The organism is Luteimonas fraxinea, from assembly GCF_021233355.1.
Taxonomy (GTDB): Bacteria; Pseudomonadota; Gammaproteobacteria; order Xanthomonadales; family Xanthomonadaceae; genus Luteimonas; species Luteimonas fraxinea.
In genome coordinates this window covers 2295001-2410343 of record NZ_CP089507.1, presented here as the reverse complement: position 1 = coordinate 2410343, position 115343 = coordinate 2295001, and the positions used below count along the sequence as shown (strand labels likewise).

The following is a 115343-nucleotide window of genomic DNA, read 5'->3' as shown; positions in this document are numbered from 1 at the left end:
TGTGGATCCTCGTGGCCGACTGGCTGATCCGGATCGCGGCCCTGCTGTGGATTCCCGCGCGCACGCGCTCGTCGGCCGCGCGCAGCTGGCTTCTGCTGATCGGCTTCGTACCCCTGCTCGGACTCCCTGCCTATCTGCTGCTCGGCCATCCGTGGCTGTCGAAGCTGCGGCGCGAGCGGCAGGCGCGGGCGTCGCGGTTGATCCGACAGCGCCAGACGCCCTTGACCGCATTGCGCTGGTGTCCGCCCGACGCGTTCTCCGCGCCGGCCGATGCGGCGCGGCTGGTGGAACGGCTCGGGGATTTCATGCCGACCAATGGCAACGCGGTCGAGCTGCTCGACGATTACGCAGGCTCACTGCAGCGCCTGGTCGACGACATCGACGCGGCGACGCGTGAAGTGCATCTGCTCTACTACCTGATGCGCGACGACACCGCCGGCCGCGCGGTCGCCAGTGCACTCGAACGTGCGACACGCCGTGGTGTGCGCTGTCGCTTGCTGCTCGACGCGGTGGGCGCCAAGCACGGACTGCGCGCGTTCCGACGCCCGCTGCGCGATGCCGGCGTCAGCGTGCAGGCCACACTGGCCGGTGGCCTCGCATGGCGGCGCAGTGCGCGGATGGATCTGCGCAACCACCGCAAGATCGCGGTGATCGATGGTCGCCTCGCGCTGACCGGCTCGCAGAATCTTGCCGATCCGGACTTCGTGCCCGGCCATCCCAACCGCGAGGTCGTCGCGCGCGTGCGCGGGCCGGTGGTCGCGCAACTGCAGGCGCTGTTCGCCAGCGACTGGTACATCGAGACCGGCGAAGTGCTGGAAGTCGATGCGCCACCGATCGCGCCGAGTGGTCTTGTGCCCGCGCAATTGTTGCCGAGCGGTCCCGCGTATCCGTTCGAGAACGCGCGCGATGTGTTCGTCGCGCTCGTGCAGCGTGCGCGTCGGCGCGCGGTGCTGGTGACGCCCTACTTCGTGCCCGACGAGGCCACGCTCGGCGCGCTGCGTGTCGCCGCGTTGTCGGGTGTGTCGGTGCAGTTGATCCTGTCGGCCACCAACAACCAGCGCCTGACCGCTTGGGCGCAGGCCGGGTTCTACGACGAACTGCTGGCGGCCGGAGTGCGTATCGCGCTGTACCGGCCGCACTTTCTGCACGCCAAGCATCTGAGCATCGACGACGACATCGCGCTGGTCGGGTCGAGCAATCTCGACATCCGCAGCTTCATGCTCAATGCTGAGGCCGGCCTGCTGTGCTTCGACGCGGGTGTCGTGGCGCGGCTGCGCGAGATCGAACAGGACTATCTGCGCGAGTCGGACGTGCTGGAAGCAGATGAGTGGAAGCGGCGGCCGACCTGGCGGCGCAGCGTCGAAGGCATCGCGCGCCTGGCGGATTCGTTTCTCTGACTGCGGGAGCGCGCTAGAAGCCGCCGCCTTCGTCGAGCCAGGTCTGCTCTTCCGGCGTGTTGACGCGACCGAGCGCGCGGTTGCGATGCGGGAACCGCCCGAAGCGTTCGATGACGTCGAGGTGCGCCTGCGCGTATTTGCGGTACTCGTCGTTGTCGACATCGGCGAACAGCGCGATCGAACGCTGCTGATCGGCCAGGTCTTCCGAATGCTCGAACGGCAGATAGACGAAGCCGCGCAGGTCGGCATCGAAACTGCGGTCATGGCCGGCGTCGATCATGCGCTGCGCGTAATGGCGCGCAAGGCTGTCGGTCGCGAAGGCATGTCCGCTGTCGCGGAAGATGTTGCGCGGAATCTGGTCGAGCAGGATCAGCAGCGCGAGTCCGCCCTCGGCGGTGTCGAGCCAGGTCTCCAGTTCGCGACGGCCCGCGGCGAAGTGCGCGTCGCGGAAGCGCTCGTCGCATTCGCGGTCGAAGGCGTCGCCGCCCTGGAACCACTTCTGCATGCCGGCCTGTCGCCAGAAGGCGACGACATCATCGGGGGTGATCGTGTCCATGGCGCGCAGACTATCGTGGCCCGACAGCCTGCGCACCCCGTGTCGTTTCGTCCCCACGGCGTCCTATACTCGGCGCGATCTTTCATCTCATCCATCGGAGTGCTCCATGACGCGTCGCCCGATCCGCCTGCTGCTGCCTGCCCTGCTCGTCCTGTCCGGTGTGATGCTGCTGGCCGCCTGCCAGCGTGGAGACGCCGACAAGGCGCTGCTCGAAGCGCCGGCCGTCGGCGATCTCTACGCCGCGCAGCTCAGCGAGTTCTCCGATTACGAATTCACCGACGACGCCGAGAAGCCGATCGATCCGGCCTACGGACTGATGAGGGTCGTGTCCGCCGATGCCGCGGGCGTGGTGGTGATCACCGAGAACGCGGCTTCGGCCGAGAAGTCGGTGTCGCAGAGCGACATCAAGGGTGATCTCTCGACGATCGAATTCGACGAGAGCGAGCAGATCCAGATCGCCAAGGCCGATCTGATCAAGGCGCATGCGGATGGTCTGATCTATGTGGTGAAACGCCCTGCGGCGAACTGAGTTCGTGGCGGTGGTGGCATGAAAAGCCCGGCGGATGCCGGGCTTTTTTGTGGATGCGCTTCCGATCATTGTTTCGAGCCCCTCTCCCTCCGGGAGAGGGGTTGGGGTGAGGGCGCTTCTCGATGCGCATCACTACCGACCCTCACCCGACGCGCTTTGCGCGCCGACCTCTCCCGGAGGGAGAGGTGCTTTCAAAGCTTGAGCTCTCCGCGCACTGCGACAATCTGCCGGACTGGTAGAGGGATTGGGGAATGGTGCTTTCAGAGATTGAGCCCCTCTCCCTATGGGGTGAAGAGGCATGCCTGCGGGCCACTGGCCCGCGTGCCGATGAACGCCCCCGCGGCGACGCGGGGGACGGGGCGCGGAGCGGGGGTTGGGGTGAGGGCGCTTTTCGATGCGCTTCACTACCAGCCCTCACCCGACGCGCTTTGCGCGTCGACCTCTCCCGGAGGGAGAGGTGCTCAACGCTCGAGCGATCTCACCCTCTGGAGACGATGCTCGGCTCTACTCGTCGAACCGCAGATGCCGCACCGACTTGCCATGCCGGCGGATCAGCTTCAGTGCTTCAATGCCGATGTTGATGTGCCGCTCGACGAAGTCCGCGCTCACCAGCGCATCCGATGCTTCGGTCTTGACGCCTTCGGGAATCATCGGCTGGTCGCTGACCAGCAGCAGTGCGCCGGCAGGAATTCGGTTCGCGAAACCGGCGGCGAACACGGTGGCGGTTTCCATGTCGATCGCCATGCAACGCATCATGCGCAGGCGTTCCTTGAACGCGGCATCGTGTTCCCAGACGCGGCGGTTGGTCGTGTAGACAGTGCCGGTCCAGTAGTCGTGGCCGAGGTCGCGGATCATCGTCGACACCGCACGCTGCAAGGCGAACGCCGGCAATGCCGGCACTTCGGGCAGCAGGTAGTCGCTGCTGGTGCCTTCGCCGCGGATCGCCGCGATCGGCAGCACCAGATCGCCCAGCTGGTTCTTGCGCTTGAGGCCGCCGCACTTGCCGAGGAACAGCACGGCCTTGGGCATGATCGCCGACAGCAGATCCATCATCGTTGCGGCATTGGGGCTGCCCATGCCGAAGTTGATCATCGTGATGCCGTCGGCGGTCGCGCTGGGCATCGGCCGGTCGAGACCGACCACTTCGGCGCCGGTCAGACGGGCGAAGTGATGCAGGTAGCCGCCGAAATTGGTCAGCAGGATGTGTTCGCCGAACTGGTCCAGCGGCACGCCGGTGTAGCGCGGCAGCCAGTTCTCGACGATCTGTTCTTTTTCTTTCATCGTCTTCTTCTCCGTGTACGCGGCCATTCTCGCATGCGGCCCGCGGCGCTTCGCGGAACGCGCTGTCGGTCGCAGCGCGCATTGCGCGGCCGCAGGTACACTCGGGCGCTGTCGCACGTCGCCTCGCCGTCGTGCCGGGGAAATCCATCCGTCCACACGTTTTCGGGGAGTTACCGATGTCCCGCCTGTTGTCTGCCGCGCTCGCGGTTGCCCTGTTCGGTGGCTGCGCCACCACATCCACGTCCGGCAAGACCGCCGGCATGCCCGACGCCCCGCACGTCGGTGCGACCGCCTATGCCAGCACCTATGCACCGATCGCATCGGCGCCGGTGCTGATCACCAACGCCACCGTGCTGATCGGCGACGGCCAGCGTCTGGAAGGCGCGGACGTGCTGCTGCAGGACGGTCGTGTCGCCGCGGTCGGCATCGGCCTCGACGCACCGGCGAACGCGCAGCGCGTCGACGGCACCGGCAAGTGGGTCACGCCCGGCATCATCGATGTGCACTCGCATCTGGGCGTGTATCCGAGCCCGGGCGCCAGCGCGCACAGCGACGGCAACGAGATGACCGCGCCCAACACCGCGCAGGTCTGGGCCGAGCATTCGGTGTGGCCGCAGGATCCGGGCTTCGGCGCGGCGCTGGCAGGCGGCGTGACGTCCCTGCAGATCCTGCCCGGCTCGGCGAACCTGATCGGCGGCCGCGGGGTGACGCTGAAGAACGTCGCCGCGACGATGGTCACCGACATGAAATTTCCAGGCGCGCCCTACGGCCTGAAGATGGCCTGCGGCGAAAACCCGAAGCGCGTCTACGGACAGAAGGGCGGCCCGGCAACGCGCATGGGCAACGTCGCCGGCTATCGCGCGGCGCTGATCGACGCGGCCGAATACCGCCGCAAGCAGGCCGGCGATTCGCCGGGCAAGCGCGACCTCAAGGTCGAGACGATGGCAGGCGCAATGGATGGCGACATCCTCGTGCACATCCATTGCTATCGCGCCGACGAAATGGCGCAGATGCTGGATCTCGCGAAGGAATTCGACTTCAAGATCGCCGCGTTCCACCACGGCGTGGAGGCCTACAAGATCGCCGACCGTCTCGGCGCCGAGGGTGTCTGCGGCGCGCTGTGGGCCGACTGGTGGGGCTTCAAGATGGAAGCCTTCGACGGCATCCAGGAGAACATCGCGATCGTCGACCGCGCGCCGGGTGGCTGCGCGATCGTGCATTCCGATTCCGACGAAGGCATCCAGCGCCTCAACCAGGAAGCGGCCAAGGTCATCGCCAGCGCACACCGCGTGGGCATCGAGATCACGCCCGAACACGCGATCCGCTGGCTCACCGAGAACGCGGCGAAGTCGCTGGGCGTGCTCGACCAGACCGGTACGCTGACCGCCGGCAAGATGGGCGACGCGGTGCTGTGGAACGGCAACCCGTTCACCGTGTACGCGCTGGCCGAACAGGTGTGGATCGACGGCGCACACGTCTACGACCGCTTCGATCCGGCACGTCAGCCGGTCTCGGATTTCATGCTCGGCCAGGGCGCCGCTGCCAGTGGAGGTGCCCGATGAGCCGCCGTCTGCCACGCACGATGACGCGCCTGCTGGTCGTCGGCGCGCTGCTCGCCGCGACCCTGCCCGTCGCCGCGCAGTCGGTACTGATCCGTGGCGCGACGGTGCACACCGCCGGTCCGCAGGGCTCGCTGCAGAACACCGACGTACTGGTGCGTAATGGCCGCGTCGCCGCGGTCGGCGCGGGACTCGCCGCCGGCGATGCACAGGTCGTCGAAGCCAACGGCCGTCCGCTGACGCCGACGCTGTTCGGCGGCGTGACCGGCATCGGCATCGAGGAAGTCTCGGGCGAAAGCGGCACCCGCGATGATCGCCTGTCGCTCGGCGTCGCCAGCGACATGGCCGTGCGGCCCGAGTTCGACGTCACGCTGGCCTTCAATCCTGATTCGATCGTGATTCCGGTGGCGCGCGTCGAGGGCATCGGCTTCACCCTGATCTCGGCCGGCAGCGCGAGTTCGATCATCGGCGGCCAGGGCGCAGTGATGCGTCTCGACGGCAGCGTCGATCCGGCCGGCCCGAAGGTGCTGTACCTCGCACTCGGCGCCGATGGTGCGGAACAGAGCGGCTCCTCGCGCGCAGCACAATGGATGCTGCTCGACCAGCTGATCGACGAAGCGCGTGGCCGCCTGCCGGCCGACTCGCACGTCGCCGCGCTGACGCCGGCCGGCAAGCGCGCACTGGCGCCCTATCTCGATGGACGCGGCACGATCGTCGTCGGCGTCAATCGCGCGGCCGACATCCGCCAGCTGCTGCGCTGGTCGAAGCGCCACAACCTGCGCATCGCCATCCGCGGCGGCGCCGAAGGCTGGCGCGTCGCATCGGACCTCGCCGCGGCGAACGTGCCGGTATTCGTCGATCCGCTGGTGAACCTGCCGTCGGACTTCGACCAGATCGGCGCGACGATGGAGAACGCCGCGCGCCTGCAGGCCGCCGGCGTGCGCGTCGGTTTCGCCCAGGCCAGCGACGCCTCGCACAACGCGCGGAAGCTGCGTCAGCTCGCCGGCAACGCCGTCGCACACGGCCTGCCGTGGGACGCGGGCCTCGCGGGCCTGACGCGCGTGCCGGCGGAGACGTTCGGCGTCGGCGAGTCCATCGGCACGATCGCGGTCGGTCGCACCGCGGATCTGGTGCTGTGGTCGGGCGATCCGCTCGACGTCACCAGCACCGCCGACCAGGTGTGGTTCGACGGCCGCGCGATCGAGATGCGCTCGCGCCAGACCGAACTGCGGGACCGCTATCTGCGTCCGGCAACGCCGGCGAGCGAGGGTGGTCTGCCGCGGGCGTATCAGAAGCAGTGATGCTTAGGGCGCTTCCTCATGGGAGCGCCGCTGTTGCCCGTCGCCCCAGCGACTTTCAACGGACGAATGTCCGGTCAAGCTGGGGCCCATTTTGATTTTCGCGATCAAGTCGACACCGCGAGAAGCAGCATGACCTTCGTCGGTACGCTTGACCGCGAAAATGGATCCCAGCTTTCGCTGGGATGACGGGATACAAAATAGTCGGAGAGCGTCTGCTCTAGCGCACGATTCGCGTCAACGCGCGTCCGCAGGAATCTCGTCCGGATCCGGATCCACCGCGAGCTTGCCGGCGATCAGCACCGCCTGCGTGCGGTTCGATGCACCCAGCTTGCGCAGCACTGCGGTCATGTGCGCCTTGACGGTCGCTTCCGACACGCCCAGTTCGTAGGCGATCTGCTTGTTGAGCATGCCGTCGCCGAGCATCTGCAGCACGCGGAACTGTTGCGGGGTGAGATCGCGCAGGCGCGCGGCGACGTCGTGTTCGCCGGGTGATACGCCGGCGGCGGACGCGGCCGCTTCCGGCACGAAACGGTCGCCGTCGAGCACCTGTGCGACGGCGCGGGCCAGCGTTTCGGCATCGGCGGATTTGGGCACGAAACCCGATGCGCCGTGGTCGAGTGCGCGGCGCATCACCGCCGGCTCCTCGCGCGCGGACACCATCAGCACCGGCAGTTGCGGGAACTGCGCGCGCAGGTGCACCAGCGCACTGAAGCCGTGCACGCCGGGCATGTTGAGGTCGAGCATCAGCAGGTCGGCATCCGGTTCGGATTCGACCATCGCGTACAGCGCATCGACGTTGTGCGCTTCACGCAGGCGCGCGTTCGGCACGGCGCGGGAAATCGCGCCGCGCAGTGCCTCTCGGAACAGCGGGTGATCGTCGGCAATCAGCAGGGTGGTCATTGGGTCAGAGTCATGCCTGCGGGATGTACCGCTCCTTGACCAGTGAATCGACGACCGACGGATCGGCCAGCGTGCTGGTGTCGCCGAGCTGGTCGGGTGCGTTCTCGGCGATCTTGCGCAGGATGCGGCGCATGATCTTGCCCGAGCGGGTCTTCGGCAGACCCGGTGCCCACTGGATGTGATCCGGCGATGCGGTCGGGCCGATCTCGCTGCGCACGTGCTTGACCAGTTCCTTGCGCAGCTCTTCGCTGTACTCCTCGCCGGCCTTGAGCGTCACGTAGGCATAGATGCCCTGGCCCTTGATGTCATGCGGGAAGCCGACGACTGCGGCCTCTGCCACCTTCGGATGCGCGACCAGCGCGCTTTCCAGTTCCGCGGTGCCGATGCGGTGGCCGGAGACGTTGATGACGTCGTCGACGCGACCGGTGATCCAGTAATACCCGTCCTCGTCGCGACGGCAGCCGTCACCGGTGAAGTAGGTGCCGGGATACGCCTTGAAGTAGGTGTCGATGAAACGCTGGTGGTCGCCATAGACGCTGCGCATCTGGCCGGGCCAGGAATCGGTGATGACGAGGTTGCCTTCGGCCGCGCCTTCGAGGAACGCGCCGTTGGCATCGACCAGTGCCGGCTGCACGCCGAAGAACGGCTTGGTCGCCGAACCGGGCTTGGCGTCGATCGCGCCGGGCAGCGGCGAGATCAGAATGCCGCCGGTTTCGGTCTGCCACCAGGTGTCGACGATCGGGCAGCGGCTGTCGCCGACCACCTCGTAATACCAGCGCCAGGCTTCCGGATTGATCGGCTCGCCGACGCTGCCGAGCAGGCGCAGCGACTTGCGCGAAGTCTTCTTGACCGGCGCTTCTCCCTCGCGCATCAGCGCGCGGATCGCGGTGGGCGCGGTGTAGAAGATCGTGACCTGGTGCTTGTCGATGACGTTCCAGAAACGCGAGACGTCCGGATAGTTCGGCACGCCTTCGAAGATCAGCGAGGTCGCGGCGTTCGCCAGCGGGCCGTAGACGATGTAGCTGTGGCCGGTCACCCAGCCCACGTCGGCCGTGCACCAGTACACGTCGTTGTCGCGCAGGTCGAAGATCGCCTCGTGCGTGTAGCTGGCGAACAGCAGGTAGCCGCCGGTCGTGTGCAGCACGCCCTTCGGCTTGCCGGTGGAACCGGAGGTGTAGAGGATGAAGAGCGGGTCTTCCGCGTTCATGCGCTCCGGTTCGCAGCTATCGGGCTGATCGTCGACGACAGCGTCGTACCAGCGGTCGCGCGGCATCTGCATGTCGACTGCGCCGCCGGTGTGGCGCACGACCAGCACGGTTTCCACGGTGTTCGTCCCGGGCAGTTTCAGTGCCGCGTCGACGTTCGCCTTCAGCGGCACGCTCTTGCTGCCGCGCAGGCCTTCATCGGCAGTGATGATGAGCTTGCTGCCGCAGTCGGAAACGCGGTCGGCGATCGAGTTCGGCGAGAAGCCGCCGAAGACCACGCAATGCACCGCGCCGATGCGCGCGCACGCGAGCATCGCCACCGCCGCCTCGACGATCATCGGCAGATAGATGGTGACGCGGTCGCCCTTGCCCACGCCGAGGTTGCGCAGTGCGTTGGCGAGTTTGCACACGCGCGCATGCAGATCGCGGTAGCTGACGTGCAGCGATTCGGTGTCGGGGCCGTCGGCCTCCCAGATCAGCGCGGTCTTGTCGCCCTTGGTCGCCAGGTGCCGGTCGAGGCAGTTGACGCTGACATTGAGCTCGCCGTCCTCGAACCAGCGGATGCGGAAGTCCTGCAGGTCGTAGCTGACGTTGCGGATCTTCGTCGGCGCCTTGAACCAGTCGAGGCGCTTGGCGGCCTCGCCCCAGAAGGCGTCCGGGTCCTGCACCGAGCGCGCGTAATCGCGCGCGTAGGCCTCGGCGGTGATGGTGTCGGGACCGGCGAAACCGGCCGGCGCCGGATGGATTTCTGCGGGGTTGGACATCTGGAAGCCTCCGGGAACACGTCCGGCCAGTGTGCCGGATTCGCCAGACCGCCACGCTAGACCTTGGTCTAACCGGGCCGCGGCGGAGTATCGACCAAAGGGGAATGGGCGTGGCCCCCCGCAACGTGCAGTCTGCGTGAAATGGATCGTGCCGAAGTGGGCGCTCCACCTGTTCCGCCTTGCACCAATTGCTTACGCCATCCCTTGGGAGGGGAGACCCGATGACACAGACCAAACAGGTACGTCCGCGCCTTCTGGCCGCCGCCGTACTCGCCGCGCTCACCCTGCCCGGCGTCGCCTTCGCGCAGAGCGCCAAGGAACGCGAGCTCGAAGCGCGCGTCGCCCAGCTCGAAGCGATGGTCCAGCAGCTGGTGACACAGCAGCAGCAGACCGAAACCGTGGTGACCGAGGTGCGCACGGCCCAGGCCGCGCAGCCCGCGCCTGCAGCCGCTGTCGCCGGTACCGGCGCCGCCGCGCCGATCCAGGCGACGACGATCACGCCGACCGCCAATCCCGGCACCAAGTTCACCGTGGGCGGCATGATCCGCACCGATGCGCTGGTGACCAAGACCACCGACGGCGACATCGCCAAGGGCACCGCGGGCCGCGATTTCTACGTGCCCGGCGCGATTCCGGTCGGCGGCAATGCCCCCGACACCTACTCCGACGCACACCTGAAGTTCTCGCGCCTGTGGTTCGATGCCAGCACGGTGCTCGATTCCGGCGACAAGCTCGGCGCCCGCGTCGAACTCGACTTCTTCGGCGGCGCGCTCGGCAACTCGGCGGCCACCAACACCTACGGCGCGACGCTGCGCCACGCCTACCTGACCTACAACAACTGGCTGGTCGGTCAGACGTGGTCCAACTTCATGGACACCAACGCGCTGCTTGACGCGGTCGACTTCGTCGGCCCGACCGATGGCGTCGCCTTCGTGCGCCAGCCGCAGCTGCGTTACACCAGCGGCCCGTGGGTGGTCTCGATCGAGAGCCCGGAAACCACCGTGCAGCCTTTCGGCGGCGGCGCGCGCGTGATCGCCGGCGACAACAGTGCGATTCCCGATGTCATCGCCCGCTACACCCACAAGGGCGACTGGGGCCATGTCAGCTTCGCGGGCATGGCGCGGCAGCTCAAGTACGAACCCGTCATCGGCAACGACAACACCGACACCGGCTTCGGCGCGCAGGTCAGTGGTCTGGTCAAGCTGGGCGACAGCACCGACATCCGCTACCAGGTCAGCGGCGGCGAAGGCATCGGGCGCTACATCGGTCTGGCCACGGTGCAGCAGGACGTGATCGCTGACGGCGCCGGCAACATCAATGCGCTGGGCGGTTGGGCGGGCTACTTCGGCCTGCGCCAGGTGTTCACCCCGAAGGTCCGCGGCAACCTGTTCTATTCGCGCTCGCAGTGGGACAACGACACTGCATGGACCGGCCTAGGCGTGACCCGCAAGGTGCATTCGGTGCACGCGAATATGATCTGGTCGCCGGTGCCCAAGCTCGACTTCGGCGTCGAGGCGATCTGGGGCGAGCGCACGCTCGAATCCGGCGCAGACGGCGAGTTGATGCGCCTGCACACGATGGCCCGCTACTCGTTCTGATCCACCCGACAGGGACGGCCACGCGCCGTCCCTGTTGCGTTTCACCGCCGCGTGCGAGCGGCCCCCACCCGCACCAACGTCTGTTCCGCGATCGCATGCAGCACGCCTGACCGGGTCGCCGGCATTCCGCCGGCCCCGCACACATCACGAACGCTTCGGAGGGGAAGCTTCCCATGTCCAGCACGACCGCCAACCCGGCACCCAAGCCCGCGCTGACGAAGGGCCATAAAAAGGTCATCTTCGCGTCCAGCCTCGGCACCGTCTTCGAGTGGTACGACTTCTATCTGTACGGCTCGCTCGCGATCATCCTGTCGCGCCAGTTCTTCAGTGGCGTCAATCCGACGACGGGCATGATCTTCACCCTGCTGGCGTTCGCGGCCGGCTTCTTCGTCCGTCCGTTCGGCGCGGCCTTCTTCGGCAGCCTCGGCGACCGCATCGGCCGCAAGTACACGTTCCTAGTCACGATCATCATCATGGGTGTGTCGACGTTCCTCGTCGGCGTGTTGCCTAGTTACGCGACCATCGGTATCGCGGCGCCCATCATGCTGATCGTGCTGCGTCTGGCCCAGGGCCTGGCGATGGGCGGCGAGTACGGCGGCGCGGCCACCTACGTCGCCGAACACGCGCCGCCTGGCAAGCGCGGTCTGTATACCGCCTTCATCCAGACCACGGCGACGCTCGGCCTGTTCCTGTCGCTGGCCGTGATCCTGCTGTGCCGCTGGCTCCTCGGTGTCGAAGCGTTCGAAGACTGGGGCTGGCGCATCCCGTTCCTGGGTTCGATCATCCTGCTGGGCGTCTCGGTGTGGATCCGCCTGCAGCTGAGCGAATCCCCGCTGTTCCAGCAGATGAAGGCCGAGGGCAAGGGCTCCAAGCAGCCGTTCCGTGATTCGATCAAGGGCGGCAATCTGAAGCTGATGCTGCTGGTGCTGTTCGGCGCCACCGCCGGCCAGGCCGTGGTCTGGTACGCCGGCCAGTTCTATGCCCTGTTCTATCTGCAGAGCATGCTCAAAGTCGATCTGACGGTGTCCTACCTGCTGATCGCGGCGGCCCTGCTGCTCGGCACGCCGTTCTTCCTGTTCTTCGGCTGGCTGTCGGACAAGATCGGCCGCAAGAAGATCATCATGGCCGGCTGTCTGATTGCCGCGATCTCCTACTTCCCGATCTTCAAGGGCCTGACCCACTTCGCCAATCCGGCGATCGAAGAGGCCGTCGCCAGTTCGCCGGCGGTGGTGGTGGCTGATCCGAACACCTGCAGCTTCCAGTTCGATCCGGTGGGCACGCGCAAGTTCACCAGCTCCTGTGACGTGGCGACCGCCGCGCTCGCACGTGCCGGCGTGCCGTACAGCGTCGAGCCGGCACCGGTGGGTTCTCTGGCCGAAGTGCGCGTGGGCGACAACAGCGTCGCGTCGTTCGAGGCGGAAGGCCTGGCCGGCGATGCGCTCAAGACCCAGCAGGGCAGCTTCGGCACCGACCTGCGCGGCGCGCTCAATGCCGCGGGTTACCCGGAGAAGGCGGACACCGATCGCATCAACATTCCGATGACGATCTTCCTGCTGTGGATCCTGGTGATCTTCGTGACGATGGTCTACGGCCCGATCGCGGCGTATCTGGTCGAGCTGTTCCCGACCCGCATCCGCTACACCTCGATGTCGCTGCCGTATCACATCGGTAACGGCTGGTTCGGTGGCTTCCTGCCGGCGATCTCGTTCGCCCTGGTCGCGGCCACCGGCAACATCTACTACGGCCTGTGGTACCCGATCGGCATCGCGCTGATGTCGCTGGTGATCGGCACGATCTTCCTGCGCGAGACGAAGGACGTCGACATCACCAAGTAAGTGCGGCGCCCGCGCGGGACCACGTCTCCCGCGCGTTTCACCTGGACGCCGGCCCGGAAGGGCCGGCGTTCTTCGTTTCAGGGATTCGAGATCCGCATCGTCGACCAGTGATGCGACCAGGTGTTCGACGAACGCGCGGGCGGAAGCTTGCAATCGTCAGCTTCTGGATGGTCGACGAGGCTGGGCGCTGGAGATGCGGTGACGTGTGTCGCTCTTGGACCCTGACCGCCGTGCCCGCGGGAAAAGCGCACGCGCCTGTCCCGCACTCGAAGCACGCCCGAGTGCGTCAGTCGCTCGATCGAAAGGAACACACCGCTGGATGCGCCCAGCGCAGCAGGGCGATCAGATCTCGCCTGGTGTGTTGTGTCGCGGTGCTTCGATGCGCAGTGCGCGCCAGACCAGCCAGATGAAGACGAGGAACGCGACGAACGGATATCCCGCCGTCAGGCTCGACACCAGCTGCGCAATGACTGGATCGTCGCTCGCCTGCGCGGACAGCAGCGCCATCACATCCGCGACGACGACGAGTGCGCCCATCACCAGCACGACGCCGCGCGCAAGCGGGGACGCGAGCGTGCGCGACAGATGCCAGGCCGGCAGCAGGAACAGCAGCGAGAGCACGGCCGTCCACGGCGCCAACGCATTCAACAGCGCGCGCGACTGCGACGCATCGCCGGGGTGTCGCCAATGGCCCCAGAACGGACTGAAGAATCCGATGAGATTCACCAGCACCACCGTGGCGAGCAGCGCGACCAGCAACCAGCCGACGGCGCGGCGCAGATGCACGAGATGCGTCATGTCTTCCTCCCTGAAGCGGATCCGATCGATCACCGCCCGAGGATAGCAACGCCGGTTCCGGTCACGTGGACGCCGCGCAGACATCGCGCAAGTTCCGTCCTGCGAACGCTGCTCGAATCCCTCCGCGTCGCCGCGAAGGAGAATGCATGCCTACTTCTGCGGCGGTGCCGCGAGCTCGCGCGCGTCGAGGTAGCCGTCGCGATTCGTGTCCTGGCGGTTGAACGTCGCGGCGATCCTGGCCATGTGTTCGGCCAGCGTCACCGGTCGGCCCTTGCCGCCCGGCAGCTCATCGGCCGTCAGTACGCCATCGCCGTTGCGGTCCATCTGGTCGAAGCCGTAACGCATCCACGCCTGGTACTCGGCGAGCGAGACACGGCCATCGCCGTCGGTATCCATGTGCTCGAGATACTCGGACGTGCGCGTGACCTGCGCGCCGGCGGTGACGGCGACGAGCGCGCACACCGCACACAGCAAGCGGCCGATCCGTGGCAGGACCGGCCGTCGTCTCGCGATCACAGCGTGCGGTTTCAGGCGTGCGCGCTCTGCAGCGAATAGCCCTTGAGCCGGGCCGAATAGTCCTGCAACGCACGGATGCCGCTGGCCTCGGCCTCGCGGCACCACACCTGCAGGTTGTGCAGTGCTTCGCTCGCGTTCTGCGAGCGCGCTTCGAGCAGCGCGGTCAGTCGCGCGCGATGTTCGACCAGCGTGCGGATGCGCGGGCGCTGGTCGACCCATTGCTGCAACTGCTGGCGTGCGTCGGGCTGCAGCCAGCGACCATCGTCGACCAGACCCTTGCGCAGCTTGCGCGGCAATAGCGCGCGCAGACGCGCACCGGCGGCTTGCGCTTCTTCGCGCAGCGCGGGCTTGAGCACATTGCGCTGGTAATCGGTCATCGCCTGGAAGCGGTGCGCGAGCAGCGCGCGCATCGTGTCGGTATCCGGCACGTGGATGTTGGGGCGGATGTCGAGCGACGGCGCGACGCGCAGCACCTTCGCCAGACGCACCGACTCCAGGCCCTTGATGACGGCCCAGCCGATGTCGAACTCCCACTTGCGCAGCGCGAACTTCGCCGAGCTGGGGAAGGCGTGGTGGTTGTTGTGCAGCTCTTCGCCACCGATCCACACGCCCCACGGCGTCAGATTGGTCGCGGTGTCGGTGGTCTCGAAATTGCGGTAACCCCACCAGTGGCCGAGGCCGTTGACGACACCTGCGGCCCAGAAGGGGATCCACGCCATCTGGATCGCCCACACCGCGACGCCCTTGAAGCCGAACAGCACGAAGCTCAGCAGCAGCAGGAAGGTCGGGCCGAGATTGGCGTGCGGGGTATAGAGCTTGCGTTCGATCCAGTCGGTAGGCGCGCCCTTGCCGTACTGCTCGATGTCGGCGCGCTGCGCACGTGCTTCGCGGTACAACTCCACGCCCTGCCAGAACACGGTCTTGATGCCCTTGAAGCGCGGGCTGTGCGGGTCGTCTTCGGTCTCGCACTTGGCGTGGTGCTTGCGATGGATCGCCACCCACTCGCGCGTGATCATCGACGTGGTGAGCCACGTCCAGTAGCGGAAGAAATGCGCGATCACCGGATGGAAATCGACGCCGCGATGCGCCTGGCTGCGATGCAGGTACAAAGTGACCGCGAGGATCGTCAGCTGCGTCACCACCAACAGGTAGACGAGCATCGCCCCCCAGCCGAACTGCAGCAGGCCACCGGACAGAAACTCGAGAATCGTAGAAGTCATGGGCGCGTCGAAAAGGCGTGAACCCATGCATCATGGCGGCATCCCTGCCCCCTTTCCATCCCTCCGACCACGTATGGACGACCTCGCGATTCAGACTCGCTACGCATGTCGCATTCATGCGACGGCGCGGCGCGTTCGCGCATGAATCGAAGCCCGACGCAGCTTCTGGAACTGGATCGCGCCACGGTCCGTCGCGGCGCCCACGTCGTCCTGGATGCGCTCGACCTGACGATTCCGCTCGGCCGGCACACCGCGATCCTTGGCGCGAACGGCAGCGGCAAATCCACGCTGATGCAACTGCTGACCCGTGAACTGCATCCGCTGGCCCATGACGACGGTCGCGCGCCGGTGCGTGTGCTGGGCGCGCATCTGTGGGATGTGCGCAGCCTCCGCGGGCAGCTCGGCATCGTGACGCAACGGTTGCACGAAGATCTGCGCACAGTGCCGTCGCTGACCGCGAGCGCGGTGGTCGCCGGCGCGACCCTCGGCGCGATCGCCGACACCAGCGCCGAGGATCCGGCGCTGCATGCGCAGGCACTCGCGGCGCTGCAGCGGATGCAGGCCGCGCATCTCGTCGCGCGTCGTTACGCCACGCTGTCTGCTGGGGAAGCACGCCGCGTGCTGCTGGCACGTGCACTGTTCCACGCACCGGCCGCGCTGCTGCTCGACGAGCCCTCAAGCGGACTCGACGTCGTGGCCCGCGCGCATCTGATGACGCAGATCGGCGGAATCGCCCGCGGCGGCACCACGCTGGTGCTGGTCACCCATCACCTCGAAGAACTGATCCCGGAGATCAGCCACGTCGTATTGCTGCGCGCGGGCCGCGTGCTCGCCGACGGTCCGCGCGACCTCGTGTTGACCGACGCGTTGCTGTCGCAGGCCTTCGATGCGCCGGTGCACATACGTACCGATGCACACGGCACGCTCGCACTGACGATGGCCGGCTAGGCATTCCGGCTGCCGGCGTCTTTTGGCACGGCATCGCAGGCGTCGCCCCATCCGAGGGACCTGCCCGCACGCCAGTGCGCCGCCCCGCGCGCGCTGTGCGATAGTCGGCGCGCATCACCGCATCACCGCTGTCCGTCTTGGCATACCGACTCTGGGAGGGGTTTCCATGCTCGAGCAACACGGTTTGTGGCTGGCACTGGGCTGTGCCGCCATCGCGATTCTCTACGGCGTGATTTCCGCCGGCTGGATCAACCGGCAACCTGCCGGCAACGCACGGATGCAGGAAATCGCAGGCGCGATCCAGGAAGGCGCCCGCGCGTATCTCAATCGACAATATCTGACGATCTCGATCGTCGGCGCCGTGCTGTTCGTGCTGATCGGCGTGTTCCTGGGCTGGGCGACCGGCGTCGGCTTCCTGCTCGGCGCGGTGTTGTCTGGCGCGGCGGGCTACATCGGCATGAACGTGTCGGTGAAGGCCAACGTACGTACGGCCGAAGCCGCGCGCCGCGGCATCGGACCCGCGATGGACGTCGCATTCCGCGGTGGTGCGATCACCGGCATGCTGGTCGTCGGTCTCGGACTGCTCGGCGTGGCCGGGTACTGGATGCTGCTGCCCCACTTCGGCATCGCCGACGAAGCCGCGCTGCACGCGCTGGTGGGCCTCGCCTTCGGCAGTTCGCTGATCTCGATCTTCGCGCGCCTCGGTGGCGGCATCTTCACCAAGGGCGCCGACGTCGGCGCGGATCTGGTGGGCAAGGTCGAAGCGGGCATTCCCGAGGACGACCCGCGCAATCCCGCGGTGATCGCCGACAACGTGGGCGACAACGTCGGTGACTGCGCGGGCATGGCGGCCGATCTGTTCGAAACCTACGCGGTCACCGTGATCGCGACGATGCTGCTCGGTTTCCTGATGGCGCCGACCGTCGGCGCGAACGGTGTGCTGTATCCGCTGGTGCTCGGCGGCGCGTCGATCCTGGCGTCGATCGTCGGCACGTTCTTCGTCAAGGTCAAAGCCGGCGGCTCGATCATGGGCGCGCTGTACAAGGGCGTGATCGTGTCGGGCGTCATCGCCGCCGCGCTGTTCTGGCCGATCACGATGCAGCTGATGGCCGACAACGCGCACGGCGCGACCAACCTCTACTGGTGCGCACTGATCGGTCTGGTACTGACCGGCGCGATCGTCTGGATCACCGAGTACTACACCGGCACGCAGTACGCGCCGGTGCAGCACATCGCGCAGGCGTCGACGACCGGACACGGCACCAACATCATCGCGGGCCTCGGCGTGTCGATGAAATCGACCGCGATGCCGGTGATCGCGGTGTGCTTCGCGATCTGGGCGTGCTTCTCGTTCGCGGGGCTGTACGGCATTGCGATCGCGGCGACGGCGATGCTGTCGATGGCCGGCATGATCGTCGCACTCGATGCGTATGGCCCGATCACCGACAACGCCGGCGGCATTGCCGAAATGGCGGAGCTGCCGTCGGAAGTCCGTGATGTCACCGATCCGCTCGACGCCGTCGGCAACACGACCAAGGCGGTGACCAAGGGCTATGCGATCGGCTCTGCCGCGCTCGCAGCGCTGGTGCTGTTCGCCGACTTCACCCACAACCTGGAAGCGAAGTATCCGGGCACCGAGTTTCGCTTCGACCTCGCGGATCCCGCGGTGATCATCGGCCTCTTCATCGGCGGCCTGATTCCGTATCTGTTCGGCGCGATGGCGATGGAAGCGGTCGGTCGTGCGGCAGGCGCAGTCGTCGAAGAAGTGCGTCGCCAGTTCCGCGAGATTCCCGGCATCATGGCCGGCACCGCGAAGCCGGACTACTCGCGCGCGGTCGACATGCTGACGAAATCGGCGATCAAGGAAATGATCGTGCCCTCACTGCTGCCGGTGCTGGTGCCGGTGGTCGTCGCGCTCGGCATGAATGCCCTGATGGGACCGGGCGCCGGCATCCGCGCACTCGGCGGCCTGCTGATCGGCACGATCGTCACCGGCCTGTTCGTCGCGATTTCGATGACCACCGGCGGCGGCGCCTGGGACAACGCGAAGAAGTACATCGAGGACGGCCACCACGGCGGCAAGGGCAGCGAGGCCCACAAGGCTGCGGTGACCGGCGACACCGTCGGCGATCCCTACAAGGACACCGCGGGTCCGGCGATCAATCCTCTGATCAAAATCATCAATATCGTCGCGTTGTTGCTGGTGCCGCTGCTCTAGCTGAGCGCCTCACTTCGCAATGCATCTGGCCCCTCTCCCTCCGGGACTACGTGCCCGCCGGGGTAGAGGGGTTGGGGTGAGGGCTGCCGCAGACGCCGCGCCAGACAAGTGTGCTGAGTTCCGGAACCCGGCATCCATTGATCGGTGCGGTGATGGGTTTCGCTACGCTTTACCCATCCTACAAAGCGTGATCACGGACGCAGCCTCGGTGATCGGGGCGATACATCCGTTTGATGCGCCCGCGGCGTCATCGCTCGACGCGCCCTACTTCTCGAACGTCCCACTCGCCATATCAAACCACGGCGTGCACAGCACCTGCTGATCGTCGGCGTAGCCGAAATCGGCCTGCCAGACCTGCACATCGCCACTGTCGTCGGACGAGAACAGACGCGCGTCGTCGGCGATGCCGACACCTACGCACCATTGCACCTGCGCGGGCGTCGAAGCGAGCCAGTTGGAGAAGTTGAACGTGGCATCGACGCTCGCGCCGGGCTCGACCCGGCGCGCGAGCGGCGTGGGCGGCACGGTCGGCGCAGGCGTCGGCAACGCACGCGCGACATGCGAGAGCGTCGCGCGCGTGCCGGCATATTCGCGCAGTGCCGGCACACCGACAGCGCCGGACGCCATGCGCTTCGTCAGCACCGCATGGCGATCACCGCGGTCGAACACGACCAGCGGCACCGTGCCGGAATTGCGGATGCGATAGTCGACACGCACACCCTCGCCTTTGCGCGCGAACACCGCTTCCAGTACGACGCCTTCGGCATCGACATGGGCGCGCGCGGAATCACTGGGGGGCATTGCAGACCTCGGAACGGGACGTGGGGAGTCGCTGGAGACCGCCGGTGCTGGCAGCACTGCGCAGGCGAGGCACGCGGCGGCGACGGTATTCCGGAACGCAGCATGGTCCCGCAGACGTGAGGGTGGCGCGCTGACGACAGCGCGCGGAGAGTCGGTCATCGGCACGGTGATCCTGGAAGCGTGTCACGACGCCCGATGCAGGCGTCGCCAAACGAAAGGGGCGGTGCACGCATGCACCGCCCCGACGTCATGGCCCAGTGTCAGAGCGCGTAGCTCGGACGGTCGGGCATGCCCAGTTCGCGGCGGATGCCGTTCTCGGTCAGATGGATCGGGTTGTGGGTGAGCGCACCGCTACCGTCGAAGTCGTACGGCGTGGCGCTGGTCTCCAGTCCCACAGCCTGTCGTTCGGCATTGGGCACCTGGCCATTGTCAGGACCCGTGCCGCGATACGTGCCCTGCAGGAAGGTGCCGTTGACGCCGTTGTAGGCATGCGACATCTCGTGGAACAGGACCACCGACGGCGCCGGGAACGCGTCCATGTGGAAGGACGGGTTGTAGCTGATGGTCACATCACCGCCGGCGCCCGCACGGCCGTTGACGATGTCGGCGTCATTGCTGAAGGTCTGGGCGTAACCGTTGTCCTCGTTCGACAGTTCCTGGATCGTCACGGTGTTGCCCTTGGCCTCGGCGGCCTTGTCGAACTCCGCCATCATCTGCTGGCCGTTCGGCGAGGCGCGCAGGAAATCCAGCTCGGACTGCATGCGCTGCACGAAAGCATCGGAGCCTTGCACGCGCACGCCGCGATCGCCGACGGTGTTGTCGATCTCGACATTGACGACGGTCGGGCGCGCGCCCGTCGCCGCGTTGACAATGTCACTGGCTTCCGAATAGATCGTGGTCTGCGCGTTCGCGCCTTCGATCGTGTCGCTGCCGGCGCCGGCATAGACCGTCGTGCGGCCGTCGCCGACGTTGACCACATCGTCGCCACCACCGGCGGAGAGGATGTCGAACGTGCCACCGCCGTGAATCACGTCGTCACCGCGGCCGCCTTCGATGTAGTTGGTACCGCTGCCGGCGTGGATGGTGTCGCTGCCGTCGCCGCCGTAGATCACATTGACGCCGCTGCCGCCGAAGATCTCGTTGGTGCCGCCCGTGGTGTGGATGTCGTTGCGGCCGCTGCCGGTGGCGCGGATGGTGTCGTCGCCGTCGCCACTGCTGATGCGGTTGTCGCCGTCGCCTTCGACGTTGATGTCGTTGTCGCCGTCGCCGGCATCGACGACGACGTTGACCTGGACGTTCGGCGCGACCTGGATGGTGTCGTTGCCGGCGCCGGTGCGCAGGGTCAGTTCCTGGCCTTCGGCGAGACGCACTTCGTAGCTTTCGCCGTTGACCGACACGTCCAGCGTGCCGTCATCGCGCTGGCTCACGCCGACGTTGTCGTCGCCGGTGCCGGTGGTGAACACCACCTGGTCGCGGCTGATGTAGCCCTGCGCCTGGGTACGCTCGCGGGTCACCTCGACCTGTGCGTCGCTGTGCAGCTTGTCGCTGACGACCGGCTTGCCGTCCGGGGTGCTGCCGGTGGTGCGCCCGGTCGAGTTGGTGCTGCCGCCGTCGATGCCGATCGCGCCGTTGGGCGCGCGCTCGGGCGCTTCCCGCGTGGAGATATCCGGACCGTCGTCCAGTCCTCCGATGTCGGCGTGGTCGTCGACGCCACCGGCAGCCGGACCGTCATGCGTATGCGTGTCGTTCGGGGCCAGCGGGTTCTGCCAGTAGCCTTGCGCGGCGGTGGCGGTCGGGGACAGCGAATCGAGCGTGGTCATCGGGACGGGCCTGCATCAGCGAAAGTCGGGGAACCATATGTACGCCCCCGTATGGCCCGCCCATACTGGGGCGTACCCTTGGTCGGCCGCCGCGCCTGACGTTGCATCGGAAACCATCGCTCGCGATCGGCGCTGCGCCGCAACATCGTTGGCCGTAAAATGGGCGTTCTGAATCGACCATTGGAAGTGCATCGCTATGGGCCTTGGCTCCGTCTCCACCGGCAAGAACCCGCCGGACGAAATCAACGTCATCATCGAAATCCCGAAGGACGCCGAGCCGGTCAAGTACGAGGTCGACAAGGAAAGCGGCGCGATCTTCGTCGACCGCATCCTGTCCACGCCGATGCGCTACCCCTGCAACTACGGCTACGTGCCGAACACCGTCTGCGGTGACGGCGATCCGGCCGACGTGCTGGTGGTGCTCCCGCTGCCGCTGATCCCCGGCTCGGTGATCCGCTGCCGTCCGGTCGGCGTGCTGAAGATGACCGACGAGGCCGGCAGCGACGAGAAGATCCTCGCGGTGCCGGTCGACAAGGTGTTCGGCGGTTACGCGCACGTCGACGACCTAGACAAGGTGTCGGCCCACTGGCTCGAGCGCATCGGCCACTTCTTCGAGCACTACAAGGATCTCGAGAAGGGCAAGTGGGTGAAGATCAGCGGCTGGGGCGATGCGGCGGAAGCCAAGGCATTGCTCAACGAAGCCATCGCCGCCTACAAGGCCGAGTAATTCGCTGCGACGGCGTTTCCGCCGTCACAGTTTGCGACACGCCGCCGAAACCCGCGCGGCGTGGTTGCTAACATCGCCGCGAGCCGACGCCACGGGGGTGCTGCGGCCATCCGGGGACGTCCTGCGTGCGCATTCTTTTCGTGGGTGGCGAGGACAGCCTGCCGTCCGATCTCGTTGCGCTCGTCGCGGACATGGACGCGGCGTGGCAGGTGCAGCGCGCGTCCGATGGTGCGACCGCCCTGGCATCGATCGTCGAGACGCCACCGGACGTGGTGCTGGTCGCGCCGATGCTGCCCGACATGCCGGTCGACACTCTGCTGGGCCGGATCCGCACGCTGCGCCCGGAAACCTCCCGCATCGCGGTCGTCGGCGGTCAGCCGCCGGCACGCCTGCTGTCGCTTGCGCACCGCTTTCTGCCGCTGCCGGTCGGTGAAGCCCAACTGCTGGAAGCGATCGCCAGCCTCGAGGAGCTGCGCGAGTTGCTCGACAACCCGACCCTGCGCGAGCGCATCGGCCGGATCGACAGGCTCCCGTCACCACCGCAGACCTATCTCGCGCTGGCGAGCGCGCTCGATTCCGACGACACCAGCGCCGCCGACATCGCGCAGCTGATTTCGGGCGATCCCGCCATCGCGGCCCGCGTCCTGCAGCTGTGCAACTCGGCGTATTTCTCGTTCGGTCGCACCATCACCGACCTGCGCTCGGCCGTGACCCGGCTGGGTATGGTGACGATGCGCGATCTGGTGCTCACCAGCGAAGTCTTCGCGTATGCCGCGCGCAGTGATCTGGATCGCCCGGCGATGCAGCAACGGGCGTTGATGGCATCGCAGCTCGCCCGCCGCATGTTGCCGGAATCGAGCACCGAGCTCGGTGCTACCGCGGCCCTGCTGGCCGACATCGGCCTGCTGCTGCCGGGCGTCCGCGACGAGCGCGCACCCGTCGACAGCCAGCCAATCGACGCGTCGGGCCACACCGAAGCCGGCGCCTACCTGCTCGGCCTCTGGGGCCTGCCAATGCCGATCATCGAGGCGGTCGCGTTCCAGCGCGATCCGGTCCGCGCCGGCACGCGCAGTTTCTGGATCACTGGCGCGGTCCACGTCGCGACCGCACTCGCCTCGGGCGAGCCCGTGCGCGAGGAGTATCTGCAGCGCACCGGCGTGCTCGACAAACTCGATGACTGGCGCGCGCATGCCGAGCGATTGCGGGGCGTGGGGCAAGCGCAGGCCGTCTGAGCGTCGGCGGTTGCGGTGTTCGATCCGGATCGGAAGCGCTGATGCAGGTCGTGATGTGATCGGCGTGTAGCCCTGCCCTCGCCGCGGGCATGTCACCTGAGCAGGCGCACAGCCGGCGTTCGCGGGTCGGCACATCGGCTCAACGCCCGGTTGCGTTGGAATTCGCGAGTCAAGCGCGTTGCATCGAAACAACAAAAGCCGCCCGAGGGCGGCTTTTGTTGTTGCAGCTGGAAGAGCGGTGGGCAGAGCGACAGCGCCACACAGAACTACGGCCCCTTTCGGGGCCGTAGCGGTTCACACAGAGCTTCGATGGATCAGAAGCGCTGGTTGTACTGCATGTACAGGAAACGACCGATGTCGTAGCCGCCGTAATAGGCCGAGCCCGAAGCCGGGTTCGAGTACATCGGCGCCGAGTAGTGCTCGAACACGTTGTTAGCACCCAGCGAAACCGTTGCATTCCACGGCGCGGTCCAGCGGAACTGGACGTCGTGGAACGTGTTGGAGCCGATCTCGTTCTGCGGCGAGATCGCACCGTCCAGATCAGGCGCGGTGTAGTTCGGCAGGCTGCAGATACCGGGACGCGTCACGGCATTGAGGCAGTTTTCCTTGACGCCCGAGTAGTAACGCGCCGTCCATGTGACGCCGAAGTCGCCCATTTCCCAACCGAGCGTCGCGTTCGAGCGGATGCGGAAGTTGATACCCGCGCCGCCCGAGAAGCCGTTCGATTGCGACGGCGGCACAGCGTCGTTGCTGTCCTGCTTGAGTTCGTTCTTCGACACATACGTATTGAGCCACGACGCGCGGAAGTTGCCGTAGTCGGTTTGGAACGCGTAGTTCACATCGAGGTCGTAACCTTCCGTCTCGATGAAACCAGCGTTGATTCCCGCGTAGAAGAACGAGGTGATCACACCATCCGCGTCACGCGTGAAGCGCGAGCCGGTCGGATCCGAGCAACGCGATTCGATACCGCGCACGTAGCAATCGTCGAGCACGGTCGTCGGCGCATCGCCGATGATCGTGTTGTCGATGCGGACGTTCCACCAGTCGAGCGCCACGTTCAGACCTTCGATCTGCGACGGGCTGTACACCAGGCCGAGCGTCTTGCTGACCGACTCTTCCGGCGTCAGACCCGGGTTCGAGCCGGATGTGAAAGCGCGGTCGGACTGGTCTTCCTGGCTTTCCGACAGACCATCCGGCGTGTTGGCGCGCTGACGGAAATCCGCCGGCACGTCGGCGAGGCAGCGGGCGCTGCCGGCGGCAATGCCGTAGACGCTGTCGCACGGATCAGCATAGAACTCGAACGACTGGGATTCGCCACCGAACAGATCGCCGATCGTCGGAGCGCGGAAGCCCTGCGACCAGGTACCACGCACCAGCAGCGATTCGATCGGCTTCCAGGTGAAGCCGGCCTTGCTGTTGGTGGTGTCACCGAAGGTGTCGTAATCGGAGTAGCGCGACGCGAGGTTGATGCTCAATTCCTGCGCGAACGGCACGTCCGACAGCAGCGGAATCTGCAGCTCGGCGTAGATTTCGTCGAGGCTGTAGGAGCCGCCCGTCGGGCCAGACGCGAGGTCGGTCGAGTCACCGGTCTGCGCGAGTGCGTCAGGCGAGAACGAGCCACGCTCCTGACGGTGTTCGACACCGACCGCGAAGCCCAGATCGCCGGCCGGCAGTTCGAAGATCGCGCCGCTGATGTTGGCGAAGTAGCTGCGGGTTTCGGTTTCGGACAGTGCCTGACCCGGCTTGTACAGATAGGCCTGCACGTTCGGATCGCCCAGGCTGTTCTCGGCGGCATAGCCGAACGGGATCAGCGGGTTCCATGGCGTACACGCGCCGGGACCGGTACCGAGGGTGATCGGGTTGTCCGCGGTGCCGCACTGAACCACGCCATCCGAGTTGCGGAACGACGGGCCGGTCGCGCGGGCGACGTTCAGAGTATTCAGGTTACCCGTGCTGATCTGCACACCCTTGTTCTGGTTGTACAGGTGGCCGACGTCCCAATCGAAAATGCGGTTGTCGCCGAACTCGAACGAACCCTTGATGGCATTCGAGATACGGAACGTCTGCAGACTGTTGCGGACTTCACGCGGCACTTCCCAACCGCGACGGGTGTAGCTCACTGCTTCACCGACCGGGTTGAATACGCTGTCTTCAGACAGACCGCCGGCGCTGTTGTCGAACGCCGCACTCTGGAACGGATAGCCCGCATTCCGCGCGTACGAATCACGATCCGAATACAACAAGTCGGTTTCGAGCGTGATGTTGTCGGTGATGTCCACGATCGAGCTCAGGAACGCCGACTTGCGCTCGATACCGCTGTAGACGGTGGACTGCTGGCTCGGGAACGTCTGGTCGATTGCAGCGTTCACCGGACGGTAGCTGGAGAACTGGGTCGGATCCAGGTTCGGCACGTCACGACGCAGCGTGTAATTCACGCCGTTGAAGGTGAACTGGCCTTCCTTGCGAACGCCGGACGCACCGCCCGGGAACGGCGCACTCTTGGGGCCGGTCGGGAACGTGTCACGCGAGAACCAGCGGTCCGGTGCGAACACCGGGTCTTCCTTCGCATACTCGGCGCCGAAGGTCAGCGACGTACGCTCGCCGGTCGAACCGACCACGATGTCGTAACGCTCGACTGCACCGTCGCCCTCGCCCCACTGGCCGTAGTACGCGCCGACTTCTGCGCCGTCGAAGTTGCGGCGTGTGATGATGTTGATCACGCCGGCGACAGCGTCCGAGCCGTAGATCGTCGACGCGCCGTCCTTCAGGATTTCAATGCGCTCGACCATCGAGGTCGGGATCGCGGAAACGTCCTGCAGACCACCCGTGGTAATACCGAGACGACGGCCGTTGACCAGAACCAGCGTGCGCTGCGGGCCCAGGTTGCGCAGGTCGATGTACGTACCACCGACGGCTTCACCCGAGCTCAGCGGCGAAGCGCGGCTGATGGCCGGCGAACCTGCCGACGTGATGTTCTCAAGGATGTCGGCGACCGAGCTGTAACCCTGGGTCTGGAGATCTTCACGCGTGATCTGCAGAACGGGCTGCGCGGTTTCAAGGTCGACCTGACGGATGCGCGAGCCAGTCACTTCGATACGGTCGAGCGTGGTCGGGGCTTCCGTGGTCTGGGCCTGAGCAAAAGCGGCACCCGGCACGATCGCGGTCAGGATCGCGGCTGGCAGCAAGCCCTTCCGCAGTGCGGGAGTGCGAAAATTCTTCAAAGTCTCTCTCCAGAGTGTGTGTGTTACTGAGGCGTTAAGACGCCATTCGCACGTTACGTCTGGAACGACTTGCACTGCCTTGCCACTATCAACCTCTCCCTTTGCCGAATCTGGCGTTTACTTTTCGTATCCCTTCGTGCCGGCGTTGGAGTCACGTCCGCGTGTTAAGCCAATGCATGGACATCGTTGACAGCTTGCGAGCGCGCGGCGCGGCTCGCGACGCGATAACCGCTTGCCGGAACCCCATGATGATTCTTGAACGCGCGCGCGAAGCTGCAGCAGTTGTCGAAACCCGTTGCGGCGGCCACCTCGCCTACCATCATTGACGTCGTGCGCAGCAATAGAGCTGCACGTTCCAAGCGAAGCCGCACGGAAAGCGTCTGTGGGCTTTCGTCGTACAGCGCGTGGAAGGCCTTCGAGAAATACCAGCTGGAAAAGCTCGTCAGGTCCGCCAGCTCGCTGATCCGGACGACACGGTCTGCATTGCCTTCGAGATACATGTGAGCACGCTGCATACGACCGAATACCTGCCGTTTGCGGCTGCGTGACCGCCCCGGACAACGTCGCACACGTGCAGCCAGGTCGCGCTGCACTTCAGCCAATTGCAGGAGCAATGGACGCACCGATAAAGCACCGCCATCGGATTGCGCTGCCTTTCGCCACAATCGAAAGAGGATACGCAACTCCCCTCTCGCCAAACGTCCGCGCCCCGCGTACAGGTTGCCGTCACTCAGCGCCTGCAGGGATTCAAGCGCCGCGGTGTCCAGCGCGATTCCGACGCACAGCCCCTGCGGACCACTTTGGACCAGAGGTGAAGATTCTTTTTCGAAGGCCATCCAGTCGCCGTGTCTAAGACGGAAGCGCCCTTCGCGTGATTCGATCCATCCATCGCCGCGGACCTGAATCCACAAGTTGAAAACGGGTGCTGACATCTGCAGACCGCCCAGACGGGCGGTGGCAAGACACTGGGCGGCGCGCTCAAGCGTTTCATAGGCGAGCACCTGGCCGCGCGCGGCCCACAAACAGGTCGACATTGGATCACTCTCATCTTGGATGAGAGCGTTCTGCGGGTTAAGAGCGCCACTTGCCCGAAGTTGACCTTAGACTTTGCCGAAATCGTGGCGAAACGGTATACGAAAAAACTACGACGCTTGCTTTCTCTTCGATATCAACCACTTGAAGAATCCAGCATGTTGGAGACGCGGCGGCGGAATTGTCATGAAACCGATGTCACTGCCATCTTCTGACGCCAGCGAGACGAACCACGCGCCGTTAGCGGTGGAGAGTCCGTTCGTCGAGCTGTGGATCACCGGGTCCACGCAGACACTGTCCACGGATGCGAGCAGCTGGTCTTCAATCCGATAGCGTGACATGCGTGATCTGCAGGACGGTGCGGCATCCAAATAGATGATCGCGCCGTCCTCGGTGACCGACCAACTCCGATAACGCCAACGCGAAGGCACAGATTCACTGAGCCGGACAATTGCACCCATGTCGAGCGTTGGCGGCGCCATCCAGAGGCCGCTTGCATCCAAGCGGGTGTAGAACACTCGCCCGCTCGCCTTGTCAAAACGGACTTGAGATACGTCGGAGATGCGTCCTTTGGGCTTCCACGTGGTGCGGTCATAGGCCACGAGCGTCGTACCGCCCTCATCGGCGCCCGCACCTTCAATCACGAACAGGGTGCCCGACGGGCCGTATGCCGCTTGCGCAGGGCGCGAACCCGATAGCGGAAGTCTCTCGATCCGACCGCTCTCCGGTTCTATCTCCAGGATCATCGGTGCGTTAGCGTCGTCGAGCGCCGTCACAATCAGGTGGCGACTGTCTGCAGACCAGATTGGAGGCTGCCGGGTGTCTGGACGCACACCGGCAATCGGCCTGAGCGAATCCGGCGAGTCCAAACGGGACCACCACAACTCGAAACGACCAGCACGATCCGACGTGAAAACAATCTGTCTACCATCCGGAGCAAGAATCGGCTGAGAGTCGCGCCCTGAAGACGTGAAAAGACGCCGCCACTCTCCGGTCTCCGATTCCACGCGATAGAGGCCGAATTGCGGCCTGCGATGCACGAACGCCATCATTCCATTCGCCGCAGAGATCGAGGGCGATTGCGCGTCCTCGATACCCATATCAACAATCATTCCATCGTCGATTTGGGCAAGGTAGAGGCGCGCCTCGCTGTCGACGCGGAGTCCGAACACCATCCCTTCTCCATCAGGCGACCAGCTCCAGCCGCGAAACTCGGCACCTAGATGGGTGATCTGCTCCGGCGTGCCACCCTCTATTGGAACGCGCCAAAGGTCGCCCATTTGCGGATTGCGGATAAAGCCGATCCAGCGGCCGTCTGGCGAGACCTGAGGCGCGAAATCGAGGTCGCCGGCAGCGCCCGGATAATCGAGGCCCCGCCAGCGGCCGCTGACAGGATCAAGAATGCGCAGTCGGGTCTCATTTTCAGCGCCAGTCATTGTGCCAAACAACAATTCTTTGCCATTGGGCAGCCAGTCGAAGCTTAAAAGATCGCTGCCGTCACAGCGTGCGATCTCGCGTTCATCGCCGATGCCGGCGGCCGGCATCAGAAGCACTCGACACGCACCGTTTGCCTCCCAGCGTGCGAATGCGATCTCGCGGCCATCGGGAGACCAAGCTGGCAAGTCGTCGCGTGCACCTGGTGGCGGTCGCGACAATGGCCGTGGTGCGGCGCTCGATGTGGTCTGCACCATGATCGTGGACTGACGATCGGCATCGCCAGGTCCTGATGCTGAATACGCGACCATCGACGCATCGGGAGACAGTGAGGGTGAAAGCTCGAACCCTGTCGCGTTGGTAATGAGCCGGTACGGAAGACTGACAGGCGTGGGACCTGGGCTGCCGCTCAGGGGATCCGCAGCGGTGCGCACAGCTTCGAATGTGGTCCACACTCCCAAGGCGCCGATAGCGAGCAGCAGCAGCGCCGCGCATACCAACAGCCAACCGCGATGACCATGGATTGCACTCGCAGGCCTTCGATGCGGTACAGGAGGTGACTCCGCTTCCTGAGCGGTATGGTCGGCAACAGAAGCAGACTCCGCGTGCATTACATCAACAGGCACCGTGAGGCGATAACCGCCCTTCGCAATCGTTTCGATGTAGCGCTTGTCGACACTGCCTGTTTCGCCGGTGAATGCTTTGCGTAGCTGAGTAATCGCTTGTGTCAGAACATCGTCGGTCGGCAGCGTATCCGGCCACACTTCGGCAAGCAGCTCACTGCGTCCGACCACTGCACCGGGCACGCGTGCCAGCATCCGCAGCACACCGATCGCTTTCGGCGTGACGCGGCGCGGGCCGCGCGCACCGGGCATGAGGATTTCGCGCGTCGCGAGGTCGACGACGCCGTCACCCACGCGAAGACGCAGGGGCGTCGGCACGTCAGGAGACATTGGATTCGGCATCGGACCACCAGCAGAGGGTGAGCGAGGGTAGCCAAAACAGGCTGAATGACGTGCAGTGTGGGCACAGACTCCGCACAGCGCGCGTGACACAGGTCATGGGAGGTGCCCGTTGCCTCGGGTCGCCCCGAGGATGTAGGAGGGGGCCTGGCACATTAGTGTCCGGTCATCCCATGACAGGACAGCAGTGCCGATGGATGTGACTTCCACACCGCTCGCCGCATCCCAGCCGGGCTGGCCTGTTTCAGCAAATGGCGCACGCACCGACGGCGCAGCCACAGCCGGGGGACTCGCTACGATGAGCCGCGATGCGCTCGACAGCCACATTGCAGCTCGCGTCGATGCAGGCGAGCTGACCGGCTTCCTGGCCGAAACCGGAGGCGCGGTCACCCTCGCCGAGCGCAGCCCGGTGTTCGCCGACGAACTCGGCCCGCTGCTGGGCGACATCCGGGATGCGCTGAATGCGTTGCCGGCGCAAGCGCTGTCGCGTGTCGAGCGGGATGCGGTCGAGGCGACGATCGGGCGGATCGAGACCTATCTCGGCAGCATCGAGTCGCCCGAAGGCCCCGACGCGACCGCCGAAGTGCCCGGCGGCGGACTCGAGGCACATGAGGAGGCCGGCGGGCATCTGATCGAGCGCCACGTCGGCAAGAGCGAACAGTGGCTGCTCGACCGGGTGAGCCGCGACAACATCAGCGCGGCGTCCAGCTTCCGTGATCTGCCGGAGGCCGAGCGCTTCGTGTCCGCGACGATCGCCGATCACCAGGGCCGGGTCGATGCCTGGGCCGACGGCAGCGGCGGCAACCGTCTGGTCATCGACACCACGTTCGACGCCAGCACCGGGATTTCGGTCAGCCGGGGCGACACCAGCGCAGTCGACGTGTTCTCGGTGCGCCTGGTCCTCGAGCGTTCGAACCAGCTCGACATCGGCTATAGAATCGTGACCGGCTATCCCAACAAGCCCTGACGAGTCGACGCCCCGATGAGCGCCTATCCAACGCTGGAAAACTTCCTCGCCGCCTACTTCCATCAGGATTGGGCGGTGGAGCACGACACGCCGGAGGCGGTGATCGCCTATTACCGCGGCAGCGAGGCACCGGAGCAGGTGTCGCGCGCGCGCGCCGAGGCCGAGGCGCTGCTAGGCGAAGGACTCGACGAAGACGCGTTGGGCGAGCGGATCGCCGCACTGGGCAGCGAGTACGACCCGACCCGCGACGGTGCCACCTGGCGCGGCTGGCTGCAGCGGCTTGCGCAGGATCTGGGCGCAGACCGCACCGACGCCGACTGAAGCCTGCATCGCACAAAAAAAACGGGCCGCAAGGCCCGTTTTTTTCGTCGCTGCAATGACGCGCCCGGCTTACATCGCCTGGGCGCGTGCGCCGGCCTGGTGCGGATAGTTCGCGAAGATCTCGGCGATCGTCGAATTGATCCGCTGGGCACGCTGGTCCGGCTTGTTGTTGGACACGCGGCCGACCGCGATGCCTTCCCACACCAGACGCTTCGCGCGCGCATCGACCAGGTCGACGTTCATCGTGCCCTCGGTGTAGCGGTACACGCTCGTGCGCTCGTTCCAGTACGGCACCGCGAAATAACCGCGGGCGCGATAGCTGTAGTAGTACGCGTAGTCGACCGTCGGGTAGCTGCTGACGTCGGTACGACGTTCCATGTAGGCGTTGATGTTCACCCACAGGTCCGGATTGGATTCGCTGTAGCGATAGCCGCGGCGCTCCATCTCGGCGCGCACCGCCGCCTTGGCGATCTCGCTGGTCTGGGTTTCGTAGCCTTCCTTCTCTATCGCCAGCGGCGTGTAGAAGGACCAGGTGCGGTACGCCGAAAAGTGGGCACGCGGATCGGCCTCGGTGGTGATGCGGGGGCCGGTGGCACAGCCCGCCAGCAGCACGAGGCTGCAGAGCGCCACGAGCCATGCGGCGACGCGGGACGTCGAAGTCTTCATATCGGATCTCCCTGTTCTGGGGCGGATCGTGACGCGCTGTCCCGATACCGTTACTGAACATACGGGGTGCAGTGTCGCGCGGATGCGACGGCCAGAGGAACGGTTCATCCGGCCGCCGTGCATTCAGCCCGGGCGGTAGACCTCGGCGCCCTGCGCGCGGAACTCCGCGGACTTCTCCGCCATGCCCGCGGCCAGCGCATCCCCGGTCCCGACCCCGTGCTCGGCTGCGTACTCGCGTACGTCCTGGGTGATCTTCATCGAGCAGAAATGCGGCCCGCACATGGAGCAGAAATGCGCGGCCTTGTGCGCATCCTTGGGCAGGGTCTCGTCGTGGAACGCCTCGGCCTTTTCCGGATCCAGACCGAGGTGGAACTGGTCCTGCCAACGGAACTCGAAGCGCGCCTTGCTGAGCGCGTTGTCGCGCACCTGGGCGCCGGGGTGGCCCTTGGCCAAGTCGGATGCGTGCGCCGCGATCTTATAGGCCATGATCCCGTCGCGCACGTCCTCGCGATTCGGCAGGCCCAGGTGCTCCTTGGGCGTCACGTAGCAGAGCATCGCGGTGCCGTACCAGCCGATCATCGCCGCGCCGATCGCGCTGGTGATGTGGTCGTAGCCCGGCGCGATGTCGGTGGTCAGCGGCCCCAGCGTGTAGAACGGCGCCTCGCCGCACTCGCGCAGCTGCTTGTCCATGTTCTCCTTGATCAGCTGCATCGGCACGTGGCCGGGGCCTTCGATCATGGTCTGGATGTCGTGCTTCCACGCGATCTTCGTCAGCTCGCCCAGCGTCTCCAGCTCGCCGAACTGCGCGGCGTCGTTGGCGTCGGCGATGCAGCCCGGGCGCAGGCCGTCACCGAGCGAGAACGCCACGTCGTAGGCCTTCATGATCTCGCAGATGTCCTCGAAGTGTTCGTAGAGGAAGCTCTCGCGGTGATGCGCGAGGCACCACTTGGCCATGATCGAACCGCCGCGCGACACGATGCCGGTGACGCGCTTCGCGGTCAGCGGCACGTAACGCAGCAGTACGCCGGCATGGATCGTGAAGTAGTCGACGCCCTGCTCGGCCTGCTCGATCAGCGTGTCGCGGAAGATCTCCCAGGTGAGCTCCTCGGCGCGGCCGTCCACCTTCTCCAGCGCCTGGTAGATCGGCACCGTACCGATCGGCACCGGCGAGTTCCGGATGATCCACTCGCGCGTCTCGTGGATGTGCTTGCCGGTCGACAGGTCCATGACCGTGTCGCCGCCCCAGCGGATCGACCACACCAGCTTCTCCACTTCTTCGGCGATCCCCGACGACACGGCGCTGTTGCCGATGTTGGCGTTGATCTTGGTCAGGAAGTTGCGGCCGATGATCATCGGCTCGCTTTCGGGATGGTTGATGTTGTTGGGCAGGATCGCGCGGCCGCGGGCGATCTCGTCGCGCACGAATTCCGGCGTGATCACCTGCTGGATGTTCGCGCCGAAGGCCTCGCCCGGATGCTGCTGGCGCAGCAGTGCATCGCGCACCAGTTCGAGGCGCTGGTTCTCGCGGATCGCGACGTATTCCATCTCCGGCGTCACGATGCCGCGGCGTGCGTAGTGCATCTGGGTGACGTTGGCGCCGGCCTTCGCCACGCGCGGCAGCGTGCGCGACGGGAATCGCACGTGCGCGAGTTTCGGGTCATGTTCGCGGCCGCGGCCGAATGCCGAACTCAAAGCCGAAAGCGCCTCGGTGTCGCCGCGTTCTTCGATCCAGCGCGCGCGCAGCGGCGCGAGGCCCGCAGCGAGATCGATCGTCACGTCCGGATCGGTGTACGGGCCCGACGGATCGTAGACCGTGATCGGCGGATTCTCTTCGCCGCCGAACAGCGTCGGTGTGCGCGTCTGCACGATCTCGCGCATCGCCACGCGCAGGTCGGGGCGCGAGCCTTCGACGTGGATCTTGCGCGAACCCGGGATCGGGCGCGTCACCGATTCGGAGAGCTGGTCGGTCTGTTGCAGCAGCGTGGAAGGCACGGCATTCATGGCATTCGTCCTGTGGCGTGTTCGCTGGGAACGGGACGAAGCGGCGGCGCCGGGCCCGACGCGGCGACGCCCGCACGGCATGTGCGGAAGACGGTTCTGCGGCGGGTCCTGCGAAGCTTCCCTACGCCGGTATCAGCCGGATCAGGTTCGAAGGGACTGTCTCAACCGGCTGATGCCGGTACCCCCGCTTCGGCGCGGATTAGAGCATGAAGCGCGCGCTTGCCCAATACCGGATACCGCTTCCTGTCTCTCACGCATCGCGCCGGGCGCGTGCGCCTGCTTCGATCGTTACCGCGAAAACCGTTGACACGCCGCGCGACGCCGTGATCCTCTGCAGAAATGACGCACCGCACCAACCTTCGCACTGCCCGCCTGATCGCCACCCCGGCGACCCTCGGCGTGCGTGCGGACGCGGCGTCCATCACCACGCGCGGCACCATTACCGGCACCGGTACCACCGGCCACGGGATGTGGACGCGCGCCGCCAGTTGATCTGACCGCCCGCTCCGCATCCCGACCCGGGGTGCGGACGCCACGTCCCGACCCTGCCGGCTGCGGAGCTCCATGAGGAGTTCTCCGATGTCCGCTGTTGCGCCGCTCGCTCCACCCGTTCCCGCGGCATCGCCCGCGCTCGCCTGCCACGTGCACAAGTTCGGCGGCAGCAGCCTGGCCGATGCCGCGCATATCGGCAGACTCGCCGCGCTCGTGCGCGCCGACGCGCGCCTGCGCCCGGTCGTGGTCTCGGCGATGGCCGGCACCACGAACGCGATGGTCGCACTCGGCGATGCGGCCGCCGCCGGCGAGGACTGGAAGCCGGGCTGGGACGCACTGCGCCAGCGCCATCTCGAAACGGCGGATGCATTCGAATCCGAAGCCGGCGGTCCACTGCACACTGCGCTCGAAGCGGAGTTCGCCACGCTGGCCCGCGATCTGCAGGACCACGCATCCGGTGCCGATCCGCACGCACGGGACCCCCGCCTCGCGCGCATCCACGGCTGCGGCGAACAGCTCTCGTCCCGACTCGCCCAGGCCGCGCTCGGCCCGGACTGGCACCGCCTCGATGCGCGCGATGTCCTGGTCGTCCACGCCGCCGAAATGGGCGCCGTGGTCGACTGGGACGCCAGCCGCACGCGGCTCGCCACCTGGCGCCTCGCCCACGGCGCACGCGATGTGGTGATCACCGGCTTCGTCGCGCGCGATGCCGAAGGCCTCGACACCACGCTGGGCCGCAACGGCAGCGACTATTCCGCGGCGATCTTCGCCAACCTGTTCGATGCCGATGCGTTGACGATCTGGACCGATGTCGACGGCGTGCTGTCCGCCGATCCGCGCCTCGTCCCCGACGCCGTGTGCCTCGACGCGATGTCCTATGCGGAGGCCTGCGAACTCGCCTATTTCGGCGCCAAGGTGCTGCATCCGCAGACGCTGGCGCCGGTGCAGTCGCGCGGCACGCCGGTGCGCATCCGCAACAGTCGCAATCCAGCGGCGCCGGGCACCTTGATCGCGCTGGAGGCCGCCCCCGCGGCGTCGCCGGTCAAGGGCCTGAGCCTGGTGCGCGATGTCGCGGTGCTCGAACTCGTCGGCAACGGCCTGGTCGGCGTGCCCGGCATGGCCGAGCGCATGTTCGCGGCGCTGCACGGCGCCGGCGTGTCGGTGACGATGATTTCGCAGGGGTCGTCCGAGCATTCGATCTGCTGCGTGGTACGCGCCGAGCAGGCGACGCGCGGCCATGACGCGATTGTCGAAGCCTTCGCCGATGCCATCGCCGAAGGACAGGCACAAGGTGTCGCGGTGACGACGGACCTGTGCGTGCTCGCAGCGGTTGGCGACGGTATGGTCGGCAGCCAGGGCGTTGCGGCGCGCCTGTTCGACGGGCTGGCGCAGGCCCGCGTGAACATCCGCGCGATCGCCCAGGGCGCGAGCGAGCGCAACATCTCGGTCGCGATCGCGCAGGACGACGCCACGCGCGCCTTGCGCGCCGCGCACGCCGCGTTCTGGCTGTCGCCGCAGACGGTCTCAGTGGGCGTCATCGGCCCCGGCAACGTCGGCCGCGCGCTGCTGGCGCAGCTGGCCGAGGTGATCCCGGCCCTGCGTGCGCGCGCCGGTGTCGACCTGCGCCTGCGCGCAGTCGCCAGCAGCCGGCGCATGCATCTTGGCGACGCCGCGCTCGATCCGGACACCGCGGGCGCCATGCTCGACGACCACGCGGACGCCTGTGATCTCGACGCCTTCGCCACGCACGTCCGCGCCGACCACCTGCCGCACGCGATGATCGTCGACTGCAGTGCCAGCGATGTCGTCGCGGCGAAGTACGCGGAGTGGCTCGCCGCCGGCATCCACGTCGTCACCCCGAACAAGCACGCCGGCAGCGGCGACTGGCAGCGGTATGCACGGATCGCAGACGCGCGCGTCACAGGCCACAGCCGCTTCCTGTACGAGGCCACAGTGGGTGCGGGCCTGCCGGTCATCGTGACGCTGCGCAATCTGCTCGACACGGGCGACACGCTACATGCGATCGACGGCATGCTGTCGGGCACGCTGGCGTGGCTGTTCAACAGCTTCGACGGCAGCCGGCCGTTCTCCGACCTCGTGCGCGAAGCGCGTGCACTCGGTTACACCGAGCCCGACCCGCGCGACGACCTGTCCGGGCTGGATGTCGCCCGCAAACTGGTGATCCTCGCCCGCGAAGCCGGCCGGCCGCTGTCGCTGGCGGATGTCGACGTCGAAAGCCTGGTGCCCGAAGCGCTGCGCGAGGTGCCGCTGGACGTGTTCCTCGATCGCCTGACCGAACTCGATGCGCCGATGCAGGCGCGTCTGGATGCCGCGCGCGCGGCCGGGTGCGGGCTGCGCCACATCGCCCGGCTCGGCGCCGGGAGCGACGCGAGTGTTGGCGTGCGCGCACTTCCCGCCGATCATGCGTGCATGCATACCCGCCTGACCGACAACCTCGTCCAGTTCACCACTGCCCGTTACGCCGAGAATCCGCTGGTCGTGCAGGGCCCGGGCGCCGGCCCGCAGGTCACCGCCGCCGGTGTCTTCGGCGACGTGCTCGCGATTGCGCACGCGCTCGGCGCGCGCACCGGATGGCGTCACGCATGAGCCGGAGACCCGATTCCAGAGACATGCACGCACGCGCGTTCGCACCCGCGAGCGTCGGCAACATCGGCGTGGGGTTCGATGTGCTCGGTCATGTCATCGACGGCCCGCGCGACATCGCCCACGTGCGCCGCATCAGCGCGCCGGACGTGCACATCGAGTCCATCGGCGGAGCGGTCGAAGGCGCAGATCGCCTGCCGCTGCACGCGCCCGACAACACTGCCGGCCGCGCATTGCAATCGTTGCGTGCCGCGTTATCGCTGCCGTTCGGCTTCGCCCTGACGCTGGAGAAAGGCATTCCACTCGGCTCTGGGCTGGGTGGTTCCGCGGCGTCCTGCGTCGCGGCGCTGGTCGCGGCGAATGCGCTGCTCGATGCGCCGCTGTCGCGCGAGGCGCTGTATCCGTTCGCGCTCGACGGCGAATCGGTCGCCTCGGGCGCGCGCCACGGCGACAACGTCGCGCCGATGCTGCTCGGCGGCGTGACGCTGTCGACCGCCGATCGGCTCATCGCACTCGACGTGCCCGACTGGCTGTTCGCGGTGGTCGTGCATCCGGACCAGGTGCTGGAAACGCGCCGCTCGCGCGCGGTGCTGGAGGACCCGTACGCGCTGCACGACGTGGTGACCCACAGCACGCATCTGGCCCTGTTCCTGACCGGCCTGCAGCGCGGCGATCGCGAACTGATCCGTGCCGGCCTGCACGACGTGCTGGTCGAACCCCGCCGCGCGCCGCTGATTCCCGGCTTCGCAGCGGTCAAAGCCGCGGCGCTCGCGAACGGCGCGCTGGGCGCGAGCATTTCCGGTGGCGGACCCAGCGTGTTCGCGTGGTTCGATTCGCGCGAGGCGGCCGAACGCGCCGCACCTGCAATGCGCGCAGGCTTCACCGATGCCGGCATCGAAGCGCAGGCCTATGTTTCGCCGGTCGCCGGTCCACGCGCCGATCTGCTCGATGGAGACGTCGCATGAAGTTCGTCAGCACCCGCGGCGACGCACCTGCAGTCGGCATCGACGATGCGCTCGTCGCCGGTCTCGCACCGGATAGTGGTCTGTACGTGCCCGAGTCGATTCCGACGATCGATCTCGTCACCCCGCGCGCGACGCTCGTCGACACCGCCATCGCCACGCTCGCGCCGTGGTTCGCCGGCTCGCGTATCGAATCGCAACTCGCCGATCTCTGTGCAACGGCCTTCGCGTTCGATGCGCCGCTGCCTCCGCTCGCAGGTCCGGGCGATCATCTGCTCGAGCTGTTCCACGGGCCGACCGCGGCGTTCAAGGACTACGCCGCCCGCTTCCTCGCGGGCGCGCTCGGTGCACTGCGTGATCCCGCAGCGCCAGACACGACGATCCTCGTGGCGACCTCGGGCGATACCGGCGCAGCCGTCGCCTCCGCGTTCCACCGCCGACCCGGATTCTCGGTCGTGATCCTGTATCCAGACGGGCGCGTGTCACCGCGCCAGGCGCATGGCCTGGAATGCTGGGGCGACAACGTGCACGCGTATCGCGTTGACGGCAGTTTCGACGACTGCCAGCGACTCGCGAAGCGGGCGCTGTCGGATCCGGCCCTGCGCGCGCGCATCTCTTTGGGCACCGCCAACAGCATCAGTCTCGGCCGCCTGTTGCCGCAGGCCGCGTACTACGCGCACGCCGCTGCACACCACCATGCCGCGACCGGACACGTGCTCAATCTCATCGTGCCGACCGGCAATCTGGGCAATGCGTCGGCCGCATTCGTGGCGCGCGCGATGGGCGCGCCGCTCGGCGATATCCGTCTGGCCTGCAACGCCAACGACACGTTGCCGCGCTTCTTCGGTGGCGCGGCGTACGACGCACAGCCCACGCGCGCCACACTCGCGAACGCGATGGACGTCGGCGCACCGAGCAACTTCGAACGGTTGCGCCACTGGCATGCCGACGACGCTGCATTGCGCGCCGCGTTCGTCGCGCGCTCGGTGGACGACGCCACCATCCGCACGACGATCCAGACCGCGCCCGCACGTCACGGCATCGTGCCCTGCCCGCATACCGCGACGGGTCTGCACCTACTCGAAGCCCTGCGCGCGGATAGTGATACCCGCGACTGGGCGGTGGTGGCGACTGCGCACCCTGCGAAGTTCGACACCATCGTCGAACCGCTGGTCGGTCACACGATGGCGCTGCCGGCGTCACTGGCCGACTGCCTGTCGCGTCCAGCGACAAGCGCGCCGATGCACAACGACAGCGATGCGCTGGAACAGGTGTTGCTCGCAGCACAACGCTGAGAAAATCTGCGGACACCGCAAACGAAAAGGCCTCCCGCAGATGCGGGAGGCCTCGAGGTCATGCGGATCGCTTCGGCGTCAGTTCGCCGGACCGACCTTCAGCTGGGCGCTGTCGACGCGCTTGACGCCTTCGATCTCGCCAGCGATCGCTTTTGCGCGATCGATCTGCGCCTGCGAGTCGACATCGCCCGACAGGCTGACGGTGCCGTTGGTGGTCTCGACACCGATGTCGAGGCCGGCGACGTCGCTCGACGCGAGCAGATCGGCCTTGACCTTCGTGGTGATCCACGTATCGGACACCGGCTGATCCGAGTCCGACTTCGCAGCGACCGTCTGCTCGCCGCGTTCCTGCATCTGCTGCGCAACAGCCGTGCCCGAGATCAGCATCGAGCCGGCAATCGCGGCGCCCATCAGGGCCTTGTGCATCGTCTTCATGGCGGTGTTCCTCGTGCATTTGTGTGGCCAGAGTGTGCGAACGCCTGCGTGCCGGGAGGGTGAAGCGCATCCTGTTCACGAGGCACTGATCCTGCGCTTGTTATCAGCCGCTCATGAAGCTGACGGGCAAATCCGTGAACGATGACGACAACGTGCGCGCTGCGCGCCTCGCGGGCCTGCGCTGGGTCAGCGACGACCTGCCCGGGCTGAGCCGCCGCCGCGCAGGCAAGGGGTTCAGCTATCGCGACCCAGATGGCAAGGCCGTGCGCGATCGCGCGACGCTCGACCGCGTGCGCATGCTCGCGATCCCGCCGGCGTATCGCAACGTGTGGATCTGCGCACTTGAGAACGGACATCTGCAGGCCACCGGCCGCGACGCGCGCGGACGCAAGCAGTACCGCTATCACCCGGACTGGAGCGAGGTGCGCGGCCACGGCAAGTTCGATCGCATCGTCGCGTTCGCGACCGCACTGCCGCGTCTGCGCCGTGCACTGGGCCGCGATCTCAAACTGCCGGGCATGCAGCGCGACAAGGTGCTCGCGATCGTCGTCTCGCTGATGGCGCAGACCTTCGTGCGCGTCGGCAACGACAGCTACACGCGCAGCAACGGCTCGTTCGGCCTGACGACGCTGCGCAACCGCCATTTCGAACTCGTGCGCGGCGGCCGCGCGCGTTTGAAGTTCCGCGGCAAGAGCGGGCAGGAACAGGAGATCGAACTCGACGACGCGAAGCTGACCGCACTGGTGCGCAAGGTGCAGCAGCTGCCGGGCCAAGCGTTGTTCCAGTATGTCGACGACGAGAGCGAACGCCACGGCGTCGACTCCGGCATGGTCAACGACTATCTGCGCGAGGCGATGGGCGGTGCATTCACGGCCAAGGATTTCCGCACCTGGGGCGGCACGCTGATGGCGTTCCGCCGGTTCGCGGCGATGCCACTGCCCGAAGGCAGAAAAGGCGGCGAGCCCAGCGAGCGTGCGCTGGCGACGCAGGAGAAGATCGTCATCGCCGATGTCGCCGATGCACTCGGCAACACCGTCGCGGTGTGCCGCAAGGCCTACATCGATCCGGTGTTGTACGAGGCCTGGCGCGATGGCGGACTGCAGCGCGCGGCGGGCAACGCACGTGGTGAGCGCCAGTGGGAAGCGGCCACGTTGAAGCTGTTGCGTCAGCGGCATCGCAAGCGACCGGCGGGCAAACCGTTGTCGAAGTAACTGTTGACACGCCGGTCACGGGCGTGTTTTTCTCGACCCCATGACGCAGCGCAACAACCACCGCCAGATCGCCACCGCCGCACGCCTCCGCGTGCGCGACGTGCGCCTGCCGGTTGCGCTCACCTCGGCCATTCTCCTCGTACTCGTACTCCTTATTACCGTCCGGAATGGCGCGGGGATGGGGTTCGTGTAGCAAGACGAAACTCCAGAAGGTCGAAAGAACCTGAACCCCGCGCCGAAAGGCGCGGGGTTTTTGTTTGGGCCTCGCAAAACCTCCAGTCCCAGAGCCAACCCGCCATGCACAGCCATCCCGCCAACGCCTGCACGACACAGCCCGCGACGCCGCAAGGCGCAGCGCGTGCGTCTGCCGCGTGTCCGGATGCATGCGGCGATACCGCCTCCTCCACCGCCGACGCGGTGTATCGGACGGCCGGTCGGGACGGGGCAACGCCCTCGACCGCCGGCCGTTTCCACATCCGGGCCTCGCGCGTCACCGCGTGAGCCGCCCGCCCTCCCCTTTCCACCCGCAAATCGGACACCACCACCCATGAGCAATGCCAATCCCTCCATCGCCATCGTCGGCTACGGCAGCCAGGGCCGCGCGCACGCGCTGAACCTGCGCGATTCCGGCTTCGACGTCGTCGTCGGCCTGCGTCCCGGCGGCCCGACCGAGCAGAAGGCGAAGGCCGACGGCTTCACCGTCAAGACGCCTGCCGACGCAGTCGCCGATGCCGACCTGGTCGCCGTGCTGACGCCCGACATGGTGCAGAAGCAGCTGTATGCCGACGTGCTGGCGCCGCACATGAAGCAGGGTGCCTGCCTGCTGTTCGCGCACGGCCTCAACGTGCATTTCGACATGATCGCGCCGCGCGAGGATCTGGACGTGGTGCTGGTCGCGCCCAAGGGCCCGGGCGCGCTCGTGCGCCGCGAGTACGAGATCGGCCGCGGCGTGCCCTGCATCTACGCCGTGCACCAGGATCCCACCGGCAAGGGCGAGCAGCTGGCACTGACCTACGCCGCGGGCCTGGGTGGTGCGCGCGCGAACATCATCAAGACGACCTTCAAGGAAGAAACCGAAACCGATCTGTTCGGCGAGCAGGCCGTGCTGTGCGGGGGCGCGTCGTCGCTGGTGCAGGCCGGCTTCGAGACGCTGGTCGAAGCGGGTTACCAGCCCGAGATCGCGTACTACGAAGTGCTGCACGAACTGAAGCTGATCGTCGACCTGTTCTACGAAGGCGGCATCACCCGCATGCTTGAATTCATCTCCGAGACCGCGCAGTACGGCGACTTCGTCAGCGGCCCGCGCGTCATCGATGCCAGTGTCAAAGCGCGCATGAAGGACGTGCTGACCGACATCCAGAACGGCACCTTCACCCGCAACTGGCAGGCCGAATACGACGCCGGCCTGCCGAACTACAAGAAGTTCCAGCAGGCCGACAAGGACCACCCGATCGAGCAGGTCGGCCGCGAACTGCGCGCCAAGATGACCTGGCTGGGCGAGCAGACCGGCGCGCCGGCACAACCGCAGAGCGAGGCCGCCTGATGAACGGCGCCCGCTGGCTGGTGCAGGCGCTGGAAGCCGAAGGGGTCGACACGATCTTCGGCTATCCGGGCGGCGCGATCATGCCGTTCTACGACGCGCTGCACGGCGCATCGTTGAAGCACGTGCTGGTCCGCCACGAACAGGGCGCGGCGTTCGCCGCGAACGGGTTCGCGCGGGCCAGCGGGCGCGTCGGTGTCTGCGTCGCGACCTCCGGCCCGGGCGCCTCGAACCTGGTGACCGGCATCGCCGACGCGATGCTGGACTCGGTGCCGATGGTCGTCATCACCGGCCAGGTGGCGACGCCGCTGATGGGCACCGACGCATTCCAGGAACTGGACGTGTTCGGCATGACCCTGCCGATCGTCAAGCACAGCTTCCTGCTGCGCAGCGTGGACGAACTGCCCAATGTCGTCGCAGAAGCATTCCGCATCGCGCGTTCCGGCCGTCCCGGCCCGGTGCTGATCGATCTGCCGAAGGACGTACAGATCGGCGATGCCGCGCATCTGGGCGCACACATTCCCTCGACGGCCGACGTCATGCCGGCCTGCGCCGACCACGCGCTGCACGAGGCGGCGGCGCTGATCTCGCAGGCCGAGCGCCCGGTGGTCTACGGCGGCGGCGGCATCATCCTGGGCGACGCGCTGGACGCGTTCCGGGAGTTCGCCGATCTGACCCAGATCCCGACCGTGCTGACGCTGCGTGCGCTGGGCGCGCTGCCGCCGACACATCCGGCCAACCTCGGCATGATCGGCATGCACGGCAGCCGCGCGGCAAATCTGGCGGTGCAGGAGTCGGATCTGCTGATCGTCGTCGGTGCGCGCTTCGACGATCGCGCCACCGGCAAGCTGGCCGAGTTCGCACCGCTGGCGCGCATCGTCCATCTGGATGGCGACAGCTGCGAGATCGGCAAGCTGCGCGCTGCCGATGTGTCGGTGTGTGGTGATGTCGCCACGAGTCTGTCGCGTCTGGGTGCGCCTTGCGCGGCGCAGATGCAGGGTCGGCACGCCACCGCGCGCACTGCGTGGCGTGACCTGTGTGCGCAGCGCCGCGAGCGGTTCGCCGCGCGCTACGACGCGCCCGGCGACAAGGTCTTCGCGCCGGCGCTGCTGAAGCGCATGAGCGAACTGGCGCCCGATGCGACCGTCACATGTGATGTCGGCCAGCACCAGATGTGGGTCGCGCAGCACTGGCGCTTCGACCATCCGCGCAAGCATCTGACCAGCGGCGCGCTGGGTGCGATGGGCTTCGGCCTGCCGGCCGCAATCGGCGCGCAGATGGAAGACCCGTCTCGCCGTGTGGTCTGCGTCAGCGGCGACGGCTCGTTCCTGATGAACGTGCAGGAGCTGGCGACGCTGAAGCGCTACCGCGTGCCGGTGAAGATCATCCTGCTCGACAACCAGGCGCTGGGCATGGTGCGCCAGTGGCAGGAACTGTTCTTCGAGCGCCGTTATTCCGAGATCGACCTGTCCGACAACCCGGACTTCGCGCAGGTCGCGCGCGCGTTCGGCATCCAGGCGCTGTCGGTCGACAAGGCCGCCGATGTCGAATCCGCATTGGCCGCGCTGCTGGCCGCCGACGGTCCTGCATTGCTGCACGTCGCCATCGACACCGCCGCCAACGTCTGGCCGCTGGTCCCGCCCAACCACAACAACGCGCAGATGCTCGATGCCGACGAGGCCACCTCGCTCGACATCGGCGACTCCGTCGTGCCTGCCACCGAACCCGCTGCCGCCACGTCCGCCAAGGAATCGAGCCATGCGTTACCAGTTTGAGATGACCCTGCGCCGCGCCGAAGGCGCGCTGGTGCGCGTGCTGGGCACCACCGAACGCCGCGGCTTCCGCCCGGTGTCGTTCGAAGGCGACGCGCACGCCGACAGCGATCACTGGAACCTGCGCATGACCGTCGAAGGCGACCGCGCCGCGATTGCCCTGCAGGGCCAGCTGGCCAAGCTCTACGACTGCCTGTCGGTGGAGGTGTCGCCGTGTCGTTGAACGTCACCGCAGAGGCCGCACCGGCGCAGGCGCCGTCGATCGCGGAGACCGCAGCGCCCGCGCGTCCGCAGGCCTGGTTCGACGGCGCGCTGTGCGATATCGATGCGCTCCAGGCCGGCTTGACCACGCATGCGATGCACTACGGCAGCGGCGTGTTCGAAGGCATCCGCAGCTACGCGACCGCCGGTGGCGCCGCGGTGTTCCGCCTGCCCGAGCACATAGCGCGCATGCGCGAGGGTGCGGCGCTGCTGGGCATGCACTTCGATCCCGCGCAGGCCACCGAAGCCGTGCTGGCGACGCTGCGCGCGAACAGCCATCGCGATGCCTACATCCGCCCGCTGGCGTGGTTCGGCGAAGGCGGCTTCGGCCTGGATGTCGAAGGCCACACCGAGCATCTGATGGTCGCGACCACCGCGACCCAGGTGCATCTCAACGGCACCCGCGCGCGACTGGGCATCAGCAAGTGGCGGCGCAATCCCGCGGACTCGCTGCCGCCGCTGAAGCTGTGCGGCGCCTACGTCAATTCCATCCTGGCCAAGCGCGAGAGCAAGTCGCGCGGTTTCGACGAGGCGCTGTTCACCGATGCCGACGGCTACGTCGTCGAATGCACCGGCGCCAACGTCTTCATCGTCAAGGCCGGACGCGTCACCGCGGTCCAGCATCGCGACGCGCTGCCGGGCATCACCCGCGACACGCTGGTCACGTTGAGCGGTGCGGACTCGCGCGCCGTTACCGTGGAAGAGCTGTACGACGCCGACGAAGTCTTCGCCTGCGGCACCGCGGCCGAAGTGGCGCCGGTGCACGGCGTCGAAGACCGCAGCTATGGCGACAACCCGGTCACCCGCGAACTGGCCGCGCTGTATGCGCGCGTCGTGCGCGGCGATGCCGAGGCTGCGCGCGGCTGGCTGACGGCAGTCTGAGCATGTCCGAGCCCGACGTAGGCCGCGCCCCGCGAGCGACCGCCAGTGATGTGCTGGCGGCGCAGGCGCGGCTGCGTCGCCATCTCGACGTGACGCCGATGCATTACGCCGAACGCTTCGGCTGCTGGCTGAAGCTCGAGAACCTGCAGCGCACCGGCTCCTACAAGGTGCGCGGCGCACTGAACGCATTGATGGCCGCGCGCGAGCGCGGCGACGACCGCACGGTGATCACTGCCTCGGCCGGCAACCATGCGCAGGGCATGGCGTGGGCGGCCTACCGGCTGGGCGTGCCGGCGATCACGGTGATGCCGAAGAACGCACCCGCGACCAAGGTCGCCGGCGTCGCCCACTGGGGCGCGACCGTGCGCCTGCATGGCGAGACCTACGACGAAGCCAAGGCCTTCGCCGCCGAACTGGCCATGCAGAACGGCTTCCGCCTGCTGTCGGCGTTCGACGATGTCGACGTGATCGCCGGCCAGGGCACCGTCGGGCTGGAGATCGCCTCGGCGCTGATGCCGGACGTGGTCATCGTGCCGATCGGCGGCGGTGGCCTGGCGTCGGGCGTCGCGTTGGCACTGAAGTCGCAGGGCGTGCGCATCGTCGGCGCGCAGGTCGAAGGCGTGGATGCGATGGCGCGCGTGCTGCGCGGCGATCACTCGCCGTTTTCGCCCGTGGCGACGCTGGCCGACGGCGTGCGGGTCAAGGAGCCGGGCCTGCTGACGCGCGCGCTGCTGGCCGATCTGCTCGACGACTTGGTCATCGTGCGCGAGGCCGAACTGCGCGAGACGCTGGTGCGTCTGGCGCTGGAAGAACACGTGATCGCCGAAGGGGCCGGCGCCCTGGCACTGGCCGCCGGCCGCCGCGTCGCCGGCAAGCGCAAGGTCGCCGTGGTATCGGGCGGCAACGTCGATGCCGGCGTGCTGGCGCAGCTGCTGTCGGACGTGCGTCCGCGCCCGCCGCGCAAGCCGCGCCGTCGGTTACGCGAAACCGCGAGCGAGGTGCCGGCCATTGCGGCCGTCGCACCTGCCGCGCACATGGCGACGCCCCGTCGCCGCAACGACCTCGCTGCATCCGCGCCGTCCGGAGGCGGCGAGCCGCGACTTCGACGCGCGCCGTGTCCCCGCACCGAACGCACGCCACACCGAATCACCGAGGAATTGCCCGCATGACCGCCTCCGACAGCATCCGAATTTTCGACACCACCCTGCGCGACGGCGAACAGTCGCCCGGTTGCAGCATGACCCCGCAGCAGAAAGTGGTGATGGCGCGCGCGCTCGATGCGCTGGGCGTCGACATCATCGAGACCGGCTTTCCGGCCAGCTCCGAATCCGACCGCGAGGCCGCACGGCTGATCGCGCGCGAGGTCCGCCGGCCGACGCTGGCGGTGCTGTCGCGCTGCCTGCCCGCCGACATCGAAGCCTCGGCGCGCGCCCTGGACGGCACCGCGAATCCGCGCCTGCACGTCTTCATCTCGACCAGCCCGCTGCACCGCGAACACAAGCTGCGCATGAGCCGGCAGCAGGTGCTGGACATGACCGCGACCAGCGTCGCCCACGCGCGCCGGCTGATCGGCGATGTCGAATTCTCGGCCGAGGACGCGACCCGCACCGAAGACGATTTCCTGAGCGAGGTGATCGCGGTCGCGATCGCCAACGGCGCGACCACGATCAATGTGCCGGACACGCTGGGCTACGCGACGCCCGAGGAAACCCGCGCGCTGTTCCAGCGTCTGATCGGCACGATTCCCGGCGCGCGTGACGTGATCTTCAGCGCGCACTGCCACAACGATCTGGGACTGGCGGTCGCCAATTCGCTGGCCGCGATCGAAGGCGGCGCACGCCAGGTCGAGTGCACCATCAACGGCATCGGCGAGCGCGCCGGCAACTGCGCGGTCGAGGAACTGGCGATGGCGCTGAAGGTGCGCAACGCCTTCTACAACCTGGACACGCAGATCGACACGCGCCGCCTGGTCCCGACCTCGCAGCTGCTGCGTCGCCTGACCGGCATGGCCGTGCAGCGCAACAAGGCCATCGTCGGCGAGAACGCATTCGCGCACGAATCCGGCATTCATCAGCACGGCATGCTGCGCCACCGCGGCACCTACGAGATCATGAATCCCTCCGATGTCGGCTGGCCCGATTCGAAGCTGGTGCTGGGCCGCCACAGCGGTCGCGCCGCGGTGGGCCATCGCTTGCGCGCACTGGGGTACACGCTGGAAGAAGCGCAGCTGGAACAGGTCTTCGCCGCGTTCAAGGATCTGTGCGAGCGCCAGCGCGTGGTCGAAGACAACGATCTGGAAGCGCTGATGCACGGCGACGTCGACGGCCAGGGCTGGCGTCTGGCCTCCATGACCGTCAGCGATCGCGGCCAGCGCGCGAGCGCGCAGGTCGAACTGTCGGATCCCGAGGGTGGCAAGGTCAGCGAGAGCGCGCTGGGCGATGGCCCGGTCGATGCGCTGTTCGCCGCACTGGCCACCGCGACCGGCGTCGAGCTGGCGCTGGAGAGCTACCAGGTCCACAGCGTCGGCATGGGCCGCGATGCGCGCGGCGAAGCCAGCGTCAGCGTGCGCCACGGCGACGACATCCACGAAGGCACCGGCACCAGCCGCGACATCATCGAGGCCAGCGCGCTCGCCTGGCTGGATGTCGCCAACCGTATCCTGCGTAGCGCACGCGCCGCGCCGGCGCCGCAGGCCGCGCACGCCTGACGCACCACGCATTCCCTTTCGCATTCCGGACACACCGCCAGCAATGACTGCCAGACCGCCACGCACCCTGTTCGACAAACTGTGGGACGCGCACATCGTGACCCCCGAATCCGACGCCGCGCCCGCCGTGCTGTACATCGACCTGCACCTCATCCACGAGGTCACCTCGCCGCAGGCCTTCACCGAACTGCGCGCGCGTGGCCTCGTCCCGCGCCGCCCGGACCGCACCAAGGCGACGATGGACCACTCCACGCCGACGCTGCCGGCCGGCCACGACGGCCGCCTGCCCTATGCCAGCGAAGCGTCGGAAAAACAGGTCGACACCCTGGCGCGCAACTGCGCGCAGTTCGGCATCGAACTGTTCGACATGTCATCCGACCAGCGCGGCATCGTCCACGTCATCGCGCCCGAACAGGGCTTCACCCTGCCCGGCATGACCATCGTCTGCGGCGACAGCCACACCTCCACGCACGGCGCGTTCGGCGCCCTCGCGTTCGGCATCGGCACCAGCGAGGTCGGCAACGTGCTGGCGACGCAGTGCCTGCTGCAGCGACGGCCGAAGACGATGTCGATCACCGTGGACGGTCCGCTGGCGCCCGGCGTCGGCGCCAAAGATGTGACCCTGCATGCGATCGGCGTCATCGGCGTCAACGGCGGCACCGGCCACGTCATCGAATACCGCGGCTCCACCATCGAGGCGATGGACATGGAGCAGCGCATGACCCTGTGCAACATGTCGATCGAGGCCGGCGCGCGCGCCGGCATGGTCGCGCCGGACGACATCACATTTGAGTGGGTCGCGCGCACGCCGCGTGGTCCCAAGGGCGCCGAGTTCGATGCCGCAGTAGCCCGCTGGCGCGAGCTGCGCACCGACGCTGGCGCGCGTTTCGACACCGAAGTGCGCATCGATGCCGCCGACATCCGTCCGACGCTGACCTGGGGCACGCACCCGGGCACCGCGATCGGCGTCGACGTGCCGGTGCCGACTGCGACCGATGCGGCTGAGAAGAAAGGACAGGACTACATGCGCGTCATCGCCGGACAGTCGCTGGCCGGCATGCCGGTCGACGTGGTGTTCGTCGGCTCGTGTACCAACGGCCGCCTGCGCGACATGCGCGAGGTCGCCGAGGTGCTGCGTGGCCGCCACGTGTCGGCGGGCGTACGCATGCTGGTCGTACCGGGTTCGGAGATCGTCAAGCGCGAGGCTGAAGCCGAAGGCATCGACGTGATCGTCCGCGGCGCCGGCGCCGAATGGCGCGAGCCGGGATGTTCGATGTGCATCGCGATGAACGGCGATCTGGTGGCGCCGGGCCAGTTGGCCGTGAGCACCAGCAACCGCAATTTCGAAGGCCGTCAGGGCCCGGGTGCACGCACGCTGCTGGCCTCGCCGACGACGGCGGCCTGGGCTGCGGTGCGCGGCGTCGTGGCGGATCCACGCGAACTGTTCGACGACCGTCGGGAGGTGGCCTGATGTCCGCCGCTCACGTTCCCGAGTTCCCGGTGCGTTCGGCCAGCGTGGTGCTGGCCCAGAGCAATATCGACACCGACCAGATCATTCCCGCGCGTTTCCTGTCGACGACCGAGCGCAAGGGTCTCGGCCGCTTCGCGTTCAACGACTGGCGCTGGCGCGACGACGGCAGTGCGAATCCGGATTTCGCTTTCAACCAGGCTCACAACAATGGGCGCGCGGTGCTGCTGGCCGGGCGCAACTTCGGCTGCGGGTCCTCGCGCGAACACGCGCCGTGGGCGCTGCGCGATCTCGGCCTGCAGGTCGTGGTCAGCAGCGAGATCGCCGACATCTTCCGCAACAACGCGCTGAAGAACGGCGTGCTGCCGGTCGTGCTGCCCGAGGCCGTGGTGCAGGATCTGATGACGCGTCCCGACGACGTGCTGACGTTCGACATCGTCGCTCGCGAACTGCGCACGCCGGACGGCACCGTCCATGCCTTCCCGCTCGAGGCATTCGCACGCACCTGCCTGCTCGAAGGCGTCGACGAAATGGGCTTTCTGCTGGCGCGCGGCGCCGACATCCGCAACTACGAGGACACGCACCATGCACGCTGACATCGTCGTTCTGCCCGGAGACGGCATCGGCCCCGAAGTGACCACGGCCGCAGTGGACGTACTGCAGGCGGTCGCGCAGCGTTTCGGCCATCGCTTCTCGCTGCACGAACATCTGATCGGTGGCGCCGCGATCGATGCCACCGGCAAGCCGCTGCCCGACGACACGCTGGCCGCCGCGCGCGACGCCGATGCGGTGCTGCTGGGCGCGGTCGGCGGCCCGAAATGGTCCGATCCCAACGCGAGCGTGCGTCCGGAACAGGGCCTGCTGGCGATCCGCAAGGCGCTGGGCGTGTACGCGAATCTGCGCCCCACCAAGCCCCATCCGGCCGCGATGGGCGCCTCGCCGATCAAGCCGCATCTGCTGGCCGGCGTGGATCTGCTGGTCGTGCGCGAGCTGACCGGCGGCATCTATTTCGGAGAGCGCACGCGCACTGCCGAATCCGCCAGCGATCTGTGCACGTATACGGTGCCCGAGATCGAACGCGTCGTGCGCCGCGCCTGCCTGCTGGCGCGCGGCCGCCGCGGTCACGTGACGTCCGTCGACAAGGCCAACGTGCTCGAGACCTCGCGGCTGTGGCGCGATGTCGCCAGCCGCATCGCGCGCGATGAATTTCCCGACATCGTGATCGAACACCAGCTGGTCGATTCGATGGCGATGCATCTGCTGTCGAAGCCGCGCGCCTACGACGTGATCGTGACCGAGAACATGTTCGGCGACATCCTCACCGACGAGGCCTCGATGCTGGCCGGCTCGCTGGGCCTGCTGCCGTCCGCATCGCTGGGCGAAGGCTGCGTCGGCATGTACGAGCCGATCCACGGTTCGGCGCCGGACATCGCGGGCAAGGGCATCGCCAATCCCTACGGCACGATCCTGAGCGCCGCGTTGCTGCTGCGCTATTCGCTGGGCCTGTCGCAGGAAGCGGCGTGCATCGAGCAGGCGGTCGACGACGCGCTGGACGCCGGCGTGTTCACCGCCGACCTGGCATCCGATGGCACCGCGGTGTCGACGCGCGAGGCCGCCGCCGCGGTGCTCGCACGCATCGCGGCGCCCGCGCAGATCGCCGGATAGCGCGCCGGATCGACGCGGCTTGGCACCACCCCGCCGCGTTGATCGCCAACAACCCACACACACACACCGCCAGCCCCGCGCCCGCCGCACCTGCGAGTCATCGATGCCCGAGTACCGTTCCAGAACCTCCACCCACGGCCGCAACATGGCCGGCGCCCGCGCCCTGTGGCGCGCGACCGGCATGCAGGACGCCGACTTCCACAAGCCGATCGTCGCGGTCGCGAATTCGTTCACCCAGTTCGTGCCGGGCCACGTGCATCTCAAGGACATCGGCCAGCTGGTCGCGCGCGAGATCGAGCGCGTCGGCGGCGTGGCGAAGGAGTTCAACACCATCGCCGTCGACGACGGCATCGCGATGGGCCACGACGGCATGCTGTACTCGCTGCCGAGCCGCGAGATCATCGCCGACTCCGTCGAGTACATGGCCAACGCGCATTGCGCCGACGCGCTGGTGTGCATCTCCAACTGCGACAAGATCACGCCCGGCATGCTGATGGCCGCGCTGCGCTTGAACATTCCTGTGGTGTTCGTGTCCGGCGGACCGATGGAGGCCGGCAAGACGGCACTGTCGGAACACGGCCTCGATCTCGTCGATGCGATGGTCGTCGCCGCCGATCCGGACGCCTCCGACGAAAAGGTCGCGGCCTACGAGCGCAGCGCGTGTCCGACCTGCGGTTCCTGCAGCGGCATGTTCACCGCCAACTCGATGAACTGCCTGACCGAAGCGCTGGGCTTGGCCCTGCCGGGCAACGGTTCGATGCTGGCGACGCATGCCGATCGCGAGCAGCTGTTCCTGCAGGCCGCGCGCACCGTCGTCGAACTCTGCCATCGCTGGTACGGCGCGGAGGATCCGACGGCACTGCCACGCGGCATCGCGACCTTCGAGGCATTCGAGAACGCGATGACGCTCGACATCGCAATGGGCGGTTCGACCAACACCATCCTGCATCTGCTCGCCGCCGCGCAGGAGGCCGAAGTCGACTTCGATCTGCACGACATCGACCGGCTGTCGCGCCGCGTGCCGCAGCTGTGCAAGGTCGCGCCGAACATCCAGACCTATCACATGGAAGACGTGCACCGTGCCGGCGGCATCGTCTCGATCCTGGGGGAGCTCGCGCGTGGCGGACTGCTGCACGTTGACCAGCCGACGGTGCACAGCCGCACACTGCGCGATGCCATCGCACGCTGGGACATCACCGTCACCGACGATGACGCGGTGCGCACGTTCTTCAAGGCCGGCCCTGCCGGCATTCCGACCCAGACCGCCTTCAGCCAGGCCACGCGCTGGGAAACGCTGGACGACGATCGCGCGGGTGGCTGCATCCGCGATGTCGCGCACGCGTACTCGCAGGAAGGTGGCCTCGCCGTGCTGCGCGGCAACCTCGCGCCCGATGGTTGCGTGGTCAAGACCGCGGGCGTGGATGCGTCGATCCACGTGTTCGAAGGCACGGCAAAAGTGTTCGAAAGCCAGGACGCCGCGGTGAAGGGCATCCTCGCCGACGAGGTGCAGGCGGGCGACGTGGTGGTGATCCGCTACGAAGGCCCGAAGGGCGGGCCGGGCATGCAGGAGATGCTGTATCCGACGAGTTACCTGAAGTCGAAAGGCCTCGGCAAACAATGCGCGCTGCTGACCGACGGGCGTTTCTCCGGCGGCACCTCCGGCCTGTCGATCGGCCACGCATCGCCGGAAGCGGCGGCGGGCGGCACGATCGGACTGGTGCGCGACGGCGACCGCATCCGGATCGACATTCCACAACGGCGCATCGAGCTGTTGGTCGACGACGTCGAACTGGCCGCACGCCGCGATGCGCAGGACGCACTCGGCTGGAAACCTGCGCAGGCGCGCCCACGCAAGGTCACTGCTGCGCTAAAGGCGTACGCGTTGCTCGCGACCAGCGCCGACAAGGGCGCGGTGCGCAATCTGGCGATGCTTGGCGACTGAAGAACGCATCCCTAACGGGCCCCTGCCTACCATCCGGCAACCCGCAGGCGCGGATGCAGGATCGACACGGATGCAGACATTTCGGACCGGAATGATGTTTTGTGTAGTGGGCGTGGCGCTCGCAGGCTGCGCGCGAGCTCCGACGCCCGTTCCGGCGCAGGACGATGCGCCGATGGCGGATGCAGCGGCGGGCGTGACCGGGGATGCGCAGGACGCATCCACCGCCTCCGATCCCGCAGTGCCCGACATGCCGGTGATTCCGCCGATCGTCGTCCCCGAGATCGTCGGCGTCACGCCGGCCCAGCGCGCACTGGAAGGATCGATGGCCGCGATCCTTGATCCAGTCGCCGGCATCAGCGTCAGGCCCGCGCGCTGCGATGTGGATGGCGCGCTGATCGACCGCAGCGGCATCACCCGCATCGACGAGACGGGCGCCCTCGTGCGCAACAGCGATGCCGGCATCTTCAAGCTCGAACCTGATGGCAGCGGTACCGCGAACTTCGAAGGCGGACTCTTCACCGTCAATGCGGACGGCAGCGGCACGATCAACGGCATCGCGGAGCCGGACGGCAGCGAGGCGATCGTGCGCGTCGAAGCTGACGGCTCGGGCACCTACAACGGGAAATCCGGTCTGATCCGTCTCGACGGCAAAGGCGGCGGCACTTGGAATGGCGAGAGCGGCCTGATCACATCGAACGGTGACGGCAGCGGCAGCTGGAACGGTCCCGATGGCCTGGTGCGCATCGAGGCCGACGGCTCCGGCACATGGAACGGGCCGCATGGTCTGATCACCAACAACGGCGATGGCACCGGCACCATCGGCCCGCCCGCGCGCCCGGTGAAGATGCCGCCGATGCCACGCGTCGCGCCGGCCGGCCGCTTCCCGCCGCTGCAGACGTTCGCGCCGCCCGGTGCGCCCTGCGGCTACGTGGTCACGCTCGACGAGCGTGTGCTGTTCGACTTTGACAAGTCCGACATCCGCCCGGATGCCGCGCAGACGCTCGACGTGTTCGCCACCGCATTGCAGGCAGTCCAACACAGCGGCATGGAAGTTCGTGGCCACACCGATGCCAAGGGTGATGACGCCTACAACCAGTCGCTGTCCGAACGCCGCGCCGACGCGGTACGCAATGCGCTGCAGACGCGCGGCGTCGCAGGCGACATCGGTGCGCGTGGCTTCGGCGAATCGCAACCGGTGGCGCCCAACGTGCTCGACGGCCAGGACAATCCCGGCGGCCGTCAGCTCAACCGGCGGGTCGAGGTGTTCATCCGCGCCTGATACACGCGTCGCGCCACCGCTGTCCGTTCGTCACGAGGAGGCTATCCATGAAGCACGTGTGCCTGATCGCCCTGCTCTCCGCTGCCGCGCTCGCGCCGTCAGCGTCTGCATCCGCCGACGATTTCAGCCTCGGCTATGACGTCGACCGGTTTCCGGCGACGCAGTTAAGCGTCAAGGCGTGCCACGCCGCGCTCGCACGCGGCGCGGCCGCGGTCGGTTACGTCACCCGCAGCCAGAACGATCAAGGCACGCTGGCGACGCATGTGTCCGGCCCCGCCGGTGGTGGACGTGCGCTGGTCTCTTACTGCCTGAGCGCCGGCGACCACACCGCGTTCGTGATCCAGGCCTTCGACTACAGCGGGCCTGACAGCCGTGCCACTGATCAGGTGAAGGCGCGCGTTGCGTCTGAAGTGCGAAAGGCGGCGAGTGGTCGCTGAGCGAGGGGCACCACACGCCGGCAAAGCACATCTGCTGAACGATGGATCGGCTCTGTCTTGACACGCAGCCTGCGCCAGCGCGTAATTACATCCGTACTAACGCTGGAGTCTCCACATGACCGCGCTCAAGCTCACCCGCATCGGCAATTCGGTCGGCGTCGTGCTGCCGAAGGAAATCCTGTCGAACCTGCGTCTGGAGGCAGGCGATTCGCTGCATCTGAGCGAGGCGCCGGGCGGCTATCTCATCTCGGCATACGACGCGGAGTTCGAGCGGCAGATGGAGGTCGCGCGCAAGGTGATGCGCGAGAACCGGGATGTGCTGCGCCAGCTCGCCAAGTGAGCGAGGTCGTCTGGCTGCAGCCGCTCGTCGTCGAGGCCATCCATCTCGCCCAGCTGTCCGAACACGGTGGCGCCAGCGGGATCCGCGATCGCAGCCTCTTCGAGACGGCACTGGCGAAGCCACTGCAACTTGCGAGCTACGGTGATCCACCGCCGGACATCCATGCACTCGCGGCGGCTTACGCGCACGGCATCGCGCATCTGCATCCGTTCGTCGACGGCAACAAGCGCACGTCGCTCGTCGCCGCTTTGCTGTTCCTGCGGCTTAATGGCATCGATCTCGACGCGTCACAGGAGGATCGCTACTTGACCTGGATGGCATTGGCCGCTGGCGAGCTGGACGAAGTCGAGCTCGCCGCCTGGCTACGCGAGCGCGCTCGACCGATGTGAGACACGCGCGCGCCGGTCAGGCGCGCGCGTCTTCGTCCCGATTCACCTTGAACCACGCCGCATACAGCGCCGGCAGGAACGTCAGCGTCAGCAGCGTGGCCACGGTGAGGCCGCCCATGATCGCGACCGCCATCGGGCCGAAGAACACACTGCGCGACAGCGGGATCATCGCCAGGATCGCGGCGAGCGCAGTCAGCACGATCGGGCGGAAACGGCGCACTGTCGCGTCGATCACCGCGTCCCAGCGCGCGTGGCCGGCGGCGATGTCCTGTTCGATCTGGTCCACGAGAATGATCGAGTTGCGCATGATCATGCCGGCCAGCGCGATCGTGCCGAGCATCGCGACGAACCCGAACGGCACGCGGAACACCAGCAGGAACAGGGTCACGCCGATCATGCCCAGGGGCGCGGTCAGCAGCACCAGCGCGGTGCGCGAGAAACTGCGCAGCTGAAGCATCAACAGCGACACGACGACGAACAGGAACAGCGGCAGACCGGCCTTGATCGAATCCTGGCCCTTGCTGGAATCCTCGACCGTGCCGCCGGTTTCCAGCCGGTAACCGTCCGGCATCGACTCGCGAATGCCGTCGAGCGTCGGCAGGATCTGCGCGACGACCGTCGGCGCCGTCACGTCGCCGCGGATATCGGCGCGCACGGTAATCGTCGGCAACCGGTCGCGGTGCCAGATGATGCCGTCCTCGAACGTCGGCTCCAGCCGCGCGACCTGGCCCAGCGGCACCGACTGCCCGTTGGATGTCGGAATCGCGAGACTCTCGAGCATGTCGAGCTGGCCGCGTTCGTCATCCGGCCCGCGCATCACGATGCCGATCAGTTCGTTGCCTTCGCGATACGTGCTGACCTGCAGGCCTGACAGCGAGCTCGACAGGAACTGCGCGAGGTTCTGCGAACTCACGCCGAGCACGCGCGCGCGCTCCTGATCGACGACCAGGCGCACGATGCGGCTGGGTTCGTCCCAGTCCAGATTGACGTTGGCGACGTTCGGGTTCGTGCGCACCTCGTTGGCGATCGCATCGGCAATGCCGCGTACGCGTTCGACGTGCTCGCCCGAGACACGCAGCTGCACCGGGTAGCCGACCGGCGGCCCGGTTTCGAGTCGCGTCACGCGCAACTGCAGTTCGGGGAACTGCGGCGCGACCTCGTCGGTCAGCCAGACGCGGATCTGCTCGCGCGCTTCGACATCGGTCGTGGCGACGACGAACTGGGCGAAGTTGGCCTGCGGCAGCTGCTGGTCGAGCGGCAGATAGAAACGCGGCGAGCCGGTGCCGACATAGACCACGCGGTTGTCGACGCCCTCGCGTGTCGCAAGCAAGGCATCGAGACGCGCGGCCGCCGCCTCGGTCGCGCGTAGCGAACTGCCTTCGGCGAGTTCCACATCGACCATCAGCTCCAGTCGCGTCGAATCGGGGAAGAACTGCTGCGGAACGAACCGGAACAGCAGCAGCGACGCGACGAACAGCGCGGCCGTCGCAGCGATGACGATCCAGCGATGGGTCAGCGACCAGTCCAGCAACCCGCGGAAGCGCCGGTAGAAGGGACGCTGATAGGGATCATGGTCATGCGCCTGCGGATCCTTCGGCGCCAGTGCGAACGCGAGCCGCGGCCAGCGCACGGCCATGCGGCTGCGCGTGTCGCGCCAGCGCGCGGGCAGCGAACCGGGGCGCGGCGGCTGCGGGTTCGCGAGATCGGGCAGCATCTTCTCGCCGAGCAGCGGAATGAACAACACCGCGGCGATCCAGGACACGACCAGCGCAATCGTCACCACTTCGAACAGTGAGCGCGTGTACTCGCCGGTACTCGACGCAGCAGTCGCGATCGGCAGGAAGCCGGCCGCGGTGACCAGCGTGCCGGTCAGCATCGGGAACGCGGTATGCGTCCAGGCGTAACTCGCCGCCGCGAGCCGGCTGTCGCCCTGTTCCATGCGGATGGCCATCATCTCCACCGCGATGATCGCGTCGTCCACCATCAGTCCCAGCGCGAGCACCAGCGCGCCGAGCGAAATCTTGTGCAGGCCGATGTCGAACTGATCCATCGCGATGAAAGTCATCGCCAGCACCAGCGGAATCGACACCGCGACCACGAGTCCGGTGCGGAAGCCCAGAGAGACGAAGCTCACCAGCAGCACGATGATCACCGCCTCGGCCAGCACCTTGACGAACTCGCCCACCGAATCGCGCACCGCGCGTGGCTGGTCGGAGACCTTGCGCAGCGCCATGCCGGCCGGCAGCGTTTCCTGCAACCGCGCGAACTCGTTTTCGAGTCGCGTGCCGAGCTTGAGGATGTCGCCGCCGTCGTGCATCGCCACGGCGATGCCGATCGCGTCCTCGCCCATGAAGCGCATGCGCGGCGCGGCTGGATCGGCGAAGCCGCGCTCGACAGTCGCGATGTCGCCGAGGCGCACAGTGCGATCGCCCGCGCGGATCGGGAAGTCGCGGATCGCATCCACTGATTCGAATGCGCCATCGACGCGCAACTGCACGCGCGCGCTATCGGTTTCGAAGAAGCCCGCCGGCACCAGCGCGTTCTGTTCCGCCAGCGCCTGTTGCACGGCCGCCATCGGAATGCCGAGCGTCGCCAGTCGCGTGTTGCTGACTTCGATCCAGACCTTTTCGTCCTGCAGACCGACCAGTTCGACCTTGCCGACATCGTCGACCAGCTGCAGCTCGCGCTGGATGCGATCTGCATAGTCCTTCTTGATCGCGTAGTCGAAGCCCTCGCCCGTCAGCGCGTAGATGTTGCCGAAGGTGTCGCCGAATTCGTCGTTAAAGAACGGGCCGACGATGTCCTGCGGCAGCGAAGGTCGCAGATCGGCGACCTTCTTGCGCACCTGGTACCAGAGATCGGGAATCTCGCTCGAACGCATCGAATCGCGGGCGAAGAAGATCACCTGCGATTCGCCGGGCCGCGAATACGAACGCACGAATTCGTAGTCGCCGGTCTCCATCAGCTTGCGCTCGATCCGCTCGGTGACCTGCTGCGAGACCTGGTCGGCGGTCGCGCCCGGCCACTGGGTCTGGATCACCATCGCCTTGAAGGTGAAGGGCGGATCCTCGGACTGGCCGAGGCGGCCGTACGAGAAAATGCCGGCCACCGCGACGACCAGCATCATGTAGAGCACCAGCGTGCGGTTGCCGAGCGCCCATTCGGAGAGATTGAACCGGCTCATCGCTGCACCGCCTGCGCGCGCGTCACGTGTCCTGCCAGGGTGTGCGGGTTCATTCGGCTGCCGCCGGCTGCGCCGCCTGCAGCTGCACGGGACGGTTCTCGCGATCCACCGGCGTCACCCGCTGGCCTTCGCGCAGCAGATGCCCGCCGGCCGCGACCACCAGAGCATCGGCCGCAAGACCGGACAGCACCGGCACGCTGCGTGCGCCATACGGACCGGTCTCCACCGGTACCGAACGCAGTGTGCCCTCGGCGCGATCGACGACCCAGACTGCCTTGCCGCCATCCGCGCCCGGCTGGATCGCGGTCAGCGGCACCTGCAGATCGGTGTCCGATGTCGCCGCGGCGAGATACACGCGGGCGCTCTGCCCGAGTTCGAGGCCTTCGACCGCATCGTCGACGATCGCCACACGCGCGGCGTAGGTGCGGGCCTGCGGATCGGCGGCCGCGGCGATCTCGCGGATCGTGCCCGGCACGCGCACGCCCGGCCGGTTCCACAGTTCGATCTGCGCCGGCTGACCGATCGCGAATCCGGCGATGCGCGATTCCGGCAACGCGATCGCGACTTCGCGGCCGTCGTCGCCGGCCAGCATGAAGATCGCCTGGCCCGCGGCGACCACCTGCCCGGCTTCGGCCTCACGGCTGGCGATGACGCCATCGCGCGGCGCGCGCAATTGCGTGTAGCCCGCCTGGTTGCCGGCGACATCCGCCTGCGCGCGTGCGGCGCGCAGCTGCGCCTGCGCCGCGGTGTAGGCCGCGTCCTGCGCGTCCATCTGCGAACGGCTGATCAGCTGCTGGTCGACGAGTGCGGCGTAGCGCGCGCGATCGGTGCGGGTGCGCGCGTATTCGGCCTCGGCCGATGCGACCTGCGCCTGCGCCGACTGCTGCTGCAGCCGCAGATCGCCGGGATCGATCTCGGCCAGCACCTGGCCGCGCCGCACATGCGCGCCGGCGTCGACATCGCGTCGCAAGAGTTGCCCGCCCACCTGGAACGCCAGCGTGCTTTCCTCTCGGGCGCGAATTTCGCCGGGGAATGCGGCCGCGCCACTGTCGGCTGCCGATGCCGGCGTGACCACGAGCACCGGGCGCGCCACCGGTTCGGGTGCAGTGCGGTCGCCGCAGGCAGCCAGTGCCAGCGTGCAGGCGGCGAGCACCGGCAACGCGAGGCGGGAGGGGCGAAGCAGGGTCAGGCGGCGCATGGCGACCGTCCAGCAAATGGGGATACGGAGCCGTATCGTATATTTTCAGAACTGATTGGTATAGTATTCCCCGCCATGTCGACGCGTCCGTCCTCGCTGCCCCCTGCCCCGACGCCCGAGAAGGCGCCGGCGGGTCCCGGCCGGCCGAAGGATCTGGCCAAGCGCGCGGCGATCCTCGAAGCCGCGGAGCGCATGTTCCTGCAGCAGGGCTTCGAAGGCGTCAGCATGGACCAGATCGCGGCCGAGGCCGGGGTGTCCAAGCTGACCGTCTACAGCCATTTCGGCGACAAGGACACGCTGTTCACCGAGGCCGCGGCGCGCTACTGCGAGCAGCAGATGCCCGATTCGGTGTTCGAGCCCGCGCCGGCCACGCCACTGCGTCAGCGCCTGCTGGAGGTTGCCGAGGCGTTCTTCGCGATGGTGTCCTCGCCCGAGGCCGTTGCCGGTCACCGCCTGCTGTGCACCCCGCAGATGGTCGAAAAGCGTCTGCCGCAGCGGTTCTGGAAGGGCGGTCCCGAGCGCGTGCAGTCGTCGTTCGCGGCGATGCTCCGGCGCCGGATCGAAACCGGCGATCTCGACCTCGACGAGGCCCTCGTGCCGACGGCAGCGGCGCAGTTCTTCGTGCTGCTCAAGGGCGACCTCCACCAGCGCATGGTGTTCGACTGCGACGACGCCGGCCAATGCGCCGGTCAACGGCGCGCGCACCTGGAAGCCTCGGTGGACATGTTCCTGCGCGCCTACGGGCGTCGCTGAACGCGGTCACACGTGCCTGCTGCATGCCGTCTGGGCCGATGACTTCCGGCACTGCGTCCACTGCAACACCCCCGCGATGATGAACCCGCCCCCGCACCGCTAGAATTGCGGGTTGGCGAACGAAGGAACCCGCAACAATGACGATCGACTACGCCAAGGCCCGTGCGGCGATGGTGGAACAACAGGTCCGGCCCTGGGACGTGCTCGATGCGCGCGTGCTCGAAACGATTTCGCGCCTGCCGCGCGAATCTTTCGTGGCCGAGTCGCGCCGCGCACTGGCCTATGCCGACCTCGAACTCCCGCTCGGCCACGGCGAGCTGATGCTCAAGCCGGTGGTCGAAGGCCGTGCGCTGCAGGCGCTGAAGCTCGAACAGGGCGACGAAGTGCTGCAGATCGGCACCGGCAGCGGTTATCTCGCCGCGTGCATGGGCTATCTGGCCCGTGACGTCGTCAGCCTCGAGCGCCATGACGACCTCGCCGACGCCGCCCGCGGCCGTCTGCAGGCGCAGGGCATCGCGAACGTCGACGTGATCACCGCCGATGCGTTCGCGTGGAATACCGACCGCCGCTTCGACGCGATCTGCGTCTGTGGCGCCGTCGACGTGATTCCCGAGCGTTTCGTGCAGTGGCTGCGTCCCGGGGGCCGCATGTTCATCGTCCGCGGCCGCGCGCCCGCGATGGAAGCGGTGCTGGTGCGCCGCGAAGGCGAGGCTGTCAACGCGACCCGCATCGAATCGTTGTTCGAGACCGGACTCACCTATCTCGCAGGCGCCGCGCCGGTGCCGCAGTTCACTCTCTGATCGTCCAAGGATCCTCCATGTTCCGCCGCCCCCTGTTCCTGTCGCTCGCACTCGCGCTGACGTCCAGCCCGCTGCTGGCCGCCGATCTCGTCCAGACCTACGAGCTGGCCCGTACCAATGACCCGACGCTGTCGATCGCCGAATCGCAGCGCCTGTCGACCAAGGAAGGCGCGGTCCAGGCCCGGGGCGCACTGCTGCCGCAGATCAACGGCAGCGCCTCGCTGACCGATAGCCGCCGCGCTGGTCTGTCCGGAAAAGCACGCACGCGCAGCTACGGCGTCAATGCCGGCCAGGTGCTGTTCGACTGGGGCCAGATCTCGACGCTGCGTTCGCAACGCGCGCTGAGCACGGCCGCCGACTTCCAGCTCGACGCCGACAACGACTCGCTGATCACGCGCACCGCCGCGGCGTATTTCGACGTGCTGGTCGCGACCGAAACGCTGGCGGCCGCCGAAGCCGCCGAGACCGCGTTCAAGCGCCAGTTCGATTTCGCCGACAAGCGCCTCGAAGTGGGCCTGGCGCCGATCACCGACGTGCACGAAGCGCGGGCGCAGTACGACAGCGCCCGCGCCAACACGATCGTCCAGCGCAACGCGCTGCAGGATTCCTACCAGGCACTGGCCGAGATCACCGGTTCGGAAATCCGCGATCTGCGGGGTCTGCCCGACGATTTCACCCCACAGCTGCCGGAAGGTCGTGACGCGGAAGCCTGGGTCGCCACCGCGATCGACCAGAACCCGCAATTGCAGGCGCTGCGCTATCAGGTGACGGCATCCGAATACAGCGTCACCGCGGCGAAGTCGGCCCACCTGCCGACGCTCGATCTCGGCGCCAGCTACGGCAGAAGCGACAGCTGGGGCGAGCGCAGCCTGGATTCGCAACAGCGCGAGTCGGAAACCAACAGCATCGGCCTGACGCTGACCGTGCCGATCTTCAGCGGCGGCATCACCCAGTCGCGCGTACGCCAGTCGATCGCCCAGCGTGACATCGCTGGCGACCAGTACGAAGCCCAGCGTCGCGCGATTGAACGCAACACCCGCAGCGCCTACCAGAACCTCGTCGCCGGCATCACCGAGGTCGAGGCCCGTCGTCTCGCCCTGGTCTCGGCCAACAGCGCCTATGAGGCCTCGCAGGTCGGCCTGGAAGTCGGCACGCGTACGGTCATCGACGTGTTGATCAACCAGCAGAACCTGTTCTCGGCGCGTCAGGCCTATGCCTTCGCGAAGTACAACTTCCTGCAGAGCCGTCTGCTGCTCGAGCAGGCCGCGGGCACGCTGGACATCGGCAACCTGCAGGACGTGAACCGCCAGCTGACCGTCGACGTCAACAGCGTCGGCGCGTCCACCGGCACCGGCGCAGCGACACCGCCGCCGCAGTAAGCGTTCGGCTCAGATCGACGACGGCGCGGATCGCAGGATCCGCGCCGTTTTCGTATCCGGTACCGGCAGATCGGACTCGATCAGCGCCAGCGTGCGCGCCAGTGCACCACGACCGTTGGCGACGAGCGCGCGGCCGGCGGCGGCCATCGCATCGCGCGCGTCGGCATCCGCCAGCAACGCCGCGATGTGGTCGTGCACCGCATCCGCGTCCGCGCCGATGCGCAACGCATCCGCACGCCCCAGCTGCTTGGCGATGTCGGCGAAGTTCTGCAGGTGCGGTCCAGTGACGACCGGTGTGCCGACCGCGGCCGGCTCGAGCAGGTTGTGGCCGCCGATATCCTGCAGGCTGCCGCCGACGAAGGCGACATCGGCGCAGGCGAAGAACAGCCCCAGTTCGCCGAGCGTGTCGAGCACGAAGACATCGTCGCCGGCATCGGGCCACGTGGTCAGCGCGCGCGTGGCGACGCGCCAGCCGGCGTCGACGCCGAGCTGCATCGCGCTGCGGAAACGCTCGGGATGGCGCGGGGCCCAGATCAGCAGCAGGTCAGGCCAGCGCGTGCGCAGGCGACGGTGGATGTCGATGACCGCCGCTTCCTCGTCGGGATGCGTGCTGGCCGCGATCCACACCGGCCGTGCACCGGCGCGGCCGCGGAAATCCGCGACCAGCTTCGCGATCTTCGCGTCGTCGAGGGTAATGTCGAATTTCAGATTGCCGGTGTCGATCACTGCATCGCGCAGCGCGCCGAGTTTCACGAAGCGTTTGCCGTCGTCGGCCGACTGCGTCGCGACGCGGCGCACCGTGCGCAGCGCGCGTCCGACCAGCGGACGCAGCACGCGATAGCCGCGCAGCGAACGCGCCGACAGCCGCGCATTGACGATTACCGTCGGCACGCCGGCATCGCGGCAGCAGAACAGCAGATTCGGCCACAGTTCGGTCTCGACGATCAGGCCGATCTGCGGGCGGAAATGCCGCAGGAAACGTCGCACCGCACCCGAGAGGTCGTACGGCAGATACACGTGCTCGACGCGATCGCCCCACAGCGCACGTACGCGCTCCGAGCCGGTCGGCGTGATCGTGGTCACCAGCAGGCGACGCGCCGGATCGCGCTCGAGCAAGGCGTTGATCAGCGGCGCGGCCGCGTTGACCTCGCCGACCGAGACCGCGTGCACCCACACCGGCGCGGTCAGCGGCGGCGTGCGATAGATGCCGTAGCGCTCGTCCCAGCGCAGCAGATACGCCGACTGCCGGAAACCGCGCCAGATCAGGTGATAGACCGTGATCGGCGCAAGCACGACGAGCAGGGCCGAGTAGAGGCCGCGCAGCAGTCGTTCTGTGGTGTCGGCCGGCATCCGCACAGGATAGCGGATGCCTGCGCGACGCCACCTTCTACAATGCACCGATGTCGACGACGCCCCTGCCCCGCCCGCCGCTCGCGCCCCGCCACTGGCCGGCGTGGATCGGCATCGGCCTGATGGCGCTCGCCGCGCGGATTCCATGGCCGTTGCAGCGCGCGCTCGGGCGCGGGCTCGGCGATACCTTGCGCGTCGCGCTGGCGAGCCGTCGCCGCGTGGCCGCGCGCAATCTTGAACTGTGTTTCCCGGAGCTCGACGCGCCCGCGCGCGAGGCGCTGCTGCGTCGGCATTTCCAGTCGCTGGGCATCGGCCTGTTCGAGTTCGCACGCGCCTGGTGGGGCTCGATCGCACCATTGCAGCGCGGACTGATCGTCGAAGGCGTCGAGCACGTCGAAGCCGCGCGCGCGGCAGGGCGCGGCGTGATCGTCGTGTCCGGGCACTTCACCACGCTGGAAGTCTGCGGCCGCCTGATGTGCGATTACGTGCCGCTGGCCGGCATGTATCGCCCGCACTCGGAACCGGCGATGGAATGGGCGGTGCGTCGGGGCCGCGCGCGTTATGCCGCGGCAATGTTCCCCAAGCGCGACGTGCGCGGCGTGGTGCGGCATCTCAAGCGCGGCGGCCTGCTGTGGTACGCCCCCGACCAGGATCCCAGTGGCGGCGACGCGGTCTACGTGCCGTTCTTCGGCCGCCCCGCGCACAGCCTGACCTCGACCCATTCGCTCGCGCGCCTGTCCGGCGCGGCGGTGGTGTTCTACAAGCACGTGCGTCGCGACGATGGCGGCTACACGCTGACGCTGACCCCGGCACCCGAGCCGTATCCGACCCCGGACGCGACCGCGGATACCGCAACGGTGATGGCCGGCATCGAAGACATGGCCCGCGCCGCGCCGGACCAGTACCTGTGGATCCATCGGCGGTTCAAGCGACAGCCGGATGGTAGGTCGCTGTACTGAGGCGAGGCACGGGCACTGGGCAGGGTGGCTGGAGCGCAACGAAGCCCATCGTCACGAACCGACAGACCGTCGCCTCTGCAGACGCGTCTGCTTCGACGACTGCGGTCGCGAGCGCGCATGGCCATGATGGGTTTCGCTACGCTCTACCCATCCTACGGATCTCGCTCAGCGCAGCACGCCGTCTGTCGGCTGCACCGGTTCGACGCGCGCCAGCAGACTGCCGGCATAGAGGGCGGACAGCAGCAGTGTGAAGCCGCCCCAGAACGTCGAATAGAACGCGAGATGCGTGTTGAGCGGGAACACCGTGACCGCGAGTGCGAGCATCGCCGGGCGCGCCTGCTCGCGTGCTTCGGGTGAGGCGAAGCGCCACGCGCGCCAGGCCATCGCGACACCGGCCAGCCACATCAGCAGGCCGATGAGTCCGGTCTCGCTGCCGATCTCGAGCACGATCTGGTGGGCGTGGAACGCGGGTCCGTCGCCCCAGGCGGCCATTTCATCGGGGCGCGGATCGCAGCCCGGGAAGGCTTCGCGGAAGCCGCGTGCGCCCACACCGTTGATCGGGTTCTCGCGGATCATGCACAGCGACGCGTCCCAGATACGGGCGCGGCCCGCCAGTGCATCGTCGACGGCGGATGCATCGGTCGACAGGCCCGTCGCGGTGCGCTCGATGCGCTCGCGGACCTGCGGCGAGATCGCCGCCGCCGCGACCGCGACGACGACACCCGCGACGAACACCGCCAGCAGGCGGCGCCAGCCGAGCAGACGCCAGCCCGACAGCAGCAGCACCAGCGCATAGGTGAGCCACGATGCGCGCGAGCCGGCGAACAGCAGCACGATGCCGATCGCCGCGCTCGCAACCAACCAGCCACTGATGCCGAAGCGGCGACCGGCCCAGTACAGACCGAACGGTGACAGGCTCGCCAGCACCACGCCGAGCTTGAGGTTGCAGGGGCCGAGCACGCCGCCGAGACGGTCTGCGGCGGCGACCTGTTCGAGCGTGCACATCGGCCGGCTGCTGATCAGCTGCTTGAGCTGGTCGATGCCGAAAAACAGCGGACTGGTGCCGAACACGACTTCGGCCAGGCCGTCGAGCGTCCACACCGCGACGATCACGGCGAGCCCCCCGAGCGTGATGCGCCGGCCGCGACGCGTCGCGACGGCGGAGGCCACCAGCCACAGGAACGGCAGATAGCGCAGATCGACCAGCGCTTCGCGCAGCGCGCGTCCGACATCGACCGAATCGACCGCCGACAGCAACTGCGGCAGCCAGTAGGCGAAGAACAGCACGCTGGTCAGTGCCCAGGCGGGCGCGCTCAGCAAGGCCGCGCCGCCGCGGAAACGTGCGGCGAGCAGATGGATGATCGCGGCCAGCGCGCCCAGCACCATCACGCCCTCGGCGTAACCCGGCGCGGGCCACAGGATCACGAAGGCCAGCACCCAGTGCGGCGCCCAGCGCCAGCCGACGGGCCGCGGTGCGCGCGCGCCGGTCGTCGGCTCAGTTGTCGTCGTCGAACTCGTCATAGACCGCGAGGGTCGCCTCCTGCATCGCACGCAGCGTGTCGGGCATCGTACCGGCTCGCGCAGGCGCTCGCGTGACCAGCGCGCGTGCGGCGTGCGCCAATGCGACGCGATCGAAAGGGGGTACCGCGCCTTCGGGCTGCAACTGCACGAGCAGTTCGCCGACGCCGCCATGTGCCCAGCCGACGACCGGCCGCGCGCACGACAGCGCTTCGAGCACAGTGCGGCCGAAGGCTTCCGGCTTGCGCGACAGCTGCAGCACGAGATCGCTGGCCGCGTAGGCATGCGCGATTGCATCGGTCGGTGCGGTCATCGCCAGCGCGTCGGCGCAACCGGCGTCGTCGGCAGCGCGCGTGAGTTCTTCGAGATAGGCCTCGCGTCCCGGTTCGCGTGCGCCGGGCATCCACAGACGCGCGTCCAGACCACCGGTGCGCAGGTCGGCGAGCAGGGCAATCGCATCGTGATGCCCCTTCAGCCGAGTGCCGCGTCCCGGCAACAGCAACAGCGGGCCATTGCCACCGAGCGCCGGCCAGTGCGCTGCGACATCGGCGCGCGCGGCCGCATCGGGATGTGGCGTGGCGGGAAACTGTGCGGGATCGATCCCGCGCGGGATCACCCGCAGGCGCGCGCGCGGCGTCGCCGGATAGTGCTGCAGCAGATAGTCGCGCACGGTATCGGACACGCAGATCACGCGTTCGCCGCGGGCCATGATCGCGCTGTAGCGCGACGGGGAATTGAGCCCGTGCATGGTGGTGACGAAATGCGGACGGCGCGCCCCGGGCATGCCGCGCAAGGCCCACCAGCCGATCCACGCCGGCAGTCGCGAGCGGGCATGCACGATGTCGGCGCCGGTGTCTGCGAACAGGCGTCGCAACGTGCGCACGTGGCGCAGCACCCGGAACGATTTCGCACCGATATCGAGCGTGACGTGGCGTGCGCCGGTCGCCTCCAATGCGGGCACGAGGCGTCCGCCGGCGGAGACGACGATCGCGCGGTGGCCGGCATCGACCAGCGCCTGCGCGATTTCGATCGTGGAGCGCTCGACGCCGCCCGACGACAACGCGGGCAGCAGCTGGATGACGGTGAGCGGTCGACGCATACGGGCGCGGAACGCGCCGGAGTCAGTCGACGAGGACGAAGTGCGCACCGCAGTACGGGCAGTCGGACTCGCCGTTCTCGGCTTCGATCGGCAGGTAGACGCGCGGATGCGAATTCCACAGCGCCATCGACGGCAGCGGACAGCTCAGCGGCAGATCGGCGCGGCGCACTTCATAGCGCTGGGCGGCGTTGGCTTGCGTCGGGGCTGCGGTCATGACGGCGGGTTTCATCGGCGTGGAGGCCACCATTCTACCGCGCGGCCGTGCAGACGGGCTCAGCCCGGCAGCGTGATCAGCAGCAGTTCTGCGCCATCGGCCGTAGCTACAAGATCCGCGGTGATGGCTTCGTCGTATACGCCGAGCGCGTCGCCGGAGGCCAGCGCGTGGCCGTCGACGGCTACGCCGCCGCGCAGGATCTGCAGCCAGTGCCGCTGCGTGGCCTCGAGCGTCACGTCCACACGTGCACCGGGCGCGAGTCGCGCATGGCACAGCCAGGCCTGCTGACGGATCGGCAGGCTGTCTTCAGCACCCTCGGGCGCGGCCAGCAACGTCGATCCCGCTTCGCTGGCAACGCGCGTGATGCCGGCGGCGGGCGGCAGATTGACCCGGTCCGGCTGGATCGCGATACGCAACACCCGCGCGCCATCCGCCCCGGCGGTTTCGACCGGCGTGTCGCTGGCATGGCCGGCGCCGGTCCACGCCAGTGCGCCGGCTTCGAGCGCGACGCCATCGCGGACCAGCGTGCCGTCGAGCACCAGGGTGAGCAGCTCCATGTTCGCCACGCGTTGCAACGGCACGGTCGCGCCGGACGGCATGTGTTCCTCGTTGAGCTGGCGCAGCGCGCCGAAACCCGACCAGTCGGGATCGTAAAAATCGCCGCTGGAAAACGCGCACAGGCGCGTGCGGGCGCCGTGCGTGGTGCGGCCGCGCTGGTCGGCGGGACGATAAACTTTCATGACGGCAGATCTGGAACGCGGAAACGAAAACGCCGGCGCTCAGGAGACCCGTGCGCCGGCGTCGTGACGCGGAATCTTACTGTGCGGCAGGCGCGGCCGGGGCAGCACCCTCGGCGACGACGGCTTCGGTGGTGATGCGCAGTTCGACTTCGTCGCTGACGTTCGGCGCATACGCACCGACGCCGAAATCGCTGCGCTTGATCGTCGCCACGGCATCGAAACCGGCGGCGGCGCGCTTGGCCATCGGCTGCTCGCCGAACTTGTTGATCGTGACGTCCAGCACCACCGGCTTGGTGATGTCCTTGATCGTCAGGTCACCGGTGACCTTGAGCTGGTTGGTGCCGGCGCTCTCGACCACGGTGCTCTTGAACGTGGCGTTCGGGAACTTGGCCGCGTCGAAGAAATCGGCGCTGCGCAGGTGGTCGTCGAAATCGCCGACATGCGAGTTCAGACCCGACAGCGGCAGCGTGACTTCGACCGACGACGCGCCGACGTTCTCGGCGTTGTAGACGATCTGGCCGGAGACTTCGCCGAAATGCGCGATCGGGTTGGAGAAGCCGAAGTGGCTCCACTGGGCGATCACGTCGGTGTGCTTGGGATCGAGCACGTAGGTGCCGGACACGCCGGTGATGGCCTCGGCGGCCGGCGCGGTGTCGGCCGGTGCAGCGGTCGCCGGCTGTGCGGGCGCGGAAGCGGCGGGCGGGGTCGCGTCCGCCGGTGCAGCGTCCTGCTGGGCGCAGGCGGCGAGGGCAAGGGCGGCGGCAAGCGGGAGCAGCAGGTGGGCGGTACGCATGGACGGATCCTCGAACGGGTGGTGGGTGGCACGGGGTTGAAGACCGCGGGGTCGGGTCGCGACCGCGCGGGAGAGACACTCAGACGATGCGCGCGGCTTCGTCGAACGGCAGGCGCGGCGAGCGCGGGAAGATCGTCGACGGATCGCCGGTGCCGAGATTGATGATGAAATTCGACTTGATCGCGGTGCCGGCAAAGAACGCCTCGTCGACCTTGGCATTGTCGAAGCCGGACATCGGGCCGGCGTCCAGACCCAGCGCGCGCGCGGCCAGGATCAGATACGCGCCCTGCAGGCTGCCATTGCGGAACGCCGGCACCTCGCGGTTCTCGCGCGGACCGTCGAACCAGCTCTTGGCATCGGTGTGCGGGAACAGGAACGGCAGCTTCTCGTGGAAATCCTCGTCGTGGGCGACGATTACTACGACCGGCGCGGCCATCGTTTTCTCATAGTTGCCTTCGCTCAATGCAGGACCGAGCTTCGCCTTGCCTTCGGCCGACTTCACGAACACGAAGCGCGCGGGCGACGAGTTGGCCGACGTCGGCGCGAACTTCAGCAGATCGTAGAGCTGGCGCAGCGTGTCGTCGCTGATCTCGCCGCTGAACCCGTTATAGGTGCGGGCGGTGCGGAACAGCTGGTCGAGCGCGGCATCGGGCAGAACATCGGTCATCAGGCAACCTCGATCGGATGGGGCCAGGCAGGGCCGCAGTGTAGAGTCCTGCGGCGGCGCGACGCGTGCGTCGGTCGGAACGGATGATCACATACGTGGAACGTCGACCAGGCGAAGAGCGGGATTGCGGACGGATCTGGGCGCTCAGCGATGGGCGCGCCGGCAACGCGCGTCAGGCCGAAGCGCTGGCTGCTGCGCTGTCACCGCAGATCGAGACGCTGCATCTCGATCCGCGTGCGCCGTGGCGCTGGGCCGCGCCGCGATCTCTGCCGTTTGCCTCCAACGCCTTTGGCAGCGACTACGCCGCGCGTCTCGATGCCGCGCCCGCCATCGCGATCGGTTGCGGCCGACAGGCCGCACTCGCGACTCGACTAGCGGGTCAACGCGGCGCGCGCACGGTGCAGATCCTCGATCCGCGCATTGACGCGCGGCATTGGGACCTCGTGGTGGTGCCCGAGCACGACGCGCTGCGCGGCGACAACGTGCTGGTCGCACGCGGCAGCCTCCATCCGGTCGACGACGCGTGGCTGGCCGCTGCGCGCGACGCGCATCCTGCGTTGGGCGCCCTGCCCGGCCCGCGGATCGCGGTCCTGCTCGGCGGCGATTCGCGCCACGGGCGTTTCGATGTCGCCGCGTTCAATACGCTCGCCGATCGGCTCGATGGGATCGTCGCGCGCGACGGCGGCAGCCTGCTGCTGACTGGTTCGCGCCGCACCTCGTTGGCCGTGCGCGATGCCTTGCGTGCGCGTTACGCGGGACGCGCCGGTTGCGTCTGGGCGGACGACCCCGACGGCGTGAATCCGTACGCCGGCATGCTCGGCTGGGCCGATCGCCTCGTCTGCTCGTCTGACTCGGTGAACATGCTGTCGGAGGCCTGCGCGACGCGCGCGCCGGTGTTCGTGTTCGCGCCCGGGCTGCTCGACGGCGCGCCGCAGCGTTTCGTCGACGGATTGCTCGCGGATGGGCGCGCGCGCCCGTTCGAGGATGCGCTGCCGGCATTCGATGTCACGCCCTTGCGCGAGACCGCGCGAATCGCGGCCGAAGTGCGTACACGGTTGTTCGCGATGCGTTGAGTGCTGGCGCGTGCGGCGCTTCGTAGGATGGGTAGAGCGCAGCGAAGCCCATCGCATACCAGACCGCGTCAGCGCAGTTCGAGCAACTCTTCCAACCGCTCGATCACCGCAAGCGCGCCGCAGCCATGCAGATCGAAATCGCGCCGGTAGCCGTAGCCGACCAGCACCAGCGGCGCGCCGGCCGCGATCGCCGCGCCGGCATCGGCTGCCGAATCGCCGACCATCAGACACTGGGTGATGTCGACGCCGAAACCTTCGGCCAGGTGCCGCAGCGGCAGCGGATGCGGCTTGCGTTCCGGCAGATCGCCGGCGCCGAGCACCGCGTCGAAATACCCGTCGATCCCCAGCGCCGCGAGCAGCGGCGGCACGAACTGCGACGGCTTGTTGGTGCACACCGCCATCCGCACGCCTTCGGCCTGCAGTGCCTGCAGCGTCGATTCCACGCCCGGATACAGCTGCGGATCGAGCAGCAGGCAATCCTCGTAATGGCGCAGGAAACGCGGCATCACCGCATCGACCGTCTGCAGTTCGCCGGCATGCTGCAGCGCCGAGGTGATCAGCTGGCGCGCACCGTCACCGATCCAGCTGCGCACCGTCGCCTCGTCGACCTGCGCATGGCCGAGCTCGGCCAGCAGGCGGTTGACCGCGGCGGCGATGTCGGACGCGCTGTCGACAAGGGTGCCGTCGAGATCGAACAGCACGACCGGCCAGGGAAACGCGCGGGGCGCGGCGGCATCAGTCATGGAACACCTGCTTTGAACGGGGGCCGCACAGTGTGCGGCATCGGGATTGCAACGCTGCGTTGGCCACCGGGGGTTCACCGCGCCATCGGCTTCGGCCTATGCTCGCGGCCGCGGCGACGCGCCGCTCGCAGGAGTCCACGATGTCGATCACCACCACCGCGACCACCGTGTCCAACGACGCCCCGCGCCTGCTGCGCACGCTGTGCAACCACTGGCGGCACAAGTTCGAGATCACCCGCGACGACGAGGGCGGCCACGCCTTCATCCCGTTCCAGGGCGAGGAAAACGGCGCCGACTTCTTCGTCGAAGACGACACGCTGCGCATCGTGCTGACCCAGCCCACGGCCGAGGACAGCGAGCGCTACCAGACGGTCATCGAGAACCATCTGCAGCGCTTCGCGCGCGACGAGACGCTGGCGTTCGACTGGCAGCCGGGTTGAGTGTGCTTTGAAGCCTTCCCCCGCGTGCGGGGAGGGCTCAAGGTCAACGGTAACGCGCCTCCATCAGATCCAGATCGCGCACCAGCTTGCGTGCGACTTCGTCGGAAATTTCCCGATGCCGCGCGAGTGCGTAGATGCGTTCGCGCTCGGCATGCACGCCGGCCAGGCGCAGTGCGCGTTCGGCGTCGTCTGCGCGACGCAGTTCGGCGGCGTCCACGCCCAGCGTGCCGTCACGGCGCAGCCGCTCCTCGTACAAGGCCATGACCCGCACCGCCGCGCTGGCGTAGAGGTCGGGATTGGCCTGCGCGGCAGGTAACGCGTGCTGCGCGCGTTCGACCGCGGCCACGGCGGCGATCGCCGCCTCGTGGCGGGCGCGATCCAGTTCGCGGTCGTCCTCGTCCTCTTCCGGCACCTCCAGTCCGCGCAGCAGGCGCGGCAGCACGAAGCTGCCGAGCAGCAGCGACAGGATGATCACCGCGGCGGCGAGAAAGATCGCCAGATCGCGGGTCGGAAACGGCGTGCCGTCGTCGAGCAGCAGCGGCAGCGTCAGCACACCGGCCAGGGTGATCGCGCCCCGCACGCCGGCCAGCGACATCGCCGCGACCAGGCGCACACGCGGTCGCGTGTCGTGGCGACCGCTGCGGTACAGCCCGATCCGCAGCGACACCCAGACCCATGCGAAGCGCAGCGCGAACAGGCTGCCGTAGATCGCGAAGACGTAGACCGCCAGCCACCACGGATCGACGTGCCCGGCCTCGCGCACCGAGCGCACCGCACGTTCGACGATCCACGGCAGCTGCTCGCCCAGCAGCACGAAGATGATGCCGTTGAGCGAGAACTGCACCGTGTCCCAGACCGCGGCGCGCTGCACGCGCGTAGTGGCCAGCGCGCGACCGCTGAGTTCGACGTAGCTCATCGTCACGCCGGCGGCGACCGCGGCGAGAATCCCCGATGCGCCCACCTGCTCGGCCAGCAGATAGGCGCCGAACGGGGTGAGCAGGCTGATCAGGATCGGCGTGCCGGCTTCCTCGCCGAACACGCGCGAGACCATCGCGTGGCCGCGGTTGATGCCGATCGTCAGCAGCACGCCTACCGCGACGCCGGCGAGCGCCAGCCACAGGAAGGTCAGCGACGCCGACATCAGCGAGAACGTACCGGTCAGCGCCGCGGCGACGGCGAAGCGGAAACACACCAGGCCGGACGCGTCGTTGAGCAGAGATTCGCCTTCGAGAATGTGCATCACGCGCTTGGGAATCGGCGCGCGCGCGGCGATCGACGACACCGCCACCGGATCGGTCGGCGACAGGATCGCAGCCAGCGCGAATGCGACCGCCAGCGGCATCACCGGGATCATCCAGTGGATCAGCAGGCCCGCGCCGATCACCGTGAACACCACCAGGCCCAGCGCCAGCTGCAGGATCAGCCCGCGGTCGCGGAACAGGCCGCTCTTGGGAATCCGCCAGCCGTCCAGGAACAGCAGCGGCGGCAGGAACAACACGAAGAACAGATGCGGATCGAGCGTCACGCCCTGACCGAACACCCCGGCGATCGTCGCGCCCAGCGCGATCTGCACCAGCGGCAACGGTAGCGGCAGCCACCTCGGCAACACACGGGTCAGGTAACCGCTGGCGACCACGGCCAGCAGCATCACCAGAACGACTTCGATCGAATGCATTACGGACGCGGCGCGGGGGCGAGGCCGCCACGATAGCGCCGAAGCCGCTGTACGGCGCGCCCACACGAGCCGTGCATCCGACCGTGCCTAGAATCGGGCTCCCTCTTCCGCACACTGGTTCGCACGATGGACAACCCGCTGCTCGATCAAACCGGCCTGCCGCGCTTCGACGAGATCGAACCGGCGCATGTGCAGCCCGCGATCGACGCGCTGGTGGCCGAGGCCGAGGCCGCGCTGGCCCTGGCCGGCCGCGCGCAGCCGGTCACCTGGGACAGCGTGGTCGCGCCGCTGGAGGACGCGACCGAGCGTCTGGGCCGGGCCTGGAACCAGGTCGGCCACCTCAACGCCGTGGTCAATACCCCGGTCATGCGCGAGGCCTACAACGCCGCGCTGCCGAAGGTGACGCGCTTCTTCAGCGCGCTCGGGCAGGACCAGGCCCTGTTCTCGGCGTACCAGGCGTTGTCCGATCAGGCCGATGCGCTGGGTCTGGACACCCTGCAACGACGCGTGCTCGCGCATGCACTGCGTGATTTCCGGCTCGGCGGCGCCGCGCTGAATGACGCCGATCGCGCGCGCTTCTCCGACATCCAGCAGGCGCTGGCGACGCTGTCGTCCGAGTTCTCCGAACACGTGCTGGACGCGACGGATGCATTCGCCGTGTACGTGGAAGATCTCGCCGAACTCGACGGCCTGCCCGAGGAAACGCTGGCCGCCGCGCGCGCCGCGGCCGAACGCGATGGGCGCGAAGGCTGGAAACTGACGCTGCAGATGCCGTCCTATCTGCCGATCCAGACCTATGCGACCAATCGCGCGCTGCGCGAGCGTTTCTATCGCGCTTACGGCCTGCGCGCGTCCGAGTCCGGCCCCGAAGCGCTCGACAACGGACCGCTGATCGCCCGCATTCTCGCGCTGCGTGAGGAGAAAGCGCGCCTGCTCGGCCACGCGAACTACGCAGAACTGTCGCTCGCGACCAAGATGGCGACCGCCCCTGACGCGGTGCTGACCTTTCTGCGCGATCTCGCCGCGCGCGCACGCCCGCATGCCGAAGAGGACCGCGAACAACTGGCGGCATTCGCGCGCGAGCAGCTCGGCATTCCGTCGCTGGAACCCTGGGACATGTCGTTCGCCAGCGACCGCCTGCGCCAGGCGCGCTACGACTACTCGGCGCAGACGGTGAAACGTTACTTCACCGAAGATCGCGTGCTGGCTGGCCTGTTCGATGTCGTCGAGTCGCTGTACGGCCTGCGTGTCGAACGCGACGACGCACCGGTGTGGCACGAGGACGCGCGGTTCTATCGCCTGACCAACGCCGATGGTGCGCTGGTCGGCCAGTTCTATCTCGATCTCTACGCCCGCGAAGGCAAACGCGGCGGTGCATGGATGGACGACTGCCGCAACCGCCGCGCGACCGCCGACGGCGTGCAGACGCCGCTGGTCTATCTGGTCTGCAACTTCGGCCGCGGGACCGGCGGCCGCCCGGCGACCTTCACCCACGGCGAAGTCACCACGCTGTTCCACGAGATGGGCCACGGCCTGCACCAGTTGCTCACCCAGGTGGATACGCTGCCGATCGCCGGCATCAACGGCGTGGAATGGGATGCGGTCGAACTGCCGAGCCAGTTTATGGAGAACTTCTGCTGGGAATGGGACCGGGTGCAGGCGATGACCGCGCACATCGACACCGGCGAGCCGCTGCCGCGCGACCTGTTCGACCGCATGCGCGCCGCGCGCAATTTCCAGAGCGGATTGCAAACGCTGCGGCAGATCGAGTTCTCCCTGTTCGACATGCTGCTGCACGCGGACTTCGACGCCGGCCGCGATGACATGCTGGCGCTGCTGGAGCGCGTGCGCGACGAAGTCGCGGTGACACGCACGCCGACGTGGCACCGGTTCCCGAACCAGTTCAGCCACATCTTCGCGGGTGGCTACGCGGCCGGCTACTACAGCTACAAATGGGCCGAAGTGCTGAGCGCGGATGCGTATGCGGCGTTCGAGGAGTCGACCGATCAGCTGTCCGAGACCGGCCGGCGCTTCCGCGAAGAAGTGCTGTCGCGCGGCGGCAGCCGCGATGCGATCGAGAACTTCCGTGCGTTCCGCGGGCGCGATCCGGATATCGCGGCGTTGCTGCGGCACAGCGGCATGTGATGCCCTTCTGCCGAAGGTGGCATGCACCGGCGTCCCTCTCCCTGAGGGAGAGGGGCCACCTGCAACGGAGATGGCGGGGTGTGGGAACCACGCCCGCAGTTGCCCCCTGACCAATCGCCCCCGCCCAACCCTCCCCCCCGCACACAGAGGAGGGCAGATTCACCGTCTCCGCTCATCCCGCACTGCCACGACACCCTCACGCCCTCGATGCGAGCATCCGCGCCGATTCCCGCCGGAAAACGCCGCCATGCGCCTGCTCGTTCTGCTGTGTTCGATCGCGATGCCGGTCATCGCCTGGCTGTCGCAGACCGGTGTCTTCGGGCCCGACCAGGGCACGATCTCCGACCGCTATCCCACGCTTCTGGTCGCCGCCGGCTACGCGTTCTCGGTCTGGGGCCTGATCTTCCTGCTCGATCTGCTCTACGCGATCTGGCAGGCGACCGGCACGCGCCGCAGCGATCCGCTGCTCGGCCGCATCGCGCCCGTCGCTGCGCTCGGCTTCTTTCTCACCGCGATCTGGATGCCGCTGTTCTCGGCCGGTCTGTTCTGGGCCTGCGTGGTGGTGATCTTCGGCGCGTTGATGAGCCTCGCCTGGTGCGCGGTGCAGCTGTCGCGCCCGGGCAATGCGAAGCGCTACCGGCTGGCGTGGCTGGCGCTGTCGATCCATGCCGGCTGGCTGTCGCTGGCGGCCTTCCTCAACGTCGCACAGACGATCGTCGCCTACGAGCTGCTGTCGACCAGCCGCATGCTCGGCTGGAGTCTCGCGCTGTGGGCGATCTCGGCCGTCGTGCTGCTCGTGCTCAACCTGCGCATGCGCGGCAACATCGCCTATCTGGCGATCGCGCTGTGGGGCCTGTTCGCGGTGTGGTTCAAGCAGACCGAATGGCCGCTGGCAGGCGCGGTGACCTCCGCGTGGGTCGCGCTGGGCATCGGCGTGGTGCTGACGATCCAGACCGTCCTGCTGCACCTGCGCCGGCGCTGAGTCCGGCGCCGGCGCGTTCATGCGGCATGCGGGCACGCGTTGCGACCCTGTGGCCTCAGACACATCACAGGGGGTTCCATGATTCGCACATCCTTTGCCGTCGGCCTGCTCGCGCTCGCAACGGCACTGCCCGCCGTCGCCCAGGTCACGACCTCGCCGCTGCAGCAGGCCGATGCGCAGCCCAGCGTGTCGTCGCAATCCGGCCGGCAGACCGGTGTGGTCACCATGGACCGCGACGACGGCCGTCAAGTCATCGTCCGGTCCTACGAGCCGCGTTCCGCGCAGGCCGACCAGTACCGCGTCGACTTCGCCGCCCTCGACGTGGATGGCGACGGCTACATCAGCCGCGTCGAGGCCAAGGCGCATCCCGCGCTCGACGCAGAGTTCAACGCCATCGACAGCAATCGCGACGGTCGCCTGAGCCGCGAGGAACTCGCGGGCTGGCTGCGCTGATCGGTCGCACCTCCGACCGCCGCATCGTGACCGCGCTGCGCTAGCCTATGCCGCCGCCGGCAACCGGTTGGCGACGGAGTGCTCGTGTGAACCAGATTCCCAATGACGACACCGATGCGCCGCGCGGGCGTGGCCCGCTGCTGGTCGGTGCCGTATTCGTTCTGATGATCGGCATCTTCATCGGCGCGCTCAGCGCGACCGTGCTGCTGCGCATGAGCATCGGCTCGGCCGGCGACCTCAAGGCGCGCGAGGCGACCGCACTCCACGCGCTGATCGAGGCGCCCGACGGCATCGTTGCGCCGGACATCTCGTCCGAGCGCACGACTGCGGCCTTCGCACACAGCTTCATCGTCAGCACCGCGGCGATCGATGCGGTGTCGTCGCTCGACGAACGCGCGAAGCTGGTCGACATCGCCCGCTGGATGGTCGCGACCGATGCACTGTCGGCACGCGAAGACGCAGTCTCGCGCTGGGCGATGATCGCCGCGCGCTGCGTGGACACCAATGCCGAGGCACCGAAGGACGCGGCGAACTGCGTGCGCGACGAGATGCCGCACGACGTGCCGATTCCGGATCACGCCCGCGACTGACGCGCCGTCTCTGGATTCCGCACAACAGAACGCCCGGCCGAAGCCGGGCGTTCTGGTATCGCGATGCGAATGATCAGTCGCGCGACTGGCTGACGATGCGGCCGTCTTCCGGGTCGAGCTTCAGATCCATACGCTGGCCTTGCGCGTTGTCGGCCTCGGCCTCCCACATGCCGTCGTCGAACTTGACGTCTTCGATGCGGGTGAAGCCCTCGGCGGTCAGCTTGGCGCGGATATCGGACTCCCCAAGACTGGTTGCGCCGGCGGTTTCCGGATAGACGCGGCCGGTGGCCGGGTCCAGACGCACGTCGATCTTGGTGCCGTTGGCGTCGGTGACGTCGGCCTTCCACACGCCGTCCTTGAACTCGACGTCGTGGATATTGGTGTAGCCGCCTTCAGTCAGTGCGGCGCGCACCTGGGTGCTGGTCATGGCGTCCTGGGCGACGGCGGCGCCAGCGGCGAGCGAGAGGGCCAGAACAAGGCCACGGATGGCGGTGGTGTGCTGCATCGTGACGCTCCTGCGATTGGGGTGGGCGGAGTGTTCGGCGACCGCTGCGAAGTGCAGGTGAACGAAAATCAGCACCGTTCATGCAGACGGCGCGAGACGCGCGCCCTCGCGATTCATCGTGTCAATCCGGGATCAGGCCGCCAGCAACTGACGCAGGTCATCGACGAAGCCGGCGTAGGCATCGGCTTGTGCTTGGCTGTCGCCCTGTCGCAATACCCACGAGGGATGCACGGTGGCGAACGCGCGCACACCGTCCTCGCGCGTACGCCAGATGCCGCGTTCCTCGGTCAGACGCACACCCGGGCCGAACACCGCACGCGCCGCACTCGCGCCGAGACAGACGATGCGCTCGGGTTGTACCTGCGCGATCTCCGCGCGCAGCCAGCCGTTGCAGGCCTCGATGTGCGCGACATCCGGACGCTTGTGCAGGCGGCGCTTGCCACGCGGTTCGAAGCGGAAATGCTTGACCGCATTGGTCAGGTACAGGGTGCTGCGGTCGATGCCGAGCTCGTCCAGCGCGCGCGAGAACAGACGCCCTGCGGGACCGACGAACGGACGCCCGGACAGATCCTCTTCATCGCCCGGCTGTTCGCCGACGATCATCGTGCGTGCGCTGGACGGGCCTTCGCCGAACACGGTCTGCGTCGCCGGCTGCCACAGCGGACAGCGCCGGCAATCACGTGCGGATTCGCGCAATGCCTCGAGCGTGCCGGCCACGACAGGCGCTGGCGCCGGCGCTGCCGGAATACGGCGGCGCGGCGCCTCGTGTTCGCGCTCGGCCATCTCGCGCACGCGCAGGCCGGCGTCGCGGACGAGATCGGGCAGCAACGCCGCTTCCGGCAGGTGCTTCCAGTACTTCTGCGGCATCTCCGCGCGCATCATCGTGGTGTTGAGCCGTGCCGGATTGAAGATGTTCGCGTAGTAGGTGCGCCACAGATCCTCGCGCGCATCTTCGGACGGCGCGTCAGCGCGCACACCGCCGTCGGCGAACGCAAGCGCCTCGCCGTCCCACATCGCGGTGCGATACGGCGTCACGATCGCCCAGCGCATACCGGCGAAGCGCCGCGCGAAAAACGGCGCGACGCGATCGACGATGTGGTGATCCGGTTCGAACCAGGCGATGTAGCGATCGGTGTCGCCGGGCACTTCGCGAAAGCGCACGAAAGCCTTCATCTTGTGGCTGTCGCGGCGCACCGCCTGCGCCATCGTGGTGGCGCGATGCACATCGGGGTCAGACGCGCGCTGCAGCAATGCGCGCTCGCCTTCGGCGATGCGCCAGAGCATGCGATAGAGCAGACCGTGGCGGTCCTCGGCCCGGTTGCAGAGCACCGCGCCGGCGAGCGACAGGAATTCGGATGGCACCCGCGGAGCGTTGCGTTGCGCGGGCAGCGACGCGAGATCAAGCCCGCCGAGCAATGAGCCCTGGGCGCCGCCGCTCCAGTCGAGTCGTTCGGGTGGCAGGCCTGCGCACAGGGCGGCGCGCGCGGCGGCACGCCAAGCGTGGGCGTCCCAGGGCGGGTCGACCTGGGCGGAGATGCGGATGTGGGGCGCGAGCGCGCTCATGCCGCGCAGGATGCATCGAGCGTGGAATGGCGAAGCTGCAGCAGACCATCCTCCGGAAGCGCGACCAAGGCCGCTCCTACCAGACCCGGATCGGGCGCGGAGGTGCGCGCTTGTCTCCTTCCCCGTGCGCGGGAGAAGGGTTGGATGGGGGCGAACCCACACGTCGCGACAACCGTAACGTTAGCCCCCACCCAACCCTTCCCCGTTCACGGGGGAAGGCTTCAGAGCACGCGCGCTGCGATCGGCTGTCCAAATGCGTGACCAGGATCGATCAGAACAGACTCGCCTGCCGCGGCTGCGGGGCGAGTTCGTTGCGCAGGCGTGCGGGGTCGTCGAGACGCTGGCGCGGGTGATGGCCGGGCGTGATCACGAACGGCATGATCTTTCTCAGCGGCACGCGCAGACGCGCGAGGTCATCGAGGCGCAGGGCGCCATGCGGCCGCGCGGAGATGATGCGCTCGACGTTGCGTGTGCCCAGGCCCGGCACGCGCAGCAACATCTCGCGTGGGGCGCGGTTGATGTCGACCGGGAAGCGTGTCGGGTTGCGCAGCGCCCAGGCCAGCTTGGGGTCGACGTCGAGATCGAGCATGCCCGGCGTTTCGGCATCCACGTCTTCAGCGTTCGCCGCGTCGGGCGTGATCTCGTCGACATCGAAGCCGTAGAAGCGCAGCAGCCAGTCCGCCTGGTACAGCCGATGCTCGCGCAGCAGCGGCGGTGACTGCAGCGGCAGGTTCTTCGCGGCATCGGGAATTGGGCTGAAGGCCGAGTAGTACACCCGCCGCATCCGGTAGGTGCCGTACATGCGGTTGCTGGTTTCCAGGATGCTGCGGTCGTTGGCGTCGTCCGCGCCCACGATCATCTGCGTGCTCTGCCCGGCCGGTGCGAAGCGCGGCGCTTTCGCGCGGCGCACGGTCACGCCTTGGCGCTTGACCCGGCGCGCATCCTTGTCCTCGTCGATGCGCCACTTGAGTTCGCCCATCGCGCCGTGGATGCCGGCATGGGTTTTCTCTGGCGCCAATGCGGTCATGCCGGCCTCGGTCGGCAGCTCGATGTTGATGCTCAGACGGTCGGCGTAGCGGCCGGCCGCGGCGAGCAGCTCCGGCGCGGCGTCGGGAATCGTCTTGAGGTGGATGTAGCCGGCGAAGCGATGGTCCTCGCGCAGGCTGCGCGCGACCTCGACCATCTGCTCCATCGTGTAGTCGCCGCTGCGGATGATGCCGCTGGAGAGGAACAGGCCCTCGATGTAGTTGCGCTTGTAGAAATCCAGCGTCAGCGTCACGACCTCTTCGGGCGTGAAGCGCGCACGGCGCACGTTGCTCGACACGCGATTGACGCAGTACGCGCAGTCGAACACGCAGAAATTGGTCAGCAGGATCTTCAGCAGCGACACGCAGCGGCCGTCCGGCGTGTACGAGTGGCAGATGCCCATGCCCTCGGTACTGCCGATGCCGCCGGTCTTCGACGAATCGCGTTTGTTCGCACCGCTCGACGCGCAGGAAGCGTCGTACTTGGCGGCGTCGGCGAGGATCGCGAGCTTGTCGGTCAGGTTCACGCGCCTACGGTGCCTGCAAAGTGTCTCAATCCATGAGACTGCAACGCGTTGGGCGCGGCGGCCGTGAGCGCATTGCGCAGGCCGCGTCGCGACGACCTATTCACGGAGCGTGGCCGCGCGGATCGGTAGCGTGACCACGGGCCTGTCGACCGGCAGGCCGTGTACGTGGACGACGGGGCTGCAGCAATCGACATCACGAACCGGCTCCGCCGCACTGCCGGCGTTCTGCTCGGCGCCGCGCTCGCGGCGCTCGTCACCGCCTGTGCGGGTCCGCAATCCGCGCTGGATCCCGCCGGCCCGGCCGCTGCCGAGATCGCACGCGGTTGGTGGCTGATGGTGGGCACGTTCACCGGCGTCTGGGCGCTGGTCCTGGTCCTGCTGTGGCTTGCCGTTCGACGTCGCGACACCGACAGCGCACTGCGCCGACCCGAGCGTCTGGTGGTCTGGGGCGGGCTCGCCTTTCCCACCGTCGTGCTCGCCGCGCTGCTGGTGTACGGCAGCCTGACCAGCGCACGCGTGACCGGCGTCGGCGTCGAACCCGATGCGGTCGTCGAAGTCACCGCGAGGCAGTGGCAGTGGCATTTCCGCTATCGCGACGCCGATGGCCAAGTGATCGGCGAAAGCGTCGACGAACTGGCCGTGCCGCTGGGCGCGATGGTCGAGTACCGCATCACCAGCGACGACGTGATCCACAGCTTCTGGATCCCGCGCCTCGGCGGCAAGATGGATGCGGTCCCCGGCCGTGTGAACACCTTGCGCCTGCGCGCCGACCAGGCCACGCCCATGCGCGGCCAGTGCGCGGAGTTCTGCGGGCTCGAACATGCGCGCATGGTCTTTCCAGTGCGCGTGATGGACGCCGCCGCGATCGAAGACTGGCTGGCCGCACGCGAGCCCGCCCCCGCCATCGAAGCCCCCGCGCCCGGCCATCCCGCCGGCCGCGCGCCCCCGCGTCACGGCGCATCCGAGGACGTGCTGTGAGCACCCTGACTCCCGACCACACGATTCCCACGCCCGGCGATCACCTGCGTCACGCCGAGCGCATCGCCCTGCTCGAACGCGTCTGGGCCAATGGCCGCGGCCTCGTCGGTCAGCTGACCGCCGTCAACCACACGACGATCGCACTGCGCTTCATCGTCACCGGCCTGGTCTTCCTGCTGATCGGCGGCATGCTGTCGATGTTCATCCGCCTGCAGCTGTCGTGGCCGGGTTTGAACGTGCTCGACCCCGAACGCTACGCGCAGTTCGTGACCATGCACGGCACGACGATGATGTTCCTGTTCGCGGTGCCGATCATGGAAGGCTTCGCGATGTATCTCATCCCGAAGATGCTCGGCACGCGCGACCTTCCGTTCCCACGGCTGTCGGCGTTCGGCTGGTGGTGCTACCTGTTCGGCGGCATCTTCCTGTATTCGAGCTTCATCTTCGGCAGCGTGCCCGACGGCGGCTGGTTCATGTACACGCCGCTGACCGACTCGACCTATTCGCCCGGAAAGGGCGCGGATTTCTGGTTGATCGGCGTGACCTTCGCCGAGATCGCGGCGGTGACCGCAGCGGTCGAACTGATCGTCGCGATCCTGGTCACCCGCGCGCCGGGCATGGACCTCACCCGCATGCCGCTGTTCGCGTGGGCCGTGCTGGTCACCGCCTTCATGATCGCGTTCGGTTTTCCGCCGCTGATCCTCGCCAGCCTGTTGCTGGAGATCCAGCGCGCGTTCGACTTCGCGTTCTTCGAGGTTGCGCGCGGCGGCGATCCCCTGCTCTGGCAGCACCTGTTCTGGCTGTTCGGCCATCCCGAGGTCTACATCATCTTCCTGCCGGCGGCGGGTGTGGTGTCGACGATCGTGCCGACCTTCGCGCGTCGTCCCATCGTGGGTTACACCTGGGTCGTGCTGGCGCTGGTCGCGACGGGGTTCCTGAGTTTCGGCCTGTGGGTGCACCACATGTTCGCGGTCGGCATTCCACTGCTGGCGCTGGCGTTCTTCAGCGCGGCGAGCATGGCAGTGGCGATTCCGACCGGCATCCAGATCTTCGCGTGGATCGCCACGCTATGGGCCGGCAAACCCTGGTTGCGCGTGCCGATGCTCTACATCATCGGCTTCTTCATCACCTTCGTCTGTGGTGGCCTGACCGGGGTCATGCTCGCGTTCGTGCCGTTCGACTGGCAGGCGCACGACACGCACTTCGTCGTCGCGCATCTGCATTACGTGCTGATCGGCGGGATGATGTTCCCGATGTTCGCCGGGCTGTACTACTGGCTGCCGCTGGCGAGCGGGCGCATGCCGTCCGAATCGCTGAGCCGCAGCGGTTTCTGGCTGGTGTTCATCGGCTTCCATCTGGCGTTCCTGCCGATGCACATCACCGGTCTGGTCGGCATGCCGCGGCGTGTCGACAGCTACGCGATGGAGCTCGGCGTGCAGTGGCTCAACCTGCTGTCAACGGCGGCGGGCTTCGTGCTCGCGGTCGGCATCGTCGCGATCCTGATCGACGTGGCGCTGTGCTTCCGCCTCGGACGCCGCGGCACCGAGAATCCCTGGCAGGCCGGCACGCTGGAATGGGCGCTGCCGCACCCGGCGCCGAAGTACAACTTCGCCTCGATCCCGGTCGTCGACGACCGCAATCCGCTGTGGCACGACCCGGGTGTGGTCGAGGCGACGCGGCGTACCGATGGTCTGCTCGGCGAGGCCGTCGACGGCCGTCGCTGGATCATCGGCACCGGCATCCAGTCCGCTCAGCCGGAACAGGCAATCCGTCTGTCGAACTCGACCTGGTTGCCGCTGTTCGCGGCGTTGACGATCGCGGTGCTGTTGGGCGGTTTCATCACTTCGCAGTACTGGTTGTCGATCCTGATGCTGCTGCCGCTGATCGGCCTGTTCCTGCGCTGGCTGTGGACGGTCAACGGCCGCGAAACCCCGCTGGAGATCGAAGTCGCGCCGGGCCTGCGTCTGCCCACGCAGGCGCTGGCACGCAACGCGCCGGGCTGGTGGGCACTGGTCGGCACGCTGATGATCGTCGGCTCGCTGTTCGCGTCGCTGGTGTTCGCCTATTTCTATCTGTGGCTCAACGCACCGGCCTGGCCCGGCGGTGGCGCCACGCTGACGGCATCGACGCCGATGCTCGCCGCACTCGGCGCATTGCTGGCGGCCGGCGTCGGCGCGTGGCGCATGCCGATCGCCCTGCGTGCCGGGCATACACGCGCAGCGGTGATCTGGAGCGCGTTCGCGATCCTGTCCGCCATCGCCTGCCTCGCCCTGCAACTGCCGGCGATCGCCGACGCCGTCGGTGCACCTCAGCGCCATGCCTATGGTTCGGTCGTGTGGACGCTGGCCGGGTTCCAGGCGCTGCACATCGCAGTCGCGGTGCTGATCGCCGGGTTCGTCGCGCTGCGCATCCACCATGGCCATGTCGATGCGGTGCGCAGTCTCGAAGCGCGCATCGCGACCGGCTTCTGGCGCTACGTTGTGGCGCAGGGCCTGATCGTCTGGGCGCTGTTGCACCTGTTCCCGAGGTTCGCATGAGTGCGATGCTGCCCATCGGCCTGACCCGCATGTCCATGCCGCTGGTGGTGTGGGCGCTGCACTTCGTCGTGGTCTACAGCCTGCAGGGGCTCGCCTGTGCACGCGCGTTGTGGCGCGCGCCGGTGGCCGGGCTGGAAACGATGACCTGGGTGCTGTGGGCACTGACCTTGCTCGCGCTGGGTGTCATTGCCTTGTTCGGCGCGAGCGCACTGCGCGCCTGGCGCATCGCACGCGCGCAGACCGATGGCCGCACCGAAACCTCGCGCCTGCGCTTCCTCACCGCACTGTCGGCGCTCGTCGCCCTGATCGCCGCCATCGGCGTCGCCTTCACCGCCCTGCCGGTCGCGCTGCTGCCGACCTGCGCCTGACCCGGATTTTCGATGCGCAAGGATCTACGCCAACCCGTTCCCGATACGCAGAGCCACACCGTGGAGAGCGTGCTGGCAATCGCCAAGCACCCCATCCACCCGATGCTGGTGACGTTCCCGATCGCGTTTCTGTCGATGGTCGTGGTCACCGACATCCTCTATCTCTGGCTCGGCGCGCCGTTCTGGGCCGAACTCTCGTTCTGGTTCAACGTCGGCGGCCTCGGCTTCGGCGTGCTGGCCGGCATCGTCGGCACGATCGACATGATGTCGATCCGTGTCGTTCGCCGGCACGTCTCGGCGTGGAACCACTTCATCGTCGCGGTAATGGTGCTGGCAATGGCCGCGCTCGGCGTGTGGCTGCGACTGCCCGGTCACACGGAGGCGGTGTGGCCGTGGGGCCTGCTGTCGTCGGCGACGATGGCGGTGCTGGTGGGCGTCGCCGGTTGGCTCGGCGGTACGTTGAGCTTCCGGCATGGTGTGGGTGTGTATGGGGATGAGGAGACGGAGGCGGACAGTGGGCGGGATGCGGTGGAGAAGCCGCCGGCGGAATAGGGTTGAGGTTTCGCGTTCGCTTCTGCTGTTTGCTTCGCCCTTGATGTTCGCCCCTGCTTTTGACGTCCGTAACGCTCTGGCCGCATGTGCGCAGACCCATCGGGCGCCGCACATGGATGTGCGGCGTTTTTCGACCGAGCCAGGATGGCGAGTCGAAAAATCCCGGAACGAATGACTGGCCGGATTTGCTCCCTCGGGGCTGGCCCTTTTCTTTGGTTCCGTTTCTTTTGGGCCAGCAAAAGAAATGAACCCGCTCGCCGCAAGGCGAGTGGAAGCGTTTGATCTTGCTCGCCGCCGCACGCGGAGAAGCGAACAACAACGTCAACCGCTTTCGTCCGCTGCCGCGGCCGAGTTCATTTCTTTTGGTTGACGCCAAAAGAAACGGAACCAAAGAAAAACGTCTCCCCGACACGTCCGAAGCCCGCGGCTTTTAGCGCACCGGGATTTTCCGACTCGGCATCCTGCCTCGGTCGGAAAACGCCGCCCTTCCATGGGCGGCGCCCTCTGGGTAAGCAGCTATTCGACGCGTCACGTTTCAGGGAAGTGCCAGAGCGAATCAAGAGCAGAGCAAAGCGCTACGGCCTCGCGGCCTCATCCTCGAGCCCGGGCACCACATCCTCCACATCGACAGATCGTGACGGCGGCGCCGGCAGATCGCCAAGCGTCTGCGGCTTCGCGCCCGTCAATCCGGCGATCAGCAGCAGCAACACCAACGGAATCCATCCGATCACGCGGAAGAACGTCGGCCCATGCCGGCACCGATCGTGGCCCAGCTCGTAGAGCAGCAGGCCCATGTACAGATGCAACAGCACCGCCGCCGCGACGACGACGAGCTTGAGCACCAGCCACGCGCCGCTGGGATTCCAGGCGATCAGGATGCCGCCGAACGTGATCGTCAGCAGCGCGGCCGGCGTCATGATCCGGAAGAACAGCGTGTTGGTGACCGGATTCCAGTACGCGGGATCGGAATCGATCTCGCGGCGGTGCCGGGCGACGAACAGGCGTGGCAGGAAGAACAGGCCGGTGAACCAGACCGTCATCGCCAGGATGTGCAGGACCTTGAGCCAGAAGTACACCGGCGCTCCACGAATCGTCGAATCGCGCAGCCTACGCGCAGGCGCATCAAGTCCGTGTGGCGTCGCGTGCACCTCGACGCAGTGTCCAGCTGTCGGCTGCTAGGGTCGGTCGCATGTCGCGTGTCACCTCCCTAGTCCCGGCCGCCGCCGGTCTGGCGCTCCTGCTGGTCGCATCGACGGCCGACGCGGCGATGCCGGAAGGTCCACCGCCGCCGCTGGGCTATGCGTGGACGCTGTCACTGTGGACGCTGCTGCCGCTGGCGGCGGCTGCAATCGTGTACACCGCAGGCGTGGTGCGCATGCGCCGCGCACCTGCGGGCACGGGCATTTCAGGTGGATGGCACGGCCCGCTCGCCTTCGCGGCCGGCCTGCTGGCGCTGGGTTTCGCACTGGTGTGGCCTCTGGACACGTTCGCGGCCTACGCACTGTCGGCCCATGTCGCGCAGCACATGACGCTGCTCGCATGGGCGCCGCCGCTGCTGTTGATCGCACGGCCCGGTGCGGTCGCGGCCCATGCGTTGCCGAGGGCGGTTGCGTCACGCCTTGCACGCGTGCTTGGCCCGGTCGGCAGATTGGCGCATGCACAGCTCGGCGCCGCGACGCTCGTGCATGTCGGCACGATGTGGCTGTGGCATCTGCCCGCGGCGACCTCGGCCACGCTGGCCAGCGAACCGTTGCATCGCACGATGCTCGCCAGCGTGCTGCTCGCCGGCCTGTGGTTCTGGAGCGCGGTGCTGTATCGGCTACGCACCCGCGACGGCGGCGCGACCGGCGCACTCGTCTCGCTGGTCACCGCGATGATGCTGATGGGGTTCCTGGGCGCGCTGCTGACGTTCTCGCCGCGTCTGCTGTATCCGGCCTACACCGATCGCGCCCTGCTCGCCGGTCTCGATGCGCTGGGCGACCAGCAGCTCGCCGGCCTGCTGATGTGGGTGCCGAGCGGACTGCCCTATCTGGTCGTCGGCATGTGCCTGGTCGTCGCCCTCCTGCGCAGCGTGCAACGCAGTGCCGCCGATGGGCCGTCGGCATGAACACCCGATGGCGCCGCCTGCTGCTGTGGCTGCTCGCGTGGATGGCGCTTGCATTGCTGCCAATGACGATCGCATTGAGCGGCAATCCGCCCGCGGCGCGCGACCGCATCGTCGAGACCGGCGCGATGCTCGGGCTACTCGGGCTTGGGGTGCTGTCGGCGCAGGCGCTGACCTCGGGCCGCCAGCGCTGGTTCGCAAAAGGACTCGGCCAGGACGATGTGCTGCAGTTCCACCGCCAGACCGGACTACTCGGCTGGGGACTGGTACTGGCGCATCCGCTGACGATGTTTCTGGGTGATGGGCGGTTTCTCGAATATCTGGATCCACGCGAAGACTGGCTGCGCGCGACGTCGTTGTGGAGCGCGCTGCTCGCGGTGACGTGGCTGGCGATGACATCCCTGTGGCGACTGTCATTCGGCCTGCAGTACGAGCACTGGCGCGCATTGCATGGCGTGCTCGCGCTGGCGGTCGTCGCGATCGGCCTCGGCCATGCGCTGATGGTCGGTCACTACACCGCGCCGCTGTGGAAGAAGGCCGCGCTGGTGCTGGCCGTCGGTGCGTCGATCTATGCGGTACTCGAGAACCGCGTACTGCGACCGCGCCGTCTCTCACGACGGCCGTGGACCGTGCAGTCGGTCGACACCGCGCGCGATGGCAGCCACATGCTGCGTCTGTTGCCGGCCGGTCACGCCGGGCTCGATTTCCGCCCCGGCCAGTACGCATGGATCACGATTGGCGACACGCCGTGGCGGCTGCAGCAGCATCCGTTCTCGATCAGCTCCAGCGCTGATGACGCGTCGCTGGAATTCACGATCAAACCGCTGGGCGACTTCACGGAACGCGTGGGCACGTTGTCGCCGGGTATGCGCGCCTTCGTCGAAGGCCCGTACGGCGAATTCGTCTACCTGCCGGCGCAGTGTCCGGACGGTGCGGTGTTCATTGCCGGCGGCGTTGGCATCACCCCGATCCTCAGCATGCTGCGCACTGCGCGCGATCGCGGCGCGACCGCGCCGCTGTGGCTCGTCTATGGCAACCTGGACTGGGACGACGTGCTGTATCGCGACGAACTTGCCGCGCTCGCGGAAGACTTGCCACTGACCGTGATCCACGTCCTCGAACACGCGCCCGACGACTGGGACGGCGAGACCGGACATGTCGACGGTGATCTCATCGATCGTCGGCTGCCGGCGCATCTGGCCGCGTTGCCGGTCTATGTCTGCGGCCCGGATGCGCTGGCGAATGCGGTCGAACCCGAGCTCGTCGCGCGTGGTGTGCCGTCGGACCGGCTGTATTCGGAACGCTTCAACCTCGTATGAGCGCACACGGAGACGCCACCCGATGATGCATCGACATCTGCGCCGGGCCGGCGCGATCGCCGCCGCCGTGCTGGTGCTCATCGCACTCGCCGCTGCGTGGCTGCGCTGATCCAGCCGCTGCCGTAGCCCGCGCCTTCGCGACCTTGCGATGCAAACCGTCGGCCGTACACGCCTGTGGTTCCGCGGTGGATTAACGGTGTGTGGACCCGCGTCGCCGCACACTGGCCCGCCGTCGACGAGACCGCCATGTCCTCCGAATGGACCCATCTCGCCGCCATCGCGTGGCCCCTTCTGGTTGCGTTGATCCTCGGCGTCGTCGTGCACTGGAGTCTGCGTGCACTCGCCCGCGCCGCCGGTCGCCGCGCACAGGAACGCATGCGTGCGCGTATCGCTTATGTCGTTGCGGTGCCTGCTGCGGTCGGCCTGCCGCTGCTGTTCCTGTCACTGGCACTCAATGCCACACCGATCGATCCGGACCTGCTCGGCCAGCTGCGGCACTGGATCGCGATCGGCGGCATGTTGTGCCTGACCTGGCTGGTCGCGCGCACGGTCGGCGCGGTCGAGGAACGCATCCTGCTCGAGCATCCGGTCGACGTGGAAGACAACCTCGCCGCGCGTCGCGTGCAGACCCAGGCACGGGTGATCAGTCGCGTGATCCAGGCCGGCGTGGTGCTGGTCGGCGTGGCGCTGGCGCTGATGACCTTCCCGCAGGTGCGACAGGTCGGCGCGGGCCTGCTGGCGTCGGCCGGCATCATCGGCCTGATCGCCGGCGTCGCCGCGCAGCCGGTGTTCGGCAATCTGATCGCCGGTCTACAGATCGCGCTGGCGCAGCCGATCCGGCTCGACGACGTGGTGATCGTCGAGGGCGAATGGGGTCGCATCGAGGAGATCACGTCGACCTATGTCGTCGTGCGCATCTGGGACGAACGTCGCCTCGTCGTGCCGTTGCAGTGGTTCATTTCCAATCCGTTCCAGAACTGGACGCGCACCAGCGCTCAGCTGCTGGGCACGGTGTTCCTGTGGCTCGACCACCGCGCGCCGATTCCCCAGATTCGCGACGAACTGCAACGGATCTGCGAGGCCGATCCGCGTTGGGACCGCCGTGTCTGCGTGACCCAGATCACCGAGACCGACAAACACACCATCGAGGTGCGGCTGCTGGTCAGTGCGCGCAATTCCGGCGAGCTGTTCGACCTGCGCTGCGCCGTGCGCGAAGGCATGCTGGCCTTCCTCGACGCCCATCACCCGCAGGCGCTGCCGCGCGTGCGCAACGAGGTCACCGACGGCGATGCACGCCGCGCCGCCACGCATGCGGTCGCGCCCGTGGCCCATGCCAGCACGCAGTCGCCGGGCGCCGAAACCGCCATGGGGACACGGGCCGAACCGGACCTCGACACCGGCTTGCCATCCCGACCGGCACAGTGAGCCTTCGCATTCACGACGGAGTACCGCGATGAAGACCCGCACCCTCGGCCTCGGCGGCCCCACCGTCTCCGCAATCGGACTCGGCTGCATGGGCATGAGCGCGTTCTACGGCGGCCGGGGCAGCGATGCCGACGCGATCGCCGTCATCAAGCACGCGCTGGACCAGGGCATCACCCTGCTCGACACCGCCGACATGTACGGCCCGCACACCAATGAAACGCTGGTCGGCCGCGCCATCGACGGCCGCCGCGATGACGTGTTCATCGCGACCAAGTTCGGTATCCAGCTCGATCCGTCCGATCCGCATTCGCGCGGCATCAACGGCCGCCCCGAGTACGTGCAGCAGGCCTGCGAGGCCAGCCTGAAGCGGCTCAACATCGAGACGATCGATCTGTACTACCAGCACCGCGTGGATCCCGAAGTGCCGATCGAGGACACCGTCGGCGCGATGGCGCGGCTGGTCGAACAGGGCAAGGTGCGGCATCTGGGTCTGTCTGAAGCCTCGGCCGACACATTGCGGCGCGCGGCCAAAGTGCACACGATCGCAGCGCTGCAGAGCGAGTACTCGCTGTGGTCGCGCGATCCCGAGACCAACGGCACGCTGACCGCGTGTCGCGAACTCGGTGTCGGCTTCGTGCCGTATTCGCCGCTGGGCCGCGGGTTCCTGACCGGCACGATCCGCAACATCGAGGATTTCGACGAGGACGATTACCGCCGCCATTCGCCCCGCTTCCAGGGCGAGAACTTCGACCGCAATCTCGCGCTGGTCGAATCGGTGCAGGCGATCGCGCAGGACTACGGCGTCACCCCGGGCCAGCTCGCACTCGCGTGGGTGCTGTCGCAGGGCGACGATCTGGTGCCGATTCCGGGCACCAAGCGCATCGGCTTCCTCGACGAGAACATCGCCGCGCTCGACGTCCATCTGACCGAGGACGATCTGGCGCGCATCGATGCGATCTTCCCGCCGGATGCAGCGTCCGGTACGCGCTATCCCGCAGCGGGCATGGGCGCGTTGAACCGCTGAGTGCGGTGTTCGAGCCGGGCGCGCCACTTGGGGCGCGTCCGGTTTCACCCACGGCAACTCAGCGCGCGGCAGCCTTCGCTGTACCTTCGGCGTAGCGCCGTGCGACGACCGCACAGACGATCAGCTGGATCTGGTGATAGAGGATCACCGGCAACACGATTGCCCCGAGTCCGCCGCTGGCGAACATGACCTTGGCCATCGGCAGGCCGGTGGCAAGGCTCTTCTTCGAGCCGCAGAACACGATCGCGATCTCGTCGGCGCGGTTGAAGCCCAGGCGCCTCGCGATCCACACGATCAGCGGCATCGCGATCCCCAGCAGCAGCGCGCACACCACGGCCACCGCGACCAGCGTCCACACCGGCGTCTCGCGCCACAGGCCTTCGATCACCGACGCGCTGAAGGCGGTATAGACCACCAGCAGGATCGTGCCCTGGTCGGTCCAGCGCAGCACCGCGCGACGGCGTTCGACCCAGCCGCCGACGACGGGCCGCAGCAGATGACCGGCGACGAAGGGCAGCAGCAGGAGCAGCATGATCTTGCCCACCGCTGTGAGCGGATGCGCCATCGCGCCTTCCGCGCTGCCGACCAGCAGCGCCATCAGCAGCGGCGTCAGCGCCACACCGAGCAGGCTCGACAGCGATGCGCTGCAGACCGCGGCCGGCACATTGCCGCCGGCCATCGAAGTGAATGCGATCGACGACTGCACCGTCGACGGCAACGCGCACAGGAACAGCACGCCGATGTAGAGCTCTGGCGTCAGCAGCCAGCCCGACAGCGGCTTGCCCAGCAGGCCGATCAGCGGAAACAGCGCGAACGTGCACGCAAGGATCGTCAGATGCAGCCGCCAGTGCAGCGCGCCGGCGACGATCGCCGCGCGCGACAGGCGCGCCCCATGCAGGAAGAACAACGCGGCAATCGCGACGTTCGTCACCACGTCCATCACCGCTGCGGCGCGGCCTTGCACCGGAAGCAGCGACGCCAACGCGACGGTGGCGAGCAGCAACAGGGTGAAAGGATCGATGCGCGAGCGCAGGGACATGCGAAAACTCCGACAGCGGATACCACCGGCTGTGGCGCGGCGGGCGCGCTATGGTCGCAGCCGCCGTCGTGCACGGCCAGCCACCGCGCCGCAACGCCGCGTCCCGGGTTCACACGATGGCAGCGCGCGCGTGTTCATAGTGCGGCTCCCGCCGCCGCCCCACGCCTGATGCTGACCCTCACGTTCGCCGCAGTCACCGCACTGCTGGCCATTGCGACTCTGATGCCGACCATCCGCAGCGGCGCGTGGTGGATCCGCGGCTTCGATTTCCCGCGTCTGCCGCTGTTGCTGCTGTCGGCGCTGATCCTGGTGCTGCAGCTCGTGTTCCATCCGATCGACGATCCCTGGACGATCGCGGTCGTCATCGTCAATGCGGCCTGCATGCTGTGGCAGGCCTGGTGGATCATTCCGTACACGCGCATGGCGCGCGTCGAGGTCGAAGACGCGCCGGCCGATGCGCCCGTGCGCATCCGGCTGATGGCCAGCAACGTGCTGACCACCAACCGCAATGCCGATCCGCTGATCGCGGTGGTGCGCGCGCAGACGCCCGACGTACTGATCGCGGTCGAGACCGATGCCTGGTGGGAAGAACGGCTCGATGTACTGACCGACGCGCTGCCGCACGTGCTGCGCTGCCCACTCGACAATCTCTACGGCATGCACGTCTATTCGCGCCTGCCGCTGCACGATGCGGAAGTCCGCTATCTCGTCGAAGACGACATCCCGTCGATCCACGCGACGCTGGAACTCGACGGCGGCCGTCGCGTCGCCCTGCACGCATTGCATCCACGCCCGCCGAGCCCGACCGAAGCCGACAGCTCGGTCGATCGCGATGCGGAACTGGTCATCGTCGGCCGCGCCGCGCACGACGCCACGCTGCCGGTGATCGTCGCCGGTGATCTGAACGACGTGGCGTGGTCACGCACCACGCGCCTGTTCCGCAAGCTCAGCGGCCTGCTCGATCCGCGCATCGGCCGCGGCATGTACAACACTTTCCACGCGAAACTGCCGGGCCTGCGCTGGCCGCTGGACCATCTGTTCCACAGCAAGCACTTCACGTTGGTCGGCATGCAGCGGTTGCCGGATATCGGCTCGGACCATTTCCCAATCCTGGTCGAACTCGCGCTGTCGCCGGGCGAGAACGATGACGACGCCGGTCTCGAACCCGATGCCGAAGATCTCGAGGATGCGAACGAAGCGGTCGCGCAATCGGGTGCCACAGACGCGACACCGGATATCCAGCGCTGACGGTGCAGATTTTCAAATGTCGCCCGGACCGGGCGACCGCAGCGGGTCAGCGCTCCAGACGCGCACGCAGATCGCGCAGGTCGCGCCGGGCGATGTTCTTCAGCGTCTCTTCGCGCCAGGCCTCGGCCGCCTCTTCGCCGGACATCGCCAGACGCCGTTCGTACTCGGGCTGCATCTGTTCGCGACGCAGCTCGCGGATGCGGCGGTATTCGGTCTTCAGCGCCGACATGCGGCCGATCGGGCGGTCGGCGCTGATCGGCTGCAGCCACGCGGCCCGCTGATCCGCGTCGAGCACCGCGCTCGGCGGCTCGGCACTCGCGCTCGCATCCGGCCCCGTCGCGCAGGCCGGCGCAATGCACACGGCGGCCAGCGTCAAGGCGCAGCCCCAAGTGGTGTAGACGGTTCGGCTGTCCATCGCACCCTCCCATGCGGTGACGGACGACGGCACCGTAACAGGGATTCCGCGAACGGCGTGTTCAAGCCGCGCGTTCAGCCAGAAGTTCAGCCCGCGCCGGGGCGCACGTCCAGTCCGAGTGCATTGCCGATGACGCGCATGCCCTCGTCGTCGTCGCGCGGCGCCATGACGCCGGCGACGCTGTCGTCGCCCGTGTCCCAGGTCCATAGCGTGTAGCCGGCCACGCGCAGCTGGTCGTAGGCGGTGTCGATCAGGGCGTGGGTCGAAGCGCTGCCCAGTGCGACGTCGTCGGTCGGATCTTCGACGCCCCAGTCGAGTTCGACGCGGAAGCGTTCGGCCAGCGTATCGATGACGTCGATCAGGGTCGCGCGCTCGTCTTCGGGTACGCGGAAGCTCGCGCGCCAGTCGGTCGCCGACTCGAGCGCGGCCTGCACGGCATCCTGCACGTCATCGTCGCCCAGTGCTTCGCGGAAGGCCTGGAACTGCTGGGTAGCTGCGTCCTCGTCGCCGGGATTGATGCGCAGCAGCCACTGCCACGCGATCGCTTCAAGATCGCCGTCATGGGCTTCGTCTTCGCCGTCGTCGCGCTCGGGCGCACCGAAGGAGAAGTTGTCGTCTGGATCGAACTCGTGTTCGTGCGCGGCCATGACAGGACTCGGAAGATCGGGCGGCGTAGTGTGCCGCGGCAACAGGGCCGCGGCACACCGGATCGCGATCGGCGCGGGCCTGCGACTCAGCTTCGCGCGGCGGTCTTCTTCACCGCGCGCTTGCCAGTCTTGGCGGTGCGCTGGGTCGCGGCCTTCTTCGCCGCCGTCGCCTGCTTCGCAGCCGGCTTCGGCGTGGCGGTCTTGCTGGCCACCTTCTTCGTGGTCTTCTTCGCGGCCTTCCTGGCACCGCCACGGGCATCGGCGTGCGACGGCGGCAGCTTCGAGGTCTTGTTCGGGCCGCGCAGATTGACGATGCGGTTCTCGCCCATCACTTCCTCGCGCTTGGTCACGCGCGCGACGGCGAATGCGATGGCCTTGCCGATCAGCGAACCCGGGCCGTCCCAGTACTCGGCGGTATGCGCCTGCACTTCGATCAGGGTCAGCTTCGGGTCGTTGACGCCGCGCGGGAAGTAGGCCTTGAGCGCATCGTTCCAGAACGCTTCGATCTTCGCCGGATCCTCGTTGACGTAGGCATCGCCGGTGATCGACACGTAGGTGTTGCGACCCTTGGACGCGTACGCCAGGTTGACCTTCGAATTGCGCGCGATCTCGGCGACTTTCGGGCTGTCGGAGGCGACGAAGAACCACACGCGCTCACCGTCGAACTGCGCCTTCTGCGTCGACAGCGGCCGGCTGACCAGATAGCCGCCCGGACCCACGGTGGTGAACATCGTGATGTCGATGTCCTCGATCAGTTTCGCGATCGTCTGCGCGTCTTTCGCGCCCTTGCTGCTTCGCGTTGCCATGTCGCACTCCCGTCAGGAATCAGCGCGCAGTGTCGGCAGCGCGGCGGGCGACGGACGTGAAGGCGACGCGCCGCTGCGTCAGCAGGTCGAGGGCGCGTCGGGCTGGCGACGACGTTCGGCGCGCCGTGCCCAGGCGTAGATCAGCAGACCCGCGGCCGCGGTGGCGGCGCCGACGTAACCGGTCGAGGTCCAGCCCAGTCCGGCGCTGATCGCGATGCCGCCGAGCCATGGCCCGAGCGCGTTCGCGGTATTGAACGCCGCGTGGTTGGACGCAGCGGCGAGTGTCTGCGCTTCGCCGGCGACATCCATGAGCCGCGTCTGCAACACCGGCGCGAGCGCGCCCATCGTGCCGACTGCGACGATCGCTGGCAGGATCGACCAGGGCGCGGCGGTCGCGAGCGGGAACAGCAGCAGCACCAGCAGCGACCAGCCGAGGATCACCGGCACCGCACGGAACTGCAGGCGATCCACCAGCCAGCCACCGGCGATGTTGCCGAGGATCGCGCCGACACCGAAGGCCGCCAATGCCACCGGAATCCACGACTCGGCCACACGCGTTACGTTGATCAGCGTCGGCGCGAGGTAACTGAAGACGCAGAACATGCCGGCGAAGCCGACCGCGCCGATCAGCAGCGCGTACCAGACCTGCGAGGTGTTGAACGCGCGCAGTTCGCGCATCGGCGTCTGCGCCGGCTCGGCGGGATCGGGCGCGAGGAAGCGCGCGACCAGCACCACGGTCAGCACCGACAGCACCGACACCAGCGCGAACGTCCAGCGCCAGCTCAACTGCTGGCCGAGCCAGGTCGCCAGCGGATTGCCGACGAGGATCGCGATCGACAGGCCCAGCAGCACGCGACTGACCGCGGCGCCGCGTTGCGCAGGCGGACTGATCGACGCGGCCACGAGCATCGCCACGCCGAAGTACGCGCCATGCGGCAGGCCGGCGACGAAGCGCGCGACCAGCATCGTCGCGTAGTTCGGCGCCAGCGCGCTGGCCAGATTGCCGAGCGCATAGAACCCCATCAGCGCCAGCAGCAGGCGACGGCGCGGCAGACGCGCACCGAGGATCGCGAGCAGCGGTGCGCCGACGACGACGCCGATCGCGTAGCTGCTGATCAGATGGCCGACCGCGGGCTCGTCGACACCGAAGCCGCGCGTCAGGTTCGGCATCAGCCCCATCATCGCGAATTCGCTGGTGCCGATCGCGAAACCGCCCATCGCCAGCGCGAACAGGATCAAAGTGCGGGTGCGGCGATCGGGAAGCGCCGGTGCGGTGGCCATGGCCGGTCTCCGGAACAGGACAGTCAATTATTGTGCATCGCAGCATCGCCGTCACCGGCACGCGTCGACCACAGCGTTGCAATGGCACCGACGGTTCAGCGACGCAGGCCTGAACGCGACGCGATGACAGCGGCTGGACGCCGCGCCTTGGACAGTCCACGTCCCCTGTCCGTTGCGAGTCCGCGCATGTCCATCACCGCGTTCGGCCTGAATTGCACCCTCAAATCCGGCGACGCGCCGTCGTCCACACAGAAGCTTCTCGACGAGTTGCTCGAGGCGATCGCCGGCCATGGCGCCAAGACCGGCAGCGCGCGCGTCGCCGACTACGACGTCAAGCCGGGCGTGAGCGCCGACGAAGGCGATGGCGACCAGTGGCCCGAGCTGCGCAAGCGGATCATGGACGCGGAGATCCTGGTCGTGGCGACCCCGATCTGGATGGGCCACCCCTCGAGCATCGCCCAGCGCGTGCTGGAACGGCTCGACGCGGTGCTCGGCGAGATCGACGACGACGGCGTGTATCCGACCTTCGGCAAGGTCGCGGTCGCCACGGTGGTCGGCAACGAGGACGGTGCCCACCACGTCTGCGCGCAGCTCTACCAGGGCCTCACCGATGTCGGCTTCACGATCCCCGGTGGCAGCCCGCCGTACTGGGTCGGCGAGGCGATGGGTTCGGTCGACTACAAGGATCTGAAGCAGACGCCTGACAAGGTCGCCGAGACCATCGCCACGATCGCCTCGAACGCGGTGCATCTCGCCCGAGTGCTGCAGGCCCAGCCGTATCCGAAGCCGAAGCGCGGCGACGGGTGATCCGCATCGGCTGCGCAGGCTGGTCGATCGCGTCGCGCGACGCGGCGCTGTTCGGCGCCGGCGGCAGCATGCTGGCCCGCTATGCCACGCGTTTCGACGCGGTGGAGATCAACTCGTCCTTCTACAAGCCGCATCGCGCCACGACCTACGCCCGCTGGGCCGAGAGCGTGCCCGCCGGCTTCCGCTTCTCGATCAAGCTGCCGAAAACGATCACCCACGACGCGCGGCTGGCCGGTTGCGGCGCCGCGCTCGATGCGTTCCTCGAAGCGGCAAGCGGCCTCGGCGACAAACTGGACTGCGTGCTGGTGCAGCTGCCGCCGAGTCTGGCCTTCGATGCCCGCACCGCGGCCACGTTCTTCGCGATGCTGGCGCGGCGCTGGCCTGGTCGCGTGGCCTGCGAGGCGCGACACGCCAGCTGGCTCATGCCGCAGCCCGATGCCCTGCTCGCGCGCCATCACGTCGCCCGCGTGGCGGCCGATCCCGCCCGCCACGGTGGCGACGCACAGCCGGGCGGCAGCGCGCGATTCGGCTATTGGCGTTGGCACGGCCGGCCGAAGATCTACTACAGCGACTACGACGCCGACGCGCTCGACGCGATCGCAACCGCAGTACGGGCCGGCCCGGCCGATGCCTGGGTGGTGTTCGACAACACCGCCGTCGGACACGCGATTCCGAACGCCGCCGCACTGCAGGCGCGTCTGGGTTGATGTCCTCATCACGTCACCACGACACCCTGTGGCAGGATGCGCCGTCCTCAAACTGTCCGCGCCCTTCGTGACGTCCCTCGCGCGCCCCGACCAGCTCGAATTTCTGTCCGGATCGAGCGCCATGGCGCGGCGCATCGCAGCGTACGACTGGTCGACCACGCCGCTCGGCCCGATCGGAAACTGGCCGCAGTCGCTGCGCACCTCGCTGGGTCTGATGCTCGACTCGCGCTTCGCGATGTGCCTGTGCTGGGGCCCGGAGCTGACGCTCTTCTACAACGATGCCTACGCGCCGCATCTGGGTGCCAAGGAATCGCAGGCGCTGGGGCAGCCGCTGCAGACCATCTGGTCCGACGTCTGGGACGACATCCGCCCCCTCGTCGACAGCGTGTTCGATGGCAGGCCGACGCTGCACGAAGACATGCCGTTGACGATGCAGCGCAACGGGTTTCCCGAAGAGACCTACTGGACCTTTTCGTACTCGCCCCTGCGCGATGAGCACGACCGCATCGTCGGCCTGCTCAACATCACCACGGACGTGACCCGCAAGGTGAAGACCGAGCGCCGGCTGCAGGCCGATGTGGCGCAGCTGGGTCGCATGTTCGACCAGGCGCCCACATTCATGGCGATGCTGACCGGCCCCGAACACGTGTTCGCCTACGTCAATCCGGCGTACAAGACGTTGATCGGCGACCGTGGCGACGTGCTGGGCAAGCGCGTGGCGGATGCGCTACCCGACGCGGTGCGCCAGGGCTATCTCACGCTCCTCGACCAGGTCTACAGCAGCGGACAGGCGTTCTCGGCCGACAGCGCGCAGTACATCGTGCAGACCACGCCCGGCGCGGCCTCGGCCGAGCGCTACGTCGATTTCGTGTTCCAGCCGATCAACGACGGCCAGGACGTCGTCGGCATCTTCGTGCAGGGCGTCGACGTGACCGCGCGGCATCTGTCGGATGTCGCCTTGCAGTCCCGCGAGGCCGAGCTGCGCAGTCTCAACAGCGATCTGGAACGGCAGGTCATCGAACGCGCACGCGAGCGCTCGCTGACCTGGCAGGTCACGCCCGATCTGCTCGCCGTCGTGGATCCCGACGGCATCATCGAAACCGTCAACCCGGCCTGGGAGCAGTTGCTGGGCTGGCCGGTCGATTCGCTCGTGGGCCATCGCTGGATGGACCACGTCAGTCCCGACGATCACGTGGTGACGCAGTCCGTGCTCGACACCTTGCGCGCCGGCAAACCGGTGCTGCGCTTCGAGAACCGCTGGCGTACGCGTACGGGCGGTCTGCGCACGCTGTCGTGGGTGGCGACGCCCGAGGGCGGGCGCTACTACTGCAGCGCGCGCGACGTCACCGACATCAATGCGGCCGCCGACGCGCTCGCGCGCTCGCAGGCGCAGCTGCGCACGCTGTTCGAGACGAGTTACCAGTTGCAGGGCATGTGCACGCCCGACGGGATCGTCACCGATGCCAACCGCCCGGTGCTCGACGCCGTCGGCGCCGGCTTCGACGAACTGATCGGCGTCTACCTGTGGGACACGCCGTGGTTCAGCGGCACGCCCGGCATGCCGGCGCGGATCCGCGCGATGTTCGACCGCGCAGCCACTGGCGAAACCGTCCGCGACGAGATCCAGCTTGACCTGCCCAAGGGACGGCGCAGCCACGATCTGTCGCTGCGTCCGATCCGCGAAGACGGTCGCATCATCGCCGTGGTGCCCGAAGCGATCGACACGACCGACCGGCGCAATGCAGAGGACGCGCTGCGCCAGTCGCAGAAGCTCGAAGCGATCGGCCAGCTCACCGGCGGCGTCGCCCACGACTTCAACAATCTGCTGACCCCGATCGTCACCGCGCTCGATCTCGCCTCGGATCCCGACGCGCGTCCCGAACGCCGCGTGCGCATGCTCGGCGTCGCGCGCCAGTCCGCCGATCGCGCCGCCACGCTGGTGCAGCGTCTGCTGTCGTTCGCGCGCCGGCAGCCGCTGCAGACGTTGGATATCGATGTCGCGACGCTGGTCTCGGGCATGGCCGAACTCGTCGACAGTTCCAGCAGCCCGCGCGTGCGCCTCGTGCTCGACCTCGCCGACGATCTGCTGCCTGCGGTGGCCGATCCGAACCAGCTGGAAATGGCGATCCTCAATCTCAGCGTCAACGCCTGCGATGCGATGCCCGAAGGCGGCACGCTGACGCTCGGCGCGCGCAATGCACGCGTGTCCGATGACGAGCGCATCGCGCCGGGCCGCTACGTCGTGGTGTCGGTCGCCGACACCGGCGTGGGCATGGACGAACAGACGCGCCAGCGCGCGATCGAGCCGTTCTTCTCGACCAAGGGCATCGGCAAAGGCACAGGCCTGGGCCTGTCGATGGCGCACGGCCTGGCCTCGCAGCTCGGTGGCCGCCTGACGATCGACAGTACGCCCGGCAGCGGCACCACCATCCATCTCTGGCTGCCGGTGGGTTCGCACCCCGGCGCCACATCCGAAGAAGAGGACACGACCGTGAGCATCACTGGGGACAACCGCGGCACCGCACTGGTGGTCGACGACGAGGATTCGGTGCGCATGTGCACCTCCGACGCGCTCGAGGACATGGGCTATCGCATCGTCGAGGCCAGTTCGGCCGAGGAAGCGCTGCGCGCGCTCGACGACGGCCTGACGCCCGCGGTGCTGGTCACCGATCACCTGATGCCCGGCATGACCGGCGCCGAGCTCGCACGCACCGTGCGTGCACGGTTGCCTGAAACCGCGATCGTGATCGTCTCCGGCTACACCAGCATGGCCGACTTCGATCCGGGCCTGACGATCCTCAGCAAACCGTTCCGCCAGCACGAACTCGCGGCGAGCGTGGAATCGGCGAACGCCGCGATCCAGAACGCGGCCTGATCGCCGCAGCGGCGGTGTCGTTCGCGCGCCACGATGGCAAACGCCGCATTCCGGCTTCAGCCCTACGGCAACCGTCACGGCGGCAGCGGCGTACGCGCATGGGCAATCAACGGCGACACGCTGTCGGTCGAGTTCGTGGACGGCGCGGTCTATGACTACCGCCGGCACAACATCGGCCCGCGTTTGTTCACAGCCGCCTGCGCCGCAGCGCGCGCAGGCCGCGGTCTGTCGAGCTGCATCAGCCGGCATCTGCGCGAGCGCTACGCCGCGCGCCATGCCGACCACACCGCATGGGCGACGCACCATCGCCACGCGCCGGCGCCGACGAAGCGCAGGCGCTAGACCGTCTGACTCTCGATGATCCGACCCAGCAACGCATGCAGTTGCGCGAGGTGGCCGGAGCCGGCGACGGTGGTCTCGTCGGACGTCATCGCGACAGTGAGGTTCAGCGACGGCACGATGTAGAGCATCTGTCCGCCGTGCCCCCAGGCGAAACGCACGTCGTGCCCGCCGATGCGGCGCGCGAACCAGCCGTAGCCATAGCCGTCGCCGGTGTAGACCGAACGCGTGCGCGTGACCCACGACTGCGCGATCCAGCTCGCGGGTATCAGTTGCGCACCCGACGCGGCGCGACCGTGGTTGCGGTAGAGCTCGCCGAACGCCAGCAGCGAACGCGGCGTCATCGCCATCTGGTTGCCGCCGAAATGCAGGCCCTGCGGATCGGTATCCCAGGACGCGATCGCGAAGCCGGCCTGCGGGCCCAGCCACTCGCGCGCGAGCGTGCGCACCGGCTTGCCGCCGACCCTGGCGAGCACAGCCGACAGCAGATGCGTGGAGCCGGTCGAATAGATCATGCCGCCACCCGGCGTATCGACGAACGGCTGCGCGAGTGCGTCGCGCACCCAGTCGCGCTGCGCGACCCAGCGCCCGTAGCCACGGCCCGACGTGGACTGCAGGCCGGCCTGCATCGACAGCAGATGGCCGATGGTGACCTGGGCCAGACGCGGATCGGGATCGTGTGGCAGGCGATCGGCCAGCAGCGGGGCGACGGGCTGGTCGACACCATCGAGCAGGCCGCGTCCGATCGCGATGCCGACCAGCGCCGACATCACCGTCTTCGACGCCGACTTGATGTTCGCCGGGCGCGTGGTCGATGCGCCCCGGTAGCCCCGCTCGGCGATCAACGCGCCATCGCGCGCGACCAGCACCGTGCGCAGTGGTGTCATCGCGCTGGCGTCGTCGAGGACGGCGTCGAGCGCAGTGCTGCGCGCGACCTCGGGCGTCTGCGCGGATGCGGGCGTGGCGCTCATGCCGCCGATCAGCAGCGAAGCGAACAACAGGGCGAGGATGCGATGCATCGTTCGAGTATCGACGCGACGCTGCAACCCGCGATGAAACCTGCGCTCAGGCCGCGTCTGCAGCGATCAAGGCCTGGTGTGCGCCGACGCCCGCGAGCAACCCCGACGCCACCGACAGCGGCACGCTGTGCATCGGCTGGCTCAGATCGCCGGCCGCGAACGCGCCGGGCACGCTCGTCTGCTTGAACGCGTCCACGCGCAGATATGGACCCAGCGGACCGATGTCCTGCGCGCAGCCGAGCCTGTCGGCCAGACCGTCGACCGGTTCGACACGCGAGCCGACGAACAATGCGTCGATCGCGATGCTGCGGCCATCGGCCAGACGCACGCCGTCCAGCGCCGGCGCAGTACCGAGCAGCTCGACGACCGGCACGCGTTCCAGCGTCACGCCACGGTTCGCGAGCTTGCGCGCGTCGTCGGCGTCAGGTTCGAAACCGTCTTCGAGGAAACAGGTCGTCGGCCCCCAGTCGGGCAGCATCCGTGCGCGGTGCAGGCCCATCGCATCGCCGGCGAAGACACCGAGCGCACGCCCGGCGACCTCGAAGCCGTGGCAGTACGGGCAATGCAGCACGCTGCGGCCCCACCGCGCCTGCAAACCGTCGAGCGGCGGCAACACGTCGCATACGCCGCCGGCCAGGATCAGCGTACGGGTCTGCACCGTCTGACCGTCCGCCAGGGCGAGCGAGAATCCGACTGCATCCGCGACCGCCTCGATGACCTCGCCCGCGATGACCGTTGCCGTTGGATAGCGCAGCAGCTCCGCGCGGCCGTTCGCCAACAGCGTGGCCGGCGGCGTGCCGTCATGGCCGAACACGTTGTGCACGGCAGCCGCGAACCGGTTGCGCGGCTGGCCCGCATCGACGACCAGCACCCGGCGCCGCGCACGCGCCAGGGCCTGCGCCGCCGACAGCCCGGCGTTGCCGCCACCCACGATCACCGCGCCGTATCGCATTGCACACCTCACGCCACTTCAGTTGTTTCATGATGCGCCGGCGACCGACATCATGCAACTCGATAAGTGTCGAGACGTGACTGGGGTATCGTGGCGGCCCGTCACACGCCCTGCCCCATGCGCCCCGACAGCCGCCTCAGCCGCATGCTCCACGTCCTCATCCATCTGGCGGAGGCCGACGGCCGCGCGACCTCGGACGAGATCGCGGCGATGCTGGGCACCAATCCCGTCGTGGTGCGCAGAACCATGGCGGGCCTGCGCGACCACGGCTACGTGCGCTCGGAAAAGGGCCACGGTGGCGGCTGGTCGCTGGCGACGCCGCTCGCCGACATCAGCCTGCTCGACATCCACGAAGCGCTGGGATCGCCCGCACCGTTCGCGTTCGGCCTGGCCAACGACGACCCGGACTGTCTGGTGGAGAAGGCCGTCAACGCCCATCTCGGCGATGCGATGGCCGACGCCGAAGCCCTGCTCCGCGCACGTCTGGCTGCGGTGACGCTGGCGGATATCGCAACCGATTTCCAGAAACGCCTGACCGCCGGCGGACGTCGACGCGGCGCGCGCTGACACCATCATCCGGGCGTCCCATACGCCACCGTGACTTCAAGCACGCGATGCCGCGCCGCGATGGCCCGATGCTCGCCGCCATGCAACCGGGAATGCTGCCCATGTCCTTCCATCGCGCCGCGCTCGTCGCCGGCCTGCTCGTCGCGTCGATGCCTGTCTTCGCTGCCGACGACGAGACCGCACCGCGGCTGTCCTCCGACCAGTGCGAGATCTCGACGCCGTACAACGTGCTCGTCGATACCGGCGGCGTCTGGCTCTACCGCGACAGCGGCGCGCCGAAGGAGATCTTCTTCCACGACGGCACGCTCAGCGTGGACCGCGCGGTGCAGAGCGTCAGCGCTGCCGATGCCGCGCGTCTGCGCCGGCTCGAATCGGGCGCACGCACGCTGATGCCGCAGGTCACCTCGGTCGCGCGCGAGAGCACCGGCATCGCGTTCGATGCGCTGGCTGGCGTGGTGGAAGTGATGACCGGCAGCGCGCGCAAGGTGCGCCAGGTGGAACGTTTCCGCACCGATACGCTCGGCTACATCGACACCACGCTCGGCACCGGGCGCTGGGACCAGGACGTGTTCGGCGACGGTTTCGAATCGCGGATCGAGGACGCGGCCGAACGCATGACCGGCAGCCTCGGCCGCAGTGTGATGTGGCAGGTGTTCACCGGCCGCGCCGGTCGCATGGACGCGCGCGCCGAACGCATGGAAGCCGATCTCGACCGCAAGATCGAAGCACGCAGCGCCGCGCTGGAAGCGCAGGCTGATGCCCTGTGCACGCAGGTGCGCGAACTGCAGTCGATCCAGGCCGCGCTGGAATACCGCCTCGACGGCCAGCGGCTGGTGATGCTCGAAGACGCGCCGCGCAGCAACGACGATACGTCGGTCTCCAGGGCAGCTTCGAAGCCCTGATCGCACGGCGCGACGCGGCTGCGTCCGCGCATCGGCGTCCACCACGCCCGTAGCGTTCAGCATCCCGATCTCGGTCCACGCGACGCGGCGTGGGACAATGGGCGCATGGGCGATTCCGATTCCAATACGCCGGCCACGACCGCGGCCGACGCGCCGCCGCGCGCGCTGAACGACGCGCTCAAGGCCGACATCCGCGCCGCGTACGCGAAGCTGCAGGCGAACACGCCGGGCTTCAGCACGCGCCGTTCGCAGAGCGCGATGATCGGGCTGGTGTCGCGCGCGCTCGCGACTTCGGGCGGCATCGGCATCGCCGAAGCGCCGACCGGCGTCGGCAAGAGCCTGGCGTATCTGACCGCCGGCGTGCCGATCGCGCTGGCGACGAAGAAGAAGCTGGTGATCAGCACCGGCACCGTGGCGTTGCAGTCGCAGCTGTTCGAACGTGACATCCCTGCGTTTCTCGCCGCGACCGGGTTGGAGGCCCGCGTCGCGCTGGCCAAGGGCCGCACGCGTTACCTGTGCACGCGCAACGCCGCCGAGCTGCATGCAGAGCACAGCCAGGGCACGATGCTGCTCGATGGCGCCGGCCCAGACGAAGGCGGCGACTACGAGCGCCAGCTCTACGACCGCCCGCTTGCTCCGCATGAAGTCGATGCCGCGCGGCGCCTGCTCGAAGCGCATGCGGACCGGCAGTGGGACGGCGATCTCGACACCGCGCCCGAACCCGTGTCGTCCGCGCTGCGCACCCGCATCACCACGCCTGCATCGAGCTGCGCCGGGCGCCGTTGCAGCTTCGCCCAGCACTGTCCGGTGCTGAAAGTCCGCACCACCGTGCGCGAAGCGCAGATCGTCGTGACCAACCACGCGCTGCTGCTGTCGTCACTGGCGATGGGCGACATCGAGAACGGCCAGCCGCTGCTGGCGCCGCCCGGCGAGATGCTGCTGGTGCTCGACGAGGGCCACCACGTGGCGAACGTCGCGATCGACCAGGGCGCGGCGCGGCTGCCGCTGGCCGACATGGCCAAGCGCACCAGCCGCATGCAGATCCTGATCGCCGGCAGCTATCGGCTGGTCGACAAGGAACGCATCGGCACCTTGCTGCCGAACGAGGCGATCGAACTCGCATCGCGTGTGTCGAAGGGGCTCAAGGCGTTCCAGCTCGACGTCGACCGCGTCTGGCAGCCCGAACCCGGCGACCGCGACCCGATGTGGCGCGCACCGCTCGGTCGCCTGCCCGACGACTGGGCGCATGCGATCGAAACCCTCGGCGAAGACACGCGCGCCCTGTTCAACTGGGTGCACGCCGCGCAACAGGCCGTCGCGCGGACCAAGCAGGAAGATCCGGCGCGCGAGAAGCTGCAGCGCAGCCTCGGCATGGCGTTGGAGATGGTCGAGCAGCAGCACGAGTTGTGGGCCGGCTGGCGACGCGAAGACCGCGAAGGCGCGCCACCGATGGCGCGCTGGATCACGGCGACGCGCGATGGCGATCTCGCCCTGCACTGCTCGCCGGTGTCGGCCGCGCACGTGCTGCGCACACTGCTGTGGAAGGAGATCGATTCGGTCGTGATGACCTCCGCCACACTGACCGGCGGCGGTGATTTCCAGTCGTTCGCGATCGACACCGGCCTGCCCGATCACGCCGAGACCGCGTCGCTGCCGTCGCCGTTCGATCTGCCGAACCAGGCGCAGCTGGTGGTGCCGCAGTTCCCGGTGGCGCCCGACGATCGCGAAGGTCACCCGAAAGCGGTCGCCGAATGGCTGGCGCGCGAGCTCGACTGGAACAAGGGCAGCATGGTGCTCTTCACCTCGCGCTGGAAGATGGAAAAGGTCGCCGAACTGATGCCCGCTTCGCGCCGTGGCGCGATCCAGGTGCAGAGCAGCGGCAACAAATCCCAAGTCGTCGCAGCCCATCTCGAACGCGTCGTCGCCGGCAAGGGCTCGGTGCTGTTCGGCCTCAACTCGTTCGGCGAAGGTCTGGACCTGCCGGGCGAGGCCTGCACGACGGTGGTGATCACCCAGGTGCCGTTCGCCGTACCGACCGATCCGCAGACCGCGACACTCGGCGAATGGCTCGAGGCGCGCGGGCAGAATCCGTTCAACCTGATCGCGATTCCGCACGCGTTGCGCACGCTGACCCAGTTCGCCGGTCGCCTGATCCGCACCTCGACCGATACCGGCCGCGTCGTGATCCTCGACTCGCGCCTGCTCAACCGCCGCTACGGCAAACGCATCCTCGATGCGCTGCCGCCGTTCAAGCGTGTGATCGGCTGAAGTAGCCAGCAACGCGACAAGCGTTGGATGCTAGAGCGCGCAGTCTGCTCTTGATCCGCACCTCTCCCTTCGGGAGAGGTCGACGCGCGCAGCGCGTCGGGTGAGGGCCAGGTGTTGCGACGAACGCCCAGCCAGCCCCCACTCAACCCTCGAACAACCCCGCCTGCACCGGCAGCTCATCCGGCTCGCGAAACCCGCCGATCCCCACGCCGACCAGTCGATACCGCGTCGACGCCGGCAGCTCCACGCGCTCGCGCAACGCCAGCGCGATCCGCGTCAGTTCGGCCTGCGACGCGGGCGGCGCATCCGGCGTGAAGCTGCGCGTGAGGATGCGGAACTGCGAGGTCTTGAGCTTCAGCACCACCGTGCGGCCGACACGCGCGGTCTTGCGCGTCGCCGCCCACGTCTTCTCGGCGAGCCGCTCGATCATCGGCGCCAGCTCCTCGAGCGGCAGATCGGTTTCGAACGTGTCCTCCGACGAGATCGACTGCACGGGCTGGTCCGGTTCCACCGGCCGGTCGTCGATGCCGAGTGCGCGCTGGTGCAGACGCACCCCGAACGTGCCGAAGCGCCGCTCAAGCGTCTCGCGCGACAGCCCACGCAGATCGCCGACCGTGGCGACGCCGAGCTCGGCCAGCTTCTTCTCCATGACCTTGCCGACGCCGGGAATCAGGCCGACCTTGAGCGGCAGCAGGAACGCGTCGACCTGCGCCGGCTTCACCACATACAGGCCATCGGGCTTGTTCCAGTCCGAGGCGATCTTGGCGATGAACTTTTTCGGTGCGACGCCGGCCGACGCGGTCAGCTGCGTCGCCTCGCGGATCTGCGCGCGGATCGCCTGCGCGGTCGCCGTCGCGCTGGGCGAGGGAATCTTCGGATCGGTGACGTCGAGATAGGCCTCGTCCAGCGACAGCGGCTGCACCAGGTCGGTGTGCGCGTGGAAGATCTCGCGCACTTGTCGCGAGACGGCTTTGTAGCGGGCGAAATCCGGCGGCACGAAGACCGCGTCCGGGCACAGGCGCTCGGCGGTGACGGCCGGCATCGCCGAGCGCACCCCGAACGGCCGGGCTTCATACGAGGCGGCACAGACCACCGAGCGCGCGCCACGCCAGGCCACGACCACCGGCCGCCCACGCAGCGACGGATCGTCGCGCTGTTCGACCGAAGCGTAGAACGCGTCCATGTCGATGTGGAGGATCTTGCGCACCGCTGCATTATCGTCGTTCCGGTCGCACTGACTGCGTCCGATCCACGATTCCTGCACGCGGATTCGACCGGTCGCTCACGTGTTCCTGCGCAGGCTGTCCACTCCCATCGATGGAGCAGCGTCATGCCCCGCGGCGACAAATCGTCATACACGGACAAGCAGAAGCGACAGGCTGAACATGTTGAAGCTTCGGAGCGCGACAAGGGCCGGTCGAAGGTGGATGCCGAGCGCATCGCCTGGGCCACGGTCAACAAGCAGGATGGCGGCGGCAAGCAATCCGGCTCGGGCCGCAAGGACCACTGATGCGGATCAGGCGTCGGTGCCCTCGACCGGCAGTCGCACGATCGCGACCGTGGCATCGTCCGGATCGGTGGTGATCGAGAATCCCAGTTGGCGGCACATCGCCAGCATCGTGGTGTTCTCGCGCAGCACCTGGCCCTCGACGACGCGCAGACCCTGCCAGCGGGCGTACTCGATCATGATCCGCATCAGCCGCCAGCCGAGCCCGGCGCCCTTCAGGTCGGAGCGCACCATGATTCCGTACTCGCCGGTGTCATAGTTCGCATCGGCGAGCAGACGCACCGCGCCCAGCATCTCCCCGGTGTCGGGGTCGATCGCCGCCAGCGCGATCGAGCGCGCGTAGTCGAGCTGGGTGAGCCGCGCGATGAACTCGTGGCTGAAATGCCGCACCGCGCTGAAGAACCGCAGACGCAGATCCTCGGTGCTGACCTGTTCGAAGAAGCGCCGGAACATCGCCTCGTCTTCCGGGCGTACCGGCCGCACGAAGGCCGTGTTCCCGTTCGATAACGTGATCGTCCGTTCCCACTCCACCGGATACGGAAAGATCGCGAATCGCGGATGGCCGCGACCTTTGTGCAGACGTTTGACCGGCGCGAGCGCGATGCGCGCATCGACCGCGATCACGCCGTCGCGATCGGCGAGCAGCGGGTTGATGTCGAGTTCCAGCAGTTCGGGAATGTCGGCTGCCATCTGCGCAAGCTTCACCAGCACCAGCGCGACCGCCCGTTCGTCGGCAGCGGGCACGTCCCGATAGGCCTTGAGAATGCGTGACGCACGCGTGCGACCGATCAGTTCGTGCGCGAGACGCAGATCCAGCGGCGGCAACATCAGGGCCTTGTCGTCGATGACGTCGACGGCCGTACCGCCGCGGCCGAACACGACCACCGGACCGAACGTCGGATCGTCGGCGATGCCGGCAATGAGCTCACGCGCCTTAGGCCGCACGGCCATCGCATGCACGGTGACACCGTCAATCTGCGCAGCGGGCTGCAGGGTGCGTGCGCGCTGCAGGATGTCTTCGGCCGCCTGATGCACGGCCTGCGACGTCGTGAGATTCAGGCGCACGCCGTCGACATCGGATTTGTGCGGAATGTCGGCCGCGTCGATCTTTACCGCGACCGCGACGCCACGCGCGAACAGCACTTCCGCGGCGGCGACTGCTGCATCGGCGTCGCGTGCGCGCGAGACCTCGGCGACCGGAATGCCGTAGGCACCGAGCAAACGCGCGGTCGCAACCGGGTTGAGCAGACGACGCTCCGATGCCAAAGCCGCATCGACGACGGCGCGTGCCGCCGGCAGATCGACGACGAAATCGTCCGGTAGGCTCGGCGGTGTCTCCATCAGCGCACGCTGCGCCTCGTGGTGACGCGCGAGATACATGAAGCCGCGCACCGCATCCGCCTCGCTGTCGTAGACCGGAATGCCGGCATCGCCGAGCGTCTTGCGCGCATCAGGCTGATCGCCATGCCAGACCGCGAGCACTGGCTTGCGGGCGCCGGTGCGTGGACGTGCTTGCACGGTACGCACTACGGCATCCGCCACTTCATCGGGATCCGACAGCACGGTGGGCACCTGCATCACCAGCACCGCATCGTTCTCGCGATCGTCGAGCAGCGCCTCCAGCGCGGTGGCATATCGACTGCCGTCGGCATCGCCGAGCATGTCCACGGCGTTGCGCCGCGACCAGCCACGCGGAAACGCGCCATCGAGCGTTCCGATCGTCGCCTCCGACAGTGACGCGCGTGTACCCCCCAGATCGACCAGACGATCGAGCGCGAGCATGCCGACGCCGATGCCGTTGGTCATCACCGCGAGGCGGTTGCCGGGTACGCCGCCCAGGTGCGACAGGGTTTCGGCGGCGGCGAACAGTTCGTCGAGCGCATGCACGCGCAGCAGACCCGCACGCCGGAACGCGGCGTCGTAGACGGCATCCGGCGCTGCCAGCGCCGCGGCGTGGGTGATCGCTGCTGTATCGCGTCGCGCATGCCGGCCGGGTTTGACCACGACCACCGGCTTGGCGCGTGCCGCCGCACGCGCTGCAGATAGGAACTTGCGCGCATCGCGCACGCGCTCCACGTACAGCAGGATTGCGCGGGTATGGCGGTCGGTCGCGAAGTAGTCGAGCAGATCGGCGAAGTCGACGTCGAGCGCATCGCCCAGCGAGGCCACGGCGGAGAAGCCGATGCCACGTGGTCGGCTCCACTCGATCATGCCGGCAGCCACGGCGCCGGACTGCGAGATCAGTGCGAGATCACCGGGGATCGGCGCGTGCGCGGCGAAACTCGCGAACAGTTTCGCGTGCGGCGCGATCACGCCGAGACAGTTCGGCCCCACGATGCGCAGCCCGCGCGCGCGCGCGACTTCGGCCAGCGCCGCATTGTGCGAACCGACGCCTTCGCCCATGTCGCGCGTCAGCACGATCGCAGCCTTGGCACCCGCACTCGCTGCCGCATCCGCGATACCCGCCACGTCCGCCGGTGGTACAGCAATCACCACCAGTTCCGGTACGAAGGGCAATGCAGCGAGCGAAGGCGACGCTTCGACGCCATCGATCGACGCATAGCGCGGATTGACCAGACCGATCGGCCCCCCGAACCCGCCCGCGCGCAACTGCTGCAGCACCAGCCGCCCGAGTGACCGCGCGCGCGGACTCGCGCCGACGACCGCCACCGACGCGGGATGGAACACGGACTGGAGTGCGTAGGTACTCATCGCGGCGTGCGCGCTCATTCAAGGCGAGCGCAGACGATACACGAGCGTCCGTAAGCGCTTCCGCTCGGTCGCCTCTTGGGATTCCGCCAAGTGCGGTTTTCCAACGCGCAGCGCCAAGCGCGGTCAACGCTCCGTAGGATGGGTAGAGCAACGCGAGACCCATCGGAGATCTACCCCAGCGGATCAAGCTTCAGACGCGGATCGCGCTCAAAAGAAACCGGTCGATGTCATCAAGCGCATAGCTTGGGAAGCATCGGAGTCGACACGTGCCGCCTGCAGATGGCCCCTTGATCGAAGCCACGATTCAGCACATCACGGGGTCGTCCAGGACCCCACTCAACGCGCGCATCGACTTCAACGCATCGACAGCGTCGTCTAAGCTGCCGCCATGAGCGATCCAGACGATTTCCAGCTGCGTATCCGCCTCGGCGAGGTGATGCTCGGGCCAGGCAAAGCCGATCTGCTCGATGGCATCCGTGAAACCGGTTCGATCTCCGCAGCAGGTCGCCGTATGTCCATGAGCTACCGCCGCGCCTGGCAGCTCGTCGAGCAGTTGAACCTGCACTTCGGTGCCCCGGTTGTCGCGACGCTGACCGGCGGACGTGGCGGCGGCGGTGCAGAACTCACCGCGCTGGGCGAAGACGTTCTGTCGACCTACCGCCGCATGCAGCAACACAGTGCCGCCTCGATCGCCGACGATCTCGCTCACTTGCGCGATCTTCGCAAATAGCGAATCGACACGTCCGCCTTTTCGCGGGTCCGAGCCATCGCGAGAATCGCGACACGGAAGCGCATAAGTACGCTTTCGTAGGATGGGAAGAGCGAAGCGAAACCCATCACCCGTCGCCGGATCCGCTTTGGCGCTTGGAGCTTCGCTTGACTGTGCGTCCTCGCAAGTGAGCATCAAGCTCAGGCTGCTCAAGTCAGCCCGTCTCGAGCGGCCGACCGACCGCTTGCATCTTCTTGTCAGCCAGCTCATTTCCGCCCCGAGATTATCTCTACGGCGAGCAGTGACTAAATCTACTCGCTCGCGCTCCAGCACCTGACTTTCTCACTTTCTCTCGCGTTCGGAGCAAATCCCACGCAAAGAAAAACCCCCGCCGGAATCCCGGCGGGGGTTTTGGGTAAAAACCCTGGCGATGACCTACTCTCGCATGCTAGATGCACACTACCATCGGCGCATGTACGTTTCACTTCCGAGTTCGGAATGGGATCGGGTGGTTCCATACAGCTATAGTCACCAGGGAGAGGGTGGAGGGTCGCAAGTCAGTCCGGTGATCGGTCGCAGGTATGCGCTCGAAAGTGGGACTGACAGCGCTCACGCTCTCAGAGGTTGGGAAGTAGCGAACATTTTAGACGACTCATTCGTGTCGTTGGCCAAGGATGCTTCGGTTAGAAGCAACTTGAGGTTATATGGTCAAGCCACACGGATCATTAGTACTGGTTAGCTCAACACATTGCTGTGCTTACACACCCAGCCTATCAACCACCTGGTCTTGATGGTTCCTTCAGGGGAGTCAAGCTCCCGGGAGATCTCATCTTGAGGCGCGCTTCCCGCTTAGATGCTTTCAGCGGTTATCGCTTCCGAACATAGCTACCCGGCAGTGCCACTGGCGTGACAACCGGAACACCAGAGGTTCGTCCACTCCGGTCCTCTCGTACTAGGAGCAGCCCCTCTCAAATCTCCAACGCCCATGGCAGATAGGGACCGAACTGTCTCACGACGTTCTGAACCCAGCTCGCGTACCACTTTAAATGGCGAACAGCCATACCCTTGGGACCGACTACAGCCCCAGGATGTGATGAGCCGACATCGAGGTGCCAAACACCGCCGTCGATATGAACTCTTGGGCGGTATCAGCCTGTTATCCCCGGAGTACCTTTTATCCGTTGAGCGATGGCCCTTCCATACAGAACCACCGGATCACTAAGTCCTAGTTTCCTACCTGCTTGATCCGTCGATCTCGCAGTCAAGCACGCTTATGCCTTTGCACACAGTGCGCGATGTCCGACCGCGCTGAGCGTACCTTCGAGCTCCTCCGTTACTCTTTGGGAGGAGACCGCCCCAGTCAAACTACCCACCATACATGGTCCCCGATCCGGATAACGGACCTAGGTTAGAACGTCAAGCACGACAGGGTGGTATTTCAAGGTTGGCTCCACCACAGCTAGCGCCATGGTTTCAAAGCCTCCCACCTATCCTACACAGACGAACTCAACGTTCAATGTAAAGCTATAGTAAAGGTTCACGGGGTCTTTCCGTCTTGCCACGGGAACGCTGCATCTTCACAGCGATTTCAATTTCACTGAGTCTCGGGTGGAGACAGCGCCGCCATCGTTACGCCATTCGTGCAGGTCGGAACTTACCCGACAAGGAATTTCGCTACCTTAGGACCGTTATAGTTACGGCCGCCGTTTACCGGGGCTTCGATCAAGAGCTTCGCCTTGCGGCTGACCCCATCAATTAACCTTCCGGCACCGGGCAGGCGTCAGACCCTATACGTCCACTTTCGTGTTTGCAGAGTCCTGTGTTTTTGATAAACAGTCGCAGCGGCCTGGTCACTGCGGCCCCCGATCGCTGTAGCCCGCATGGGCCACGATCAAGGGCGCACCTTCTCCCGAAGTTACGGTGCTATGTTGCCTAGTTCCTTCACCCGAGTTCTCTCAAGCGCCTTAGAATTCTCTTCCTACCCACCTGTGTCGGTTTACGGTACGGTCTGCATAAGCTGAAGCTTAGGGGCTTTTCCTGGAAGCGTGGTATCAGTCACTTCGCTCTAATGAGCTCGTCTCGGTGCTCGGAGTTAAAGGGTCCCGGATTTGCCTAAGACCCACTCCTACCGCCTTTCCCCAGGACAACCAACGCCTGGTAGACCTAACCTTCTCCGTCCCCCCATCGCACTTATGCGAGGTGCTGGAATATTAACCAGCTTCCCATCGACTACGCATTTCTGCCTCGCCTTAGGGGCCGACTCACCCTGCGTCGATTAACGTTGCGCAAGGAAACCTTGGGCTTTCGGCGTGGAGGCTTTTCACCCCCATTATCGTTACTCATGTCAGCATTCGCACTTCCGATACCTCCA

The 115343-nt window shown here is 67.5% G+C and carries 96 protein-coding genes, 2 rRNA genes, 3 pseudogenes and 1 riboswitch (2 of these 102 only partly in view); of the genes and pseudogenes, 60 read left to right on the top strand and 41 right to left on the bottom strand.

Annotation, left to right across the window (positions count from 1 at the left end):
* Positions 1 to 1397 carry the 3' portion of a cardiolipin synthase gene (gene cls, locus LU699_RS10785; RefSeq protein WP_232137527.1) on the top strand. 28 nt of this gene lie to the left of the window's left edge, so only the last 1397 of its 1425 coding nucleotides appear in the window; the start codon falls outside the window, past its left edge; the stop codon is at positions 1395 to 1397.
* A 13-nt stretch (positions 1398 to 1410) separates the two neighbouring features.
* On the opposite strand, the gene LU699_RS10780 is transcribed toward cls, so the two are convergent.
* Positions 1411 to 1953 carry a DUF924 family protein gene (locus tag LU699_RS10780; RefSeq protein ID WP_232137528.1) on the bottom strand — a complete coding sequence of 181 codons (543 nt, stop codon included), beginning with the start codon at positions 1951 to 1953 and terminating at the stop codon, positions 1411 to 1413.
* A 106-nt stretch (positions 1954 to 2059) separates the two neighbouring features.
* Here LU699_RS10780 and LU699_RS10775 point away from each other — a divergent pair, with 106 nt between their 5' ends.
* Positions 2060 to 2482: a hypothetical protein gene (locus LU699_RS10775; protein WP_232137529.1), complete on the top strand. Its 423-nt coding sequence runs from the start codon at positions 2060 to 2062 to the stop codon at positions 2480 to 2482.
* A 504-nt stretch (positions 2483 to 2986) separates the two neighbouring features.
* On the opposite strand, the gene LU699_RS10770 is transcribed toward LU699_RS10775, so the two are convergent.
* Positions 2987 to 3763 carry an AMP nucleosidase gene (locus tag LU699_RS10770; protein ID WP_232137530.1) on the bottom strand — a complete coding sequence of 259 codons (777 nt, stop codon included), beginning with the start codon at positions 3761 to 3763 and terminating at the stop codon, positions 2987 to 2989.
* 293 nt (positions 3764 to 4056) lie between these two features.
* Between LU699_RS10770 and LU699_RS10765 the strand changes: the two are divergent.
* Positions 4057 to 5325: pseudogene (locus tag LU699_RS10765) on the top strand (amidohydrolase); the annotation flags it as partial.
* A complete protein-coding gene (locus LU699_RS10760; RefSeq protein WP_232137532.1) occupies positions 5322 to 6623 on the top strand; it encodes an amidohydrolase family protein in 1302 nt (433 codons plus the stop codon). The pseudogene LU699_RS10765 and the gene LU699_RS10760, both read left to right, overlap by 4 nt.
* 234 nt (positions 6624 to 6857) lie before the next feature.
* On the opposite strand, the gene LU699_RS10755 is transcribed toward LU699_RS10760, so the two are convergent.
* Positions 6858 to 7523 carry a response regulator transcription factor gene (locus LU699_RS10755; protein WP_232137533.1) on the bottom strand — a complete coding sequence of 222 codons (666 nt, stop codon included), beginning with the start codon at positions 7521 to 7523 and terminating at the stop codon, positions 6858 to 6860.
* A gap of 10 nt (positions 7524 to 7533) precedes the next feature.
* Complete coding sequence (acs, locus tag LU699_RS10750) at positions 7534 to 9492, bottom strand: acetate--CoA ligase (RefSeq protein WP_232137534.1); 1959 nt, start codon at positions 9490 to 9492, stop codon at positions 7534 to 7536.
* 221 nt (positions 9493 to 9713) lie between these two features.
* Between acs and LU699_RS10745 the strand changes: the two genes are divergently transcribed.
* Entirely contained in the window at positions 9714 to 11090 is a 1377-nt protein-coding gene (locus LU699_RS10745; RefSeq protein WP_232137535.1) for a DcaP family trimeric outer membrane transporter, read from the top strand.
* A 173-nt stretch (positions 11091 to 11263) separates the two neighbouring features.
* Complete coding sequence (locus LU699_RS10740; protein WP_232137536.1) at positions 11264 to 12925, top strand: MFS transporter; 1662 nt, start codon at positions 11264 to 11266, stop codon at positions 12923 to 12925.
* Between the two features lie 342 nt (positions 12926 to 13267).
* Here LU699_RS10740 and LU699_RS10735 read toward each other — a convergent pair whose 3' ends face one another.
* The 3 genes from LU699_RS10735 to LU699_RS10725 all read right to left on the bottom strand — a co-directional run bounded on the left by LU699_RS10735 (position 13268) and on the right by LU699_RS10725 (position 15459).
* Complete coding sequence (locus LU699_RS10735; RefSeq protein WP_232137537.1) at positions 13268 to 13723, bottom strand: hypothetical protein; 456 nt, start codon at positions 13721 to 13723, stop codon at positions 13268 to 13270.
* A gap of 150 nt (positions 13724 to 13873) precedes the next feature.
* Positions 13874 to 14197, bottom strand: a complete 324-nt coding sequence (locus LU699_RS10730; protein ID WP_327058795.1) for an EF-hand domain-containing protein — start codon at positions 14195 to 14197, stop codon at positions 13874 to 13876.
* A 53-nt stretch (positions 14198 to 14250) separates the two neighbouring features.
* The gene (locus tag LU699_RS10725) at positions 14251 to 15459 is read right to left on the bottom strand and encodes a DesA family fatty acid desaturase (RefSeq protein ID WP_425491131.1); all 1209 of its coding nucleotides are present in this window, start codon (positions 15457 to 15459) and stop codon (positions 14251 to 14253) included.
* A 105-nt stretch (positions 15460 to 15564) separates the two neighbouring features.
* On the opposite strand from LU699_RS10725, the gene LU699_RS10720 reads away from it, so the two are divergent.
* Both LU699_RS10720 and LU699_RS10715 read left to right on the top strand, forming a co-directional pair.
* The gene (locus LU699_RS10720) at positions 15565 to 16407 is read left to right on the top strand and encodes an ABC transporter ATP-binding protein (protein WP_232150230.1); all 843 of its coding nucleotides are present in this window, start codon (positions 15565 to 15567) and stop codon (positions 16405 to 16407) included.
* Between the two features lie 166 nt (positions 16408 to 16573).
* Positions 16574 to 18625, top strand: a complete 2052-nt coding sequence (locus LU699_RS10715; RefSeq protein ID WP_232137540.1) for a sodium-translocating pyrophosphatase — start codon at positions 16574 to 16576, stop codon at positions 18623 to 18625.
* A gap of 264 nt (positions 18626 to 18889) precedes the next feature.
* Here LU699_RS10715 and LU699_RS10710 read toward each other — a convergent pair whose 3' ends face one another.
* Positions 18890 to 19426, bottom strand: a complete 537-nt coding sequence (locus LU699_RS10710; protein ID WP_232137541.1) for a hypothetical protein — start codon at positions 19424 to 19426, stop codon at positions 18890 to 18892.
* A gap of 260 nt (positions 19427 to 19686) precedes the next feature.
* Positions 19687 to 21246, bottom strand: coding sequence for a M91 family zinc metallopeptidase (locus tag LU699_RS10705; RefSeq protein ID WP_232137543.1), 1560 nt, complete (start codon positions 21244 to 21246; stop codon positions 19687 to 19689).
* Between the two features lie 196 nt (positions 21247 to 21442).
* Here LU699_RS10705 and ppa point away from each other — a divergent pair, with 196 nt between their 5' ends.
* Both ppa and LU699_RS10695 read left to right on the top strand, forming a co-directional pair.
* Entirely contained in the window at positions 21443 to 21973 is a 531-nt protein-coding gene (gene ppa / locus LU699_RS10700) for an inorganic diphosphatase (RefSeq protein ID WP_232137544.1), read from the top strand.
* Positions 21974 to 22098: 125 nt separating this feature from the next.
* Entirely contained in the window at positions 22099 to 23205 is a 1107-nt protein-coding gene (locus LU699_RS10695; RefSeq protein ID WP_232137545.1) for an HDOD domain-containing protein, read from the top strand.
* Positions 23206 to 23519: 314 nt separating this feature from the next.
* Here the strand turns inward: LU699_RS10695 and LU699_RS10690 are convergent, their stop codons facing one another.
* From LU699_RS10690 to LU699_RS10680, 3 genes are all read right to left on the bottom strand, one after another.
* Complete coding sequence (locus tag LU699_RS10690; protein WP_425491228.1) at positions 23520 to 26426, bottom strand: TonB-dependent receptor domain-containing protein; 2907 nt, start codon at positions 26424 to 26426, stop codon at positions 23520 to 23522.
* A 164-nt stretch (positions 26427 to 26590) separates the two neighbouring features.
* A complete protein-coding gene (locus LU699_RS10685) occupies positions 26591 to 27460 on the bottom strand; it encodes a helix-turn-helix domain-containing protein (protein ID WP_327058892.1) in 870 nt (289 codons plus the stop codon).
* A 108-nt stretch (positions 27461 to 27568) separates the two neighbouring features.
* A complete protein-coding gene (locus tag LU699_RS10680) occupies positions 27569 to 29857 on the bottom strand; it encodes a winged helix-turn-helix domain-containing protein (RefSeq protein WP_232580157.1) in 2289 nt (762 codons plus the stop codon).
* 295 nt (positions 29858 to 30152) lie between these two features.
* Between LU699_RS10680 and LU699_RS10675 the strand changes: the two genes are divergently transcribed.
* Both LU699_RS10675 and LU699_RS10670 read left to right on the top strand, forming a co-directional pair.
* Positions 30153 to 30821, top strand: a complete 669-nt coding sequence (locus tag LU699_RS10675; RefSeq protein ID WP_232137547.1) for an RNase A-like domain-containing protein — start codon at positions 30153 to 30155, stop codon at positions 30819 to 30821.
* A 15-nt stretch (positions 30822 to 30836) separates the two neighbouring features.
* A complete protein-coding gene (locus LU699_RS10670; protein WP_232137548.1) occupies positions 30837 to 31142 on the top strand; it encodes a contact-dependent growth inhibition system immunity protein in 306 nt (101 codons plus the stop codon).
* Positions 31143 to 31211: 69 nt separating this feature from the next.
* On the opposite strand, the gene LU699_RS10665 is transcribed toward LU699_RS10670, so the two are convergent.
* Positions 31212 to 31808, bottom strand: a complete 597-nt coding sequence (locus LU699_RS10665; RefSeq protein ID WP_232580156.1) for a DUF4136 domain-containing protein — start codon at positions 31806 to 31808, stop codon at positions 31212 to 31214.
* A gap of 123 nt (positions 31809 to 31931) precedes the next feature.
* Positions 31932 to 33809 carry a phosphomethylpyrimidine synthase ThiC gene (thiC, locus tag LU699_RS10660; RefSeq protein ID WP_232137550.1) on the bottom strand — a complete coding sequence of 626 codons (1878 nt, stop codon included), beginning with the start codon at positions 33807 to 33809 and terminating at the stop codon, positions 31932 to 31934.
* Between the two features lie 100 nt (positions 33810 to 33909).
* A riboswitch (TPP riboswitch) is annotated at positions 33910 to 34005 on the bottom strand.
* Positions 34006 to 34148: 143 nt separating this feature from the next.
* Here thiC and LU699_RS10655 point away from each other — a divergent pair.
* From LU699_RS10655 to thrC, 4 genes are all read left to right on the top strand, one after another.
* Positions 34149 to 34301, top strand: a complete 153-nt coding sequence (locus LU699_RS10655; RefSeq protein WP_232137551.1) for a hypothetical protein — start codon at positions 34149 to 34151, stop codon at positions 34299 to 34301.
* An 87-nt stretch (positions 34302 to 34388) separates the two neighbouring features.
* Positions 34389 to 36908 carry a bifunctional aspartate kinase/homoserine dehydrogenase I gene (thrA, locus tag LU699_RS10650; RefSeq protein ID WP_232137552.1) on the top strand — a complete coding sequence of 840 codons (2520 nt, stop codon included), beginning with the start codon at positions 34389 to 34391 and terminating at the stop codon, positions 36906 to 36908.
* Complete coding sequence (locus LU699_RS10645; RefSeq protein ID WP_232137553.1) at positions 36905 to 37870, top strand: homoserine kinase; 966 nt, start codon at positions 36905 to 36907, stop codon at positions 37868 to 37870. Before thrA ends, LU699_RS10645 begins: the two co-directional genes overlap by 4 nt.
* Complete coding sequence (gene thrC / locus LU699_RS10640; protein ID WP_232137554.1) at positions 37867 to 39162, top strand: threonine synthase; 1296 nt, start codon at positions 37867 to 37869, stop codon at positions 39160 to 39162. Before LU699_RS10645 ends, thrC begins: the two co-directional genes overlap by 4 nt.
* Positions 39163 to 39240: 78 nt before the next feature.
* On the opposite strand, the gene LU699_RS10635 is transcribed toward thrC, so the two are convergent.
* On the bottom strand, positions 39241 to 39597 hold the full coding sequence (locus LU699_RS10635) for a BON domain-containing protein (protein WP_425491133.1): 357 nt from the start codon (positions 39595 to 39597) through the stop codon (positions 39241 to 39243).
* Between the two features lie 113 nt (positions 39598 to 39710).
* On the opposite strand from LU699_RS10635, the gene LU699_RS10630 reads away from it, so the two are divergent.
* The 16 genes from LU699_RS10630 (at position 39711) to LU699_RS10555 (ending at position 55490) form a co-directional block, all read left to right on the top strand.
* The gene (locus tag LU699_RS10630; RefSeq protein WP_336246131.1) at positions 39711 to 40808 is read left to right on the top strand and encodes a DNA topoisomerase IB; all 1098 of its coding nucleotides are present in this window, start codon (positions 39711 to 39713) and stop codon (positions 40806 to 40808) included.
* Between the two features lie 40 nt (positions 40809 to 40848).
* Complete coding sequence (locus LU699_RS10625; protein ID WP_232137555.1) at positions 40849 to 41001, top strand: hypothetical protein; 153 nt, start codon at positions 40849 to 40851, stop codon at positions 40999 to 41001.
* 354 nt (positions 41002 to 41355) lie between these two features.
* Complete coding sequence (gene ilvC, locus LU699_RS10620) at positions 41356 to 42351, top strand: ketol-acid reductoisomerase (protein ID WP_232137556.1); 996 nt, start codon at positions 41356 to 41358, stop codon at positions 42349 to 42351.
* Positions 42351 to 44123, top strand: a complete 1773-nt coding sequence (ilvG, locus tag LU699_RS10615; RefSeq protein ID WP_232137557.1) for an acetolactate synthase 2 catalytic subunit — start codon at positions 42351 to 42353, stop codon at positions 44121 to 44123. Before ilvC ends, ilvG begins: the two co-directional genes overlap by 1 nt.
* Complete coding sequence (locus LU699_RS10610; protein WP_232137558.1) at positions 44107 to 44343, top strand: ACT domain-containing protein; 237 nt, start codon at positions 44107 to 44109, stop codon at positions 44341 to 44343. Before ilvG ends, LU699_RS10610 begins: the two co-directional genes overlap by 17 nt.
* A complete protein-coding gene (locus LU699_RS10605; protein WP_232137560.1) occupies positions 44334 to 45263 on the top strand; it encodes an aminotransferase class IV in 930 nt (309 codons plus the stop codon). The genes LU699_RS10610 and LU699_RS10605 overlap by 10 nt, the downstream gene beginning before the upstream one ends.
* Before the next feature lie 2 nt (positions 45264 to 45265).
* On the top strand, positions 45266 to 46432 hold the full coding sequence (locus LU699_RS10600) for a threonine dehydratase (protein WP_232137562.1): 1167 nt from the start codon (positions 45266 to 45268) through the stop codon (positions 46430 to 46432).
* Positions 46429 to 47970 (top strand): 2-isopropylmalate synthase, encoded by a 1542-nt coding sequence (locus LU699_RS10595; protein ID WP_232137563.1) that lies wholly within the window; start codon positions 46429 to 46431, stop codon positions 47968 to 47970. Before LU699_RS10600 ends, LU699_RS10595 begins: the two co-directional genes overlap by 4 nt.
* Before the next feature lie 43 nt (positions 47971 to 48013).
* Positions 48014 to 49441: a 3-isopropylmalate dehydratase large subunit gene (gene leuC / locus LU699_RS10590; RefSeq protein WP_232150243.1), complete on the top strand. Its 1428-nt coding sequence runs from the start codon at positions 48014 to 48016 to the stop codon at positions 49439 to 49441.
* Positions 49441 to 50034, top strand: coding sequence for a 3-isopropylmalate dehydratase small subunit (gene leuD / locus LU699_RS10585; RefSeq protein ID WP_232137565.1), 594 nt, complete (start codon positions 49441 to 49443; stop codon positions 50032 to 50034). The genes leuC and leuD overlap by 1 nt, the downstream gene beginning before the upstream one ends.
* Complete coding sequence (leuB, locus tag LU699_RS10580; RefSeq protein WP_232137566.1) at positions 50024 to 51103, top strand: 3-isopropylmalate dehydrogenase; 1080 nt, start codon at positions 50024 to 50026, stop codon at positions 51101 to 51103. The genes leuD and leuB overlap by 11 nt, the downstream gene beginning before the upstream one ends.
* Before the next feature lie 103 nt (positions 51104 to 51206).
* Positions 51207 to 53045, top strand: a complete 1839-nt coding sequence (gene ilvD / locus LU699_RS10575) for a dihydroxy-acid dehydratase (protein WP_232137567.1) — start codon at positions 51207 to 51209, stop codon at positions 53043 to 53045.
* Between the two features lie 70 nt (positions 53046 to 53115).
* The gene (locus LU699_RS10570) at positions 53116 to 54324 is read left to right on the top strand and encodes an OmpA family protein (RefSeq protein WP_232137568.1); all 1209 of its coding nucleotides are present in this window, start codon (positions 53116 to 53118) and stop codon (positions 54322 to 54324) included.
* A gap of 47 nt (positions 54325 to 54371) precedes the next feature.
* Complete coding sequence (locus LU699_RS10565) at positions 54372 to 54761, top strand: DUF6180 family protein (RefSeq protein WP_232137569.1); 390 nt, start codon at positions 54372 to 54374, stop codon at positions 54759 to 54761.
* 115 nt (positions 54762 to 54876) lie between these two features.
* A complete protein-coding gene (locus tag LU699_RS10560) occupies positions 54877 to 55101 on the top strand; it encodes an AbrB/MazE/SpoVT family DNA-binding domain-containing protein (protein WP_232137571.1) in 225 nt (74 codons plus the stop codon).
* Positions 55098 to 55490 (top strand): type II toxin-antitoxin system death-on-curing family toxin, encoded by a 393-nt coding sequence (locus LU699_RS10555; protein WP_232137573.1) that lies wholly within the window; start codon positions 55098 to 55100, stop codon positions 55488 to 55490. Before LU699_RS10560 ends, LU699_RS10555 begins: the two co-directional genes overlap by 4 nt.
* A gap of 16 nt (positions 55491 to 55506) precedes the next feature.
* Here the strand turns inward: LU699_RS10555 and LU699_RS10550 are convergent, their stop codons facing one another.
* Positions 55507 to 58674, bottom strand: a complete 3168-nt coding sequence (locus tag LU699_RS10550) for an efflux RND transporter permease subunit (RefSeq protein WP_232137574.1) — start codon at positions 58672 to 58674, stop codon at positions 55507 to 55509.
* Between the two features lie 49 nt (positions 58675 to 58723).
* The gene (locus tag LU699_RS10545) at positions 58724 to 59872 is read right to left on the bottom strand and encodes an efflux RND transporter periplasmic adaptor subunit (RefSeq protein ID WP_232137575.1); all 1149 of its coding nucleotides are present in this window, start codon (positions 59870 to 59872) and stop codon (positions 58724 to 58726) included.
* A gap of 75 nt (positions 59873 to 59947) precedes the next feature.
* Here LU699_RS10545 and LU699_RS10540 point away from each other — a divergent pair, with 75 nt between their 5' ends.
* The 3 genes from LU699_RS10540 to LU699_RS10530 all read left to right on the top strand — a co-directional run bounded on the left by LU699_RS10540 (position 59948) and on the right by LU699_RS10530 (position 62804).
* Positions 59948 to 60625: a TetR/AcrR family transcriptional regulator gene (locus LU699_RS10540; protein WP_232137576.1), complete on the top strand. Its 678-nt coding sequence runs from the start codon at positions 59948 to 59950 to the stop codon at positions 60623 to 60625.
* Positions 60626 to 60762: 137 nt separating this feature from the next.
* Positions 60763 to 61425 (top strand): protein-L-isoaspartate O-methyltransferase family protein, encoded by a 663-nt coding sequence (locus LU699_RS10535; protein ID WP_232137577.1) that lies wholly within the window; start codon positions 60763 to 60765, stop codon positions 61423 to 61425.
* 17 nt (positions 61426 to 61442) lie between these two features.
* Positions 61443 to 62804: a TolC family outer membrane protein gene (locus LU699_RS10530; RefSeq protein ID WP_232137578.1), complete on the top strand. Its 1362-nt coding sequence runs from the start codon at positions 61443 to 61445 to the stop codon at positions 62802 to 62804.
* 9 nt (positions 62805 to 62813) lie between these two features.
* Here LU699_RS10530 and waaA read toward each other — a convergent pair whose 3' ends face one another.
* On the bottom strand, positions 62814 to 64154 hold the full coding sequence (waaA, locus tag LU699_RS10525) for a lipid IV(A) 3-deoxy-D-manno-octulosonic acid transferase (RefSeq protein WP_232137579.1): 1341 nt from the start codon (positions 64152 to 64154) through the stop codon (positions 62814 to 62816).
* 50 nt (positions 64155 to 64204) lie between these two features.
* Between waaA and lpxL the strand changes: the two genes are divergently transcribed.
* Positions 64205 to 65113, top strand: coding sequence for an LpxL/LpxP family Kdo(2)-lipid IV(A) lauroyl/palmitoleoyl acyltransferase (gene lpxL / locus LU699_RS10520; RefSeq protein ID WP_232137580.1), 909 nt, complete (start codon positions 64205 to 64207; stop codon positions 65111 to 65113).
* A 165-nt stretch (positions 65114 to 65278) separates the two neighbouring features.
* On the opposite strand, the gene LU699_RS10515 is transcribed toward lpxL, so the two are convergent.
* The 6 genes from LU699_RS10515 to LU699_RS10490 all read right to left on the bottom strand — a co-directional run bounded on the left by LU699_RS10515 (position 65279) and on the right by LU699_RS10490 (position 70144).
* Positions 65279 to 66634 (bottom strand): O-antigen ligase family protein, encoded by a 1356-nt coding sequence (locus LU699_RS10515; protein ID WP_232137581.1) that lies wholly within the window; start codon positions 66632 to 66634, stop codon positions 65279 to 65281.
* Positions 66609 to 67730, bottom strand: a complete 1122-nt coding sequence (locus tag LU699_RS10510; protein WP_232137582.1) for a glycosyltransferase — start codon at positions 67728 to 67730, stop codon at positions 66609 to 66611. The genes LU699_RS10515 and LU699_RS10510 overlap by 26 nt, the downstream gene beginning before the upstream one ends.
* A gap of 22 nt (positions 67731 to 67752) precedes the next feature.
* Positions 67753 to 67944: a zinc-finger domain-containing protein gene (locus LU699_RS10505; RefSeq protein WP_159682038.1), complete on the bottom strand. Its 192-nt coding sequence runs from the start codon at positions 67942 to 67944 to the stop codon at positions 67753 to 67755.
* A 59-nt stretch (positions 67945 to 68003) separates the two neighbouring features.
* On the bottom strand, positions 68004 to 68684 hold the full coding sequence (locus LU699_RS10500) for a pirin family protein (RefSeq protein WP_232137583.1): 681 nt from the start codon (positions 68682 to 68684) through the stop codon (positions 68004 to 68006).
* A 76-nt stretch (positions 68685 to 68760) separates the two neighbouring features.
* The gene (locus LU699_RS10495) at positions 68761 to 69477 is read right to left on the bottom strand and encodes a YceI family protein (RefSeq protein ID WP_232137585.1); all 717 of its coding nucleotides are present in this window, start codon (positions 69475 to 69477) and stop codon (positions 68761 to 68763) included.
* A 79-nt stretch (positions 69478 to 69556) separates the two neighbouring features.
* On the bottom strand, positions 69557 to 70144 hold the full coding sequence (locus LU699_RS10490) for a malonic semialdehyde reductase (RefSeq protein ID WP_232137587.1): 588 nt from the start codon (positions 70142 to 70144) through the stop codon (positions 69557 to 69559).
* Between the two features lie 95 nt (positions 70145 to 70239).
* Here LU699_RS10490 and LU699_RS10485 point away from each other — a divergent pair, with 95 nt between their 5' ends.
* The gene (locus LU699_RS10485) at positions 70240 to 71217 is read left to right on the top strand and encodes a mitochondrial fission ELM1 family protein (protein WP_232137589.1); all 978 of its coding nucleotides are present in this window, start codon (positions 70240 to 70242) and stop codon (positions 71215 to 71217) included.
* Between the two features lie 68 nt (positions 71218 to 71285).
* Here the strand turns inward: LU699_RS10485 and gph are convergent, their stop codons facing one another.
* Positions 71286 to 71960 (bottom strand): phosphoglycolate phosphatase, encoded by a 675-nt coding sequence (gene gph / locus LU699_RS10480; protein WP_232137591.1) that lies wholly within the window; start codon positions 71958 to 71960, stop codon positions 71286 to 71288.
* Positions 71961 to 72100: 140 nt separating this feature from the next.
* Here gph and LU699_RS10475 point away from each other — a divergent pair, with 140 nt between their 5' ends.
* Positions 72101 to 72400 carry a DUF2218 domain-containing protein gene (locus LU699_RS10475; protein WP_232137593.1) on the top strand — a complete coding sequence of 100 codons (300 nt, stop codon included), beginning with the start codon at positions 72101 to 72103 and terminating at the stop codon, positions 72398 to 72400.
* A 43-nt stretch (positions 72401 to 72443) separates the two neighbouring features.
* On the opposite strand, the gene LU699_RS10470 is transcribed toward LU699_RS10475, so the two are convergent.
* Positions 72444 to 74075, bottom strand: a complete 1632-nt coding sequence (locus tag LU699_RS10470; protein ID WP_232137595.1) for a Na+/H+ antiporter — start codon at positions 74073 to 74075, stop codon at positions 72444 to 72446.
* A 126-nt stretch (positions 74076 to 74201) separates the two neighbouring features.
* On the opposite strand from LU699_RS10470, the gene LU699_RS10465 reads away from it, so the two are divergent.
* From LU699_RS10465 to LU699_RS10450, 4 genes are all read left to right on the top strand, one after another.
* On the top strand, positions 74202 to 76220 hold the full coding sequence (locus LU699_RS10465; RefSeq protein ID WP_232137597.1) for a M3 family metallopeptidase: 2019 nt from the start codon (positions 74202 to 74204) through the stop codon (positions 76218 to 76220).
* A gap of 247 nt (positions 76221 to 76467) precedes the next feature.
* Positions 76468 to 77202 carry a hypothetical protein gene (locus LU699_RS10460; protein WP_232137598.1) on the top strand — a complete coding sequence of 245 codons (735 nt, stop codon included), beginning with the start codon at positions 76468 to 76470 and terminating at the stop codon, positions 77200 to 77202.
* Positions 77203 to 77280: 78 nt separating this feature from the next.
* Positions 77281 to 77655, top strand: coding sequence for an EF-hand domain-containing protein (locus LU699_RS10455; protein WP_232137599.1), 375 nt, complete (start codon positions 77281 to 77283; stop codon positions 77653 to 77655).
* Between the two features lie 86 nt (positions 77656 to 77741).
* Positions 77742 to 78245 (top strand): hypothetical protein, encoded by a 504-nt coding sequence (locus LU699_RS10450; RefSeq protein ID WP_232137600.1) that lies wholly within the window; start codon positions 77742 to 77744, stop codon positions 78243 to 78245.
* 73 nt (positions 78246 to 78318) lie between these two features.
* On the opposite strand, the gene LU699_RS10445 is transcribed toward LU699_RS10450, so the two are convergent.
* The 3 genes from LU699_RS10445 to LU699_RS10435 all read right to left on the bottom strand — a co-directional run bounded on the left by LU699_RS10445 (position 78319) and on the right by LU699_RS10435 (position 81865).
* Positions 78319 to 78750 (bottom strand): PepSY domain-containing protein, encoded by a 432-nt coding sequence (locus LU699_RS10445; RefSeq protein WP_232137601.1) that lies wholly within the window; start codon positions 78748 to 78750, stop codon positions 78319 to 78321.
* Positions 78751 to 78882: 132 nt separating this feature from the next.
* Positions 78883 to 80313 carry a UdgX family uracil-DNA binding protein gene (locus LU699_RS10440; protein WP_232137602.1) on the bottom strand — a complete coding sequence of 477 codons (1431 nt, stop codon included), beginning with the start codon at positions 80311 to 80313 and terminating at the stop codon, positions 78883 to 78885.
* Between the two features lie 271 nt (positions 80314 to 80584).
* On the bottom strand, positions 80585 to 81865 hold the full coding sequence (locus tag LU699_RS10435; RefSeq protein ID WP_232137603.1) for a putative DNA modification/repair radical SAM protein: 1281 nt from the start codon (positions 81863 to 81865) through the stop codon (positions 80585 to 80587).
* A 159-nt stretch (positions 81866 to 82024) separates the two neighbouring features.
* Here LU699_RS10435 and LU699_RS10430 point away from each other — a divergent pair, with 159 nt between their 5' ends.
* Genes LU699_RS10430 through LU699_RS10415 form a run of 4 tightly spaced genes read left to right on the top strand, consistent with a single transcriptional unit; the run spans position 82025 to position 86300 of the window.
* Complete coding sequence (locus LU699_RS10430) at positions 82025 to 82843, top strand: cytochrome c oxidase subunit II (protein ID WP_232580155.1); 819 nt, start codon at positions 82025 to 82027, stop codon at positions 82841 to 82843.
* Positions 82840 to 85380: a cytochrome c oxidase subunit I gene (gene ctaD / locus LU699_RS10425; RefSeq protein WP_232137605.1), complete on the top strand. Its 2541-nt coding sequence runs from the start codon at positions 82840 to 82842 to the stop codon at positions 85378 to 85380. Before LU699_RS10430 ends, ctaD begins: the two co-directional genes overlap by 4 nt.
* Positions 85377 to 85748 (top strand): hypothetical protein, encoded by a 372-nt coding sequence (locus LU699_RS10420; protein ID WP_232137607.1) that lies wholly within the window; start codon positions 85377 to 85379, stop codon positions 85746 to 85748. Before ctaD ends, LU699_RS10420 begins: the two co-directional genes overlap by 4 nt.
* 12 nt (positions 85749 to 85760) lie before the next feature.
* Complete coding sequence (locus tag LU699_RS10415) at positions 85761 to 86300, top strand: DUF2231 domain-containing protein (RefSeq protein WP_232137608.1); 540 nt, start codon at positions 85761 to 85763, stop codon at positions 86298 to 86300.
* 575 nt (positions 86301 to 86875) lie between these two features.
* Here the strand turns inward: LU699_RS10415 and LU699_RS10410 are convergent.
* The gene (locus LU699_RS10410) at positions 86876 to 87376 is read right to left on the bottom strand and encodes a CopD family protein (RefSeq protein WP_232137609.1); all 501 of its coding nucleotides are present in this window, start codon (positions 87374 to 87376) and stop codon (positions 86876 to 86878) included.
* 113 nt (positions 87377 to 87489) lie between these two features.
* Here LU699_RS10410 and LU699_RS10405 point away from each other — a divergent pair, with 113 nt between their 5' ends.
* The 4 genes from LU699_RS10405 (at position 87490) to LU699_RS10390 (ending at position 92172) form a co-directional block, all read left to right on the top strand.
* On the top strand, positions 87490 to 88407 hold the full coding sequence (locus LU699_RS10405; protein ID WP_232137610.1) for a cytochrome c oxidase assembly protein: 918 nt from the start codon (positions 87490 to 87492) through the stop codon (positions 88405 to 88407).
* Positions 88404 to 89723: a ferredoxin reductase family protein gene (locus tag LU699_RS10400; RefSeq protein ID WP_232137611.1), complete on the top strand. Its 1320-nt coding sequence runs from the start codon at positions 88404 to 88406 to the stop codon at positions 89721 to 89723. Before LU699_RS10405 ends, LU699_RS10400 begins: the two co-directional genes overlap by 4 nt.
* 246 nt (positions 89724 to 89969) lie before the next feature.
* Positions 89970 to 91148 carry a mechanosensitive ion channel family protein gene (locus LU699_RS10395; RefSeq protein ID WP_232137612.1) on the top strand — a complete coding sequence of 393 codons (1179 nt, stop codon included), beginning with the start codon at positions 89970 to 89972 and terminating at the stop codon, positions 91146 to 91148.
* 28 nt (positions 91149 to 91176) lie between these two features.
* A complete protein-coding gene (locus LU699_RS10390; protein WP_232137613.1) occupies positions 91177 to 92172 on the top strand; it encodes an aldo/keto reductase in 996 nt (331 codons plus the stop codon).
* Between the two features lie 58 nt (positions 92173 to 92230).
* Here the strand turns inward: LU699_RS10390 and LU699_RS10385 are convergent, their stop codons facing one another.
* Positions 92231 to 93211, bottom strand: a complete 981-nt coding sequence (locus tag LU699_RS10385; protein WP_232137614.1) for a bile acid:sodium symporter family protein — start codon at positions 93209 to 93211, stop codon at positions 92231 to 92233.
* A 168-nt stretch (positions 93212 to 93379) separates the two neighbouring features.
* On the opposite strand from LU699_RS10385, the gene LU699_RS10380 reads away from it, so the two are divergent.
* Complete coding sequence (locus LU699_RS10380; RefSeq protein WP_232137615.1) at positions 93380 to 94459, top strand: endonuclease/exonuclease/phosphatase family protein; 1080 nt, start codon at positions 93380 to 93382, stop codon at positions 94457 to 94459.
* 46 nt (positions 94460 to 94505) lie between these two features.
* Here the strand turns inward: LU699_RS10380 and LU699_RS10375 are convergent, their stop codons facing one another.
* The 4 genes and pseudogenes from LU699_RS10375 to LU699_RS10360 all read right to left on the bottom strand — a co-directional run bounded on the left by LU699_RS10375 (position 94506) and on the right by LU699_RS10360 (position 97608).
* Entirely contained in the window at positions 94506 to 94874 is a 369-nt protein-coding gene (locus LU699_RS10375; protein ID WP_232137616.1) for a hypothetical protein, read from the bottom strand.
* An 86-nt stretch (positions 94875 to 94960) separates the two neighbouring features.
* The gene (locus tag LU699_RS10370) at positions 94961 to 95521 is read right to left on the bottom strand and encodes a DUF6630 family protein (protein WP_232137617.1); all 561 of its coding nucleotides are present in this window, start codon (positions 95519 to 95521) and stop codon (positions 94961 to 94963) included.
* A gap of 299 nt (positions 95522 to 95820) precedes the next feature.
* A pseudogene (locus LU699_RS10365) lies at positions 95821 to 96327 on the bottom strand (pyridoxamine 5'-phosphate oxidase family protein); the annotation flags it as partial.
* Positions 96328 to 96405: 78 nt separating this feature from the next.
* The gene (locus LU699_RS10360) at positions 96406 to 97608 is read right to left on the bottom strand and encodes an MFS transporter (RefSeq protein ID WP_232580154.1); all 1203 of its coding nucleotides are present in this window, start codon (positions 97606 to 97608) and stop codon (positions 96406 to 96408) included.
* A 186-nt stretch (positions 97609 to 97794) separates the two neighbouring features.
* Between LU699_RS10360 and LU699_RS10355 the strand changes: the two genes are divergently transcribed.
* The 4 genes from LU699_RS10355 to LU699_RS10340 all read left to right on the top strand — a co-directional run bounded on the left by LU699_RS10355 (position 97795) and on the right by LU699_RS10340 (position 102339).
* Positions 97795 to 98415 carry a flavodoxin family protein gene (locus LU699_RS10355; RefSeq protein ID WP_232137621.1) on the top strand — a complete coding sequence of 207 codons (621 nt, stop codon included), beginning with the start codon at positions 97795 to 97797 and terminating at the stop codon, positions 98413 to 98415.
* A complete protein-coding gene (locus tag LU699_RS10350) occupies positions 98415 to 99122 on the top strand; it encodes a DUF72 domain-containing protein (RefSeq protein ID WP_232137647.1) in 708 nt (235 codons plus the stop codon). Before LU699_RS10355 ends, LU699_RS10350 begins: the two co-directional genes overlap by 1 nt.
* Positions 99123 to 99243: 121 nt before the next feature.
* The gene (locus LU699_RS10345; RefSeq protein ID WP_232137623.1) at positions 99244 to 101997 is read left to right on the top strand and encodes a PAS domain-containing protein; all 2754 of its coding nucleotides are present in this window, start codon (positions 99244 to 99246) and stop codon (positions 101995 to 101997) included.
* Between the two features lie 33 nt (positions 101998 to 102030).
* The gene (locus LU699_RS10340; protein WP_232137625.1) at positions 102031 to 102339 is read left to right on the top strand and encodes a hypothetical protein; all 309 of its coding nucleotides are present in this window, start codon (positions 102031 to 102033) and stop codon (positions 102337 to 102339) included.
* Here the strand turns inward: LU699_RS10340 and LU699_RS10335 are convergent.
* Positions 102336 to 103355 carry a serine hydrolase domain-containing protein gene (locus tag LU699_RS10335; protein WP_232137626.1) on the bottom strand — a complete coding sequence of 340 codons (1020 nt, stop codon included), beginning with the start codon at positions 103353 to 103355 and terminating at the stop codon, positions 102336 to 102338. The genes LU699_RS10340 and LU699_RS10335 overlap by 4 nt on opposite strands.
* 46 nt (positions 103356 to 103401) lie before the next feature.
* Positions 103402 to 104307 carry an NAD(P)/FAD-dependent oxidoreductase gene (locus LU699_RS10330; RefSeq protein ID WP_232580153.1) on the bottom strand — a complete coding sequence of 302 codons (906 nt, stop codon included), beginning with the start codon at positions 104305 to 104307 and terminating at the stop codon, positions 103402 to 103404.
* Positions 104308 to 104424: 117 nt separating this feature from the next.
* Here LU699_RS10330 and LU699_RS10325 point away from each other — a divergent pair, with 117 nt between their 5' ends.
* From LU699_RS10325 to dinG, 3 genes are all read left to right on the top strand, one after another.
* Positions 104425 to 104874 (top strand): Rrf2 family transcriptional regulator, encoded by a 450-nt coding sequence (locus LU699_RS10325; protein ID WP_232137629.1) that lies wholly within the window; start codon positions 104425 to 104427, stop codon positions 104872 to 104874.
* 101 nt (positions 104875 to 104975) lie between these two features.
* The gene (locus LU699_RS10320) at positions 104976 to 105776 is read left to right on the top strand and encodes a DUF2884 family protein (RefSeq protein WP_232137631.1); all 801 of its coding nucleotides are present in this window, start codon (positions 104976 to 104978) and stop codon (positions 105774 to 105776) included.
* 105 nt (positions 105777 to 105881) lie between these two features.
* Positions 105882 to 108044: an ATP-dependent DNA helicase DinG gene (dinG, locus tag LU699_RS10315; RefSeq protein ID WP_232137633.1), complete on the top strand. Its 2163-nt coding sequence runs from the start codon at positions 105882 to 105884 to the stop codon at positions 108042 to 108044.
* A gap of 142 nt (positions 108045 to 108186) precedes the next feature.
* Here dinG and dinB read toward each other — a convergent pair whose 3' ends face one another.
* Positions 108187 to 109251 (bottom strand): DNA polymerase IV, encoded by a 1065-nt coding sequence (gene dinB / locus LU699_RS10310; RefSeq protein ID WP_232137634.1) that lies wholly within the window; start codon positions 109249 to 109251, stop codon positions 108187 to 108189.
* Positions 109252 to 109374: 123 nt separating this feature from the next.
* Here dinB and LU699_RS10305 point away from each other — a divergent pair.
* Positions 109375 to 109545: pseudogene (locus tag LU699_RS10305) on the top strand (HupB); the annotation flags it as partial.
* A 15-nt stretch (positions 109546 to 109560) separates the two neighbouring features.
* Here LU699_RS10305 and LU699_RS10300 read toward each other — a convergent pair.
* Entirely contained in the window at positions 109561 to 112263 is a 2703-nt protein-coding gene (locus tag LU699_RS10300) for a bifunctional acetate--CoA ligase family protein/GNAT family N-acetyltransferase (RefSeq protein WP_232137635.1), read from the bottom strand.
* 388 nt (positions 112264 to 112651) lie between these two features.
* Here LU699_RS10300 and LU699_RS10295 point away from each other — a divergent pair, with 388 nt between their 5' ends.
* Positions 112652 to 112993 carry a winged helix-turn-helix domain-containing protein gene (locus LU699_RS10295; protein WP_232137636.1) on the top strand — a complete coding sequence of 114 codons (342 nt, stop codon included), beginning with the start codon at positions 112652 to 112654 and terminating at the stop codon, positions 112991 to 112993.
* A gap of 401 nt (positions 112994 to 113394) precedes the next feature.
* On the opposite strand, the gene rrf is transcribed toward LU699_RS10295, so the two are convergent.
* Together rrf and LU699_RS10285 are read right to left on the bottom strand one after the other, a co-directional pair.
* Positions 113395 to 113508 (bottom strand): 5S ribosomal RNA (rrf, locus tag LU699_RS10290).
* Between the two features lie 168 nt (positions 113509 to 113676).
* Positions 113677 to 115343: ribosomal RNA gene (locus LU699_RS10285) — 23S ribosomal RNA — on the bottom strand; it runs 1217 nt beyond the window's last position.

Coding starts and splice junctions, on each gene's coding strand:
- LU699_RS10780 (WP_232137528.1), bottom strand. CDS start 1,953: ATGGACACGATCACCCCCGATGATGTCGTCGCCTTCTGGCGACAGGCC.
- LU699_RS10775 (WP_232137529.1), top strand. CDS start 2,060: ATGACGCGTCGCCCGATCCGCCTGCTGCTGCCTGCCCTGCTCGTCCTG.
- LU699_RS10770 (WP_232137530.1), bottom strand. CDS start 3,763: ATGAAAGAAAAAGAACAGATCGTCGAGAACTGGCTGCCGCGCTACACC.
- LU699_RS10760 (WP_232137532.1), top strand. CDS start 5,322: ATGAGCCGCCGTCTGCCACGCACGATGACGCGCCTGCTGGTCGTCGGC.
- LU699_RS10755 (WP_232137533.1), bottom strand. CDS start 7,523: ATGACCACCCTGCTGATTGCCGACGATCACCCGCTGTTCCGAGAGGCA.
- acs (WP_232137534.1), bottom strand. CDS start 9,492: ATGTCCAACCCCGCAGAAATCCATCCGGCGCCGGCCGGTTTCGCCGGT.
- LU699_RS10745 (WP_232137535.1), top strand. CDS start 9,714: ATGACACAGACCAAACAGGTACGTCCGCGCCTTCTGGCCGCCGCCGTA.
- LU699_RS10740 (WP_232137536.1), top strand. CDS start 11,264: ATGTCCAGCACGACCGCCAACCCGGCACCCAAGCCCGCGCTGACGAAG.
- LU699_RS10735 (WP_232137537.1), bottom strand. CDS start 13,723: ATGACGCATCTCGTGCATCTGCGCCGCGCCGTCGGCTGGTTGCTGGTC.
- LU699_RS10725 (WP_425491131.1), bottom strand. CDS start 15,459: ATGACTTCTACGATTCTCGAGTTTCTGTCCGGTGGCCTGCTGCAGTTC.
- LU699_RS10720 (WP_232150230.1), top strand. CDS start 15,565: ATGTCGCATTCATGCGACGGCGCGGCGCGTTCGCGCATGAATCGAAGC.
- LU699_RS10715 (WP_232137540.1), top strand. CDS start 16,574: ATGCTCGAGCAACACGGTTTGTGGCTGGCACTGGGCTGTGCCGCCATC.
- LU699_RS10710 (WP_232137541.1), bottom strand. CDS start 19,426: ATGCCCCCCAGTGATTCCGCGCGCGCCCATGTCGATGCCGAAGGCGTC.
- LU699_RS10705 (WP_232137543.1), bottom strand. CDS start 21,246: ATGACCACGCTCGATTCGCTGTCCCCGACCGCCACCGCCGCGCAAGGC.
- ppa (WP_232137544.1), top strand. CDS start 21,443: ATGGGCCTTGGCTCCGTCTCCACCGGCAAGAACCCGCCGGACGAAATC.
- LU699_RS10685 (WP_327058892.1), bottom strand. CDS start 27,460: ATGTCGACCTGTTTGTGGGCCGCGCGCGGCCAGGTGCTCGCCTATGAA.
- LU699_RS10680 (WP_232580157.1), bottom strand. CDS start 29,857: ATGCCGAATCCAATGTCTCCTGACGTGCCGACGCCCCTGCGTCTTCGC.
- LU699_RS10675 (WP_232137547.1), top strand. CDS start 30,153: ATGAGCCGCGATGCGCTCGACAGCCACATTGCAGCTCGCGTCGATGCA.
- LU699_RS10670 (WP_232137548.1), top strand. CDS start 30,837: ATGAGCGCCTATCCAACGCTGGAAAACTTCCTCGCCGCCTACTTCCAT.
- LU699_RS10665 (WP_232580156.1), bottom strand. CDS start 31,808: ATGAAGACTTCGACGTCCCGCGTCGCCGCATGGCTCGTGGCGCTCTGC.
- thiC (WP_232137550.1), bottom strand. CDS start 33,809: ATGAATGCCGTGCCTTCCACGCTGCTGCAACAGACCGACCAGCTCTCC.
- LU699_RS10655 (WP_232137551.1), top strand. CDS start 34,149: ATGACGCACCGCACCAACCTTCGCACTGCCCGCCTGATCGCCACCCCG.
- thrA (WP_232137552.1), top strand. CDS start 34,389: ATGTCCGCTGTTGCGCCGCTCGCTCCACCCGTTCCCGCGGCATCGCCC.
- LU699_RS10645 (WP_232137553.1), top strand. CDS start 36,905: ATGAGCCGGAGACCCGATTCCAGAGACATGCACGCACGCGCGTTCGCA.
- thrC (WP_232137554.1), top strand. CDS start 37,867: ATGAAGTTCGTCAGCACCCGCGGCGACGCACCTGCAGTCGGCATCGAC.
- LU699_RS10635 (WP_425491133.1), bottom strand. CDS start 39,597: ATGAAGACGATGCACAAGGCCCTGATGGGCGCCGCGATTGCCGGCTCG.
- LU699_RS10630 (WP_336246131.1), top strand. CDS start 39,711: ATGAAGCTGACGGGCAAATCCGTGAACGATGACGACAACGTGCGCGCT.
- LU699_RS10625 (WP_232137555.1), top strand. CDS start 40,849: ATGACGCAGCGCAACAACCACCGCCAGATCGCCACCGCCGCACGCCTC.
- ilvC (WP_232137556.1), top strand. CDS start 41,356: ATGAGCAATGCCAATCCCTCCATCGCCATCGTCGGCTACGGCAGCCAG.
- ilvG (WP_232137557.1), top strand. CDS start 42,351: ATGAACGGCGCCCGCTGGCTGGTGCAGGCGCTGGAAGCCGAAGGGGTC.
- LU699_RS10610 (WP_232137558.1), top strand. CDS start 44,107: ATGCGTTACCAGTTTGAGATGACCCTGCGCCGCGCCGAAGGCGCGCTG.
- LU699_RS10600 (WP_232137562.1), top strand. CDS start 45,266: ATGTCCGAGCCCGACGTAGGCCGCGCCCCGCGAGCGACCGCCAGTGAT.
- LU699_RS10595 (WP_232137563.1), top strand. CDS start 46,429: ATGACCGCCTCCGACAGCATCCGAATTTTCGACACCACCCTGCGCGAC.
- leuC (WP_232150243.1), top strand. CDS start 48,014: ATGACTGCCAGACCGCCACGCACCCTGTTCGACAAACTGTGGGACGCG.
- leuD (WP_232137565.1), top strand. CDS start 49,441: ATGTCCGCCGCTCACGTTCCCGAGTTCCCGGTGCGTTCGGCCAGCGTG.
- leuB (WP_232137566.1), top strand. CDS start 50,024: ATGCACGCTGACATCGTCGTTCTGCCCGGAGACGGCATCGGCCCCGAA.
- ilvD (WP_232137567.1), top strand. CDS start 51,207: ATGCCCGAGTACCGTTCCAGAACCTCCACCCACGGCCGCAACATGGCC.
- LU699_RS10570 (WP_232137568.1), top strand. CDS start 53,116: ATGCAGACATTTCGGACCGGAATGATGTTTTGTGTAGTGGGCGTGGCG.
- LU699_RS10565 (WP_232137569.1), top strand. CDS start 54,372: ATGAAGCACGTGTGCCTGATCGCCCTGCTCTCCGCTGCCGCGCTCGCG.
- LU699_RS10560 (WP_232137571.1), top strand. CDS start 54,877: ATGACCGCGCTCAAGCTCACCCGCATCGGCAATTCGGTCGGCGTCGTG.
- LU699_RS10550 (WP_232137574.1), bottom strand. CDS start 58,674: ATGAGCCGGTTCAATCTCTCCGAATGGGCGCTCGGCAACCGCACGCTG.
- LU699_RS10545 (WP_232137575.1), bottom strand. CDS start 59,872: ATGCGCCGCCTGACCCTGCTTCGCCCCTCCCGCCTCGCGTTGCCGGTG.
- LU699_RS10540 (WP_232137576.1), top strand. CDS start 59,948: ATGTCGACGCGTCCGTCCTCGCTGCCCCCTGCCCCGACGCCCGAGAAG.
- LU699_RS10535 (WP_232137577.1), top strand. CDS start 60,763: ATGACGATCGACTACGCCAAGGCCCGTGCGGCGATGGTGGAACAACAG.
- LU699_RS10530 (WP_232137578.1), top strand. CDS start 61,443: ATGTTCCGCCGCCCCCTGTTCCTGTCGCTCGCACTCGCGCTGACGTCC.
- waaA (WP_232137579.1), bottom strand. CDS start 64,154: ATGCCGGCCGACACCACAGAACGACTGCTGCGCGGCCTCTACTCGGCC.
- lpxL (WP_232137580.1), top strand. CDS start 64,205: ATGTCGACGACGCCCCTGCCCCGCCCGCCGCTCGCGCCCCGCCACTGG.
- LU699_RS10515 (WP_232137581.1), bottom strand. CDS start 66,634: ATGACGAGTTCGACGACGACAACTGAGCCGACGACCGGCGCGCGCGCA.
- LU699_RS10510 (WP_232137582.1), bottom strand. CDS start 67,730: ATGCGTCGACCGCTCACCGTCATCCAGCTGCTGCCCGCGTTGTCGTCG.
- LU699_RS10505 (WP_159682038.1), bottom strand. CDS start 67,944: ATGACCGCAGCCCCGACGCAAGCCAACGCCGCCCAGCGCTATGAAGTG.
- LU699_RS10500 (WP_232137583.1), bottom strand. CDS start 68,684: ATGAAAGTTTATCGTCCCGCCGACCAGCGCGGCCGCACCACGCACGGC.
- LU699_RS10495 (WP_232137585.1), bottom strand. CDS start 69,477: ATGCGTACCGCCCACCTGCTGCTCCCGCTTGCCGCCGCCCTTGCCCTC.
- LU699_RS10490 (WP_232137587.1), bottom strand. CDS start 70,144: ATGACCGATGTTCTGCCCGATGCCGCGCTCGACCAGCTGTTCCGCACC.
- gph (WP_232137591.1), bottom strand. CDS start 71,960: ATGACTGATGCCGCCGCGCCCCGCGCGTTTCCCTGGCCGGTCGTGCTG.
- LU699_RS10475 (WP_232137593.1), top strand. CDS start 72,101: ATGTCGATCACCACCACCGCGACCACCGTGTCCAACGACGCCCCGCGC.
- LU699_RS10470 (WP_232137595.1), bottom strand. CDS start 74,075: ATGCATTCGATCGAAGTCGTTCTGGTGATGCTGCTGGCCGTGGTCGCC.
- LU699_RS10465 (WP_232137597.1), top strand. CDS start 74,202: ATGGACAACCCGCTGCTCGATCAAACCGGCCTGCCGCGCTTCGACGAG.
- LU699_RS10460 (WP_232137598.1), top strand. CDS start 76,468: ATGCGCCTGCTCGTTCTGCTGTGTTCGATCGCGATGCCGGTCATCGCC.
- LU699_RS10455 (WP_232137599.1), top strand. CDS start 77,281: ATGATTCGCACATCCTTTGCCGTCGGCCTGCTCGCGCTCGCAACGGCA.
- LU699_RS10445 (WP_232137601.1), bottom strand. CDS start 78,750: ATGCAGCACACCACCGCCATCCGTGGCCTTGTTCTGGCCCTCTCGCTC.
- LU699_RS10440 (WP_232137602.1), bottom strand. CDS start 80,313: ATGAGCGCGCTCGCGCCCCACATCCGCATCTCCGCCCAGGTCGACCCG.
- LU699_RS10420 (WP_232137607.1), top strand. CDS start 85,377: ATGAGTGCGATGCTGCCCATCGGCCTGACCCGCATGTCCATGCCGCTG.
- LU699_RS10415 (WP_232137608.1), top strand. CDS start 85,761: ATGCGCAAGGATCTACGCCAACCCGTTCCCGATACGCAGAGCCACACC.
- LU699_RS10405 (WP_232137610.1), top strand. CDS start 87,490: ATGTCGCGTGTCACCTCCCTAGTCCCGGCCGCCGCCGGTCTGGCGCTC.
- LU699_RS10400 (WP_232137611.1), top strand. CDS start 88,404: ATGAACACCCGATGGCGCCGCCTGCTGCTGTGGCTGCTCGCGTGGATG.
- LU699_RS10395 (WP_232137612.1), top strand. CDS start 89,970: ATGTCCTCCGAATGGACCCATCTCGCCGCCATCGCGTGGCCCCTTCTG.
- LU699_RS10390 (WP_232137613.1), top strand. CDS start 91,177: ATGAAGACCCGCACCCTCGGCCTCGGCGGCCCCACCGTCTCCGCAATC.
- LU699_RS10385 (WP_232137614.1), bottom strand. CDS start 93,211: ATGTCCCTGCGCTCGCGCATCGATCCTTTCACCCTGTTGCTGCTCGCC.
- LU699_RS10380 (WP_232137615.1), top strand. CDS start 93,380: ATGCTGACCCTCACGTTCGCCGCAGTCACCGCACTGCTGGCCATTGCG.
- LU699_RS10375 (WP_232137616.1), bottom strand. CDS start 94,874: ATGGACAGCCGAACCGTCTACACCACTTGGGGCTGCGCCTTGACGCTG.
- LU699_RS10370 (WP_232137617.1), bottom strand. CDS start 95,521: ATGGCCGCGCACGAACACGAGTTCGATCCAGACGACAACTTCTCCTTC.
- LU699_RS10360 (WP_232580154.1), bottom strand. CDS start 97,608: ATGGCCACCGCACCGGCGCTTCCCGATCGCCGCACCCGCACTTTGATC.
- LU699_RS10355 (WP_232137621.1), top strand. CDS start 97,795: ATGTCCATCACCGCGTTCGGCCTGAATTGCACCCTCAAATCCGGCGAC.
- LU699_RS10345 (WP_232137623.1), top strand. CDS start 99,244: ATGGCGCGGCGCATCGCAGCGTACGACTGGTCGACCACGCCGCTCGGC.
- LU699_RS10340 (WP_232137625.1), top strand. CDS start 102,031: ATGGCAAACGCCGCATTCCGGCTTCAGCCCTACGGCAACCGTCACGGC.
- LU699_RS10335 (WP_232137626.1), bottom strand. CDS start 103,355: ATGCATCGCATCCTCGCCCTGTTGTTCGCTTCGCTGCTGATCGGCGGC.
- LU699_RS10330 (WP_232580153.1), bottom strand. CDS start 104,307: ATGCGATACGGCGCGGTGATCGTGGGTGGCGGCAACGCCGGGCTGTCG.
- LU699_RS10325 (WP_232137629.1), top strand. CDS start 104,425: ATGCGCCCCGACAGCCGCCTCAGCCGCATGCTCCACGTCCTCATCCAT.
- LU699_RS10320 (WP_232137631.1), top strand. CDS start 104,976: ATGTCCTTCCATCGCGCCGCGCTCGTCGCCGGCCTGCTCGTCGCGTCG.
- dinG (WP_232137633.1), top strand. CDS start 105,882: ATGGGCGATTCCGATTCCAATACGCCGGCCACGACCGCGGCCGACGCG.
- LU699_RS10300 (WP_232137635.1), bottom strand. CDS start 112,263: ATGAGTACCTACGCACTCCAGTCCGTGTTCCATCCCGCGTCGGTGGCG.
- LU699_RS10295 (WP_232137636.1), top strand. CDS start 112,652: ATGAGCGATCCAGACGATTTCCAGCTGCGTATCCGCCTCGGCGAGGTG.